This window comes from Pseudomonas sp. 2,4-D, assembly GCF_030418155.1.
Taxonomy (GTDB): domain Bacteria; phylum Pseudomonadota; class Gammaproteobacteria; order Pseudomonadales; family Pseudomonadaceae; genus Aquipseudomonas; species Aquipseudomonas alloputida.
On record NZ_JAUHUI010000009.1, the window covers coordinates 1 to 114,548 of the forward strand.

Below are 114,548 nucleotides of genomic sequence, written 5' to 3' on the forward strand. Positions count from 1 at the left end.
CGGGTAAACCCGCTCCTACACAGGGCCGCGCCGCCTTGTAGGAGCGGGTTTACCCGCGAAGAGGCCAGCACAGGCAATACAAAGCTTCAGGGCCGCTCAGCCACCGAGTGGTCGTCCGCCACCGGCGTCCCCCGCCCGGCTTCCTGATGCCACTGCAGGGCGATCAGGATCAGCGTAGGCACCCCCAGCAGCGCCGTGATCAGGAAGAAGTCGTGGTAGCCGAACTTCTCCACAATAACGCCCGAATACCCGCCGATCAGCCGCGGCAACAGCAGCATGATCGAACTGAGCAGCGCGTACTGGGTCGCCGAGAACTTCAGGTTGGTCAGGCTTGACAGGTAGGCGACAAAGGCCGAGGTAGCCATGCCGGAGCTGAAGTTGTCCAGTGAGATGGTCACCACCAGCATTTCCAGGTTCGGCCCCATGTCAGCCAGCATCAGGAACAGGATGTTGGTGCCGGCAGAGGCTACGCCGCCGATGAACAGGATGGGCATGATACCGAAGCGTACGATCAGCAGGCCGCCAACCCCGGCGCCGACCAGGGTCATGATCAGGCCGAAGATCTTGCTGACGCTGGCAATCTGGTCCTTGGTGAAGCCCATGTCGATATAGAACACGTTGGCCATCACCCCCATCACCGTGTCCGACATGCGATAGGTGGCGATCAGGCCCAACAGCAGCAGAGCCTGCCAGCGGTAGCGGGTGATGAAGTCGTTGATCGGGGTCAGCACGGGAGCCAGGCCGCGACGGCCGAGGCTCGACAGGCAGGCCCAGGACAGCAGCACGTAGAGGATCAGGCGCAGGAAGGCGCGGTCTTCCAGCAGCAGGTCGAGCGGCGTGGCATCACCGGAGATCACGCTGGACCAGCCGGTATTGAACATCTGGGTGAAGCTGGCAGGTACCGAGACCAGCAGGATGATGAGCACGAACACCGAGGCCATCTGGTGCACCAGCCCGTAGCGCGCTGCCGACAATTGGGTGCGCATGGGCACTGGTGGTTCGCGCATGACCAACGTGGTGAACAGGGCGGGCAGCATCATCACCCCGAACATCACGTACGTGCCGGCCCAGGCCTTGTGCAGGTAGCTGAAGCCGGTAGAGCCAAACCACTCGGCGAAGAACAGGGCACCGGCCGTGGCGAGCAAGGCAGCCACCCGGTAGCCGGCCATGTAGCTGGCAGCGAGCGCGGCCTGGCGCTGGTCGTCAGCGATTTCCAGGCGGTAGGCGTCGACAGCGATGTCCTGGGTAGCCGAGGCGAAGGCCACCAGCACGGCCATGGCGATCAGCCAGGAGAGATGCTGTTGCGGGTCGCACAGGCTCATGCCGACCAGCCCGATCACTACCAGCGCTTGCGACAACAGCAGCCACGAACGCCGGCGCCCGAGGCCGCCAAGCAGCGGCAAGCGCCATTGGTCGAGCAGCGGCGACCAGACCCACTTGAAGGCGTAGGCCAAGCCAATCAGGCTGGCATAACCGATGGTTTCACGGGCAACGCCGGCTTCGCGCAACCATACCGACAAGGTCGAGAACACCAGCATGTAGGGCAGGCCGGCGGCGAAACCGAGTAGCAAAAGTACCAATGTTGACGGGCTGGCATAGGCAGCAAGCGCAGCGCGCCAGGTTTTACGGGGCATGGGCCAACATCTGCCTCAAGTTTTCGAAAACAAAGCGCGCACTCTAACCGCTGTGCTCCATTGGGCGCCAGCCATGGCGCGTCATATCCACACGATTGTTGCTTACATTCACACCTTCCCCGCGTAACCGCGCCCGTTGTTCATCGCCCGACGGGGTGCCCAGCGCCAGGCTCAGCCGGCCGCCTGCACCGAGCACCCGGTGCCAAGGCAGGCGTGTGTCTGCGGGTAACTGCCCCAGGGTACGCCCCACCCAGCGCGCCGCACGGCCAAGCCCGGCCAGTTCGGCCAGTTGGCCATAACTCACCACCTTGCCGGGTGGCACTTGGCCCAGTACTGAATACAGCGCCGTTCGTCGGCCCTCGGCCGAATCAAGGGCATGCTCATATCCATCAGACATCTCGCCCGCCTTGGGCTGCAGATGAAACCGGACCGGTGGTCTGGTAAATGAGAGTTGAACTCAACGGCATACTCCCGGTCTGTCCTTGCTCTGGTCGTGGGTATCTGGATAATGCCCGGCTTTTTCGTCAAATCGAACCCATAGTCCGCAAACAAAGCCCGTTTATGAATTCTAGATCCTTGTTGTGCCTTCTTGCTGTTTCCCTGTGTGCCTCTCCGGTGTGGGCCGACACTGTGTGGATGAAGAACGGTGACCGGCTAAGTGGCAAGATCAAGGTATTCGACGGCGGCAAGCTGCTGCTTGAAACCCCTTATGGCGGGTCCATCGCCCTGGACTGGAAACAGGTTCAGACGCTGGAAAGCGACCAGGAGATGCTGGTCAAGCAGGACGCCTACAGCGGAGAGAAAGCCAAGTCGCTCAAGGCCGCCGAGCCAGGCAAGGTGACCTTGGCCAATGGCGAGACACCGAAGACGGTGGAGCTGGCCAGCATCGAGCAGATCATGAAGCCCAAGCCGCTGGTTGAGGATTTCGTGTGGAAAGGCAATGTCGACGTGGCACTGGACTACAAGCGCGCCGAGAACGACACCGACGATTATGACGTGGGCTTCAAGACCACTGCCCGCCATGGCCGTTGGCGGCACAACGCCGAGGGTGAGTACAACCGCGAGACCAAGGACGACGTCACCACCACCAACAACTGGAGCGCCGAGTACGCGCTGGACCGCTTCATTACCGATAAGTGGTTCTGGCAGGGGCGTGCGGAATACAAGCGCGATCACATCGAAGACCTGGCCCGCCAGCGCACCGTGGGTACCGGCCCGGGTTACCAGTTCTGGGACGATGAGCTGGGGGCGTTCTCGCTGGGCTCACTGATCAACCGCACTGATTTCGAGTATCGGGACGGCGGCAAGGATAATTTCTATTCTGCGGCCGTGAAGTGGGATTACACCCGCTATCTGATCGGCAAGAACGTGCAGCTGTTCACCAACGGCGAGTTCGCCAAGCCGCTGGGTGGCGTAGCAGACTATTCGCTGGATGCCGAGGTTGGTCTGCGCTACAAGGTCACCGAGTGGGCCTCGCTCAACCTCAAGGCGGAGAAGGATATCATCACCGGCACGCGTGAGAGTGACCTGGACAAGACACGCTATACCGCGGGCTTCGGCGTTACCTGGTAAGGCGTCTGGATGCAGGTCAGTGGCACAGGCAGCTGATAATGCTTATCTTGTCCCCAACCCGTCCGCCAGGAGCCGCCCTCAAGTGAGTACCAACGCCATTCGCCCCGCCCGGGAACTGCTGCTCAAGGAATACCGCGGCGTGCTTTCGACACATTCCAGGTCGATGCCTGGCTACCCCTTCGGGTCGGTCGTGCCGTACTGCCTGGACGCCCAGGGCAACCCGCTGATTCTGATCAGCCGTATTGCCCAGCATACCCACAACCTGCAGAAGGACCCCAAGTGTTCGCTGTTGGTGGGTGAGCGCGAGGCCGAGGATGTGCAGGCGGTAGGGCGCCTGACGGTGATGGCCGAAGCGCACAAGCTGGTCGACGAGGCCGCCATCGAGGCCGCCGCCGAACGCTATTACCGCTATTTCCCGGACGCGGCCAACTACCACAAGGCCCACGACTTCGATTTCTGGGTGCTGCAACCGGTGCGCCACCGCTACATCGGCGGCTTCGGTGCGATCCACTGGCTTGATCATGTGACCTTGGCCAACCCGTTCGCGGGCAAGGCCGAGGGGAGCATGATCGAACACATGAACAGCGATCACGCCAGTGCCATTGCCCACTACGTCGAATTGACCGGGTTGCCACAGCACGTACCGGCGCAGATGGTTGGGGTAGACAGCGAAGGCATGCACCTGCGCATCGGCCAGGGAGTGCACTGGTTGCCTTTCCCCACTACTTGCAACACGCCGACACAAGTCCGCGAGGCCTTGGTTTTGCTGGCTCGCGCCGACAATTGGCCGCTTGTGGTGCAAGCCGAGGGTTGAAATCTGGAGCGCAGGCATCCATTTGAGGTCTTATTGGAAGGTTATCTTCCGTCGAGGAACCCTTGATGCGTGCTTTTCTACTGCTGTTTCTGATTTTTCCTGTGCTGGAGCTGTTCGTCTTCGTGAAGGTCAGCGCGGCAATCGGTTTCTTCCCGGCGTTGCTGCTGATCATCGCCGGCTCCGCCCTGGGCGTACTGGTCATGCGGGTGGCCGGCCTGGCGACTGCATTGCGCGCCCGTGAAAGCCTGCAGCGCGGTGAATTGCCCGCCGAGGACATGTTCCAGGGCATGATGCTGGCCGTGGGTGGTGGCTTGTTGTTGCTGCCCGGCTTCATCAGCGACGTGCTGGGTGTGCTGTGCCTGCTGCCATTCACCCGCCGCATGGCGGCGCGCAAGATGCGCGAGCGTGCCGAGGCCCAGGCCATGCGCCAGCGTGCATTCCAGGATGACCCCTTCCAGGCGCAGCCGCGTGATGGCGGCCACCGCCCGAACGTGATCGAAGGTGAGTACGAGCGCCGCGACAAGTAAGAAGGACCGGGGCCGCGAAAGCGGCCCCGGTTTTTTTTGGCCTGATGAAAAATTTTCTATCTCGAGCCTTGTAATTGGATGTGGCGGCCTCATGTATGTGGTCACCGCAAGGTTTCTGGTGGCAACACCAGACATTACACAGGTGGTTCGCTCACAGCGGGCCACCCCCGGCAACGCCGGACAGCATCAAAACCGCCGGTGTCGAACCGGCCGATGAAAACCACAATTTGGGAGAGATCGACAATGAAACTTCGTCCTCTGCATGACCGCGTAGTCATCCGTCGCAGCGAAGAAGAATCGAAAACCGCTGGCGGTATCGTCCTGCCGGGTTCGGCCGCTGAAAAACCAAACCGCGGCGAAGTTGTAGCCGTCGGCACCGGTCGCGTCCTGGACAACGGCGAAGTTCGCGCGCTGGCCGTGAAAGTGGGTGACAAAGTGGTTTTCGGCCCGTACTCGGGCAGCAACACCGTGAAAGTCGATGGCGAAGACCTGCTGGTCATGGCCGAGAACGAAATCCTCGCCGTTGTCGAAGGCTGATTTCCCCGACTTCCCGTTACTCCAAAGTTTTTCAAGGATTAAACGATCATGGCTGCTAAAGACGTAAAATTTGGTGATTCCGCTCGTAAGAAAATGCTGGTTGGTGTCAACGTTCTGGCTGACGCGGTAAAAGCGACCCTGGGCCCGAAAGGCCGTAACGTGGTACTGGCCAAGAGCTTCGGCGCGCCGACCATCACCAAGGACGGCGTTTCCGTCGCCAAAGAAATCGAGCTGAAAGACGCTTTCGAAAACATGGGCGCCCAGCTGGTCAAGGAAGTTGCTTCCAAGGCCAACGACGCTGCCGGTGACGGCACCACCACCGCTACCGTTCTGGCTCAGGCCATCGTCAACGAGGGCCTGAAAGCCGTCGCTGCCGGCATGAACCCGATGGACCTGAAGCGCGGTATCGACAAGGCCACTGCTGCCGTCGTTGCCGAGCTGAAGAACCTGTCCAAGCCATGCGCCGACTCCAAGGCCATCGCCCAGGTAGGTACCATCTCTGCCAACTCCGACAACTCCATCGGTGAAATCATCGCCGAAGCCATGGAAAAAGTCGGTAAAGAAGGCGTGATCACCGTTGAAGAAGGCTCGGGCCTGGAAAACGAACTGTCCGTCGTAGAGGGCATGCAGTTCGACCGCGGCTACCTGTCGCCGTACTTCGTCAACAAGCCGGACACCATGGTTGCCGAGCTGGAAGGCCCGCTGCTGCTGCTGGTCGACAAGAAAATCTCCAACATCCGTGAGCTGCTGCCAGTTCTGGAAGCCGTTGCCAAGGCGGGCCGCCCACTGCTGATCGTTGCCGAAGACGTCGAAGGTGAAGCGCTGGCTACCCTGGTAGTCAACAACATGCGCGGCATCGTCAAGGTTGCTGCAGTCAAGGCTCCGGGCTTCGGCGATCGCCGCAAGGCCATGCTGCAGGACATCGCCGTCCTGACTGGCGGCCAGGTCATCTCCGAAGAAATCGGCCTGTCCCTGGAAACCGCTACCCTGGAGCACCTGGGTAACGCCAAGCGCGTCATCCTGTCCAAGGAAAACACCACCATCATCGACGGTGCTGGCGCTGACACCGAGATCGAAGCACGCGTCAAGCAGATCCGTGCCCAGATCGAGGAAACTTCCTCGGACTACGACCGTGAGAAGCTGCAAGAGCGTCTGGCCAAGCTGGCTGGCGGTGTTGCCGTGATCAAGGTGGGTGCCGGCACCGAAGTTGAAATGAAAGAGAAGAAAGCCCGCGTTGAAGACGCCCTGCACGCTACCCGTGCAGCCGTTGAAGAAGGCGTGGTGCCTGGCGGTGGTGTTGCCCTGGTTCGTGCCCTGGCGGCCATCGTCGACCTGAAAGGCGACAACGAAGACCAGAACGTCGGTATCGCGCTGCTGCGTCGCGCTGTTGAATCCCCGCTGCGCCAGATCACTGCCAACGCCGGTGATGAGCCAAGCGTGGTTGCTGACAAGGTCAAGCAAGGTTCGGGCAACTTCGGCTACAACGCCGCTACCGGTGAATACGGCGACATGATCGAGATGGGTATCCTGGACCCAGCCAAGGTTACTCGCTCGGCGCTGCAAGCTGCTGCTTCGATCGGCGGTCTGATGATCACCACCGAAGCCATGGTTGCCGACCTGCCGGAAGACAAGCCAGCTGCTGGCATGCCTGATATGGGCGGCATGGGTGGCATGGGCGGCATGATGTAAGCCAGCCTTACCCCCTGCACCATCAAAAAGCCCCGGTTCGCGAGAACCGGGGCTTTTTGTTATTCCTGTCGGGCCATCTTCGCAGCACAAGGCTGCGCTTGAGCCTTGTGCTGTGAAAAGCGTGGATCAACCGACCAGCGGATCACCGACGTGCAGGATCTTCATGCCGTTGGTGCCACCGATAGTGTGGTAGCTGTCACCCTTGGTCAGGATCACCCAGTCACCTTGCTCCACCAAGCCACGTTTGAGCAGCTCGTCGACAGCCGCCTGGCTCACCTTGTCGGCCGGCAGCGCGGCCGGGTCGAAGGCAATCGGGTACACGCCACGGAACATCGAGGCGCGCGCCTGGGTGGCGCGGTGCGGCGACAGGGCGAAGATCGGTACATGCGAACGCAGGCGCGACATGATCAGCGGGGTGTAGCCGCTTTCGGTCAGGGCGATGATCGCCTTTACGCCCGGGAAGTGGTTGGCAGTGTACATGGCCGCCAAGGCGATGCTTTCGTCGCAGCGCTGGAAGGTGGTGTGCAGGCGATGGCTGGACTTCTGGCTGGTCGGGTGCTTTTCGGCACCCAGGCAGATGCGTGCCATGGCCTGGACAGCTTCGATCGGGTAGGAACCGGCGGCGCTTTCGGCCGACAGCATCACCGCATCGGTGTTGTCCAGCACGGCGTTGGCCACATCGGACACTTCCGCGCGGGTCGGCATCGGGTTCTGGATCATCGACTCCATCATCTGGGTCGCCACGATCACGGCCTTGTTGTTGCGGCGGGCGTGCTGGATGATCTTCTTCTGGATAGCGATCAGCTCGGCGTCGCCGATTTCCACGCCCAGGTCACCACGGGCAACCATCACAGCGTCGGAGGCGGCGATCAGCTTGTCGAGGGTCTCGTCATCGGCAACTGCTTCGGCGCGCTCAATCTTGGCCACCAGCCAGGCGCTGCCGCCGGCTTCATCACGCAGCTTGCGCGCGTATTCCATGTCGCTGGCGTCACGCGGGAAGGACACGGCCAGGTAGTCCAGGTCCATTTCCGCAGCCAGTTTGATGTCGGCCTTGTCTTTTTCGGTCAAGGCCGGTGCGGTCAGGCCACCACCCTTACGGTTGATGCCTTTGTGGTCCGACAGCGGGCCACCGATGATCACCACGCAGTGCAGGGCGTCTGCAGTGGCGGTTTCGACGCGCATGACCACGCGGCCATCGTCGAGCAGCAGTTCGTCACCAACGCCGCAGTCCTTGACCAGGTCGGGGTAGTCGATACCGACGATGTCCTGGTTGCCTTCGGTCAGCGGGTGGGCGGTGGAGAAGGTGAACTTGTCACCGATCTTCAGTTCGATGCGCTTGTTGGCGAACTTGGCGATGCGGATCTTCGGACCCTGCAGGTCGCCCAGCAGTGCAACATGGCGGCCGTTCTTGGCGGCGATGTCACGGATCAGGCGCGCGCGGGCCTTGTGCTCGTCCGGCGTGCCGTGGGAGAAGTTCAGACGTGCCACGTCCAGGCCGGCGAGGATCAGTTGTTCGATCACTTCCGGCGAGTTGCTGGCGGGGCCAAGGGTGGCGACGATTTTGGTGCGGCGGATGCTCATGCACAGACTCCTATAGTGAAGCGCAGCGAAAGGCTACTCCTGAATCTCGCTGTAGTCATTGTTCCGTTGCACTACCTGCAACCAAGGCAGGGTGGCATTTGAACGGGGCAGGGTATCCTTGCAAAAGGGTGTGAAGATTTGCAGGCAAACGCCGATACACTGGCATCAAAGGAGATCCCCATGCGAGCCCTGATCGTTTTAGCCCTGGCCGCCAGCGCCGTCGGCTGCACCCGCTGGTCCATGGACCACCACCTGAACAATGCCTACCGCGCCTACGACCGCGGCGATTGCGCACGGGTCATGCTCGAACTGTCGCAGGTTGATCGCACCAGCCGTGCTCGGCCGTTCATCCACCCCGAAGTGTCCCTGCTGCGCGGCCAGTGCCTGGAGCGTCAGGCGTTGTACGTGGACGCGGCGCAGACCTATCAGTACCTGATCCAGCAATACCCGGGCAACGAATATGCCTATCGCGCCCGAGCGCGCCTGCAGACCCTGGAAAAACTCGGCCATTTGCGCGGCGCAGAAACGGCCGTGGCCAACCCGGTGACGACCGTACCTTGGCGCTAACACAAAGGTGTGGTTTATTTCACGAGATTTGCTGCGCGCGCTGCGCTAATCTGTAACTCAGCTGTTACAACAACCGCCAGTACCTTGTATTCCTGGCATCAGGTACGGAATACACTCGCGATCATGTTCAACAAGCGCCACATCGAACGTCATCAATTACCTTGTGTCCTCAAGGTGTTCAATCGCTTTACCGGTCAGGAGATCGGTCAGCTAGGCAATGCCTCTGAAAATGGGTTGATGGTCATCAGCCAGCTGCCCGTGTTGGTCGGGCCCGATTACGAGCTGCAACTGCGTATGCCCCTGCCTGGCGGCGGGCACCAGTTCGTCAACCTCACTGCCAGTTGCCTGTGGTGCCGCGAGGACCAGACGCCTGGGCACTACGATTCGGGCTTCATGCTGCTGCAGTCTCCGCGCGAGTACGATGATTTCGTACGTTCGTTGCGCGACTATTTCAGTTTCCGCCCCGCCAACGCTCCCGTCTGAACGTTCATTTTTCAGAATCGCGCTAGAATCGGGTCGACCTCGATACAGGACGACCCCGTGACCTCCAGCATTTTCTGGCACGACTATGAAACCACCGGCATCAACCCGCGCTGCGATCGGCCGCTGCAGGTGGCCGGCCTGCGCACTGACTTCGACCTCAACGAAATCGACGAACCAATCAGCCTTTATTGCCGACCGTCGGACGACATCCTGCCGCACCCGGCGGCCTGCCTGGTGACAGGCATCACGCCGCAACTGCTGGCGGAGCAGGGCCTGTGCGAAGCCGAGTTCATGACTCGGGTGCATGCCCAGCTGGCGCAACCGGGCACCTGTGGTGCCGGCTACAACACCCTGCGCTTCGACGATGAAGTGACCCGCTACAGCCTTTACCGCAACTTTTTCGACCCCTATGCCCGTGAATGGCAGGGAGGCAATAGCCGCTGGGACCTGATCGACATTGTGCGCACCGCCTATGCCTTGCGCCCGGAAGGCATTCAATGGCCACAGCAGGACGGGCGCACCAGCCTGCGTCTGGAACTGCTGAGCAAGGCCAATGGCATTGACCACGGTCATGCCCACGAAGCGCTTTCCGACGTGCGGGCGACCATTGCCTTGGCTCGCCTGATTCGGCAGAAACAACCCAAGTTGTATGACTGGCTGTTTCAGCTGCGCAGCAAGCATAAAGTGATGGAGCAGATCCGTTTGTTGCAGCCACTGGTGCATATATCCGGGCGTTTTTCGGCGGCGCGCAATTACCTGGGGGTCGTATTGCCACTGGCCTGGCACCCGCGTAATCGCAATGCACTCATTGTCTGCGACCTGCATCAGGAAACCCTACCGTTACTGCGGGAAAGTGCTGAAGTTTTGCGTCAGCGCTTGTACACCCGGCATGATGAATTGGCCGAAGGTGAATTACCGGTACCGCTCAAATTGGTGCAGATCAATCGTTGCCCGGTAGTGGCACCGCTGTCGGTATTGCGCCCGGTCGATCAACAACGATTGGGCCTGGACTTGACGTTGTTACAATCGCGCGGCGAACAATTGGCCAATCAACAGGCGCAATGGCAAGAAAAGCTGGAGCACATCTATGGCAAGGACGAGTTCTCCCCGAGTGAGGACCCGGAACAGCAGTTGTATGAGGGTTTTATAGGTGACCGCGACCGGCGCTTATGCGAGCAAGTTCGGGCGCTGGAACCGGCGCAGTTGAGCCATGGCCACTGGATGTTCGATGATCCTCGTTTGCCGGAGCTGTTGTTCCGCTACCGGGCACGTAACTTCCCTGAAACCTTGACCGGCGAAGAGCGGCAACGTTGGTATGGCTTCTGCCAACAGCGCCTGAGCGATCCGCAGTGGGGGGCGCCGAATACCTTGGGCGACTTCGAAAAGGCGCGCCAGCAAGCCTGGGAGGGCGCCGACGAGGCAGGCAGGCGAGTGTTGGAGGCCTGGCAACTGCATGCTCGACAATTGCAGGAACACTATTCCATCGGCTGATGGCAGGTAAACAAAAACGCCGGCAATGTGCCGGCGTTTTTGTTGTGCGAAGCAATAGGGCGTATGCGGATAATCAGTCCAGCAGGGTTGCCCAGCTTTCAACCACGTCGCCGCCCCAAGTGGCTTTCCACTCTTTCAGGGTCTTGTGGTTGCCGCCTTTGGTTTCGATCACTTCACCGTTGTGCGGGTTCTTGTATTGCTTGACCTTGCGTGCGCGCTTGGTGGCGGTAGTCTTGACCGAACCACGTGGTGCCTTGCTCAGTTTCGACTCTGGATCGAGCAGGGCAATCACGTCGCGCAGCGACTTGGAGTACTCGCCCATCAGTGTGCGCAGTTTGCCTTCGAACTCCAGTTCTTTCTTCAGCTTGTCATCCTGCGACAGATTGGCCAGGCGGGCCTGAAGTTCCTTGATGGCTTCTTCGGTGGCGCGGTACTCGTTGATCAGGGACATGGAGTGTTCCTTAATGCGTGTTCAGAAATGTGTGGGGCAATAATAGACAGCCCATACTCGCAAGTAAACATAAGATTGGGCAATTAACTGTTAATTAAGCTGTGACAGCATTTCTCTACGTGAACAAAATTTTACATATGCCCCGTGCGTTTCCTCTTGTCTGTGAGGCAGCGCCCGTGTGGCGTTTTCGGGCTTGCATATGCCATCGCGGCAACGATCAATACTGCGTTTTTTCTGGCGGACCGCTAGAATAGGCGCCTTTGCGAAGTTCTGGAGTCTCATTCATGCGCACCTATCGTCTGGTGATCGCCTGCCCCGACCGTGTAGGCATCGTGGCGAAAGTCAGTAATTTCCTGGCCTTGTACAATGGCTGGATCAACGAAGCCAGCCACCACTCCGATGAGCAGAGCGGTTGGTTCTTCATGCGTCATGAAATCCGCGCTGAATCGCTGCCGTTCGGTATCGAAGCCTTCCGTGAGGCGTTTGCGCCGATCGCCGAAGAGTTCTCCATGACCTGGCGCATTACCGACTCGGCTCAGAAAAAACGCGTGGTATTGATGGCCAGCCGTGAGTCGCACTGCCTGGCAGACTTGCTGCACCGCTGGCACACCGATGAGCTGGACTGCGAGATCCCTTGCGTCATTTCCAACCACAACGACCTGCGCAGCATGGTCGAGTGGCACGGTATTCCATTCTTCCATGTACCGGTCGACCCCAAAGACAAGGCTCCGGCCTTTGCCGAGGTGTCGCGTCTGGTGCAGGAGCATGCGGCCGACGTCGTGGTGCTGGCCCGCTACATGCAGATCCTGCCGCCACAACTGTGCCGGGACTATGCCGAGAAGGTGATCAACATCCATCACAGCTTCCTGCCGTCGTTCGTCGGCGCCAAGCCATACCACCAGGCCGCCCTGCGTGGGGTGAAGCTGATCGGCGCGACGTGCCACTACGTCACCGAAGAGCTGGATGCCGGCCCGATCATCGAGCAGGATGTCGTGCGTGTCAGCCATGCCGACAGCATCGAGGACATGGTCCGCTTTGGCCGTGATGTGGAGAAGATGGTGTTGGCCCGTGGCCTGCGTTATCACCTGGAGGACCGTGTGCTGGTGCATGGTAACAAGACTGTGGTGTTCGACTGACACCGTCCGGCTTGCTGTGAGATTCCGGGCTGCTGTGCAGCCCTGTCGCGACAGGGGCGCAGAGCGCCCCGGCAATCTTGGGTGAAACGGCAATGACCAAGCAACGCAACAACCCCTTCGCCTCACCTCCACCGACTATTGGCGAAGGCTGCCTGGCCCGCTACGACCCTGAAGCCCTGGATGACACGGATGGCACCGACTTCCCCGGCGCCGCCGAACTCTGGCAACAGCTCAACCCGCCTGACGCCGCCAGCGCTCCAGCAACGGACGTCCCAGCAGGCACACAAACACCGGCCCCCCAGCCAGCAGATAAAAGTAGTACGTAACCGCCCGCCATATCAGGATTGCCGCAGCTGCGGTCGAGCTGCCCACCAAGGGTGTCAACAGGCTGGCCGACGTCAGCTCGGCGGCCCCGGCGCCGCCAGGCAGCAGACTGAACTGGCCGGCGCTGAGCGACAGCATCTGCACCAGGAAGCTGGGAATCCAGTGCAGGTCTACCCCCAAGCCCCGCAGCACCAGGTACAAGACGCTGTAGCGCAGCCCCCAATGGATGCAGGTCAGGGTGAACACCAGGCTCAGCCTGCGCTTGGGCAGGCGCCAGGTCTGCGCCAGTGCTGCGACGAAGTGCAGCAGTTTGCGCGCCCAGCGACGTTTGCGCGGCTGGCCCATCCCCATGCGCTGCAACAGCCTGCCGTTCATGCGCATTATCGGGCGCCGGTAGCGCAACAGCCCGATCACCCCGGCCAGCGCTGTGCACAGCAGTAACGCACTGCCAAGCAACATGCTTTCCTGGCTGCGGCCCAGGCTGTGGAACAGCGCGTAGCCGGCAATCGCCAGCATTGCGCAAAAGAAGAACACCAGGTCGTTCAACTGGTCCATGGCAAAAACGGCTCCGCTGCGTGCCGGGCGGATGCGGTCTCGCGCCAGCAGGGCCATCAGGGTCAGCGGCCCACCACTGCCGCCAGGGGTGGTGCAGATGGCAAACTCGGTGGCCATGACCACGCCCAGGCTGCGAGCATGGCTCAACTGTTTTGCCTGCTCACCCAGCAACAGGCGCAGGCGCAGCGCATTGATGACCCAGCACAACATAATCATGCCTAGCAGCATGAGCAGCAGGTGTGGGTCGAACCGGCTCAGCCTCGGCAGCAGCTCGCTACCGCCCAGCAACGCTGGCACCAGCGCTGCACCCAGCAATGCCAACGCCAGCCAGGCCCAGCGCTTCATGCTGCCCCCTGGCGCTCCAGCCAGGCAGATTTGGTCAGCGGCTCGCGGCCATCCTTCAACAGTCTCTCCAGCGTGCGCAACCAATAGTCACGGGATGAGCGATGGCGCATGTCTACAGGGTGCAGCCCCAAGCGCAACGTGCTCGCGCCTCGCCAGCGCTGGCATTGCCAGTCGCACAGCGTGCGGGACAGTTTGCGACGCCATGCGCTGCGCGCGCTCCAGACCAGGCCTGGCGCATCAATGGCCGTAAAGTCCGGCAAGCGGTACAGATGCTGCGGTGTACTGGTGTATTTCAGTGGCAGGCGGCACAGCGCTTGCCGCGTGCCCTGGCTCATGAGCCAGGCCGGTGCGACAAACCCTGCCACAGGCCACCCTTGGTCCTCGAACAGTGCCAGGCCCTCCTGTAGCCGGGTAAGCGCTTCGTTCTCATCAAGGCTGTAGAACTCGCCTTCATGGGTATAAATGCGCCGCATGAAGTAGTCGATGGGGCTGCGCGGTACGGGGCCTTCGTCAGCATGGGCATAGCCGTGAAGCGCCAGTTCGTCGCCTTTGGCGAGGCGTTGGTCCAGCAGACGGCAGAACGAAGGCGCCTGGTGCAGCGGATTACGTCGATGGAAATCCGGGACCACCAGCCATGTCATTGGCACGTTGCCCAGCGCGTCGACGGCCTCTACGAACGGTTCATAGTCCGGCCAGGTTTCCGGGGCAACATCATGCAACACCAGCATGAGGCTGCGTTGGCTGGCGGAAGGCTCAAGCATGGGCGCGCACCTGCGGCTGGTGGCCGAGCACGGCCTGGTAGTGCTGGAGCAGGCCAGCTACCACGTTATCCCATGAATAATGTTGCTCTACATGGTGACGGGCCTGCACGCCGAGCTCGCGGATACCTGCCTCGAATGCCTCGCGCACGGCGCACGCCATGGCCCGACCATCGTTGGGCGTGCACAGGCGGCCACACTGTTCGTTGATGATTTCAGGGAACGCACCGGCGCGCACGGCCACCACGGGTGTGGCGCTGGCCATGGCTTCGAGGATGACCAGGCCGAATGTTTCCTGGTCGCCAGCATGCACCAGCAAATCGGCGCTGGCGATCAGCCGGGCCACCTCGGCAGCCGGGCAGAAGTGATCGATGACACTGACGTTGTGCGGCACACTGGCCGGCATGTTCGAGCCCACCAGTAACAGGTGGTAGGGGGCGCCGAGTTGCTGCATGCAGTCAAGCAGCACCGGCAGGTTCTTTTCCCGCGAGCCGCGGCCGGCAAAGATCAACAGGCGGCTGGTGTCGGCAATGCCCAGTTCGGCACGTACATGTGGGTCGCGCCGGGAGGGGTGGAAAGTGGCAAGGTCAACGCCCAGCGGCTGCACATGGACATCGCGCACGCCCAAGCGGCGTAGTTTGTCGGCCATCACCTGGCTGGGGGCCAGTACCCGATCAAAATTGCCGTATAGCTTGCTGACGTAGGCCTCGACATTGGGTGCGAACCAGTTGCCCATGCGGTTGCTGACCAGTAACGGCAGGTCGGAATGGTAGAAACCGATCACTGGCACGTCGAGCTGGCGCCGCGCTTCGAGCGCCGCCCAGGCGGTCAGGTAGGGGTCGCCAACTTCGATCAGGTCGGGTTTGAGCGTGCGCAGTGTATTGCACCAGGGGGCCAGGCGCACCGGAAAGCGGTAGCCCTTGCCAAACGGCAAGGGCGGCGCAGGTACCTGATAGATGCCATCGCCGTGTTGGGCGCTGGCACCGGGAATCAACAGGCTGTGGCGTACGCCGTGAATGGCGTCGAGACGGTGATGTTTGGCATCAAGATAGGTACGTACGCCACCGCTGGCCGGGGCGTAGAACATGGTGATGTCGGCGATGTGCACGATCAGCATCCCTCCGGGATCGTCTTCGGGTCTGTCATCCGGCGTTGAAATGCCGGCGATGAAATGCCTAAAGGTGGACCTATCTGAAGGATAGTTTGTTCGATCGGTTTGAGAGGAGGGGAGTGCGCAATGCCTGGCGCAGCGCAGAGGCTGTGCCAGGCGAAGATGTAGCCTCTATCAGATACGGAAGCTGCCCACCAGGTGCTTCAGGCGGCCAGCCTGCTGCTCGAGGTCGGAGCAGGCGCGCAGGGTTGCTTGCAGGTTCTCCACGCCTTCCTGGTTGAGCATGTTGATCTCGTTGATGTCCATGTTGATCGCCTCGACCACGGCGGTCTGCTCTTCGGTGGCAGTGGCCACCGACTGGTTCATGCCGTCGATCTCGCCAATGCGCACGGTAACGCTGTCCAGTCGCTCACCCGCCTGGTTGGCGATCTGCATGCTGTCCTGGCTGTGGCGCTGGCTCTGGTCCATGGTGTCGACCGACTCGCGGGCACCGACCTGCAGCTCTTCGATCATGGTCTGCACTTGCTGCGCCGACTCCTGGGTGCGGTGCGCCAGATTGCGCACCTCATCGGCGACCACGGCAAAGCCACGCCCGGCCTCACCGGCGCGGGCCGCTTCGATGGCGGCGTTCAGCGCCAGCAGGTTGGTCTGCTGGGAAATGCTGGTGATCACTTCCAGGATCTGGCCAATATTCACGGTCTTGCTGTTCAGTGTTTCGATGTGCGCGCTGGAGGTGACGATCAGGTCGGACAGGCGGTTCATCGCGGCAATGTTGCGCTCGACCACTTGCTGGCCTTCTTCGGCCAACAGGCGCGCGGAGCTTGCGTGCTGCGAAGCCTGGGCGGCGTTGCCGGCGATTTCCTGAGCCGCAGCGCCCAATTCATTGATGGCGGCGGCGACACTGTTGGTGCGGTTGGACTGCTCGTCGGAGTTGGTCATCGACGAGTTCGAAGCGCTGATCACCCGCAGGGCCACTTCGTTGACCTGCTCGGTGGCCGAGGACACTTCGCGAATGCTGCTGTGAATGCGCTCGACGAAGCGGTTGAAGGCGTTGCCGAGAACACCGAATTCGTCGTGGTTGTGGATGTGCAGGCGCTTGGTCAGGTCGCCTTCACCTTCGGCAATGTCTTCCATGGCACGGGTCATGGTGTGCAGCGGCTGCATCAACACGCGGATCAGCAAGCCGAGCAGGCCGATGATGATCACCACTGCCACCACCGTGGCGATCACCGCAGAGGTGCGGAAGGTGCTGAGCATCGAGAAGGCCTTGTCCTTGTCCACCGACAGGCCGATGTACCAGTTTGCCGACGGCAGGCCGGTAATCGGGCTGAAGGTCAGCAGGCGGGTCTGGCCATCGCTTTGCACTTCGGTCAGCTCACCGGTCAGTTTCGGCGTGCGCTGCGGGAACAGGTCCGACAGCGACTTCATGACCAGATCCTTATCCGGGTGCACCAGGATCTTGCCCTGGTCGTTGACCAGGAAGGCGTATCCCATTCCGCCGAAGTTCAGCGAGTTGATGATCTGCACCAGACCGTCCAGGGCCAGGTCGCCGCCGACCACGCCAACGCTGCTGGAGACCTTGCTGAGGATGCCGATGACCATCTTGTTGGTGGTCATGTCGATGTAGGGTTCGGTCAGCGTCGCGCCGCTGGCGTTCATGCCGTCCTTGTACCAAGGGCGGGTGCGCGGGTCGTAGCCGTCGGGCATCTTCGCGTCCGGGCGCACGCTGAAACCGCCGTCGACTTTGCCCAGGTAGACCGTGAGGAAGCTGGATATCAGCGCATTCTGACCCATCAGGGTTTCGGCGTTGGCCGGGTCCTGGGCAATGTTCTGCGCCAGGTTCTCCACCAGTTTTATCCGGCCCTCGAACAGGTTGCGAATGTTGGTCGACGTGGAGGTGCCCATTTCAGCCAGATAGTTTTCCAGGTCCTCGCGGATCGCATTACGCTGGAGGTAATCGTTGTAGAGGGTGAAAAGGCTGAAGGCGAGTATCACGATCAGTGATGCCGCCAAAAGAATCTTGTGGCTGAAACGAAGGCTTTTGTTCATGGCGTAATCGGTTCCGCTAAGGTTTTATATCAGGCGTTCGCACGAGTGGAGCCGTAGGTTGTGCAACATCCCGAAAAGTCCCTTTTCGGCTGTTCCTCTCTATTAAGGCGAATAACACCCACAGGTATCGGCCGAATTAAGCTAAAGCTTGAGCAGAGGATTAAAGAGATGTCGGAATTTTCGACCATCGTTGTAGGCGCGGGCCCGGATGGCCAGCCAGTCGGGCAAGCAATGCGCCTGGCCAACCGCCACGGTCTGGTGGCTGGCGCAACCGGTACTGGCAAGACCGTCACCCTGCAGCGCCTGGCGGAGGTGTTCAGCGACGCAGGGGTGGCGGTGTTCGCCGCGGACGTCAAAGGCGACCTTTGTGGCCTGGGTACTGCCGGTGCGCCACAGGGCAAGGTGGCTGAGCGCATCGCCGGCATGCCGTGGCTGGGGCATACGCCCAGGGCTTACCCGGTGACCTTGTGGGATATCGCCGGGCAGTCTGGCCACCCGCTGCGCACCACCCTCAGTGAAATGGGGCCGTTGTTGCTGGGCAACTTGCTGGAACTGACCGACAGCCAGCAGGCGGCGCTGTATGCAGCATTCAAGGTGGCCGATCGCGAAGGCCTGCTGCTGCTGGACCTCAAAGACCTCAAGGCCCTGCTGGCGCATCTGAAGGACAACCCGCAGTTGCTCGGCGAAGACAGCGCGCTGATGACCACGGCCTCCACCCAGGCTTTGTTGCGCCGGCTCGCTACCTTGGAGCAGCAAGGCGCCGAGGCACTGTTTGGCGAGCCGGCATTGCAACTGGAGGATCTGCTACGCCCTGATCCGGATGGCCGTGGACGTATCCACCTGCTCGATGCCAGCCGATTGGTGCACGAAGCACCCAAGGTGTACGCGACGTTCCTGTTGTGGCTGCTGGCCGAATTGTTCGAGCAGTTGCCCGAGCGCGGTGATGCCGACAAACCGGTGCTGGCGCTGTTCTTCGATGAAGCACACTTGCTGTTCAACGGCACGCCCAAGGCGTTGCAGGACCGTCTTGAGCAAGTGGTCCGGCTGATCCGCTCCAAGGGGGTGGGGGTCTATTTCGTTACCCAGTCGCCGGGTGACTTGCCCGACGCGGTGCTGGCCCAGTTGGGCTTGCGCATTCAGCACGGCTTGCGGGCGTTCACGGCCAAGGAGCAGAAGTCGCTGCGGGCGGTAGCCGATGGTTTCCGTCCCAACCCAACGTTCGACACCCTGGCGGTGCTGACCGAACTGGGTATTGGCGAAGCGCTGGTGGGTACGTTGCAAGAGAAGGGCACGCCGGCCATGGTGCAGAGGGTGCTGGTTGCACCGCCGCAGTCGCGTATCGGGCCCCTGAGTGCGGCTGAGCGCAGTGCGCTGATTGCCGCTTCGCCATTGGCGGGGCGCTATGACAAACCGGTGGACCGTGAGTCTGCCTATGAAATGCTGAGCCAGCGTAAGGGCGAGCCGGTGGAACCGGCGCCACAACCGAAGGCGGATGAAGAGAGTTTTGCCGACAAAGCGGGTGAGTTCTTGCAGAGTGCAGCGGGGCAGGCGATCAAGTCGGCAGTGCGCCAGGCAGCTAACCAGTTGGGACGGCAGTTGGTGCGCGGTTTGATGGGGTCGTTGTTAGGGGGCAAGAAAAGGTAGTCTTCCTGCGCCGCTTCCATACCCTTGGTAGCACAAGGCTGCTCCGGCAAAGAACAAGGCGGCGCAGGCATAACGGCTATGAAAAAGGCGCCCGAGGGCGCCTTCATTCATTGCGGTGTCACTCAGCCAATGGCTTTGGACGCCAGCCAGAACAGGCCGGCCGCCAGGCCCATCGAGGTAGGCAGGGTCAGGACCCATGCCAGCAGGATGGTCTTCACGGTGCCGCCTTGCAGGCCACTTTTGTTGGCGACCATGGTGCCGGCCACGCCGGACGACAGCACGTGGGTGGTCGACACTGGCAGGGCGAAGACGTTGGCCATGCCGATGGCGCAGGCTGCGGTGATCTGTGCCGACATGCCTTGGGCATAGGTCATGCCTTGTTTGCCGATCTTCTCGCCCACCGTCAACACCACACGCTTCCAGCCAACCATGGTGCCCAGGCCAAGGGCCAGGGCGACGGCCACGATCACCCAGAACGGGGCGTATTCGGTAGTGGCGGTGAGATCTTTGCGCAGTTTTTCAAGGTCGGACTTTTCACGGGCGTCCAGGCCTGGCAGCTTGCCAACCTTCTTCGCCGTGTCATCCAGGCACAACAGATAGCGGCGCACTTCAACGCGCTTCTCGGCATCGAGGCTGTGGTAGTCCGTCACGCCTTTCAGCGAGGTCTGCAGCGCAGCAATGGTCGGCTCGGTCTGCTGCGGGTTGCAACTGAACTGCTCCGGCAGATCGCTGGCCTTGGCCTTGCCCAGTGCCAGGAACTCGCCCAGGGTGGCGGCGTTACGCTGGTAGAACTGGCTCATGTGCAGGGTGGCGTCGCGAGTACGTTCGATCTGGTAGGTGGTGCTGTTCAGGTCGAGTACGAATTTGGCCGGGACAATACCGATCAGCACCAGCATGATCAGGCCGATGCCTTTCTGGCCGTCGTTGGAGCCGTGCACGAAGCTAACGCCCATGGCGGAAACCACCAGGACCAGACGGTTCCAGAAGGGTGGGTGCTTCTTGTCGTCGAGCTTGCGGCGCTGTTCCGGGGTTTTGTGCATCTTCGACAGCGGGCGCCACCATTTCAGGCCGATCAGCACCAGGGCTGCAACGGCAAAGCCGGCCATTGGCGAGACCACCAGCGACATGGCGATATCGATCGCTTTCTGCCAGTTGACGCCGTCGCCTAGCGGAATGTCGTTGATCAGGGCGTTGGCCAGGCCGACACCGAGGATGGAGCCGATCAGCGTGTGCGAACTGGAGGCAGGGATGCCAAAGTACCAAGTGCCCAGGTTCCAGGTGATGGCCGCGGCCAGCAACGAGAAGACCATGGCCAGGCCGTGTCCGGTGTTCACATTGATCAGCAGCTCTACCGGCAACAGGTGCACGATGGCATAGGCCACCCCTACACCGCCAAGCAGAACGCCAAGGAAGTTGAACACGCCGGAGAAGAACACGGCGAGGTGCGGCGGCATGGCTTTGGTGTAGATGACGGTAGCTACCGCGTTGGCGGTGTCATGAAAGCCATTGATGAACTCGAAGGCGAGTACGAAGGTCAAGGCGAGCAGCAGGCTCACCAACACCCAGGCATCCAGTCCGCTGAATAAATCGATCATGAAGGTTGTCTGGCGGGTCTTAGGGGGGCGGGATTATGCCAGAAAACCTTGGCAATCGATGCACCTGTAACAGGCAGATGACAGTCTTCATGGTGCAAGCGCGCCATGCAGAGGGGGGCGGTACGGAAGGTAAATAGCGGCTAAAAATCACAAAATAGGGCGAAAAAAGGCCGAAATCTTGAGAAAAATCCATTTTGCAAAAATTCAAACGCCTGTATGAAATTTGTGTGATTCCATTTCATCATCGGCCAGACAGTAAAGATCGAGCTCGCCCGGGTAGGCCGGGCGACGATGCGCAGAGGGTCCCGAGGCTCAGGGATTGTCGCTGCGCAGTTCTTTTTCGATGCGTTCCAGTTCCTGGCTGAAGGCCTGGTCGCGAACGCTGGCACGCTTGCGCCAGGGTTTGCGTTCCGGATCCGGTTGTGCGGCGTATGTGGTGACTTCGCCACCATAAACATCCTTGTAACGTTCAGCCTGGCGCTCGAGTTCCGCGCGCAGTTCATCTTTCGTCACGTGCAGTACCTGAAGTAAGTGTAATGACTGTTGTTATGCATTGTGCAACATGCATTTTGCCTTGCTGGCCGCAACGGCTTGATAAAGCGGAAGGTTCTATGACCACGGTAAGCGGAGGGCCTGCGCAATCGATTATAGCAACCGATAATTCGCCGAACATCGTTAATTTACGCAACCCTGAGAACATCTGGCGTAAGTAGCAGGATGTGCCCGCGAACAGTTGGGACCTTTCGTACAAGTTAGAAAGGAGGGACGGATAGAAGTTCGTTGCAATGTCAGGGCGGGCCGTAATGAAAAACGGCCTCGCCGAAAGGCGAGGCCGTTGCCTGGGGACTTCTACGGTGGGTACCTGACCAGTCTCTCCAAAGAAGCCACAAGTGGCATGGGAAAGGTATAAGCAAAAGTGTCGGCGGTCAATTGCGATTATCGGCCGTTTGTTCGATAATCGCACGAACCGGTGTTTTTTTTGAGGTGTGCGATGAGTGACGAAACCGTGGGCAACGATTCCGGCAATGCAGAGGTGGCGCGACCTGCTTCGGCTGCCATGGCGCCGCCGATCGTGGCTTCCCCGGCCAAGCGCATCCAGGCCTTTACCGGTGACCCGGACTTCATGACCTCGCTGGCACGTGGCCTGGCGGTGATCCAGGCATTCCAGGAGCGCAAGCGCCACCTGACCATCGCCCAGATCAGCCACCGTACTGAAATCCCTCGCGCAGCGGTGCGCCGTTGCCTGCACACGTTGATCAAGCTGGGTTACGCCACCACCGACGGGCGTACCTATTCGCTGCTGCCTAAAGTGCTGACCCTGGGGCATGCTTACCTGTCGTCGACGCCACTGGCAATTTCTGCCCAGCCGTACCTGGATCGCATCAGCGACCAGTTGCATGAGGCGGCCAACATGGCCACCCTCGAAGGCGACGACATCCTTTATATAGCCCGTTCGGCCACGGTCGAGCGGCTGATTTCGGTCGATCTCTCGGTGGGGGGACGCCTGCCGGCCTACTGCACGTCGATGGGGCGCATTCTGCTGGCGGCCATGGACGACACCAGCCTGCGTGAGTATCTGGAACGTGCTGATCTCAAAGCGCGCACCAGCCGCACCCTGAATGATCCCGAATCGTTGTTCGCCTGCATCCAGCAGGTGCGCGCCCAAGGCTGGTGCGTGGTGGACCAGGAACTGGAACAGGGGCTGCGATCGATTGCAGTGCCGGTGTATGACGCTTCGGGGCAGGTGTTGGCTGCCTTGAACGTAAGTACCCATGTTGGGCGGGTGACCCGCAGTGAATTGGAGCAGCGGTTCTTGCCGATTTTACTGGCAGCCAGTCGAGACCTTTGCCATCAGTTGTTTGGTTGAAACCGCAGGGAGCACGTTGCGGCCCCGGATCAGAACAGGCAAAACCGTTTCTTGTGCGATAAACGCACAGTGTCGTGCCGGGTGAATTGCTTCACCCCGGCCCGCTGATTAATGTCTCTCGCAACGGTCGGCTAGCCGACCGAACAAGAAAAACATAAGAGGCACTTACGCATGAATACTGTCACCTCGCTGCTGCGGCCGCACCCGCATGCAGTACCGTTGTATCCAGGCTGACCCAGGCCATATACCCCAATCATCGCCTTTGTACCGGTTACCCGCGTGCAATGGCCTGACTGTGTCCCTCATTCTGGATAACAACAATGAATCAAGCGCAAACCAACGTCGGCAAAAGCCTCGACGTTCAGTCGTTCATCAATCAGCAGCCGCTGTCCCGCTATCAGTGGCGAGTCGTGCTGCTGTGCTTTCTGATCGTCTTCCTCGATGGCCTGGACACTGCTGCCATGGGTTTCATCGCCCCGGCACTGTCGCAAGAGTGGGGAATCGACCGCGCCAGCCTTGGGCCGGTCATGAGTGCCGCGTTGATCGGCATGGTGTTCGGCGCCCTGGGCTCCGGGCCCCTGGCTGACCGCTTCGGCCGCAAAGGCGTGCTGGTGGGGGCGGTGCTGGTATTTGGTGGTTTCAGCCTGGCCTCGGCCTATGCCACCAACGTCGACCAGTTGCTGATACTGCGCTTCTTGACTGGCCTGGGCCTGGGTGCAGGCATGCCCAACGCTACCACGCTGTTGTCCGAATACACCCCGGAGCGCCTCAAGTCGCTGCTGGTGACCAGCATGTTCTGTGGCTTCAACCTGGGCATGGCGGGTGGTGGCTTCATTTCCGCCAAGATGATCCCGGCCTACGGCTGGCACAGCCTGCTGGTCATCGGTGGCGTGCTGCCGTTGCTGCTGGCGCTGGTGCTGATGGTCTGGCTGCCGGAGTCGGCGCGGTTCCTGGTGGTGCGCAACCGCGGCACCGACAAGGTGCGCAAGACCTTGTCGCCAATCGCCCCGCAAGTGGTCGCCGAGGCAGGCAGTTTCAGCGTGCCGGAGCAAAAGGCGGTGGCTGCACGCAATGTGTTCGCGGTGATCTTCTCTGGCACCTATGGCTTGGGCACCGTGTTGTTGTGGCTGACCTATTTCATGGGGCTGGTGATCGTCTACCTCCTGACCAGCTGGCTGCCAACCCTGATGCGTGACAGCGGCGCGAGCATGGAACAGGCCGCGTTTATCGGCGCGCTGTTCCAGTTTGGCGGAGTGCTAAGTGCTGTCGGCGTGGGTTGGGCCATGGACCGTTTCAATCCGCACAAGGTGATCGGCATTTTCTATCTGCTGGCCGGGGTGTTCGCCTACGCAGTGGGGCAGAGCCTGGGCAACATCACCGTGCTAGCCACCCTGGTACTTGTCGCCGGTATGTGCGTAAACGGTGCGCAGTCGGCAATGCCATCGCTGGCGGCGCGCTTCTATCCCACCCAGGGCCGGGCCACAGGCGTATCGTGGATGCTGGGTATTGGCCGCTTTGGTGCGATTCTCGGGGCCTGGAGTGGTGCAACGCTGCTGGGCCTGGGCTGGAGCTTCGAGCAGGTGCTGACGGCGTTGCTGGTGCCGGCGGCGCTGGCGACTGTGGGTGTGGTGGTCAAGGGGCTGGTCAGCCACGCCGACGCAACCTGAGGGCGAGGGCCGCGTTACGGCCCATTCACAGCACAACGCCGCGCCGACAGGTGCGGCATTGTGCTGCGATCAGGGCGCACAACTGCCCTGCGGTGGCGTGGGCAGTTGCGCAACAAATGGTTCGTTAATCGCACAAATAGTCGATTATCGGATTGTAAGGTGCCCACCAGTCTCCTTAATCTGGGTTCATCGAAGCACCCTGACCAGGAGCCTCCAAATGCCACGCGCAGACCATTTCCACACCCACCCCAATCGAGCCGTCCGCCATGCGTGACCTCGACGCCCGTACCGCCGCTGACCATGGCCAGCTGGCAGGAGAAGCCTGATGCACGACGTATTCATCTGTGACGCCATCCGTACCCCGATCGGCCGCTTTGGCGGCGCCCTGGCCAGCGTGCGGGCCGACGACCTGGCAGCCGTGCCGCTGAAGGCGCTGATCGAGCGCAACCCTGGCGTGCAGTGGGACCAGGTAGACGAAGTGTTCTTCGGCTGCGCCAACCAGGCCGGTGAAGACAACCGCAACGTGGCCCGTATGGCACTGCTGCTGGCCGGCCTGCCGGAAAGCATCCCGGGCGTCACCTTGAACCGCCTGTGCGCGTCGGGTATGGATGCCATCGGCACCGCGTTCCGCGCCATCGCCAGCGGCGAGATGGAACTGGTGATTGCCGGTGGCGTCGAGTCGATGTCGCGCGCCCCGTTCGTCATGGGCAAGGCTGAAAGCGCCTATTCGCGCAACATGAAGCTGGAAGACACCACCATTGGCTGGCGTTTCATCAACCCGCTGATGAAGAGCCAGTATGGTGTGGATTCCATGCCGGAAACCGCCGACAACGTGGCTGACGACTATCAGGTTTCGCGTGCCGACCAGGACGCTTTCGCCCTGCGCAGCCAGCAGAAGGCTGCCGCTGCACAGGCTGCCGGCTTCTTTGCCGAAGAAATTGTGCCGGTGCGTATCGCTCACAAGAAGGGCGAAATCATCGTCGAACGTGACGAACACCTGCGCCCGGAAACCACGCTGGAGGCGCTGACCAAGCTCAAACCGGTCAACGGCCCGGACAAGACGGTCACCGCCGGCAACGCCTCGGGCGTGAACGACGGTGCTGCGGCGATGATCCTGGCCTCGGCCGCAGCGGTGAAGAAACACGGCCTGACCCCGCGTGCCCGCGTTCTGGGCATGGCCAGCGGCGGCGTTGCTCCACGTGTCATGGGCATTGGCCCGGTGCCGGCGGTGCGCAAGCTGACCGAGCGTCTGGGGGTTGCGGTAAGCGATTTCGACGTGATCGAGCTTAACGAAGCATTTGCCAGTCAAGGCCTGGCGGTGCTGCGTGAGCTGGGTGTCGCTGACGATGCACCACAGGTAAACCCTAATGGTGGCGCCATTGCTCTGGGCCATCCGCTGGGCATGAGCGGTGCACGCCTGGTGCTGACTGCGCTGCACCAACTGGAGAAGAGTGGTGGGCGTAAAGGCCTGGCGACCATGTGTGTGGGCGTTGGCCAAGGTCTGGCACTGGCCATCGAGCGGGTTTGACCTGTACCGGCCGCTTCGCGGGCAAGCCCGCTCTTACAGGGATCCACGCAATCACCTGTGGGGGCGGGCTTGCCCGCGAAGAGGTCTGTCCTGTGAGACACAAGGCCAATTGCCAGCCAGATAGCGGAACGAGTGTGTTACTAGGTATGTCTAGAGTTACCTAGGACCCTCCAGGAGTGAAACCCTCATGACCTCAACCTATTACACCGGCGAAGAACGCAGCAAGCGCATCTTCGCAATTGTCGGTGCCTCGTCAGGCAACCTGGTGGAATGGTTCGACTTCTACGTCTACGCCTTCTGCGCGATCTACTTTGCCCCGGCCTTCTTCCCCTCCGACGACCCCACCGTGCAGCTGTTGAACACGGCAGGTGTATTCGCCGCAGGCTTCCTGATGCGCCCCATTGGTGGCTGGATCTTCGGCCGCCTCGCCGACCGCCACGGTCGCAAGAACTCCCTGATGATCTCGGTGCTGATGATGTGCTTCGGCTCCCTGATGATCGCCTGCCTGCCCACCTATGCCAGCATCGGCACCTGGGCCCCGGCGCTGCTATTGCTGGCCCGCCTGATCCAGGGGCTGTCGGTAGGGGGCGAATACGGCACCACGGCCACCTACATGAGTGAAGTGGCACTGCGTGGGCAGCGCGGCTTCTTTGCTTCGTTCCAGTACGTCACCCTGATCGGCGGCCAGTTGCTGGCGGTATTGGTCGTGGTGATCCTGCAACAGCTGCTGACTGAAGATGAACTGCGGGCCTGGGGCTGGCGCATTCCCTTCGTGGTGGGGGCCATCGCCGCCCTGATTTCGCTGATGTTGCGCCGTTCGCTGCACGAGACCAGTAGCGCCGAAGCCCGCAATGACAAGGATGCAGGTTCTATCGCAGGCCTGTTCCGCAATCACGCAGCGGCGTTCATCACGGTACTGGGCTACACCGCGGGTGGCTCGCTGATTTTCTATACTTTCACCACCTACATGCAGAAGTACCTGGTCAACACCGCGGGCATGACAGCCAAGAACGCCAGCTACGTGATGACCGGGGCGTTGTTCCTGTTCATGGTGTTGCAGCCGTTCTTCGGCATGCTGTCCGACCGTATCGGTCGGCGCAATTCGATGCTGCTGTTCGGCGGCCTCGGTACCCTGTGCACCGTGCCGCTGCTGATGGCACTGAAAACCGTGACCAGCCCGTTCATGGCCTTCGTGCTGATCAGCCTGGCCCTGTGTATCGTCAGTTTCTACACCTCGATCAGCGGTCTGGTGAAGGCTGAGATGTTCCCGCCGCAGGTGCGTGCACTGGGTGTTGGCCTGGCCTATGCGGTGGCGAACGCAGCATTCGGCGGTTCGGCCGAGTATGTGGCCCTGGGCCTGAAGACCCTGGGGATGGAAAACACTTTCTATTGGTACGTCACGGCGATGATGGCGATTGCCTTCCTGTTCAGCCTGCGCCTGCCGAAGCAGGCGGCGTACCTGCACCATGATGACTAAGGACGCTGCATGAGCAACCAACTGTTCGACGCCTATTTCACCGCGCCGGCCATGCGCGAGATTTTCTCCGACCGTGGCCGCCTGCAGGGCATGCTGGATTTCGAAGCAGCGCTTGCCCGTGCCGAAGCCTCTGCCGGTTTGGTCCCGCACAGCGCGGTAGCAGCCATCGAGGCGGCATGCCAGGCCGAGCGCTATGACGTTGGTGCGTTGGCCAATGCAATCGCCACCGCCGGCAACTCGGCCATTCCGCTGGTGAAAGCGTTGGGCAAGGTGATCGCCACTGGCGTACCTGAGGCTGAGCGCTATGTGCACCTTGGGGCCACCAGTCAGGATGCGATGGACACGGGTCTGGTTCTGCAGCTGCGCGATGCCCTCGATTTGATCGAGGCCGACCTCGGCAAGCTGGCCGATACCCTGTCGCAGCAGGCCTTGAAGCACGCCGATACGCCATTGGTGGGTCGTACCTGGTTGCAACACGCCACCCCGGTGACCCTGGGCATGAAACTGGCCGGTGTACTGGGGGCTTTGACCCGCCACCGTCAGCGCCTGCAGGAACTGCGCCCGCGCCTGCTGGTCCTGCAGTTCGGCGGTGCCTCGGGCAGCCTGGCGGCCCTGGGCAGCAAGGCAATGCCGGTGGCCGAAGCGCTGGCCGAACAGCTCAAGCTGTCCCTGCCCGAGCAGCCCTGGCACACCCAACGCGACCGCCTGGTGGAGTTTGCCTCGGTGCTGGGCCTGGTTGCCGGCAGCCTGGGCAAGTTTGGCCGTGATATCAGCTTGCTGATGCAAACCGAGGCGGGGGAGGTATTTGAGCCTTCTGCGCCGGGCAAGGGTGGTTCTTCGACCATGCCACACAAGCGCAACCCGGTGGGTGCCGCCGTGTTGATCGGTGCCGCAACCCGCGTGCCGGGCCTGCTGTCGACGCTGTTTGCAGCCATGCCTCAGGAGCACGAACGCAGCCTGGGCCTATGGCATGCCGAGTGGGAAACCCTGCCGGACATCTGCTGCCTGGTCTCGGGTGCCCTGCGCCAGGCTCAAGTGATTGCCGAGGGCATGGAGGTGGATGCCGCGCGCATGCGCCGTAACCTCGACCTGACACAAGGCCTGGTGCTGGCTGAGGCGGTTAGCATCGTCCTCGCCCAGCGTCTGGGTCGCGACCGTGCCCACCACCTGCTGGAACAATGCTGCCAGCGCGCGGTGGCCGAACAGCGGCACCTGCGTGCCGTGCTGGGTGACGAGCCGCAGGTCAGCGCCGAGCTGTCTGGCGAAGAACTCGATCGCCTGCTCGACCCTGCCCATTACCTGGGCCAGGCCCGCGTCTGGGTGGCGCGCGCCGTGTCCGAACATCAACGTTTTACTGCCTGAAGGAGACCGCTGTGGCGCACTTGCAACTGGCCGATGGCGTTTTGAATTACCAGATCGATGGCCCGGATGACGCCCCGGTGCTGGTCCTGTCCAACTCGCTGGGTACCGACCTGGGCATGTGGGACACCCAGATTCCGCTCTGGAGCCAGCACTTCCGGGTGCTGCGCTATGACACCCGTGGTCACGGCGCATCGCTGGTCACTGAAGGCCCTTACAGCATCGAACAGCTGGGCCGCGACGTGCTGGCCCTGCTCGATGGCCTGGACATTCAAAAGGCTCACTTCGTCGGCCTGTCGATGGGAGGCCTGATCGGCCAGTGGCTGGGTATCCATGCAGGTGAGCGCCTGCACAGTCTGACCCTGTGCAACACGGCCGCCAAAATCGCCAACGACGAGGTGTGGAACACCCGTATCGACACGGTACTCAAAGGCGGCCAGCAGGCCATGGTCGACCTGCGCGATGCCTCTATCGCCCGCTGGTTCACCCCGGGTTTTGCCCAGGCACAGGCGGAGCAGGCCCAGCGTATCTGCCAGATGCTGGCGCAAACCAGCCCGCAAGGGTACGCAGGCAACTGTGCAGCGGTACGTGACGCTGATTATCGTGAGCAACTGGGCCGCATCCAGGTGCCCGCGCTGATCGTTGCCGGTACGCAAGACGTGGTTACCACCCCTGAGCATGGCCGCTTCATGCAGGCCGGTATCCAAGGTGCCGAGTACGTCGACTTCCCGGCGGCGCACCTGTCCAACGTCGAGATTGGCGAGGCTTTCAGCCGCCGCGTGCTCGATTTCCTGCTGGCTCACTGAGGACAACACCATGGACGAGAAACAACGTTACGACGCTGGCATGCAAGTGCGCCGCGCAGTGCTGGGTGATGCCCACGTGGACCGCAGCCTGGAGAAGCTCAACGACTTCAATGGCGAGTTCCAGGAAATGATCACCCGCCATGCCTGGGGTGACATCTGGACCCGCCCAGGGCTGCCGCGCCATACCCGCAGCCTGATCACCATCGCCATGCTGATCGGCATGAACCGCAACGACGAGCTGAAGCTGCACCTGCGTGCGGCGGCCAACAATGGCGTGACCCGCGACGAGATCAAGGAAGTGCTGATGCAGAGCGCGATCTACTGCGGCATTCCGGCGGCCAATGCCACGTTCCACCTGGCTGAGTCGGTGTGGGATGAACTTGGCGTAGAGTCGCGCCAGTAAACCGTGTTCGCGGGCAAGCCCCCTGCAACAGGGCGCTTGCCCGCGAATGGCCTTTACACCGATGCCTTTTTTTGCCGCATGGCAATCGGGCCGGCGTTGGTTTCCACGGCGCGCTTCAGGGTCGGGCACAGGCCCAGCATGAACGCAGCTTCCGCCACCACGAACAGCGGCCCGATGATCAGGCCACTCACGTCGTCAACAAATGCCGGTTTGCGGCCTTCGTAGTAATGGCCGATGAACTGGATGATCCAGCCCACCACGAACGCTCCCAGCCCGGCGCCGAGCCATAGCGTTGTCGACTGTACTGCCAGCGCCTCACCGACCCACAGGCACAGGCCCAGCAACAGCCCCATCACCAGCCCGAAGCGCAGGTCCAGGCGCAAGTAGAACCACACAGACGCCGCCGCTGCCACCAGGGCAGGGGACAGCCACATGCCAGCTATCTCCCAGCCTGGGCGTGAAAGCAGGATGGTGACTGCCAGCACGATCATGGGGATGCCGACGAAGTGGGTGGCGATATTGCGCGGATCGCGGTGGTAGTTGGCGTATTGGCTCAGGTGGTCGACGAGGGTTTTCATTGTTGTGCCTCCCTGTTCTGCTTTGTTTCACCTGTACCTGATAGTGATCAGGATAGCCTGCAGTCACCACCATCATCAGCTCAGCGAATGGCGGCAGCGTGCACTGGCAAATTCATGGCAGGGATTTCATCAAGCTGTTGCAAATCATGCCTTCAAAAAAGGGGCATGGATTTTTATAGCTTCAGGTCATTTGAGGAGGCGTCTGGCCTCCTCGCGGGTTTATCCGCGAAGAGGCCATTTGATTCACAGAAGATTCAGCGGATAACTCACAATCACACGGTTCTCATCGAACGCGTTGGTGCTGAAGTCGCGACGCATGGTCGAGTTGCGCCATTTCACCGACAGGTCCTTGAAGCTGCCCGACTGCACCACATAGGCCAGCTCTGTTTCCCGCGCCCATTCCTTGCCATCGTCCACGCTGCCCACGGTGACGTTGTCACCCTTGATATAGCGGTTCATCAGGGTCAGGCCGGGTACGCCGACGGTGGCGAAGTTGAAGTCATGGCGAACCTGCCAGGAACGCTCCTTGGCATTGTCGAAGCTTGAATTGTAGCTGTCGTTGGCCAGGGTACCGCCACTGGTGCCATTGACCCGCATCCAGGCATCGTCGCCGCTGACCTTCTGCAGGCCAACGTAAAAGGTGTGGCCTTGGTAGCGCGCCGAAAGCAAGGCGGAGGCGGTGCGGTTGTCCAGCTTGCCGGCCCGTTCGGCGCCATCTTCCTTGCCAATGAAATAGCCCAGGTTGGCGCCCAGCGTCCAGTCGCCCAGCGGCTGGCTGTGCGTCAGGTTGAGGTATTGCTGGCGGTAGATGTCCTTGAGCTGGGCATCCCACAGGCCGATCATGGTGCGCTTGTCGTTGAAGGTGTACTCACCGCCGCCGAAGTTGAAACGGTCGGAGGTGAAGGCGGCTTTGCCGTTGAGCGACATGTCTTCCATGCTGGCATCGTTGCGTGGGCTGTTGCCGCGGAACTGGCCGGCGTACAGGGTCAGGCCGGCGATTTCCCTGGAGGTCAGCTGGCCACCGCGGAAGGTTTGCGGCAGTGAGCGGCCATCGTCCGAACGCAGGATTGGCAGTACCGGCATCCATTCACCGACTTTCAGCTCGGTTTCGGACAGCTTGGCCTTCAGCGCCACACCCAGCCGACCAAAATCATCGGCCGGGCGGCCGTCGCCATGCACGGGCAGCAGGTGAGTGTTGGTGGTGCCTTTGCCGCCGTCGAGCTTGACCGAGTACAGGCCCAGTACGTCCACGCCGAAACCGACCGTGCCCTGGGTGAAACCGGAACGGGCATCGAGGATGAAGCTTTGTGTCCATTCCTCGGCCTTGCCCTGTGGGTGGGCTTGGTCGACGAAGTTGCGGTTGATGTAGAAGTTGCGCAGGTTGAGGGTGGCCTTGGCGTCCTCGATGAAACCACCTTCGTTGGCGGCGAATGCGGGGAGGGCGCAGGACATGGCCAACAGGCCAGGCAGCAGCTGACGTGCGGGTAGCGAAATGCTCATCTGTCGTGGATCTCTTGTTTTTATGGTCGAGCCGGTGCACTGCGGGATCGGGCCTGCAGGTGCGGGTGTTTTTGATGAACTTGGGTAACGTTGCGTGGGGGGATGGTGCGGGGTAGTGCGGGGGTGAGGCAATTCGCCGCAAACGGAACGGGGCGATAATCGAACGGAATGTTCCGGTTGGTTAATAACTCTCCTGGGGTGGCCTCTTCGCGGGTAAACCCGCTCCTACAACGGCTTGCGCCCAGCCACCGATATGTGTCTACCACACGATCCGTGTAGGAGCGGGTTCACCCGCGAATACGGTGGTGGTTGCGACGGTGAATCGCCAAGAGATACTGGCCGGCACAGGTAGTAAAAAAGCAAAGCCCACCGCTAAGGGTGGGCTTGTGCTGCAACAAGGCCGATCAGCCTTTCGGTGTTTCCACCGATGCCTGCTGGTTGGCCTGCCCGGTCTGCTCGTACCAGCCACCGCCAAGCGCCTTGTATAGGTTGACCTCGCTGGTCAGCTGCGACAGGCGGTCTCCGATCAGCGCTTGCTGGGCACTGAACAGGTTGCGTTGGGCATCGAGGAAGGTCAGGTTGCTGTCAATCCCGATGCGGTAACGGCGTTCGGCCAAGCGGTAGTAGTCCTGGTTCGCCTGCACCAGGTCGCGCTGGGCTTGCAACTGCTCTTCGAAGGTCTTGCGTGCCGCCAGGCCATCGGAGACTTCCTGGAAGGCCGTCTGGATGGTTTTTTCGTACTTGGCGACGTTGATGTCCTTCTGGATTTTCGAGTAGTCCAGGCTGGCTTTCAGGCTACCGGCGTTGAAGATCGGCAGGTTGATCTGCGGCTGGAACAGCCAGGTGCCTTGGCCGCCCGCGAACAGGTGGCCCATGTCGGGGCTCAGGCTACCAGCGTTCGCGGTCAGGCTGATGCTCGGGAAGAACGCTGCGCGGGCTGCACCAATGTTGGCGTTGGCGGCCTTGAGCAGGTGCTCGGCTTCCTGAATGTCCGGGCGACGCTGAAGGATATCCGATGGCAGGCCGGCCGGTACTTCGGCCAGTTGGTCGGCATCAAGCTCCAGCGGCTTGGCCAGGTCGGCAGGAATGCCGGTGCCCAGCAGCACGGTCAGGCTGTTGACGTCCTGGGCGACCAGGCGCTGGTACTGCGAGTACTTGACCCTGGCGCCTTCCACGGCGGTACGCGCCTGGCTGACGTCCAGGGCCGATGCCACGCCGACCTCGTTGCTGCGACGGGTGAGGTTGTAGCTTTCCTCGTAGGTCTTCAGCGTTTCTTCGGTCAGCTTGAACAGGGCCTGGTCGGCCTGCCAGGTGTAGTAGGCGTTGGCCACGCTGGCTACCAGGGCGATTTGCGTGGAGCGACGCGCCTGCTCGCTGGAGAGGTAGGTTTCCAGGGCCTGCTCGGTCAGGCTGCGCACGCGGCCGAACAGGTCCAGCTCGTAGGCGCTGACGCCCAAGGTGGCCGAGTACTGGCTGGTGATGCCAGATTCGCCTGTTTGCGACATGTTCGCCGGGACACGCTGGCGGCTGCCACTGCCGGTGGCCGAAACTGCCGGGAACAGGTCGGCGCGCTGAATGCGGTATTGCGCACGGTAGGCATCGAGGTTCAGCGCCGCGACCCGCAGGTCGCGGTTATTGACCAGCGAGGTCTGGATCAGCTGTTGCAGCGCCGGGTCGTGGAAGAACTGGCGCCAGCCCTGTTCAGCAGCGGCAACATCCGCCGATTGCGTCGGCGAGTATGCAGGGCCTTGCGGCCACTGTGCAGCCACCGGCGCCTCTGGGGTCTGGTAGTCAGGGATCAGCGAGCAGCCGCCAAGAATGAAAGCGGTTACCGCCAGGGACAACAAAGACTTGGTCATTGCCCAGCCTCATAACGTGGATTTTCAGGGGTGACGTCTTTTTCCGGCTCTTTGCTGCCGAACAGCGACGACACTGCGACGAAGAACAGCGGTACCCAGAAGATAGCCAGAACGGTCGCACTGATCATGCCGCCGATCACGCCAGTACCGATGGCGTGCTGGCTGCCGGCGCCGGCGCCGCTGGCGATGGTCAACGGTACCACGCCCAGGATGAACGCCAGCGAGGTCATGATGATCGGGCGCAGACGCATGCGGCACGCTTCAATCGCTGCGTCGTACAGGCTACGGCCTTGTTCGTGCAGCTCCTTGGCGAATTCCACGATCAGAATGGCGTTTTTCGCCGCAAGACCGATGGTGGTCAACAGGCCAACCAGGAAGTACACGTCGTTGGACAGGCCGCGCAGGCTGGTGGCGATCAGCGCACCGATGATACCCAGCGGTACCACCAGCACCACAGCGATCGGGATCGACCAGCTTTCGTACAGGGCCGCCAGGCACAGGAACACGAACAGCACCGAGAGGGCGAACAGCGCCGGCATCTGCGAGCCGGAGAGTTTTTCCTCGTAGGACATGCCGGTCCAGGAGAAGCCGATACCGCTCGGCAGCTCGCCTGCAATGCGCTCGACCTCGGCCATGGCTTCACCGGTACTGTAACCAGGCGCCGGCGCACCGAGGATTTCCATCGCTTCGACACCGTTGTAACGCGACAGCTTCGGCGAACCGTAGGTCCATTCGCCTTTGGCGAAGGAGGAGAACGGCACCATCTCGCCTGCGCCGTTGCGCACGTACCATTTTTGCAGGTCTTCCGGGCTCATCCGCGCGCTGGGTTCGCCCTGGATGTACACCTTCTTGACCCGGCCACGGTCGATGAAGTCGTTGACGTAGCTGGCACCCAAGGCAATCGACAGGGTGTTGTTGATGTCGGCAATGGTCACGCCCAAGGCGCTGGCACGTTCGTCATCAATGGTCAGCTGGTACTGCGGTTCATCGTTCAGGCCGTTCGGGCGCACGGCGCTGAGGATCTTGCTCTGCGCAGCTTTGGCCAGGAACTGGTTGCGCGCCTCCATCAACTTCGCGTGGCCGACACCGCCGCGGTCCTGAAGGAACACGTCGAAGCCGGTGGCGTTACCCAGTTCAAGCACCGCTGGCGGGGCGAAGGCGAACACCATCGCATCACGGAAGGTGAAGAAGTGCTGCTGGGCGCGCTGGGCCAGGGCAAACACGCTGTTCTCCTTCGAGCGTTCATCCCAGGGTTTGAGCATGATGAAGGCCATGCCCGAGCTCTGGCCGCGGCCTGCGAAGTTGAAGCCGTTGACGGTGAACACCGACGATACGGTATCGGCTTCGTCCTTGAGCAGGTATTCACGCATCTGGTCGACCACGACCTGCGTGCGCTCGGCACTGGAGCCGGCTGGGGTCTGCACCTGAGCGAACAGTACGCCCTGGTCTTCTTCTGGCAGGAACGCGGTAGGGATGCGAGCGAACAGCCAGATCATGCCGACCACGATCAGCGCATAGCCCAGCAGGAATGGCACCTTGTTGCGCAGGATGGTGCCTACGCTACGCTCGTAGCCGTTGACGCTGCGGTCGAAGTTGCGGTTGAACCAGCCAAAGAAGCCGCCTTTGGCAGTGTGGTGCTCGCCCTTCTTCAGCGGCTTGAGCATGGTTGCGCAGAGCGCCGGGGTGAAGATCAGCGCAACCAGCACCGACAGGCCCATGGCCGAGACGATGGTGATGGAGAACTGCCGGTAGATCACACCCGTGGAGCCGCCAAAGAACGCCATGGGCAGCAGTACGGCCGAGAGCACCAGGGCGATACCCACCAGGGCGCCCTGGATCTGTTCCATCGAGCGCTTGGTCGCTTCCTTGGGCGGCAAGCCTTCTTCGGACATGACCCGCTCGACGTTCTCCACCACGACGATGGCGTCGTCCACCAGCAAGCCGATGGCCAGGACCATGGCGAACATGGTCAGGGTGTTGATGCTGAAGCCCGCGGCGGCAAGGATACCGAAGGTACCCAGCAATACGACCGGTACGGTCATGGTGGTGATGATGGTGGCGCGGAAGTTCTGCAGGAACAGGTACATCACCAGGAACACCAGCACCACGGCTTCGATCAGGGTGTGGATCACGCCGCTGATCGATTCGGTGACCACTGGGGTGGTGTCATACGGGAATACCGCCTTGACCCCCGGCGGGAAGAACGGTTCCAGGCCTTTGATGGTCTCGCGCAGTGCCTTGGCAGTGTCCAGCGCGTTGGCGCCGGTTGCCAGTTTTACCGCCAGGCCGGAAGCCGGCTTGCCGTTGAACTGGGCGCTGACGGCGTAGTTTTCACCCCCCAGGCCTACTTGGGCGACATCGCCCAGACGCACCTGTGAACCGTCTTTGTTGACCTTGAGCAGGATACTCTCGAACTGCTCGGCGGTTTGCAGGCGGGTCTTGCCGATGATGGTGGCGTTCAGCTGGGTGCCCGGCAGGGCTGGCAGGCCGCCGAGCTGGCCGGAAGACACCTGCACGTTCTGTGCGGCCACAGCGGTCTTGACGTCGACCGGGGTCAGCTGGAACTTGTTCAGCTTGGCCGGATCGAGCCAGATACGCATGGCGTACTGTGCACCGAACACCTGGAAGTCACCCACACCTGCGGTACGCGAGATCGGGTCCTGCATGTTCGAGACGATGTAGTTGGCCAGGTCGTCCTTGGTCATGCTGCCGTCTTCGGAGACCAGGCCGATCACCAGCAGGAAGTTCTTCACTGCTTTGGTGACGCGGATACCTTGCTGCTGCACTTCCTGCGGCAGCAGTGGGGTGGCCAGGTTCAGCTTGTTCTGTACCTGTACCTGCGCGGTGTCGGGGTTGGTGCCCTGTTCGAAGGTGGCGGTAATGGTCATGCTGCCGTCGGAGTTACTTTCCGACGACACATAACGCAGGTTGTCGATACCGTTGAGCTGCTGCTCGATCACCTGAACCACGGTGTCCTGCACGGTTTGCGCCGAGGCGCCCGGGTAGGTCACGGCGATGGCGATGGCCGGCGGCGCGATACTGGGGTACTGGTTGATCGGCAGCTTCAGGATAGACAAAGCCCCGACCAGCATGATCACCAAGGCGATCACCCAGGCGAAGATCGGGCGATCGATAAAGAACTTCGACATGGTTTACTCCGCTTTGGCGTCTGCTTTCGCCGCGTTGGCCTGATCAGGGCCGGCCGGCTTCTTGACGTTGGTGGCATCGCTGACCTTCACCTCGACGCCTGGGCGCACGTATTGCAGCCCTTCGGTGATCAGGCGGTCACCCGGATTGAGGCCTTCCTCGATCAGCCAGTCGCTACCCAAGGTGCGGCTGGCCTTGAGCTGGCGCAGTTCGACCTTGTTCTCCTGGTTGACCACCAGGGCGGTGGGAGCGCCCTTGAGGTCGCGGGTCACGCCTTGTTGCGGTGCCAGGATGGCGTTGGCGTTGACCCCGGCCTTGAGCCGCGCATGCACGAACATGCCTGGCAGCAGGGTGTGATCGGGGTTGGGGAACAGGGCGCGCAGGGTCACCGAGCCGGTGGTCTCATCGACCGCGACTTCGGAGAATTCCAGGCGGCCTTCCTGCTTGAACAGGCTACCGTCTTCCAGCACCAGCTGAACCGAGGCGGCGTTGTTGCCGGCCTTCTGCAACTGGCCGCTTTCCAGGTCACGGCGCAGCTTGAGCAGCTCGGCGGTGGACTGGGTAACGTCGACATAAATAGGGTCGAGTTGCTGGATGGTGGCCATGGCGTCGGTCTGACCATTGCTCACCAGTGCACCTTCGGTGAACGAAGAGCGACCGATACGGCCGCTGATCGGCGCCAGAACCTTGGTGTAGCGCAGGTCGATCTGTGCGCTCTTGAGCGAAGCCTCGGCCTGCAATCGTTTGGCATTGGCGTCGTCGTATTCCTGTTTGGAGACGGCCTGTTCGTCAATCAGCTGCTTGTAGCGTTCGGCCAGTGAGCGTGTAGCCAGCAGGTTGGCCTTGGCATTGGCCAGGGTGGCTTCGTACACGGCAGGGTCGATCTGATACAACTGCTGGCCTTCCTTGACCTCACTGCCTTCCTTGAACAGGCGCTTGAGGATGATGCCGTTGACCTGCGGGCGCACTTCGGCGACGCGGTAGGCACTGGTTCGCCCCGGCAATTCCGAGGTGAGGGTGAAGGCTTGCGGCTGGATGGTCACGACGCCGACCTGAGGAGCCTGCGCCGCGGGCGCTGCTTCTTCTTTCTTACAGCCACTGAGCAGGGTTGCCAGGGCGACGGCGGAAACCAGAGCGGTAACGGCTGGCTTGAATTGCATGAGGATCCTCGGGTCGCTGGAGCAGGGAGACGCTCAAGAGTAATGGAAGAGATCTTGATCTGGAAAAAATGCTATCCGGTGGATAAATAGCTTGCTAAGGAATATACTTACATTCATGGTTGTTTGTAAATACTGCTGAGTTGTACTCCGGTACCCCTCAGCGCTTGATTAGCTCATCCGAGAGGCCCCGGCACAGGAGCCCTCGGAGCGTTCCCCGCCCGCGCTGCGCGTTCGGGCCAGATGAGGTTGTACTGCCATGGTCCGTCGAACCAAAGAAGAAGCCCAGGAAACCCGTGCCCAGATCATCGAGGCGGCGGAAAGGGCCTTCTACAAGCGCGGGGTTGCGCGAACCACCCTGGCCGACATCGCCGAACTGGCGGGTGTGACGCGGGGGGCGATCTACTGGCACTTCAACAACAAGGCCGAGCTGGTGCAGGCGTTGCTCGACAGTCTGCACGAGACCCATGACCATTTGGCGCGCGCGAGCGAAAGCGAGGATGAACTCGACCCGCTTGGCTGCATGCGCAAGCTGCTGTTGCAAGTGTTCAACGAGCTGGTGCTCGATGCCCGAACCCGTCGTATCAATGAAATCCTGCATCACAAGTGCGAGTTCACCGATGACATGTGTGAAATTCGCCAGCAGCGCCAGAGTGCGGTGCTGGATTGCCACAAGGGCATCACCCTGGCGCTGGCCAATGCCGTACGCCGGGGCCAGTTGCCTGGCGAGCTGGATGTGGAGCGCGCGGCGGTGGCCATGTTTGCCTATGTCGATGGCCTGATCGGGCGCTGGCTATTGCTGCCTGACAGTGTCGATCTGTTGGGCGATGTCGAAAAATGGGTCGACACCGGGCTGGATATGCTGCGCTTGAGCCCTGCTCTGCGCAAATGACACTTTGTTAAGGATTGTGAGGGAGTGTTTCCCCTTTGTGTTAAGGGGGCATTAAGGGGCGTGGCCGCCCTGCGGCTGTTCGCAGCACAAGGCGGCTCTTGCAGCGATTGCGTAGTCTTCAGCGGCCGCGCAATTGCCGGTCGGGCAAAGCCAATGCCGCAAACAGTCCCAGCACCGCGACGACCGCACTCCCCATCAGCAGCTGCTGGAACGTTTCCAGCAACCGCCCCTGAGTCACCAGGTCCACCTCTGCGGCCTTCAAGCTCCCCAGCAACGGGTTACCCGACAGTTCGAAACCACCCTGATGCAGCAGTGCCAGCAACAAGCTGGACATGCACGCCACGCCCATGGCTCCGCCCAGCGAACGGAACAGGTTGGTGGTGCTGGTGGCCACGCCGATGTCCTTGCTGGCCACCGCGCTTTGTGTGCCCACCAGTGAGGTCGGGAATTGCAGCCCGCAGGCTATGCCGGTCAGCAGCATGAACAGCGCACTGAGCAACGCTGATTGCGGCGGAGTCAGTGCCATCGCGAAAATGGCCACTGGCATCAGCAGTGCACCGGCCAGGATCTGTGGTTTGTAGCGCCCGGTCCGGCTGGTCATGCGGCCTCCTGTGAAGGCGCCCATGGGCAGCCCCATGGCCAGCGGCAGCAGATGCAGGGCGGCGCTGTCGGCGCCGGCGCCGGTAATGCCCTGGTAACGCAAGGGCATGAGCATGGTCAGCGAAATGGACTGGAAGCTGGCGAAGAAGATCACCGCCCAGCACAGCACTGCCACACGGTTGCCGAACAGGCTGAGCGGCAGCAGCGGCTCCGGGCAGCGGCGTTCGTGGGTGATGAATAGCGCCAGGCCCAGCAGGGCGCAGCCGAACAGCGCCAGCACGGCCGGGTCGGCCCAGGCGTGGCCCTGGCCTACCAAGGTGATGCCTAGCAGCAGGCTGCCTAGGCCGAGAATCAACAGCATGGCGCCAAGGTAGTCCACCTGTGCCTCGCGACGCTGCACCGGCATGTCGCCGAGCGCACGGCGAATGGCCCACAAGGCGACCAGCCCCAGCGGCAGGTTGATCCAGAACACCCAGCGCCACGACAGGTACTCGGTCAACCAGCCGCCCAGCACTGGCCCGGCCACGCTGGCCGCGGCGTACATGCTGCTGAAGTAGCCCTGGTAGCGGCCGCGTTCGCGTGGGGGTACGAAGTCGCCAATGATTGCCTGGCTCACCGAGACCATCCCGCCTGCGCCGATACCCTGCAGTACCCGGGCCAGCACCAGTTGCGGCATGTTCTGGGCCATGGCGCAGGCAATGGAGGCCAGGGTGAACAGGCTGATGCCGGTGAGGATCATCCGGCGCCGGCCGTAAAGGTCGCCCAGTTTGCCGTAGATCGGCACGGCCACGGTCATGGCCACCATATAACCGGAGATGACCCAAGCCAGCAGGCCGACATCGCTGAATTGCGCCGAGATGGCGGGCAGCGAGACGGCGACGATGGTCTGGTCCAGTGCGCCGAGGAAGATGGCCAGCATCAGGGCGGTGAGCACGTTGCGCAGGGCGGTGGGGGGCAGGGCGGCGGTCACGGAAATACCTTGTTTTGTCAATGGCGGCCCCTTCGCGGGCAAGCCTGCTCTCGCAGAAGCCCTCGGATTGTAACCTGAGTTAGGTAGCTTCCTATGTACTATCTGCATCCCCTATGCAAGATCGGCATTGGCGCATTCATCCAGTGCTGCATGGCTGCGTGATATCGTTGGTATGCCACAGAGGCTGAAATCCGGGGCTTGCACCAGGTTGGTGCAACATATTGCCGCAGGTTTTTCAGTCCGCTGTCTCCCACACCTTTTATTCCTCTGCCTGCATGTCGAGCATGACCGCCCAGATGGCGACGGTTGGAACAGGTCAGGTAGACCCGATTACAGGGGTCGGTAGTTACCGTTCAAATTTCAACTTTTTTGCGGAGTGATCATGCCCAAGGCTTCCCACCAAGATCTGCGTTTTGCCTTCCGCGAGCTGCTCGCTTCAGGTTCGTGTTTCCACACTGCCTCGGTGTTCGACCCGATGTCGGCACGCATTGCCGCAGACCTGGGCTTCGAAGTCGGTATCCTCGGCGGTTCGGTCGCTTCGTTGCAGGTACTTGCTGCTCCGGACTTCGCTCTGATCACCCTCAGCGAGTTCGTCGAGCAGGCCACCCGCATTGGTCGGGTCGCGCAACTGCCGGTACTGGCCGACGCCGACCACGGCTATGGCAACGCATTGAACGTGATGCGCACGGTGATCGAACTGGAGCGCGCCGGTGTGGCCGCACTGACCATCGAGGACACCCTGCTGCCTGCCCAGTTCGGGCGCAAGTCCACCGACCTGATCCCGGTCGAGGAGGGCGTTGGCAAGATCCGCGCGGCGCTGGAGGCACGAGTCGATTCGTCCCTGTCGATCATTGCCCGTACCAACGCGGGCGTACTCAGTACCGAAGAAATCATCGTGCGTACCCAGAGCTACCAGAAGGCGGGCGCTGATGGCATCTGCATGGTCGGGGTCAAAGACTTCGAGCAGCTCGAACAGATTGCCGAGCACCTGACTGTGCCGCTGATGCTGGTTACCTATGGCAACCCGAACCTGCGCGATGACGAGCGCCTGGCGCGTCTGGGCGTGCGCATCGTGGTCGATGGCCATGCGGCTTACTTTGCCGCGATCAAGGCCACTTACGACTGCCTGCGGCTGCAGCGTGGTCGGCAGAACAAGTCGGAAAACCTCAGTGCCACCGAACTCTCGCACACCTACACCCAGCCTGAGGACTACATTCGCTGGGCCAAGGAATACATGAGCGTCGAAGAGTGATCAGCAGGGCGCTGTCCATTCAACGGACGGCGCTCAAGGTTGCACTGTGAGGCACGCAATGTGCCTGCTCGCAGCTATTGGCGACGCTGGGCTGGCTGCGTAGCAGTTCGGCGCGCCAGCAGGCTGAGCCATACAGCGCTGCGACTGCGGTAAGGGCCATGACAAGGGCGACTCTTCTGGAATTGATGCCCATGGTGCTCACCTCCTGTGACAGCGATAGGGGTGTACGCCACTAGTATAGATCCCGATCCCACTCCGGCTCGTCCTTGAAACGCTGTACCAAGAAATCCAGCATGCTGCGCAAGGTCGCCGGCATGTGTTTGCGCGACGTATACACCGCATTCAGGTTCAGTTCACGTGGTTTGGCCTCGGGCAGCAGACGCACCAGTTCACCCCGGCGTATGGCGTCTGCGGCCTGGAAGGTTGGCAGCATGGCGATACCTGCGCCAGCCAGCGCGGCCCTCTGCAGGGTCATCACCTCATTGGCACTGATGTTTCCCGATACGGGCACGGCGACCTGCTGGCCGGCTACCGCGAAATGCCACAAGCTGTGTCCGAAATAGGCATGGGTCAGGCAGTTGTGCTGGCTCAGTTCCTCAACCCGTTGCGGCGTGCCTCGCTCATTCAGGTAGGCCGGTGCCGCGCACACGACCGAGCGGCACACGCTCAGGCGCCGGGCGATGAGGCTGGGGTCCACGTCATTGCTGGTGCGAATGGCCAGGTCGATGCGCTCGTCCACCAGGTTGACGGTGCGGTCGAGCATCTGCAGTTCTACCTTCACGTCGGGAAAGCGCCGCACATAGGCGGCCACTGCATCCACCAGCTGTGCCTGGCCGAATGAGGTACTGACGCTGATACGCAGTGCCCCCCTTGGCGAGTCTTCCGGCTGCTGCACGGCAGCCTGCATGTCGCCGGCCAGTTCCAGCAGTTGCCGGCAGCGAGGCAGGGTTTCCTGGCCGGCTGCCGTGAGGCTGAGCTTGCGCGTGGTCCGCTGCATCAGCCGCGTGCCAACCCAGTCTTCCAACTCTGCCAGGTAGCGCGACACGACCGGCCGCGATAACTGCAGATAGTCCGCCGCCGCCGACTGGCTGCCCAGATCGATGACTGTGACGAATACACGCATGGCGTTGAGGCGATCCATGATTTGCCCGATTTCAGAAACAAACTATGTCTGAGCATCGCATTTTTTGTGACGAATCGGGTAACTAAGCTATGCGCATTGTTTGCCGGAAGGCGTTATCCGAAGCCGGCAGACGAGAGCCTTGGCGCTGGCGGCGAAGGTCGCCAAGGGCAGTCATTTCGTTCAACTGATGGAGAGTATTTCATGAGCAAGATCGCAATCATCGGTGCCACTGGCCGCGCTGGCAGCCAGTTACTGGAAGAGGCCCTGCGCCGTGGTCACCGTGTACTGGCCATTGCCCGCGACCCTTCCACGCTTGAAGGGCGAGAGGGTGTGACCGTCAAGTCGCTGGATGCCACGGACAGCGCGGCCCTGCAAGCAGCGGTCGCAGGTATGGACGCTGTGTTGAGTGCCGCGCATTTCTCGACAATGCAGCCGCACGCCATCATCGAGCCGGTGAAGCGCGCCGGGGTCAAGCGCCTGCTGGTGGTGGGTGGCGCCGGTAGCTTGTTGCTGCCGTCAGGGCATTGGGTGATCGACAGCCCGGATTTCCCGGAGGCGTATAAAGCCGAGGCCAGTGCCGGCGTGCGTTTTCTGGAGGCGCTGCGGCGCGAGCCGAACCTGGACTGGACCTTCCTCTCGCCTTCGGCTGAGTTCGTTGAGGGTGAGCGCAGAGGTCACTATACGCTGGGCAAGGATCATCTGTTGATCGGTGCGGACGGCAAGAGCTGGATCACGTTTGCCGACTATGCGATTGCCATGCTGGATGAGCTGGAGCAGCCGCAGCACTCGCGGCAACGGTTCACAGTCGGCTATTGAGTCGACTGCGAAAGGGCCGTCACAGGCTGGCCTGGCCCTCCAGCCAGTCCAGCAATTCCAGCAACCCCGGCGGCAAGCTCCTGGCCTGGCTCACCAGGTAATACCCCTTGCCTGTCAGCACCTTCAGCGCAAACGGCATGCACAACCGCCCGCCGCGCAGGTCATCGCCAATCAGCGACCAGTCACCGATTGCCACCCCTGTCCCCTGCGAAGCCATGGCCATCGCCATGTCCAGTGTCTCGAAATGCTGTTTGGGTCCATGCGTGGCCAGCGTCACTCCAGCCGCCTGCAACCACAACCGCCAGTCGTGTTCATCCCGCGAGGGATGCAGCAACATATGTCGGGCCAGGTCTTCCACCTGCTGCAACGGCACTGGCCCCTCACGCAGTGACGGTGCGCACACCGGGGTCAGCTGCTCATCGAACAGCTTGCGCACCTGCAGCCCGTGGTTCGGCGCATCGCCGTAGACCACTGCGGCATCGAAGCCCTCGCGACGCAAATCCACCCCGTGCTGCACTGTAGTGGTCAGCTCCACCGGTACGTCCGGGCGCAGTGCCTGCCACTCCATCAGGCGCGGCAGCAGCCAACGCATCACGCAGGTGGGGGCCTTGAGCTGCAGAGTGGTGCTGTGCTCACCCACCTCGCGCACCCCTTGTTCGATCAGGGCGAACACCTGCTGCACCCGTGGCAGCCAGTCCAGGCCTTCACGGGTCAGGCTCAACCCACGCGCCTCGCGCTTGAACAGGGCATAACCGAGGTGTTCTTCGAGGGCTGCAATCTGGCGGCTGACAGCGCCCTGGGTGATGTGCAACTGCTGCCCGGCGCGGGTGAAGTTGCAGTGCTGGGCGGTGACCAGAAACGTGTGCAGGGCAGGCAGGGGCGGGAGGCGTTTCATTGCAGTGAGCCATGATCACAGGACATGGCTAGTATGTGTTTTTTTACATTGTGGCGATAGCCGTGGCTTGGGTCCAATAAGGGCATACCCCAACAAGATTCATGGTGACCCCTGATGGCAACCTGTGGCGAAGTACTGGTCAAACTCCTTGAAGGCTATGGCGTCGATCATGTTTTCGGCATCCCCGGTGTACATACCGTGGAGCTCTATCGTGGCCTGGCGGGCTCTTCCATTCGTCACATCACCCCGCGTCATGAGCAAGGTGCCGGGTTCATGGCTGACGGCTATGCGCGCACCCGCGGCAAACCCGGAGTGTGCTTCATTATCACCGGCCCGGGCATGACCAATATCACCACTGCCATGGGCCAGGCCTATGCCGACTCGATCCCGATGCTGGTGATTTCCAGCGTGCAGTCCCGTGACCAGCTGGGCGGTGGCCGTGGCAAGTTGCACGAGCTGCCCAACCAAGCCGCGCTGGTATCGGGTGTGGCGGCGTTTTCCCACACCTTGATGAGTGCAGCCGACTTGCCGCAGGTACTGGCCAGGGCATTTGCCGTGTTCGACAGTGCCCGGCCACGCCCGGTGCATATCGAAATCCCGCTCGATGTGCTGGTTGAACCGGCCGACTTCCTGCTGCCGGGCCGCCCTGTACGTGGCAGTCGGGCTGGTGCTGCACCGCAGGCCGTAGCGCAGATGGCTGAGCGCCTGGCCAGTGCGCGTCGGCCGCTGATTCTGGCCGGTGGCGGGGCATTGGCTGCAGGGGCCGCGCTGGCACGGCTGGCTGAACACCTGCAGGCCCCGGTGGCGCTGACCATCAATGCCAAAGGCTTGCTGCCTGCCAGCCACCCATTGCAGATCGGCTCGACCCAGTCGTTACCGGCCACACGGGCGCTGGTGGCCGAGGCGGACGTGGTGCTGGCGATCGGCACCGAACTGGCCGAAACCGATTATGACGTGACCTTCAAGGGAGGCTTCGAGATCCCGGGCAGGCTGCTGCGCATTGACATCGACCCGGACCAGACCGTGCGCAATTATCTGCCGGAGCTGGCGCTGGTAGCCGATGCCAAGCTGGCAGCCGAAGCGCTGCTCGGTGCCTTGCAAACTCAGCCGCAGCCAGTGCACGAAAGCACTTGGGGCATGGCTCGCGTGGCCAACCTGCGCAAGGTCCTGGCGGCAGACTGGGACCAGCCAACCCTGAGCCAGACACGTTTGCTGAGCGCCATACTGGAGCGCCTGCCTAATGCGATTCTGGTGGGCGACTCGACCCAACCTGTGTATACCGGCAACCTGACACTCGACATGGAGCAGCCACGCCGCTGGTTCAACGCCTCGACCGGTTACGGCACCTTGGGTTACGCGTTGCCAGCAGCCATGGGCGCCTGGTTGGGCAGTGGCGAGCAGACCGTCGAACGCGCTCCGGCGGTGTGCCTGATTGGTGATGGTGGTTTGCAGTTCACCCTGCCGGAACTGGCCAGTGCAGTGGAGGCGCAGGTACCGCTGATCGTACTGCTGTGGAATAACCAGGGGTACGAGGAAATCAAGAAATACATGGTCAATCGGGCGATCGAGCCGGTCGGAGTGGATATCCATACCCCGGATTTCATCGGCGTGGCGCGGGCGTTGGGCGCGGCAGCAGAGAACGTGGCCGATATCGCCCAATTGCAGGCGGCGCTCGGGCAAGCGGTTGAGCGCAAGGGGCCGACCTTGATTCAGGTGGACCAGAATCAGTGGCAGGCCGCGGTATTGGGTTGAAGTATTGCGATTGCCTGTATCGGCCTCTCGCGCCTGCAGGCAGCGCGCAATTTTCGCATCTGTGCAAAAACCTGTAGGAGCGGGTTTACCCGCGAAAGCGCCGGTGCAGGCGAATGTTGAGCTTCAGACCGCAGTAGCCCGCAACCGAGCCACATCACGAATCGGCGGCGCGCCGTAAAGCCGGCTGTATTCACGGCTGAACTGCGACGGGCTTTCATAACCCACCCGATAAGCCGCCACCGCCGCCTCCAGCCCATCGTTCAACATCAGCCGCCGCGCCTCCTGCAGGCGCAGTTGCTTCTGGTACTGAAGCGGGCTCATCGAGGTCACGGCCTTGAAGCGGTGGTGCAAGGTCGAGGTGCTGAGGTTGACCTCACGGGCCAGGTCCTCGATACGCAGCGGCTGTTGGAAGTTGTTGTTGAGCCAGGAGATGGCCTGGCAAACCCGGTGGGTCTGGCTGTTGGCCAAGGCAATTTCATACAGCCGGTAACCCTGCGGACCACGCAGCAGGCGGTAGAGAATCTCTCGGCGGAACAGCGGCGCCAGCATTGCGATGTCGCGAGGGGTGTCCAGCAGCCGCAGCAACCGCAGCAGGGCATCGAGTAACGCGGCATCAGTCCTTTCCACATACAAACCACGGCCGGAAGGTCGATTGGGTACCAGCATCGGCCCGCTCTCGGCGATCAGCTGGCTGATCTCGGCCGGGTCCAGGTCCATGCGCAGGCCCAGGCTTGGGTTCTCGGGGCTGGCATCCAGCCTCACGGCACTGAGTGGCAAGGTCACCGAAACGACCATGTAATGCAGTGGGTCGTAGGCGTACTGCTCGTCACCCAGGAACAGGCTTTTGCTGCCTTGGGCAAGGATGCACAGGGCAGGCTGCGCCAGGGTGGGTACAGAACGCACATTTTCGGTGTAACGCACCAGGTACAGGTCATCGATGGCCGATGCTGGGCCAAAGGGCTCGCCCGCATGGCGGTTGATCAGCTCGGCCAGCTCCAGGCGCTGCAGTTCCAGGGTCGGTTCGGTGGACGTGGCGGTGGTCATGATGGCTTTCCTCTGCTGACCGACGCAGCATAGGTTTGGGCAAAGACGGGCGCTAGTCGAAAGCTGCATGTCGATTGCCTGATCCTGCCGCGCTGCAGGATCAGGCAATCGACATGCAGTAATGGCCTAACGCGCCGCGCGGGTGAGCGCCTAACCTTGGCAGCCTGGCTTTTCCGTCCGCCTGCTTCAAGGAGATTGTGCAATGACCCTTAAACAACCGGTCACCCACCTTGCTTTCATCCGTGCCAGCAGCGGGCGCTCGGCAGAGCTGGGCGCGCGTCTGCGTGACCTGCTCGAGCCCTCGCTGCGTACACCGGGTTGCCTGAGTTTCACCGTGCAGCGTTCTCAGGCTGATGCTGACCTGTGGTTGCTCAGCGGAAGCTGGCAGGACCAGCAGGCGATGAGTGGTTACTTTGCTTCGCCGACACTGGAGGTGTTCGGTGAGCTGGTGCAGGCTCAGGTGGTCAGCAGCCTGGACTTGCATACCTTCGACTGAGCCTGGATGAGGTAAAGTGACGCCCTTGTTCAACAACCCGGACAGCAACATGGCACGTAGGGAATTCACTCATTTCGAAGCGGTATCGGCGATGGTGCCGGTGGAAGGTGGCGGCTACAACGCGGCCATCGCAGTCAAAGCCTTGGGCATGGGCGGTGCGCCGCGCTTTCACAAGGTTCTCGACGGGCAGGTGTTCAAGGGCGCTGTGGCCGCCGACGAAGCGGCCACCGCCGAGCTGCAACGCCTGCAGGGCGTCAGCGAAGAGGGTGAGCTGGTCTGGTGATCAGGCCGGCGGCCGGGCCATCTTGAACAGGTTGCCCAGCTCGAAATAATCCGCTGGGCCACCTCCACGCAGGATCGGCTCGGCGGCAGCGGTATCGTAGATGCCGTTGTTCAACAGGTGCTCGGCAATGTGCACCGCCACCACTTCCCCAAGGATCAGCCAGCTGGGCACCTGTTCCTGATCGGCGCGCTTGAGCTGGACGATCTGGCTGACCTTGCACTCGAAGGCTACCGGCGTTTCACCCACGCGTGGCACCTTGACGATGCTCGACGGTGCGGCAGTGAGGCCGCTCAATTCGAATTCGTTCACTTCGGCAGCAACCGGTGCACAGCTCAGGTTCATTTGCTCGGCCAGTGGGCGGGTGGCCAGGTTCCAGACGAACTCACCGGTCTGCTCGATGTTGTTCAGGCTGTCTTTGCGCCCGACGCTGCAGAAACCGATGATCGGCGGGATGTAGTTGAACGCATTGAAGAAGCTGTAAGGCGCCAGGTTCAGGCGGCCTTCGCGGTCCTGAGAGGAGATCCAGCCGATCGGGCGGGGACCGACGATGGCATTGAACGGGTCGTGCGGCAGGCCGTGGCCTTTGGCGGGTTCGTAGTAATACATCTGTGCTGGGCTTGTTGGCCCTACCTCCTGGTGGACAAGGTGCCTAGTGTGCCAAGCCTGAGCTTGCCTGCAAATGATCAAGCCCGGCCGAAGCCGGGCTGGGTGCTCGCAATCAGGTATCAGCTGATGCGGTGCGCGTTGGTGCGGTCGAAGCCGTCTTCAGCGAAGCGTTGGCCACCGGTGCGGTCGAAGCCGTCTTCGGCGAAGCGCTGGCCACCGGTGCGGTCGAAGCCGTCTTCGGCGAAGCGTTGGCCACCGGTGCGGTCGAAGCCATCTTCAGCGTAGCTGGCTGACTGGGTTTGAACCGCGGCAAAGGTGTGAGCGTCGGTCCGGTCGAAGCCATCTTCGGCGAAGGCGCCAGCTGCGAAAACCGAGAGGGCCAGGGTAAGGATCAGTTTGTTTTTCATGGTCGTTGCTCCAGGGGTTGGTGAGTTGTTTGTTTCTATGGGTTTAATCCTACGCCGAATAATTTGATTAAAAAGCGCAAAAAACAGTGGCTAATAATCTATTTGTTCGATGTATTTGGGCGCCTATGTCGTCCTTCAGGTCGCAAGGCTGGCTTGGGAGCGTTCGTACGGGCGCTAGCGTTCTGCCAGCCATTGCAGCTTGATAAGGTGGAATTAATAGGGCGTTAAGAAGGAAAGTTCTGAATGAAAAAGGGGCGCTCCATGCAATGGAGCGCCCCCTTTTAGTACTGCCAGGCCAGCGTTACTCAGTGGTAATCCGCGAGTGCTGCTTGGTGTCTTTCATGGTCGCGTAAACCAGCAGCGAGCAGGCGATACAGGCGGTGACGTACCAGTAGAAGCCGCTCTCCATCCCAGCGCTCTTGAACCAAAGGGCCACGTATTCGGCGGTGCCACCGAAGATCGACACCGTCAGGGCATACGGCAGGCCCACGCCCAGGGCGCGAATCTCGGTAGGGAACAGCTCGGCTTTGACCACGGCGTTGATCGAGGTATAGCCGCTTACGATGATCAGTGCGGCCATGATCAGGAAGAATGCACCCCACCAGGTCTGGATGGTGTGCAGGGTGCTGAGGATGGGGACGGTGAACAGGGTGCCGAGCACGCCGAAGGCGATCAGGATCGGACGGCGGCCGATCTTGTCGGACAGACCACCGATCACCGGCTGCAGGCACATGAACAGGAACAGCGTGGCGGCCGAGATGGTGGTCGAGTCACTGATGCTCATGCCCACGGTGTTGACCAGGTATTTCTGCATGTAGGTGGTGTAGGTGTAGAAGGCCAGGGTGCCGCCCATGGTCAGGCCGACGACGGTCATCAACTCCTTGGGGTGACGCAGCAGGGTGCGCATCAGGCTTTCCTTGGCCTTTTCCTTCTTGGTGAACGAGGCGGTTTCTTCCATGCCGCGACGCAGGTACAGGGCCACCACGGCGCACAGCGCACCGATCACGAACGGCACGCGCCAGCCCCAGGCGTACAATTGCTCGGTGGTCAGGGTCTGTTGCAGGACGATCAGTACCGCCAGGGCGATGAGCTGGCCAGAGATCAGGGTCACGTACTGGAAGCTGGAGAAGAAACCACGGCGCTCCTTGCTGGCCATCTCGCTGAGGTAGGTGGCCGAGGTGCCGTATTCACCACCCACCGACAGGCCCTGCAGCAGGCGCGCGATGACCAGCAGGACAGGTGCGGCGACGCCGATGGTTTCATAACCTGGGGTCAGGGCGATGACCAGCGAGCCTGCGCACATGAGCAATACCGACGCCATCAGCGCGGCCTTGCGGCCCTTGCGGTCGGCGTACAGGCCCATCAGCCAGCCACCGATCGGGCGCATCAGGAAGCCCACGGCGAAGATCGCAGCGGTATTGAGCAGTTGTGCGGTGGAGTCGCCGGCGGGGAAGAAGGCCTTGGCGAAGTACAGCGAGAATGCGGCGTAGACGTACCAGTCGTACCATTCGACCATGTTGCCGATGGACCCGCTGAAAATCGACTTCAGGCGGCTGGCGGTGGTTTTTTCTGCGGCAGGCGCGGTGGCCGCCCCGGCGGGCAGGGAGGTGGCGTTATCCATGAGGGATACCTTCTCGTTGTTTTTGTGGAGCGCGCCGTGGCGCAGCTTGCCAAGGCAATTGCAGAAGGTGTGCCAAATGGGTGCGGGCTGATTCATTTGAGGGCATCAAATAGCCCGAGCCGGCACAGTAGTGGGTGTTGCGCCGCCCTTTGCAGGAGCGGGCTTGACCGCGAAGGGCTGCAAAGCAGTCCAAAACCTCGATGTTATGAGCGGTTTTTTGCCTACCAGGTCTTGGTCATAAGCGGATTTCCGCTCATGCCTGCCCAATAAAGTCCTCGCGCACCAGCCCATGCCGTTGCATCTTTTCGTTAAGGGTGCGCCGCGGCAGTTGCAATGCCTCCATCACCGACTTGATCTCGCCCCCATACTGACGCAAGGCCGCGCGCAGGCATTGCGCCTCGAATGCTTCCATCTGCTCGCCCAGCGACTGCCCGGCAGGTGCCACCTCGATGTTTGGCGAACCTAGGCCCAGCGCATGCCGCTCCGCCGCATTGGCCAGCTCACGCACGTTGCCAGGCCAGTCATGTGACAGCAGCTGCGCCAGCTGTGCAGCCGATAGCGGCGGGGCGGTGCGACCAAGCTTTTCACCTGCAGCACGGGCAAAGTGTTCGAACAGCAGCGGAATGTCCTCCCGCCGCTCGCGCAGCGGTGCCAGGCGCAATTCGGCCACGTTCAGGCGGTAGGCCAGGTCTTCGCGGAAGCGCCCGGCACGAGCCTCCTCGAGCAGGTCGGGCTTGGTCGCAGCAATGATGCGCAGGTCGACGCTGATGCTCTGGTTGGCCCCCAGGCGCTCCAGCTTCTGCTCCTGTATCACCCGCAACAGCTTGGCCTGTTGGGCCAGTGGCATGCTCTCGATTTCGTCGAGGAACACGGTGCCACCGTTGGCATATTCCAGCTTGCCGATTCGTTTACCCTGGGCGCCCGTGAAGGCGCCGCTCTCATGGCCGAACAGTTCGGCCTCGAACAACGACTCGGGGATGGCTGCGCAGTTAAGGGCTACAAAGGGCTTGGCGGCACGGGGGCCAAAGTCGTGCAGGCAGCGGGCCACCCGCTCCTTGCCACTGCCGGTTTCACCGCGGATCAGCACGTTCACCGGCAGGCCGGCCAGGTCCAGCACTTGCCGGCGCAGCTGTTGCAGGCCCTGGGACATGCCCAGCAGCGTGACTTCCAGGCGTGACTTGAGGTCGGCCTGCTCGTGGAGCCGGCGGTTCTCAAGCACCAGCTGGCGCTTTTCCAGGGCGCGGCGCAGGCTGCCCAGCAAGTCTTGCGGCGTGAAGGGTTTTTCCAGGAAGTCATAGGCCCCCAATCGCATGGCTTCTACGGCCATCGGTACATCACCGTGACCGGTTAGCAGAATCACGGGCAGGTCGGGGTCGTTCGCCTGCAGGCGTTCGAGCAATTGCAGGCCATCCATGCCCGGCATACGCACATCGCTGATGATCACCCCAGGGAAGTGCTGTGGCAGCTGTGCCAGGCACGCTTCGGCGCGAGCGAACAACTGCACGCTGAAGCCAGACAGGCTCAGCCATTGCTCGACAGCAGTGCGGATACTGGCTTCATCATCGACGACGATCACCGAATTCAACATACAGGCTCCAGGTCACGGGGCAGGGTAAGGCTCAGACGCGCGCCGCCAGGCAGGTTTTCGGCCCGCAGCTGGCCGCCGGCCTCGTGGACGATGCCGTAGGAAATGGCCAGGCCCAGCCCTAGCCCTTCCCCCACCGGTTTGGTGGTGAAGAATGGGTCGAAGACCTTGGCCAGATCGGCTTCGGCAATGCCGCCGCCCGAGTCGAGCACACTCAGGCGCCATAGCTCCCCGTCGGGTTCGATGCGGATTTCCAGGCGTTTGTAACGCTTGTCGAGCATGGCGTCGAGTGCATTGTGCAGTAGGTTTATCAGCACCTGCTCCAGGCGGATGGCATCGCCGCGTACCCAGGCCGGACGTGCCAGGTACAGAGCCACTTCCACTTCTTCGTTGCGAAGTCGCGCTTCCAGCAGGTGCAAGGCCTGGTCGACCACGGTTGCCAGGTCAAGGCGTTCGCGCAGGCCCATCGGGCTGTTGCGGGCAAAGGTTTTCAGGTGGCTGGTAAGTGCTGCCATACGCGTGAGCATTTGTTCCAGTGGCTCCAGCGCTTGCCGCGCTTCGTCATGGCGACCATGGTCAAGCAGCAGGCGCAGGGTTTCCAGCTGCATACGTTGGGTGGTCAGCGGTTGGTTGATTTCGTGGGCCATGGCCGCTGACATCTGCCCGAGTGCGGCCAGCTTGGCTGATTGCACCAAGCCTTCCTGGGCAGTGCGCAGCTCGCGGGTGCGCTCCTCGACCTGGCGTTCGAGTTCTTGCCGGCTGCGCTGGCGCAGGCGTGCCAGGCGCAGGCGTTGGCTGACGAAAAGGGCGGCGAACACCAGGCTCAGCCAGACGGCGGCGGCGCCAAGCGCGGCATTACGGCCGTCGGCAGCGACCTGCGGTTTGCGCAGCAGGTGCAAGGTCCAGTTTTCGCCTTCCAGCGGCAGGCTTTCCCACAGGTACTCGGTACTACCCTCGGGGCCTTGCACGCGGCTTAGGGTGCTGTAGGGGGCAAACCGCGTCAGCACCTGATGGTGTAGCGGCACCAGCGGTTGCTTGTCGTACTGACGGGTTTCGGCCAGCTCCGCACGGTCGGCGCCACTGAGCGGCTGAAGTTCGCGGTAACGCCAGCCATCCTGGTTTGCGATGAAAGTGATGCCTCGGGCGTCGCTGACCAGCAGGATATCGTTGCCCTGTCGCCATTCGCGTTCCAGCTCGGGGAACTCCAGCTTCACCACCATGGCGCCAAGGAATCGGCCGTGCTCGTCGTTCACCGCGCTGGCGAGGAAGTAGCCCGGCACGCCACTGGTCACGCCCACGGCATAGAAGCGGCCACTGCCCTGGCTGCGGGTTTGCTTGAAGTAGGGGCGGAAACCGTAGTTGGAACCGACGTAGCTACTGGGCAGCCGCCAGTTGCTGGCGGCAATGGCCAGCCCGGTGCGGTCGAGCAGCTCGAGGGTGGAGGAATTGGCGGCGCCATTGATGCGTTCGAGCTTGAGGTTCAGGGCGTTCTGAACCTTTTCGTCGATAGGGCCGCGCAAGGCTGTAATCAGCTCCGGGTCCAGCGCCAGCACGGCGGGGAGGGCACGGTAGCGATCGATCAGGGTGTGCAGTGCGTTGGCGTACAGGCCCAGTTGCTGGCTGGCACGCTTGGCGTCGTCTTCCATGGCCTGGCGCTTGGCCTGGTGCATGGCCCATCCGGCGCTGAGTGCGGTACCCAGCACGATCAGCAGGGTGATCAGCCCCAGACGCAGGGCGCGAAAGGAAAAGGGCATCGGGGGCGGATCCGGTGGTGGGATATCGGGGCCGGCCTCTTCACAGGTAAACCCGCGCCTACAGGTACTCTGCAGCACCTGTAGGCGCGGGTTTTATCCGCGAAGAGGCCGGAACAGGCGGCCTATTTCAGTCAAAGCAATTCAAAACTCTGCTGATGCACCGCCTGGGAATCCAGCCCTACCTGGACATTGAACTCCCCTGGTTCGGCAACCCGCTGCAACTGGCCATTGTAGAACTTCAGGTCGTCCTCGCTGATGCGGAAGGTCAACGTGCGGGTTTCACCCGGTTCAAGCATCAGCTTCTGGAAGTTTTTCAGCTCTTTCACTGGTCGGCTCATCGACGCCGAAACATCCTGCAGGTACAGCTGCACCACCGTCTCGCCTGCAACCTTGCCGGTGTTCTTGACCGTTACCTTGGCATCCAGCGTATCGCCGCGCTTGAGAGCCTTGCTCGACAGGTTCAGGCCGGACAGCTCGAAGCTGCTGTAGCTCAAGCCATAGCCGAACGGGTAAAGCGGCCCGTTGGGTTCTTCGAAGTATTGCGAGGTGTAGTTGCCCGGCTTGCCCGGCGTGAACGGCCGGCCGATGCGCGTGTGGTTGTAGTACATCGGGATCTGCCCCACCGACCGTGGGAAGGTAATGGCCAGCTTGCCGGAGGGGTTGTAGTCGCCAAACAGCACGTCGGCGATGGCATTGCCGCCTTCGGTGCCGGCGAACCAGGTTTCCAGGATGGCGTCGGCCTGCTCGCGCTCCCAGCTGATGGATAGCGGCCGGCCGTTCATCAGCACCAGCACCAGCGGTTTGCCGGTGGCCTTGAGCGCCTTGATCAGCTCGCGCTGGCTGGCCGGGATCTCCAGGGTGGTGCGGCTCGACGACTCGTGGGACATGCCGCGGGACTCGCCGACCACTGCTACCACGACGTCGGATTGCTTCGCCGCCTTGACTGCTTCATCGATCATCACCGCAGGCGGGCGTGGGTCGTCGACGATTTCCGGGGCATCGAAGTTGAGGAAGTTCAGGTAATCGAAGATCGCCTTGTCGCCCGTGACGTTGGAGCCTTTGGCGTAGACCAGCTTGGCCTTGCCTTCCACGGCGCGGCGCAAGCCTTCGCGCACGGTCACCGAGTGAACGGGCTTACCGTCGGCGGCCCAACTGCCCATCATGTCGATCGGGGCATCGGCCAGCGGGCCGACCAAGGCAATGGTGCCGGCCTTTTTCAGCGGCAGGGTCTGGTTGCGGTTTTCCAGCAGCACCAGGCTGCGGCGTGCCACGTCACGCGCAGCTTCGCGGTGCAGGCGGTCGTTGCCGTAGTAGTCCTTCAGGTCGGTTTCGGCCTTGCCGATGCGCACGTACGGGTCCTTGAACAGGCCCATGTCGTACTTGGCACCCAGCACTTCACGCACCGCCTGGTCCAGTTCGCGCTGGGTCACCTCGCCGGACTTCAGCAGGCCCGGCAGCTCTTCGCCGTACAGGGTATCGTTCATGCTCATGTCGATGCCGGCCTTGATCGCCAGCTTGGCGGCTTCACGGCCGTCCCGGGCGACGCCGTGGCGAATCAGCTCCTGGATGGCACCGTGGTCGCTGATGGTCACGCCCTTGAAGCCCCACTCCTTGCGCAGCAGGTCGTTCATCAGCCAGGTGTTGGAGGTGGCCGGTACGCCGTTGATCGAGTTCAGCGCCACCATCACGCCACCGGCCCCCGCATCGAGCGCGGCGCGATAGGGTGGCAGATAGTCGTTGTACATTTTCGGCAGGCTCATATCGACCGTGTTGTAGTCGCGCCCACCTTCCACGGCGCCATACAAGGCGAAATGCTTGACGATGGCCATGATGCTGTCGGGGTTGGCCGGGCTGCTGCCCTGGAACGAGCGCACCATTACCTGGCCGATTTTCGAAGTCAGGTAGGTGTCTTCGCCGAAACCTTCGCTGGTGCGGCCCCAGCGCGGGTCACGGGCGATATCCACCATTGGCGCGAACGTCATGTCCAGGGCGTCGGCCGAGGCTTCGATCGCGGCGGTGCGGCCGACCTTGGCGACGGCCTCCATGTCCCAGGTAGCGGCCATACCCAGGCCGATCGGGAAGATGGTGCGCTCGCCGTGGACGGTGTCGTAGGCGAAGAACATCGGGATCTTCAGGCGGCTGCGCATGGCCGCGTCCTGCATCGGCCGGTTTTCGGGGGCAGTGCGGGAGTTGAAGGTGCCACCGATACGGCCGGCGGCGATTTCCTCGCGGATCTTGTCGCGGGGCATTTCCGGGCCGATGCTGATCAGGCGCAACTGGCCGATTTTCTCGGCTTCGGTCATCTGGCTGATCAGATGCTCGATGAATGCCTGCTTGTCCTGCAGGGGCGGGGCGGTGGGGGCGGCGAGGGCCGCCTGACTGGCAAGGCCCATGGCCAGGCCCAGCAAAGACAGTTTCATCATCAATTCCGTTTTGGGGCCTCTGCCGTATCCACGGTGATACGTGCGCGACCGAAGTTTTCAGGCGGCTATTGTTGTACGATTTGCAGGCAATTCTTCCAGCGGCGGATTATGCCTGAATATGTCGCCTGCGGATGAAGCCCCGAATGCCGGGATAACAACTATAAGAACGCTCAAGAGACCGACGGCATGACCCCCTTCGACGAATACCATCAGCGGCAGATTGCCGAAGCCATTGCCTGTGCCGAACGGCGTACCGATGCCGAACTGGTGACGGTGCTTGCCCGTCGTGCCGACGATTATGCGTATTGGCCGTTGTTGTGGGCCGCCGTGCTGGCACTGACCGTGCCCGGTCTGTTGCACTGGCTGCTGGCTTGGCCCAGCGTGCGTGGCGTGCTGATGGGCAACGTGCTGCTGTTCGTCGTTTTGTGCCTGCTGCTGCGCAACCCGCGCCTGGCCGACTGGCTGATCCCCCGTACCTTGCGCCGCTGGCGTGCTTCGCGCCTGGCCCAGCAGCAGTTTCGCGAGCAGAACCTGCAGCGCACAGCAGGCGCCACGGGCGTGCTGATTTTCGTCAGCGAGGCAGAGCAGCATGTGGAGATCCTGGTCGATCGGGGTATCGAACACTGCCTGGATGCCGAAGCCCGCGCGGCCATCGGTGCCCGCTTGGCCGAACAGGTGCGCCAGGGCCGCACCTTGCAGGGCTTTGTCGAGTGCATCGAAGCGTGTGGCGAGCTGCTTAGCCAGCACGTGCCGCCAACCCATGCACGCAACGAGTTGCCCAACCGCTTGGTGATTCTCGACTGAAGGCGCGCCCAGCCTTGCTGGATTCCCTGTAGGAGCGGGCTTGCCCGCGAATCAGGCGATACGGCGTCTGCCACCGGCTTTGCCGGTGTTCGCGGGCAAGCCTGCTCCCACAGGGTGCCTGCGGCACGTTAGAATAGGCGTTCCGCTACCCAAGGCCCCCTTTTTCATGTCCGCCAGTACTTCTGCCTCTTGCGCGCCGGATGCGCGCGCTCAGTTTCTCGACCTGCTGAACGCCGCCCTGCACGGCGAAACCCTGGTCAAGCTGGTGCTGGCGCGCCATGTCGGTGCCGACCAGACCTTGCAACGGATCATTGCCAAGCCGCTGCAGGTCAAGGGCCAGCCGTGCCTGTCGCTGGTCTACCGCCACCAGACCCGCGACATCACCCGCAACCTGCCGCTGGATCAGGCCCAGGTGCTGGTTGCCGAACTGCTGCCGGACAGCTTCCGCAATGCTCATTTGTTCGATGCTGACGGCGAAGTGCAGTTGACCTTCAGCAAGAAGGGCAAACCGATGCTCCAGCGCCACGGTGCCCAGGCACCGCGCGTGGCCGATGCGGGCAGCGGGCATGACCGCGAGAAGAAGCGTTATCTGGAGCTGTCGCGGCCGTTTCTGCGCGACCTCGGTGTGACCGACGCACAAGGCGCACTGATCCCGTCCATGTCACGCAAGTGGAAGCAGATCAACAAATTCATCGAGGTTTTTGATCACGCCCTGGCCAATGCACCTGTGTCGCCGGAACAGGCGCTGCGGGTGGCCGACTTCGGTTCGGGCAAGGGCTACCTGACCTTTGCCATGCATGACTACTTGCGCAACAGTTTGGGCCGTGACGCACAGGTGACCGGCGTGGAGCTGCGCCAGGACATGGTCGACCTGTGCAACGCCGCGGCCGCACGCCTCGACCACCCGGGCCTGGAGTTCCAGTGTGGTGATGTGCGCAGCGTGGTGCCTGAGGCCATCGAGGTGATGATCGCCTTGCATGCCTGTGATATCGCCACTGACTACGCCATCCATACCGGCATCCGCTGCAACGCCGCGATCATCATGTGCTCGCCGTGCTGCCACAAGCAGATCCGCCCGCAACTGCACAGCCCGGGGTTGCTGCAGCCCATGCTGCAGTATGGCCTGCACCTGGGCCAGCAGGCCGAGATGCTGACCGACAGCCTGCGTGCGCTGTACCTGGAAGCCTGTGGCTATGAAACCAAGGTGTTCGAGTTCATCTCGCTGGAGCACACCAACAAGAACAAGATGATTCTTGCGGTGAAGCGGCGGCAGGCGGGGGATAACGGGGCGTTGCTGGAGAAGATTGCCCAGCTCAAAGCGTTCTACGGGGTGCAGGAGCATTGCCTGGAAACGTTGTTGCGCGCGGATGGGTTGCTCTGACGCCACCCACCGGCACGCCTGCCGGGCACTCTGTCAGCGCCGAGCAGGGGGCACTTCGATAGCCAATGCTGCCTGCCCCAACGGATGGGTGCTGGCATCGAAGAAATGCAGCACCGTCCCCGGCAAATCCCCGAAACGATCTGCAAAATGCTGCTTCTGATTGATCACCGACGCCTCGCCCAGCGGCCGAATGGCGATGGATAGCTGTTGCGGATGGGCTTGGCGAACAGCGTCGAGCAGGTGCCGGTCACTGCTGTCCAGATGCTGCCCGAACAGGCATATCCCTTGGCTCTCCTGCGCCAGCTGCCCCAGGCACCAGCTCAGATAGTCCGAGTTGCGGATCGCGCGCAGTTTCTCGTCGCTGCGGTCTTCGTTGACGAACAGCGGGACTTCACCCGGGATATTCACCGCAAACCCATCGAGCAGTTCGGCGCTTTCAGCGCTGCGCTGGCGGGTGGTGCCGTCGGGCAGCTTGAGCAGGTGCAGGCCGCCATGCAGGTGCAGCACCCGGGTACCTTCGCTGCCGGTGCGTCGCACGTCGAAATAGCCTTGTTCGTCGAACAGTTCGGCGAAGCCATTCGAGGCGTGCTGCACGGCCCATGGCAGCACCAGGTCGTAGTTGCTGGTGTAGACGCTTCGATAGCCGCGCAGGGCCTGATTGAGGGTTGCCAGGGTGGCCGGCGGCATCAATGGCCAGGGCAGATGCACCGTGCGCACGGCGTGAATCAATGCTTCCTTGATCGAGTAGTAGCGGTTCAGCGGCGCGGTGGAGTTGATCGCCAGTGCGGCATTGGTACGCACGGTGGTGTTGAGGGCGCTGAGCACCGGCTCGAACAGTTCCGTGGCCAAGGACCTGAACAGTGCCTGGTCACTGACCGCCAGGCCTTTCTTGCGGCCTGCGCGTTGCGCCTGCTCGAACAACGAGAAGTAGCCGAACGGCTTCCATACTGCGCGGCTTGCGCCGTTGCCCAGCAGCAGGGCGTCGCAGGGATGGCGGGCGGCGAGTTCTGGCCAGGGGGTAAGGGTGGCATCAAGTGCGGGCATGCTGGATCCGTTGGGTGGTGCGGGGAACGGGGCGACTTTAGCATGTCATGCAAGGTGTGCGAGGGTTGGTGTCAAGGTGATGGTTTTGTGCTGCCTGTGCTGGCCCTTTCGCGGGTAAACCCGCTCCTACAAGTCCCTGTAGGAGCGGGTTTACCCGCGAAAGGGCCAGCACAGGCGCAGCACGTTGAACAGGATGAAAGCCGCTCAACCCTGTTCTGTCACTTGCACGCTGCGGTTTTGGTTGCGCCACACGCGGTACGCACGAATCCCTGCGCGTACCGAGCCGAATAGCAGTTTTTCTTCCATGTCCCGCGCCATTCCCGAGCGCACCAGCATGCGCAGGAAAGTGCCACGGGCGCGGGCGATGGCGAAGAGGATGCCTTGAGCCGCCAGGGTGTCGCGCACTTCGCGCAGGGCGGCGATGCCGCTGACATCGATGGTGGTTACCGCTTCGGCATCGAACAGCACGGCTTTAGGCTGGTCCTGGCTTTGCACGGCTTCAAGCAGGCGCATCTTGAAGTAGTCGGCATTGAAGAACAGGATGGCGTCGTCGAAGCGGTACACCACCAGGCCAGGCACGGTGCGAGCGTCTTTGAACTTGCGGATGTCCACCTGGCCTTCGGTGCCCGGCAGCCAGCCCAGTACGGCATCGGTGGGCTGGTAGATGCTGTAAAGCAGGCGCAGGATCGCCAGGGTCACGGCAAACACGATGCCGGGCAGCACACCCAGGCCCAGTACGCCCGCCGTGGTCAGCAGGCACAGCCAGAACTCGAAGCGGCTTAGACGCCGGATATGCCCCAGCGATTTGATGTCGATCAGCCCCCAGCCCGCCATCAGCAGCACGGCGCCCAGCGCAGCCTGCGGGATCCAGGCCATGGGCGCGGTGAAGAACAGCAGGATCAGGGCGATCACCAGTGCCGCGATGATGCCCACCAGCTGGCTTTTGCCACCGACCATGTCGTTGACTGCAGTGCGCGAGTCGGCACCGCTGATGGCAAAGCCCTGGGAAACCCCGGCCGCCAGGTTGCTCACGCCCAGGGCGACGAATTCGTGGTTGGCGTTGATCGCATAGCCATGCCGGGCGGCAAAGCTGCGTGCGGTAAGCATGGCGCTGCAGAAGCTGACGGTGGCGATACCCAGGGCGTCGCGCAGCAGGCTCTTCATTTCCGCCAGGTTGCTGTGTGGCCAAGCCAGTTGCGGGATGCCTGAAGGTACCGGCCCAAGGACGGCGACGCCGAAGCGGTCAAGGCCGAACAGGCCAACAAGCAGCATGAACAGCGCCACTACCGTGAGGGCTGCGGGCAGGCGCGGGTAGCGCCGTGGCAGCCAGATGAGCAGGCCCAGGGCGGCCAGGCCGATGATCAATGTGACCCAGTGAGTTTCCCCCAGGCGCTGGACGAAGTTGATCAGGCTGAGGATGAAACCGTCGCCCTCGATCTTGAAGCCCACCACCTTGGACAGCTGCCCGGCGATCAGGCTCAGGCCGATACCGTTGAGGTAGCCGATCAGGATCGGCCGCGAGAAGAAGCTGGCGATGAAACCGGCCCGCGCCAGGCCCGCGGCAATCAGCATCACGCCGACCAGCACGGTGACGATCACCGACAGTTCGACGATGCGCTGCGGGTCGCCCATGGCCAGCGGTGCCACGGCACCGGCGATCATCGCGCAAGTGGCGGCGTCGGGGCCGACCATCAGCTGGCGCGAGCTACCGATCAGCGCATAGACCATCATCGGTAGCACGCAGGCGTACAGGCCATATTGCGGCGGCAGCCCGATGATCTGCGCGTAGGCAATGGCAATGGGAATCTGGATCGCGGCTACCGACAGGCCAGCTTGCAGGTCGGCGTGGAACCATTCGCGGCGGTAATGCAGCAGGTTGGCAAGACCTGGTAGCCAGCGGGAGAGAAACATGCGTAGTCCTTTCGAATTGTTTCACGAATCCATTGAGCATATCCGCCACAAGCCGTTTCGCTTGCGCACGCAAAAACCCGATGCGCATTGAAGCGGATCGGTGGGTAAATGGCCATGGGCCAGGTCAAGGCAGGTGAAAAACGAAAAAAGGAGCCTAGGCTCCTTTTGACTGCGATGACGTTGCTGGAACGCCATGCGGGACTGCGATGTGGAGCGGGTAGAGGGAATCGAACCCTCAACTAAAGCTTGGGAAGCTTTCGTTTTGCCACTAAACTATACCCGCATCTGAGCTCGACTTTTTACCAGAACCTTCAGCGAATTAGAAGCCCAAGTTATAAAAAAGCTTGTCGGCGCCCCGTGGCCTGCGGGTATTGGCTACAAGGCGCCGAGCCGCTCAGATGGCAAATGCATGCTGCCCCTGCTGCACGGGTTGGTAACGTTGGCGGGGTTCACGCACGGTTGGCTTGAGGAAGCCCAGCATGACATTGCGGGTGTTCTCGCAGGCGGTCTTGTTCTCCATGTCCAGGAAGTGGCCCGCATCGCGGATCACGCTGAACTGGCTTCTGCCCACATGCTTGCTGAACTGCCGCGCATCCTCGACTGTGGTGTACTCGTCGCGCTCGCCGTTGATGAACAGCACCGGGATGTTGATATTGCGCGCGCCTTGCAGCGCACGTTCCAGGTCGTGCTCCAGCACCTGGTTGATGTGGAAGTGCATCTGTGCGTACTCGTGGCTGTCCAGGCTGCTCACATGGCGGTAGTTGAAGCGTTTGAACAGCGACGGCAAGTGCTTGCCGATGGTGTCATTGACCAGGTTGCCGACCTGATAACGGTCGCAGGCGGCCAGGTACTGGCAGCCACGGTCCAGATAGTCGCGCATCGGCTCGTTGATCACTGGCGAGAACGAACTCACCACCGCCTTCTTCACGTACCGCGGCTGGTGCGCCAGCGCCAGCAGCGTGCTTGCGCCACCCCACGAAAAAGACAGCACGTGGTCTGCCTGGAAGTGCTCGATCAGCTCAAGGAGGATATGCGCCTCGGTCTCCTTGCTGATCAGCCGTTCCTGACGGTTGTGCGGCTTGGACTTGCCTGAATAAGGCTGGTCGAACAGAACCACGTTGAACTGTGGGTACAGGTTACGTACCGTTTGGGCGAACGAGGCCGTGGTGGCCAGCGAGCCGTTGATCAGGATGATCGTGTTTTCGGCCGCATCCGCGCGATAGAACTCCGTGTAAACCCGATACTGACCTTGGATATCAAGTACAGCGATTTCTGGCCTCATGTCATCGACTCCTGGCGCAAAAAGGGTATTCGCGTCACCTAGGGTGCACGTTCTTTATGACAGGTAGGCATTTGCCTGAAGATAATCCGGGGCCCTGTGTCGATCCTTGGCACTTGCGTCGACGGTATTGTTTTTGGCGGGCAATTTGCCGTGCCCCAAGGCATCAAGGCTTTGGGTGGCCGGCAAAAAGTGTCATTGATTGCAGGTGTGACTTGGTAGTCACATGCAGACTGACGATTTGGATTCAAGCAGTGGGTTGGGGATCGCGCAAGTGCCGTTCGGTAAGTAATGTGACTTTTGTCGCTGAGCGGTCGTGTGACGACGTGGGCTGTCTGTCACGGCCTAGACAGTGGCTATCTCATTGGCCGTCAGTTCACGATACTCCCCCGGCGCCAACCCCGGATCCAGCCGGATCGCCCCCATGCTCTCCCGATGCAGCCCGATCACCTTGTTGTTGAAATGCCCGAACATGCGCTTGACCTGGTGGTAACGCCCCTCGACGATCGCCAGCCGGGCTCGGTGGGGGCCGAGGATGTCCAGCTGGGCAGGTTGGGTGGTGAGGTCTTCGAAGGCAAAATAGAAACCCTCGCGAAACTTGGCCACATAGTGCTCGCCAATCTCGTCCTCTGTGTCCACCAGATAATGCTTGGGCAGCTTGGTGGCAGGCTGGGTCAGGCGCCGTGACCACTGGCCATCGTTGGTCAGGATCATCAGGCCGGTCGTGTTGAAATCCAGGCGCCCGGCTATGTGCAGGTCATCTCGCAACGCCGCTGGCAGCAGGTCGAGAACGGTACGGTGTTGCGGATCGTGGGTGGCGCTTACGCAGCCAGTGGGCTTGTACAGCATCAGGTAGCGGGCCGGGCGGCCGGCCTGCAGCAGTTGCTCGTCCAGCTCTACGCGGCTGAATTCACGCACGTCGGTCAGCGGGTCGCTGACTACCTGGCCATCCACTCGCACGCGGCGTTGCGCCAGCATCAGGCGGACGTGCTGGCGGTTGTAACTGGGTAGGTTGGAGAGGAAACGGTCAAGGCGCATGGCAACGATCAGTGGGCAGCGGATGGACGGAGCTGTTCTTCAACGGCGGCGCAGCGCGGGCACAGACAGGCCTTGTTACGCAGCTCGTCGGGCAGGGCCTGGAGCACGGCCGGGTCGATGGTCACGCTGTAGCACCAACACGCCTGGGTGGCACGGCGTGGGTCGGCCAGGCTGCATTGGTTGAGGGCACCGCAAGCGGGGCAGTGTTGCTTGTCATTCATGGCGGGTTTCACTGCAGACACGGTTGCGGCCAGCCTGCTTGGCACGATAAAGCGCGCGGTCGGCGCGGGTCAGCAGGGCGTGCAGGGTATCCCCCGGTTGCAGGCTGCTCAGGCCGATGCTGGTGGTCAGCCGCAGCGGCTGGTTGTCGTAACTGAAGGTCAGCTGCTCGGTGCGTCGGCGGATCTTTTCCGCCACCTCGATGGCCTGGCGGCCTTCAGCTTCGCGCAGCAGCACGATGAATTCCTCACCGCCCCAGCGGCACAGTATATCTGACTGACGCAGGCTGCCTTGCAGCACATTGGCGAATTGGCGTAGCACTTCGTCACCTGCCAGGTGGCCGTGGTTGTCGTTCAGCGCCTTGAAGTGGTCCAGATCGATCAGCAAGGCCACCATAGGGCTACTGTCGCGCCGGGCTTCTCGCAGCGCCTGGGCGGCGAGCAGGTCGAAGCTGCGCCGGTTGTGCAAGCCGGTGAGGCTGTCGAGCGTGGCCAAGGCTTCGGTGCTGGCCTGGTGGCGGCGGACCATGGCATGCACCAGTGCCAGCACCACCAGGGTGATCATCGTACAGATCGCCAGGTTCAGGTACAGCGCGTGGCGAATGCGGTCGAGGACGCCGGTTTCGCGTTTGTCCACCAACAGGTACCAGTCCAGTTCGGGCAGGTGGCGAACGTTGAGAAAGTGGCTGTGGTTTTCGCTGTCATGGTACTCATGGCTGCCTTCGCCTGGCACCAGTTGCTCGGCCAGCATGGCCTTCAGCTCAGGGTTGTCCTTAAGTGACTGGCCGACTTGCAAGCCATGCGGGCCACCCTCGGAGCCGGTCAGCAGCACCTTGCCCTTGGCATCCGTGAATAGCACCGCGCGCTGGTAGCGGCGTTGGTACTGATCAATCAGCTTGACCACCGAAGATACGCTCAGCCCTACGCCTGCCGCGCCGATGAAGCGCTGCTGGTAGTCGTGCACCTGGTAGTTGATGAACACGGTCAGGCTGTCCTGGTTGGCCATGTCCAGATCGACGTTGATCTCATAAGGGGCCTTGAGTTCACGCAGACGGAAATACCAGGCATCACGCCAGGTGCCCGGTTCGACGTGCTTGAGCACGCCCTTGGCCTGGTAGTAGGTCAGCGTGCGATCGGACACGAAAAAGGACGTGAAGATGTCCTGCTTGCCCAGGACCTCACTCAGGTAGCGGGTCATGCGTTGGGTATCCTGTTCGCCGGACAGCACCCAGTCGCGCAGGAAGGTGTCCTGGGCCATCATCGAGGCAATCAGCACCGGGCGGATCAGGTCTTTCTGGATTTCCGAGTAGACAGTGTCGGAGGTCAGCGGCAATTCGGTATTGATGATGCCGTCGCGGATGGCGCTGCGCGAGGAGAAGTAGCTTAGCAGCGAGGTGGCCAGGAAGCCGCAGGCCAGTAACACGAGCAGGGTAACGATCAGCGAGCGTTGCGAGAACAGAGCGGAACGTAAGGGCATGATCTTCCCGTGATGTGTGCCAAGCCGCTTATTCTAGTGAGATGGCCGGCAAATGACTGCAAGTTTTTCAGGGTGATTTCACCTGTATCAAGTTATTGCAGAAATGGCACTGTACCTGCACGCCGCTGTCTTAGTCAGTGTCGATTGACGCATCTCGTATCGACGCTCGCCAGCGCCGCTGTTCGGGCACTCCAGCGGTCCAGGAGGCCGCCATGTCCTATCGAATCCTGTTGATCACCCTGCTGGGGCTGATGACTTCGGCCTGCGCCCCGTACCATGAGCGCGGGGGCTATTACCGTTCGGACTACTACTCCACCGACCGCTATGTGGCACCGGGGTATTACCGCTATGACCGTTACTATGTGGCGCCTGCACCGCGCTACTACTATCAGCCTGCTCCCCGTTACTACAATCGGTCGGCCCCTGTGCCCCATTACCGGCCCTATTCACAGCCGCGGATGAACCAGTGGCATGGCAACCCGCGCTATGACTACGGCAATCGCCAGCGGCAAGATTACCGGCAGGACCGGGATCGTCATGACTATCGCAATGACAGCAAGCGTTACCGGCAGGGCGACCGGCACTCCAATCGGCAGGTTGACGACCGCGGGCGTTGGGACGGGCGACGCGGGCAGGAGCGAGGAGGAAACTGGCAGCGCTAGCTGAGCGGAGGCGGGGGCTGAAAAGCAGCCCCCGGATCAGCAGGCTAACCCACATCCGCCAATGGGTGCCGCCCTTCCCACGCCTTGGCAAAATGCGCCTCGACTACCGCCGCCGGCACTTGCGCCACATCAGGCCAGTGCCAGCGCGGCTGGTTGTCTTTGTCCAGCAGGCGAGCGCGCACGCCTTCACTGAATTCAGGGTGGCGGCAACAGTTCAGGCTCATGCTGTATTCCATCTGGAACACTTGCGCCAACGACAGGTACCGCGCCCGGCGGATCTGCTCCCAGACCAGATGCGCCGTCAGCGGGCAACCCTCATGCAGACGGTGGCCGGCATCTGCCAGCAATGGGTCGTCATGCTGCTTGAGCCTTTCCAGCGCGCGCCAGGCTGAAGCCGCATCAGCCACGTCGAGTAACTGATCGATCTCATGCCGTCGTGGCAGCCACTGGGCATCAGGCAGCTCGGCGCAGGCACGATGCTGCTCGGCCTTGAGCAAGCTGTTCAGTTGTATGGCGGTCTGCTCCTGCCAGTTGAGTTGCACCAACTCCTCGATCAAGGCCTCTTGCTGGTGCTCGCCCAGAAAACGGTCAGCCAGGCCCAGGTCAAGGGCATCGCGGGCATTGATCGGCGCACCTGTCAGGCCGAAGAACAAACCCAGCTTGCCCGGCAGCCGGGCCAGGAACCAACTGGCGCCTACGTCAGGGTACAGGCCGATGCTGATTTCCGGCATGGCCAGCCGGCTGCTGGGTGTGACGATACGTACATTGGCGCCTTGCAGCAGCCCCATGCCGCCACCCAGCACATGCCCATGGCCCCAGCACAACAACGGTTTGGGGTAGGTGTGAAGGGCAAAGTCCAGGCGGTATTCGGCGGCGAAGAAGGAGGCCGCCAGCGGTGGGACACTGCCGGGGTGGTCGCGGCAGGCTTGCGCCAGCGCACGGACATCGCCGCCTGCGCAAAAGGCTTTTGCCCCGTTGCCGCGCAGCAGCACGCAGACGATACCCGGGTCGCGGGCCCAGGCATGCAGTTGTTCGCCCAGCACCTCGATCATTGGCAGGTTCAGGGCATTGAGCGCCTTGGGCGCATCCAGGGTGGCGATGCCGATGCGGGCGCCATCGACGCCGGTGAGTACCTCGCAGTGAATGGTCATGGACTACCTCTCGCAAGTCATCGCTCAAGTATGGCTTGCCTGGCCGATCATGCCGGTCGTCGGTCGGATCGTTTGACAAGCGCGAAGGGCTTACCTAGTGTCGCGCCATTGTTTATGGAAGGCCCCATGACTGACGACGATCGCATCAAACTCGAACCCAGCTGGAAGGCCGCATTGCGCGGTGAATTCGACCAGCCTTACATGCACCAGCTGCGCGAGTTCCTGCGTGGCGAGTACGCTGCCGGCAAGGAGATCTACCCGCCAGGGCCGCTGATCTTCAATGCGCTCAATTCGACACCGCTGGGCCAGGTGAAGGTGGTCATCCTCGGTCAGGACCCGTACCACGGGCCGGGCCAGGCACATGGCTTGTGCTTCTCGGTGCAACCGGGCGTGGCCACGCCGCCGTCGCTGGTCAATATCTACAAGGAGCTGCAGCGCGACCTGAACATCCCGATCCCCAGCCACGGCTACCTCCAAAGCTGGGCAGAACAAGGCGTTCTGTTGCTCAACACGACCATGACCGTCGAGCGCGCCAATGCCGCGTCGCATGCCAAGAAAGGCTGGGAATTGTTTACCGACAGGATTATCCAGGTGGTCAGTGAGCAATGCCCGAACGTGGTATTCCTGCTATGGGGGGCGCATGCACAGAGCAAGCAGAAGCTGATCGACGGTACCAAGCATCTGGTTTTGAAGTCGGTCCATCCTTCGCCGCTGTCGGCGTATCGCGGGTTCATCGGTTGCGGGCATTTCAGCCGTGCCAACAGCTTCCTCGAGCAGCGGGGGCTCGGGCCCATCGACTGGACACTGCCCCCGCTGTGAGAAACCGCGGTGGGGTACGCAATCGCTCAGGGCGTCATGCTGATGCGCGGCTCGCTGCGCTGGCCAATGGCAATCCCCCGCTCATGGTTTTGGCGCACGTATTCCACCAAGGCTTCAAGGTCGGTGATGCCGGTGTCCTGGCGTCGCCTTCCTTCTTTGAAAGTGGCCAAGCCACCGCCTCCATCGGCCAGGAAAAGGTTGCTGACGACGCGATAATGGGTCAACGGCTCAACGGGTTTGCCGTGAAGACGCACACTCCCCTCGACGACACGGCTGCCGACAGGCCGTGAACCATCCCACTCATAATGAAAACCCTTCGATACTTGCAGCGGATTGAAACTGCCCCTGTTCCATTGAAGGTTGAGCAGTTCGGTAATCTGCTTGCCTGTCAGTTCCTGAACCACCAGTGGGTTATTGAAAGGTTGTACGGCGAATAATTGTTCGTAGGTCAGGTCGCTATCGGCAGGCTGGATAAGATCACTGCGCAGCCCACCCAGGTTGAGAAAGGCAACTTGTGTCTGAAACGCTTGGGTCATGGCCAATTGGGCATCCGTGACCAGGTTCCCCAAGGTTGTTTCACCGGCGGCATTTTCTTTGCGGTCAAGTTCTGTCGTCGAGATGCGTCCTATGGGTTCGAGCAACTTTTCCCCGGACCGCTGACGCACTTCCTCCAGCAAGCTCGTCAACTTGGCATTCGGCATGTAGTTCTGTGGGTCAGCAGGAATATTGCGGGCGGTGATGTTCGTGACGTGATGGGTGCCTGGCGTTACCTGCAACTTCAACTGAGTCAGGAAGTGGCCGTACTTGCCAGCCTGAGTGATGCTCAAGTCACCCACCTTGCATTGATAGCTGGCATGCGAGTGGCCGCTGATGACGGCATCTACCGCAGGATCCAGCCGCTTCGCCACGTCGACGATCGTGCCACTCAGCTGGCTGCAATCCTGCGTGTCGAACGGCTCGGCGGTATCCCCTCCCTGGTGCATGACCGCAATGATTGCATTCACACCCTTGGCCCGGAGCTCTGGAATCACGTCATTGATGGCTTGCGCTTCATCTGTGGCTTTGAGCCCTGCGAATGCTCTGGCCGAGACCACTTTTTCCATGTTGCGCGGCACTGCACCGACGAACGCTATCTTGACCCCTTTTACCTGCTGAATGTGATAGGCCGGTAGCAAGCGCTCGCCCGTGCTGGTATCGATCAGGTTGGACGCTATGTAAGGGAAGCCACTTCCTGGATAATTGCCGCGAAACTTGCAGGCCTTTTCAGGGCGCGTTGACTCGCATCCTCCTTGGATCTGACGAAGAAACTCGGCCTTGCCTGCATCCAGTTCGTGGTTCCCGGATGCGCTGGCAATCATGCCCATCGCGTTCAAGGCCTCAAGCACAGGCTCGTCAGCCCACAGCGCAGAAATGGCGGGGCTGCCCCTTATCAAGTCGCCTGCCCCGATGAACAGCAGATCGGGGTCCTGCGTTCGCAGTTCATCGAGCATGGCGCCGAGTGTGGCGATGCCGCCGTAGGTCAGGCGGGTAGCGCCTTGCGCGCCGGCGTAGTCCTGGGGGTTGGGTTCCAGGTAGCCGTGAAGATCATTGATAGCCACGACGTTGATCTGGACGGGGGCAGGTGGTTCTGCGGCAAGGCTGCCTGCGCTGATGGCAAGGCATGCCCAGGCAATAGCCGAGCGATAGTTGCAAGAAAGACGGACTTTCATCATTACCTCTTGAATGCCGGGAAGTGTGGGTTTGCTGGCGATCAGGGCAGCAATCCGACTCTATTCACCCGGGCATTGGGCAAGTGGTAACTATCTATCTTCAGGGTACTTGCAGCTCGAATGCCTGTTGTCCCACAACCGGAAGAGCGGTTCTGCCAGAAACAACACCAGGATCAGGCGCATCACCTGCAGCGCCGTCACCAGCGGCACTGACAATTGCAACGTTTCGGCCGTGAGGCTCATTTCGGCGATTCCGCCAGGCATCATCCCCAGTGTCAGCGAACGCAAGTCCAGTGCAGTCATCATGCTCAGCACCCACGCGGCACTGGCGGCAATCGCCATGCACAACGCCGTGGCCATCAAGGTGCGCCCCAGGAACGACGGTGCGCGGCGGAAGAACGCGCGGTTGAAGTGGCAGGCAAGGCCGCTGCCGATGAGCCACTGGCCGATCTGGCTGGCGCCATTGGGCAGGGCGATCTGCAGGTTGCCGGCCAGGCTGACCGTAGCCGCTACCAGCAATGGCCCGAACAGCCAGGGGTTGGGCTGGCGCAAGCGCTGCCAGAGCAAGGCAACGGCAACGCCCAAGGGCGCAATCAATGCCAGCCAGCCCCAGCTCACGCTACCGGTGTGGTTCAGTGGTACCCCGTCACCCAGCAGAAACTTGAACAGCGCCGGCACGCACAGCACCACTGCCAGCACACGCAAGCTCTGTGCTGCCGCCACCTGGCTGAGCACCGCGCCATTGCGCGCCCCAAGGTTGACCATCTCTCCCGAACCGCCAGGCATGCTGGCGAAGAACGCGGTGGCGCGGTCTTCGCCGGTTCGCCGCAGCAGCCATACGCTGATCACGCTGGACAGGGTGGTGAACAACGCACCGAAGAAGATCAGCGCGAAATGGCTGGCCACCTGCTCGATCACCGCGGGGGTGAAGTGCAGGCCAATACCGATGCCGATGATCCACTGCCCGTACTTGCGGCCGTTGGGGATTTCCGACAGCTGCCAACGCGTCAGGCAGCGCACCAGGATGATCGCCAGCAATGAGCCGACCATCCATGGCAAAGGCCAGCCGACCTTGCTGGCGGCAAAACCGCCAGCAAGGCCGACCAGCCCGGTCGCGACGAACAATGGCAACGACCGATCAGGCATCGGCCAGGGCCCGGCGCTGCAGGCTGCGTTTGCGCCAGATGCGCAGCAGCGGCAGGGCGAGCATTACCACTACCAGCGCCCAGATGCCCATGCTGATCGGGCTCGACCAGAGGATGCCCAGTTCACCGTTGGAGATCGACAGCGCCCGACGCAGGTTCTGCTCCATCAGCCCGCCGAGGATGAAGCCCAGCAGAATCGGCGACAGTGGGAAGTCCAGCTTGCGCATGATGTAGCCCATGATGCCGATGCCGACCATCAGGAACAGGTCGAAGGTAGTGGCATGCACGGCGTAAACGCCGATCGCGGTGATGATGGCGATCACCGGCACCAGCGCCCAGTTTGGCACGGCGAGGATGCGGGTGAAGATGCGGATCATCGGGATGTTGAGGATCACCAGCATGATGTTGGCGACGAACAGCGAGGCGATCAGGCCCCAGACGATATCTGGCTGCTGTTCGAACAGCAGTGGGCCAGGGGTGATGTTGTACAGGGTCAGGGCGCCGATCATCACGGCCGTGGTGCCAGAGCCCGGTACGCCCAGGGTCAGCATCGGGACAAGGGCGCCACAGCAGGACGCACCAATGGCAGTTTCCGGCGCTGCCAGGCCGCGGGCATCGCCTTTGCCGAACTTGCCGCTTTCACCGGCCATGCGTTTCTCGGTCATGTAGGCCACGGCGCTGGCCAGCGTTGCGCCGGCGCCGGGTAGAACACCCATGATGAAACCGAGCAGGCCGCAACGGATGTTGACCAGGAACACCGAGGCCGCTTCCTTGAAGTTGAACAGCATACGGCCGGTAGCCTTGACCGCCTGGTGGCCATGGTGGGTCTTCTCCAGCAGCAGGAGGATTTCGCTGACGGAGAACAGGCCCAGCACGAGCACCACGAACTGAATACCGTCGGCCAGGTGCACGCTGTCACCGGTGAAGCGGTAAACGCCGCTGTTGGCGTCGATGCCGACCGCCGACAGGAACAAGCCGATGAGTGCTGCAATGAAGGTTTTCAGTGGTTTGTCACCGGCCATGCCACCCAGCGCGACGATGGCGAACACCATCAGCACAAAGTACTCCGCCGGGCCGAAGGCGATGGCCCATTTCGCCAGCAGCGGGGCGAACAGCACCATGCCGCAGGTGGCAATGAAGGCGCCGATGAACGAACTCCAGGCCGACAGCGACAGGGCAACACCGGCCAGGCCCTGGCGGGCCATCGGGTAACCATCGAGGGTGGTCATGACGGTCGAGGCTTCGCCCGGGATGTTCAGCAGGATCGAGCTGATACGCCCGCCATATTCGCAGCCCAGGTACACCGCGGCCAGCAGGATCAGCGCCGATTCCGGCGGCAGGCCGAGGGCAAAGGCGATGGGGATCAGCAGGGCCACGCCGTTGATCGGGCCCAGGCCCGGCAGCAAGCCGACCACGGTGCCGATCAAGGTGCCGGAGAGGGCGGTGACCAGGTTGTAGGGGGACAGGGCAATGCCGAAGCCCTGGCCCAGGTAGCTCAAGGTATCCATGTCAGTTCTCCAGTACGCTCAGCAGGCCAAGGGGCAGGGGCACGTCCATCACGCGGTCGAACAGCCAGTAGAGGAAAATGCTCATGCCGGCCACCACAATGGCGCTTTGCAGCCAGCGGCCACCGTACAGCCGAGCCATGGGCAGGCCGACCAGGATGGCGCTGAGGATGAAGCCGAGCGCTTCGAAAGTGGCGGCGAAGACGATCAGCAGGCCGACACAGGCGGTGATCTTGATCAGGGTCTCGCGGTCCAGTTCCGGTTCGTCATCCTTGCGCACGATGGGCGTTGGGCGGAACACCAGGTACAGCAGGCCCAGCCCCATCAGGCCGAGCACCAGCAGCGGGTAAGCGCGCGGGCCCACCGGTTCATAGGAGAATGCAGCCTGATAGGGCCAGGCCATCACGGCCAGGGCGGCACACACCGCCAGCAGGGCCAGGGCGAAAATGCGTTGAAGGATCATTGGGGAATCCTCGTTGGGATTGCTCAAGTGAGATGCAAATCCTGTGGGAGCGGCCTTGCGTCGCGATCGGGCGCGAAGCGGCCGCTAAATCTGCCGATGCGATCTGTCCGAAGCATCGTATCGGCTGTGCCAGGGGCCGCTTCGCGCCCGATCGCGACACAAGGCCGCTCCCACAGGGGGGGAGTGAGTCCGACAGGCTTACTGGATCAGGCCGAATTCCTTGGCCAGTGCCTTGTAGTCAGCCACTTGCTTCTTCACATAGCCGTCCAGCTCTTCGCCGGTCATGGCGAACGGGAACAGCTCGCGCTGGTCTCGCAGCTTGGCGAAGTCCTCGGAGGCCAGCATCTTGTCGAACGAGGCCTTCCACCAGGCGTAGTCCTCGTCGCTCACTTTTGGCCCCAGGTAGAAGCCGCGCACCACCGGCCAGACGATGTCGTAGCCCTGCTCCTTGGCAGTAGGGATGTCTTTCATTTCCGGCTCGTCCAGGCGGTTTTCAGAGAACACCGCGAGGATGCGCATGTTGCCGCTCTGGATGTGCGGCATGGAGTCGGAAATGTCGGTAGAACCGACCTGGATGTGGCCGCCCAGCAATGCCGTGGCGATTTCGCCGCCGCCCTCCAGGGCCACGTAGCGCAGGTCGCGCGGGTTTATGCCTGCGGCCTTGGCGATCAACGCGGTCTGCATCCAGTCCTGGCTGCCGACGGTACCGCCGGAACCGATCACGACCTTGCTCGGGTCTTTCTTCAGCGCTGCGACCAGGTCATCAAGAGTCTTGTAGGGCGAGTCGCTCTTCACTGCGATGGCACCGTAGCTGGTGCCGACGGCAGCCAGCCATTTCACCGCGTTTTCGTCGAAACGGCCGAATTTGCCCTGGGCCAGGTTAAGCAGTGAGCCGCTGGACCAGGCCACCAGCGTGCCGGCGTCTGCCGGGCGCTGGGCGACCACGGCGTTGTATGCGACCGCGCCGACACCGCCGGGCATGTAGGTGACGCGCATCGGCTTGCTGAGGATCTTTTCTTGTACCAGTGCGCTTTGCACCAGCTTGCAGGTCAGGTCGAAGCCACCGCCAGGGGAGGCGGGGGCGATGCATTCGGGGCGTTTCGGTTCTGCAGCGAGGGCGTTGCCGGCCAACAGCAGGCAGCCGGTAGCGAGGACGAGGCGGCGCAGTGAAAAGGTCATCGTCGATCTCCGTGAGTGTTGTTGTTATCGGATTACCGCTATGGGGTTACCACAGCGCCACGCTGTAGCTGACCAACAGCCTCACTTCATCCGCGTCACGGGCGAAGTTGGAGCGGAAGGTGGCGTTGCGCAGACGCACGGCGACGTTCTTCAACGGGCCGCTTTGTACCACGTACTTCAGTTCGGTGTTGCGTTCCCACTCTTTGCCTTCGCCACCGGCAGCACGGCTGACGTTGTCACCGCTGATGTAACGGGTCATGAAGGTCAGGCCCGGTACGCCGAGCGCGGCGAAGTTGTAGTCGTAGCGCGCCTGCCAGGAGCGTTCGTCGGCCCCGGCGAAGTCATTGATCTGGACGAAGTTGACCAGGTACGGGTCGGCGCCATCCACATACGGGAAGGCACTTTCGCCGGACAACTGCTGCCAGGCGGCGCTGACCTTGTGCCCGCCCAGGGCATAGCTGAGCATGCCGTTCACGGTGGTGTTGTCGATGTTGCCGGCCTTGGCTGCACCGGCGTCGTCGCTCATGGCAAGGCGCAGGTCGGCACCCAGGGTGCCCGGGCCCCATGGCTGTGTGGCGACCATGCCGATGAAGTGCTGGCGGTAAATATCGTCGAGCTGGGCGAAGTGGTAGCTGCCGGTGATGCGATCGGTGAACTGGTAGTCGAGCCCGCCCAGCGCCAGATTGTCAGCGCTGAAACTGCCACCGAAGCGGCCGTTCTTGTTGTTCAGCGCCAGGTCTTCCCAGTTGGTGTCGTTGCGGTCCTTGGCTTTGTCTATGCGGCCACCAGTGAAGGTCAGGCCCTTGATCTCCTTGGAGGTGAGCAGGCCGCCCTCGAAGGTTTGCGGCAGGATACGCCCGTCGTTGGGTTGCAGGGTTGGCAGTTCGGGGATCAGGGTGCCGATCTTGAGTTCAGTCTGGGAGATCTTCACCTTGCCGGTCAGGCCCAGCTTGGAGTATTCGTCAGCAGCCTTGCCGTCATCGTGGGTCGGCAGCAGGCCGCTGTCGGTACGGTCGGGGCTGGAGTCGAGCTTGATGCCGAGCATGCCCAATGCATCCAGGCCAAAGCCCACGGTGCCATCGGTGTAGCCAGACTCGAAATTGAGGATGAAGCCCTGGGCCCATTCATCGCGCTTGGATTGCTGCGCGCTGGTGCCGTCGCGGAAGTCGCGGTTGAAGTACATGTTGCGGGTTTCGAAGGTGGCCGTGCTGTCTTCGAAGAAGGCGGCCTGGCTCATCGGGGCGACACCGGCAAGCGCGAGGGCGCTGGCGATGGCCGAGGGGCGTGCGGTAAAGGAACGGGTAGGCGCGAACGCCTGCGGCTGCAATGACAGCATCGTCGATGACTCCGTTTATTGTTCTTATTCGTTGCACCTTGCTGGTGCTTTTTTCGGCGCGAAGGGCGACCGTGGTGCGATGCTAGGCAACGAACCTTTCGCTAACCTTTCAGCGTGAAAGGTTTGTCACGAGGGGCTTCACAGGCGTGGTGACAGCGGTACACTCCGCGCCACCGTCCCACCCGAGCAGGGAGAATCCGATGCGTGTGCTACTGGTCGAAGACCACCTGCAACTGGCCGAAAGCGTGGCCCTGGCCTTGAAAAGCCATGGCCTGACCGTGGATGTGCTGCATGACGGCGTGGCTGCCGACCTGGCGCTGGCCAGTGAGGAATACGCCGTGGCCGTGCTGGATGTCGGCCTGCCGCGCATGGACGGCTTTGAGGTACTGGCGCGCTTGCGAGGTCGCGGCAAGACCTTGCCGGTGCTGATGCTGACTGCGCGCAGTGACGTCAAGGACCGGGTCCATGGCCTGAACCTGGGCGCCGACGATTATCTGGCCAAGCCGTTTGAGCTGACCGAGCTGGAGGCGCGGGTCAAGGCCTTGCTGCGCCGCAGTGTGCTCGGTGGCGAGCGCCAGCAACGCTGTGGGCCGCTGGTGTATGACCTGGACACCCGGCGCTTCACCCTCGGTGACGACAACCTGACGCTGACCTCGCGCGAGCAGAGCGTGCTGGAAGCGCTGATCGCTCGCCCGGGCCGGGTGATGAGCAAGGAGCAGCTGGCTGCCCAGGTGTTTGGCCTGGACGAAGAGGCCAGCCCTGACGCCATCGAAATCTACATTCACCGGCTGCGCAAGAAGCTCGACGGGCACCCTGTGGCCATCGTCACCTTCCGCGGTCTGGGTTATTTGCTTGAGCACCGCGATGCGTGACAACGGCAGCCTGCGCGGGCGCTTGCTGGGTAATTTGGCGCTGTTGCTGGTGGTGCTGATGCTGGCCAGCGGCCTTAGCGCCTACTGGAATGGCCGCGAGGCCGCCGACACCGCCTACGACCGCACCCTGCTGGCTTCGGCGAGAACCATCGCCGCGGGCCTGTCGCAGCGCGATGGTTCGTTGAGCGCGGATGTGCCTTACGTGGCGCTGGACACGTTCGCCTATGACAGTGCGGGGCGCATTTACTATCAGGTGCTGGATATCAAGCAAAGGCTGATTTCTGGCTACGAGAACCTGCCGCCACCGCCGCCAGGCACGCCACGCACCGATGACTATCCGGCACTGGCACGGTTCTACAACGCCACTTACCTGGGCCAGGACGTTCGTGTGGTCAGCCTGCTGAAGCCGGTCAGCGAGCCGAACATGAACGGTATGGCAGAAATTCGCGTAGCCGAAACCGAGGAAGCGCGGGTGCGCATGGCCCGAGGGTTGATGGCCGATACCCTGCTGCGCCTGGGCATGCTGGCACTGGGGGCGTTGGTGATGGTGTGGTTTGCCGTGAGTGCCGCGTTGCGCCCGTTGGAGCGCCTGCGCACAGCGGTGGAGGAACGTCAGCCGGACGACTTGCGAGCGTTGCCGGTGGTACAGGTACAGCGCGAGCTGGGCCCGCTGGTGCGCGCCTTGAACCACTTTACCGAGCGCTTGCGCGGCCAGTTCGAGCGCCAGGCGCAGTTCATTGCCGACGCGGCCCACGAACTGCGAACGCCGCTGGCGGCGTTGAAGGCACGTGTCGAGCTGGGCTTGCGCTCGGCCGAGCCGCAGGAGTGGCGGCAGACCTTGGAGTCTGCCGCCCAGGGCACCGACAGGCTGACCCACCTGGCCAACCAGCTGTTGTCGCTGGCGCGGGTCGAGAATGGCGCACGGGCGATTGCTGAAGGCGGTGCGCAGCGTCTGGACTTGAGCCAGCTGGCCCGCGAGCTGGGCATGGCCATGGCGCCTTTGGCGCACAAGCGCGGGGTGGCGTTGGCGCTGGAGGCCGAGGCGCCGGTGTGGCTGAAGGGGGAGCCGACATTGCTCAACGAGTTGTTGAGCAACCTGGTGGACAATGCCTTGGCGCATACGCCAGCGGGTGGCAATGTGATTTTGCGGGTAATGGCGCCGGCAGTGCTGGAAGTGGAAGACGACGGGCCAGGTATTCCCGAGGCCGAGCGCGAACGGGTGTTCGAGCGGTTCTACCGGCGAAGTGCGCAGGGCAGTGGGTTAGGGCTGGCGATCGTTGGCGAGATCTGTCGGGCGCACCTGGCGCAGGTGAGCCTGCATGATGGCGAGAAGGGCGGGTTGCGGGTGCGGGTGAGTTTTATTGCGGATTGAGGGTTTGCCTGGGTCGGCCCTTTCGCGGGCTCACCTGCGAAAGGGCCCTGGCAGGCTGTTACAGCTCAGCGCAACATGCTCCGCGCCTCTAGCAGTTCATCGACCTCCAGCTCGGTGCCAAACGGCAGCCCCAGATGGCGGTAAGCCGGCAGCGCAGCCAAGGGACGGTGGCGCCCGCGCTGACTGATGCAGCGGGCGATCTGCACGATGTCGATGTAATCGATCTTGTCAGTCTGGCGGTCCAGGTCATGAACCTGGCTCGGCAGGTTGACCAACTGCTCCGGAAACTCCCAGGCCTTGAGGATCTTGTCCCCCAGCACCGGCTGGAGTTGCTCGATCACGTAATGCAGGCAAACCGGGTCGGACAACAGTTCGTTGTGCTCTTCGGCATAGATGAGTACCGGCAGCGCGCCAATCTGGTTGACCAGCCCACCCAAGGTGGCCTGGTCAGGCTTGAGAGGTGTAAAGCGGCGGCAGATTTCGTAGCTGATGCCCGCCACTTCCAGGCTACTGGCCCAGATATCGCGCAGTTTCTGCTCGACGGCCGACGAGCGGGCATGAAAAATCTGCTCGATCACCAGGCCGATGGCCAGGTTGCAGCTGTAGTTGATGCCTAGCCGTGTGATGGCGGTATGCAGGTCGGTCACTTCGACCGCAGCACGCAGCAGTGGGCTGTTGACGACTTTGATCAGGCGCGCTGACAGGGCCGCGTCGCGGCCAATCACCTTGCTCAGGGCCGCTACGCTGATCTCGCTGTCTTCCGCTGCTTCACGGATGCTCAAGGCAACCTCGGGCAGGGTTGGCAGGACCAGGTCATCCTTTTCGATGGCGTCAAGCAATTGTGCTTGAACCAACTCGGCCAGCTTGTTCATGGGCATGTCTACCGCAGTGGTGGTGCGGCCCCGCCACAGGGGTGGGGCAGGCTGGTCAGCGCTGGATTTCCCGGTCGCGGTCCAGTTCGTAAGGCAGGGTCAGCACCTGCAGGCGCGGGCCTTCGAGGCTGCCCAGGTGCAGGTTGCCGTCTTCCACTGCCTCGGCGCTGAGCACCGCGAGCAGTTCGCAGCCCGTGCCGTTGCCGGCAGCAATGACCACTTCACCGACCGACGACCCATGGGTGGGTGAGAAAATCTCGGCGCCCGGGGCCGGAATGGCCTGCTGGTCCAGGGCCAGGCGGTACTGGCGGCGCTTGAGTTTGCCCAGGTACTGCATGCGGGCGACGATTTCCTGGCCGGTGTAGCAGCCTTTCTTGAAGCTGACGCCGTCGACGGCCTGCAGGTTGATCATCTGCGGGATGAACAGTTCACGGGTCGGGCCCATGACCTGGCCGATACCTGCGCGAATCTGGCCCAGCAGCCAGTCGTTTAGCGTGCCTTCGGGCAGCGCTGCGGCAAGGGCCTGGCGTACAGGCTCGGCGTCAGCCGCCGGCACCCACAGCTCAACCCGGCCGGCGGACACGGCGATCGCGATCAGCCCGTCATGGCGCACGGTGCTACCGGCGGCTGCGGGCACGAAAAGCCCCAGCGCCTGCAGTGCAGCGTCGCCACCTTGCAGGCCGAAGCGTGCCCATGCGGTGCTTTCGTCGGTCAGCGTGGCCTTGGAGAACACGGCGTATTTTTTCAGGTCGGCCAGTTGCGCGTCGAGCAGTTCACTGGCCATGGCCAGCAAGTAGCCGTTGCCTTCGGGCACTATGCGGAAGCTCGACTGCATGCGCCCCTTGACCATGCAGCGGGCGCCGAGGCTGGCGTGTTCCTGGCTGAGGTAGTTGATGTTGCAGGTCAGCTGGCCTTGCAGGAACTTGCCTGCATCGGAGCCGCGGACGGCGAGGATGCCCTCGTGGGACAGGGGGCAGAAGAAAGCGGAATCGGCCATGGGTCATCGCGGTGGCTAAAGACTGGCGGCCATCATAGAACGCCGGTAACAAAATAGGTAGGTGACTAGACCAACGCCCGGTGTCGCTTCGCGCGCCTGGCTGTATACTGGCGGCCCATTCGAGGAGGGCCCCATGGTCGAACAAACTGAACTCAACCGGCTTTTCTGGCACAGCCGCCGCGGCATGCTGGAACTGGACGTACTGCTGGTGCCTTTCACCCAGGAAGTCTACCCCACCCTCAATGAGACCGACCGTGAACTGTACGTGCGTCTCTTGAGCTGCGAGGATCAGGACATGTTCGGCTGGTTCATGGAGCGCACCGAGTCCGAAGACCCGGAACTGCAGCGCATGGTCCGCATCATTCTGGACCGTGTCCAGCCCAAGTGAGTGCTTCGAGTGCCGCTGGCAAGGCTCGCGCCTGCTGCTGGTGGCCTACCTGGCTTGTCAGGTACTGGCGTGGCTTGCCGTGTGGGCGAGCCCGCTGCCCGGGTGGCTGACCTTTTCGGTTGTCGCCGCCTGCACGGCCCACGCTGGCTGGGCCATTCCCCGACGTATCCTGTTGACCCATGGGCATGCTGTTGTCGGCCTGCGCCGTGATGTGCGGGGCTGGCAGGTATTCAGCCGTGCCTATGGGTGGCAGTCAGTGCGCTTGTGCCGGGACAGCGTGGCTTTGCCTGGGCTGGTGGTGTTGCGCTTTGAGCGGGCGGGGCGGTGGTTGGGGCAGAGCCAGTGCGTACCGCGGGATGCGCTGGGGCCGGATGAGCATCGGCGATTGCGCGTGCGATTGAAGTTCAGCCGGCGGCGCTGGGCTGCGGTGAGCCGGGCATAGATCAGGATCGGGTCAGTTTCTTCTTGGGCTCGCCCGCACCCACAGGTACTGCGCAATGCTGCACGGCAGTTAACCCCCTGTGGGAGCGGGCGAGCACGCGAAGGCCGCGACGCCCTTTTCAGAGCGGGCTGAGGATGGTGTCCTTGGCCTCGTCCAGCATCCCTGGATAGTCCAGTGTGTAATGCAACCCTCGGCTTTCCTTGCGCTGCATGGCGGACAGGATCATCAGTTCGGCCACTTGCGCCAGGTTGCGCAGCTCGATCAGGTCACGGCTGACCTTGTAGTTGCTGTAGAACTCGTCGATTTCATCCAGCAGCAGGCGAATGCGGTGCTGGGCCCGCTGCAGGCGCTTGCTGGTGCGCACGATGCCGACGTAGTCCCACATGAAGCGCCGCAGTTCGTCCCAGTTGTGCGCAATGATCACGTCCTCGTCCGAGTCGGTCACCTGGCTGGCGTCCCAGCCGGGCAAGGCTTTGGGCATGGCCACTTGCCCCAGGTGCGCCTGGATGTCGGCAGCGGCGGCGCGTCCGTACACAAAACATTCCAGCAGCGAGTTGCTGGCCATGCGGTTGGCGCCGTGCAGGCCGGTGAAACTGGTTTCGCCGATGGCATACAGGCCAGGTACGTCGGTGTGGCCGCAGTCGTCGACCATCACCCCGCCGCAGGTGTAATGCGCCGCTGGTACCACCGGGATCGGCTGGCGGGTGATATCGATGCCAAAGGCCAGGCAGCGCTCGTACACGGTGGGGAAGTGGCTCTTGATGAAATCTGCGGGTTTGTGAGTGATGTCCAGGTATACGCAGTCCACGCCCAGGCGCTTCATCTCGTGGTCGATGGCGCGGGCCACGATGTCCCGTGGGGCCAGCTCTTCGCGTGGGTCGAAGCGTGGCATGAAGCGTTCGCCGTTGGGCAGGCGCAGCAGGGCGCCCTCGCCGCGCAGGGCTTCGGTGATCAGGAAACTCTTGGCCTGCGGGTGATACAGGCAGGTCGGGTGGAACTGGTTGAATTCCAGGTTCGCCACCCGGCAACCGGCCCGCCAGGCCATGGCGATACCGTCGCCGCAGGCACCATCAGGGTTGCTGGTATAGAGGTAAACCTTGGCCGCACCGCCAGTGGCCAGCACGGTGAAGCGCGCGCCGAAGGTGTCTACCTCGCCGGTGTTGCGGTCGAGCACGTAGGCGCCCAGGCAGCGTTCGCCGGGCAGGCCCAGGCGGCGTTCAGTGATCAGGTCGACCGCCACCCGCTGCTCCAGCAGCTGGATGTTCGGGCGCTGGCGAGCCTGTTCCAGCAGCGTGGTGAAGATTGCCGCGCCGGTAGCGTCGGCGGCGTGGATGATGCGCCGGTGGCTGTGGCCCCCTTCACGGGTGAGGTGGAACTCGAAGCCGCCATCGTCGACGCTGTAGTGCTCATCGCGGGTGAAGGGCACGCCTTGCTCGATCAGCCACTGGATCGCTTCGCGGCTGTGCTCGACGGTAAAGCGCACTGCGTCTTCATGGCACAGCCCGCCGCCGGCATTGAGGGTGTCCTCGACATGCGACTGCACAGTATCGGTGTTGTCCAGCACTGCAGCGACGCCGCCCTGGGCCCAGAAGGTCGAGCCGTTGGCCAGGTCGCCCTTGCTCAGCACGGCAACGCGAAGGTGGCTGGGAAGGTTAAGTGCCAGGCTGAGACCGGCGGCACCGCTGCCGATCACCAGGACATCATGTTGGAATTGTTGGCTCATGTCGGGACACTAGTAATCTTTGGGAGGGGCACGGCACAATGGTCACGCGCGGATGGCATTGTGAAACTATCGTTAAACGTGTCGGGATGTCTTTATAGCAGCCCCGGGTGGCCCATTTCCATGCTACCTGCCAGGTTGCGACAACCTTTGTGGGAACTTTCCGACATGGCCGGAAATCCTATGAAGGCTGCCCGTACGCCACAATTTGCCGCGGCGACGCAGGGCGGCAGGCCTTTCCAGGCTTACCCCTGTGTATTTGAAACCTGATTATCGACGTAGCCGGCCGTGACCGCGCCGCGTCTTCCGTGCAAGCCGACCAAGGGCTGCAGGAAACTTGCTTGGAGGGGAGAACTTTTGCGCAAAGCCCGAGTCTATGGTTGCAAGCCTGAACGATGGCTGATGCAACGCTCCTTCGAGTTCACTGAGGAGTGTTCATGCTAACCCAGGAAGAGGATCAGCAGCTTGTCGAGCGCGTTCAGCGCGGCGACAGGCGAGCTTTCGATCTGTTGGTGCTGAAGTATCAGCACAAGATTCTCGGGTTGATCGTGCGGTTTGTCCACGATACCCACGAGGCCCAGGATGTAGCACAGGAAGCCTTCATCAAGGCCTACCGTGCGCTTGGCAACTTCCGCGGCGACAGTGCGTTTTATACGTGGCTGTACCGCATCGCCATCAACACGGCGAAGAACTACCTGGTGTCCCGTGGAAGACGGCCGCCAGACAGTGATGTGAGCTCCGAGGATGCGGAGTTTTACGACGGCGATCATGGCCTCAAGGATCTCGAGTCCCCAGAGCGCTCGTTGTTGCGGGATGAAATCGAAGGCACTGTCCATCGCACCATCCAGCAACTGCCCGAAGACCTGCGTACTGCATTGACGCTACGCGAGTTCGACGGGCTGAGTTACGAAGACATTGCCAGTGTCATGCAATGTCCGGTGGGTACCGTGCGCTCTCGAATCTTCCGCGCTCGGGAGGCCATAGATAAAGCCCTGCAGCCGTTGTTGCAGGAAACCTGAGACAGCGGCGACAGCGCCAAGAGAGGAACCGCCATGAGTCGTGAAGCTTTGCAGGAATCGCTGTCCGCGGTGATGGATAACGAAGCGGATGAACTGGAACTGCGTCGGGTGTTGAACGCCGTCGACGACGCCGAAACCCGTGCCACCTGGTCGCGTTACCAGGTTGCCCGTGCAGCCATGCACAAGGAGCTGCTGCTGCCTAACCTGGATATCGCCTCTGCGGTGTCCGCGGCGCTGGCCGACGAAGCCGTGCCAGCCAAGGTCAGGAAAGGCCCTTGGCGCAGCATTGGCCGTCTGGCGGTAGCCGCCTCGGTTACTGTCGCGGTACTGGCCGGTGTGCGTATGTACAACCAGGACGAGATCACGGGTGCAGAGCTTGCTGCCCAGCAGCCTGTCCAGCAGGGCCTGAGTGTGCCACAAGCGCAAGGCCCGGCCGTTTTGGCAGGCTATAGTGAAAGCAGTGAGCAACCGACCGGGCCAATGGCCAATGGCGTGCTGCAGAACCAGGCCGGCTGGGATCAGCGTCTGCCAGGCTACCTGCGCCAGCATGCCCAGGAATCTGCGCTCAAGGGCACTGAAACCGCCTTGCCGTATGCCCGCGCCGCCAGCCTGGAAAACCGTTAAGTAAGGAGGATCATGCGCGCGCTACCTCTCTTGTCGCTGCTGATTGGCAGCTGCATGACGGTGCCAGCATTGGCGGCCAATTCTTCGCCTGAGGCGAGTGAGTGGCTGAACAAGCTGGCACAGGCCGAGCAAAAACAGAGCTATCAAGGTTCGTTCGTCTACGAACGCAACGGCAGTTTCTCCTCCCACGACATCTGGCACAGGGTCGACGACGGCAAAGTCAGCGAGCGGCTGTTGCAGCTTGATGGCGCCGCCCAGGAAATCGTGCGCGTGGATGGCAAGGTGGAGTGTGTCAGCGGGGCCTTGGCCAGCGGTGTCACGGCGCCGCCGGATACTGCACCGCGTGTGCTTGATCCGCTGAAACTGATGGGTTGGTACAATTTGAGTGTGGCAGGCAAGTCACGGGTCGCCGGGCGCGATGCCGTGATCATTACGCTCACGCCACGCGACCAGCATCGCTATGCATTCGAATTGCATCTGGACCGTCACTCGGGTTTGCCGCTGCGTTCGTTGATGCTCAACGACAAGGGGCAGTTGCTGGAACGCTTCCAGATGACCCGTCTCGATACCGATGAAATACCCAGCGACGCAGACTTGCGCCCAGGTGCCGCCTGCAAGCCAGTGCAGCATGTGGCAGCCGGCAGCAATGATACCGTCGCGGGTTGGCGTTCGGACTGGCTGCCACCCGGTTTCGAGCTGGTCAACAGCTCGGTACGCCGTGATCCCAAGCGCAACAGTTCGGTCAGCAGCCTGATGTATGACGACGGCCTGGCGCGTTTTTCGGTGTTCATCGAGCAAGTGAGCGATGATGGCGGCACCGACATGCGCACCCAGCTAGGCCCGACCTCGGCAGTCTCGCGTCGCCTGAATACACCCAAGGGCAAAGTGATGGTGACCGTAGTTGGCGAAGTTCCGCTGGGTACGGCAGAACGCGTCGCCCTGTCGATGCGCCCCCAGGATGCCCAGGCGCGCCAGTAATGGCGCGCTTTTGCGTGCCGAGCCAAGGCAGGTGGGCATACGCCTGAAATGAAATTAAAGCATTGTCATTTGCAATCCATCGGCAAATTTTCTATAGGTCAGGCTTTGAAGAGCCTGGCCTTTTCTGCGTTGTGCAGGGGTCTTTCCAAACTACCGCTCGTTGTGACGGGAGTCGTATGTCAATACCACGCTTGAAATCCTACCTAATGATGTTCGCCGCTGTGCTGATGCTCGGCCAAGTACTCACCGCCCAGGCCGAGGAAGCCCTGCCGGACTTCACCACCCTGGTGGAGCAGGCTTCGCCGGCGGTGGTCAACATCAGTACCAAGCAGAAACTGCCTGACCGCCGGATCGCCGCAAACCAGATGCCGGATCTGGAAGGCCTGCCGCCGATGTTCCGCGAGTTCTTCGAGCGCAACATGCCCCAGCAGCCGCGTTCGCCGCGCGGCGACCGCCAGCGCGAGGCGCAGTCGCTGGGCTCGGGCTTCATCATTTCCAGTGATGGCTACGTGCTCACCAATAACCATGTAGTGGCCGATGCCGACGAGATCATCGTCCGCCTGTCGGACCGCAGCGAGCTGCAGGCCAAGCTGGTCGGTACTGACCCGCGCACTGACGTGGCGCTGCTGAAAGTCGAGGGCAAGAACCTGCCGACGGTGAAGCTGGGTGACTCCGAGAAGCTCAAGGTGGGCGAGTGGGTGCTGGCCATCGGTTCGCCGTTCGGCTTCGACCATTCGGTGACCAAAGGTATCGTCAGCGCCAAGGGCCGGACCCTGCCCAATGACACCTACGTACCGTTCATCCAGACCGACGTGGCCATCAACCCGGGTAACTCCGGCGGCCCGCTGTTCAACATGAAAGGCGAAGTGGTGGGGATCAACTCGCAGATCTTCACCCGTTCTGGCGGTTTCATGGGCCTGTCGTTCGCCATCCCGATCGATGTGGCGATCGATGTCTCCAACCAGCTGAAGAAAGACGGCAAGGTCAGCCGCGGCTGGCTGGGCGTGGTGATTCAGGAGGTCAACAAGGACCTGGCTGAATCGTTCGGCCTGGACAAGCCGGCGGGCGCCCTGGTGGCCCAGGTGCTGGAAAACGGCCCGGCAGCCAAAGGCGGCCTGCAGGTGGGCGACGTGATCCTTAGCATGAACGGCCAGCCAATCGTCATGTCGGCCGATCTGCCGCACTTGGTAGGCGGCCTCAAGGATGGCGAGAAGGCCAAGCTGGAAATCATTCGCAATGGCAAGCGCCAGAACCTGGACATCAGCGTCGGCGCGCTGCCGGATGACGACGTTGACATTGGCGCTGGCACCGAAGGCAGCGCCGAGCGCAGCAGCAACCGCCTGGGTGTCTCGGTCGCCGACCTGACCGCCGAGCAGAAAAAATCCCTGGAGCTCAAAGGTGGTGTGGTCATCAAGGAAGTGCAGGATGGTCCGGCAGCCATGATCGGCTTGCGCCCGGGTGATGTCATCAGCCATCTGAACAACCAGGCCATCGGTTCGGCCAAGGAATTCACCGAAATTGCCAAGGAACTGCCGAAGAACCGTTCCGTGTCGATGCGCGTACTGCGTCAGGGCCGTGCCAGCTTCATCACCTTCAAGCTTGCTGAATAAGCGGTTTCGCAAGGCGAAAGGGCAGCTTCGGCTGCCCTTTTTCATGAATATTCACAATTGCGGGAATGATTGCTGTGTACAGTCGGACAGAGGAATCTCCCATAACCCAGCAGCTTAAGGTACAATTCCCGGCTATTTTTCGGCGGGCGTCCGGCTCGCAGCCTTTTCGAGTGTTGACCCGTGAGTGATTTGAGTCATATCCGCAATTTCTCCATCATCGCCCACATCGACCATGGCAAGTCGACGCTGGCTGACCGTTTCATCCAGATGTGCGGTGGCCTGTCGGCGCGCGAGATGGAAGCCCAGGTGCTCGATTCCATGGACCTGGAGCGTGAGCGCGGTATCACCATCAAGGCCCACAGCGTCACGCTTCACTACAAGGCGCAGGACGGCAAGACCTACCAGCTGAACTTCATCGACACGCCCGGCCACGTCGACTTCACCTACGAAGTCTCGCGCTCGCTGGCGGCCTGTGAGGGGGCACTGCTGGTGGTTGACGCCGGCCAGGGCGTGGAGGCCCAGTCCGTAGCCAACTGCTACACCGCCATCGAGCAGGGCCTGGAGGTCATGCCGGTCCTGAACAAGATGGACCTGCCCCAGGCCGACCCGGACCGTGTCAAGGACGAGATCGAGAAGATCATCGGTATCGACGCCACCGACGCCGTGGCCTGCAGCGCCAAGAGCGGCATGGGCGTGGACGAGGTGCTCGAGCGCCTGGTGCACACCATCCCCGCGCCAGAAGGTGAGATCGATGCACCGCTGCAAGCGCTGATCATCGACTCCTGGTTCGACAATTACCTGGGTGTGGTCTCGCTGGTGCGCGTGCGCCAGGGCCGCGTCAAGAAAGGCGACAAGATCCTGGTCAAGTCCACTGGCAAGGTGCACCTGGTCGACAGCGTCGGTGTCTTCACCCCGAAACACACCCAGACTGCTGATCTGAAAGCCGGCGAAGTAGGCTTCATCATCGCCAGCATCAAGGACATCCACGGTGCCCCGGTTGGCGACACCCTGACCCTGTCCTCGACCCCTGAAGTCGAGGTGTTGCCAGGCTTCAAGAAGATCCAGCCGCAGGTCTATGCCGGCCTGTTCCCGGTCAGTTCCGACGACTTCGAGGATTTCCGCGACGCTCTGCAGAAGCTGACCCTGAACGACTCCTCGCTGCAGTACATGCCGGAAAGCTCCGACGCGCTGGGCTTTGGCTTCCGTTGCGGTTTCCTGGGCATGTTGCACATGGAGATCATCCAGGAGCGCCTGGAGCGCGAATACGACCTGGACCTGATCACCACCGCACCCAGCGTGATCTACGAGCTGGAGTTGAAAACTGGCGAAACCATCGTCGTCGACAACCCGTCCAAGCTTCCGGACGTTTCGGCTGTAGCCGACTTCCGCGAGCCGATCGTCACCGCGACCATCCTGGTTCCGCAGGAGCACCTGGGCAACGTCATCACCCTGTGCATCGAGAAGCGTGGCGTACAGCGCGACATGCAGTTCCTCGGCAGCCAGGTGCAGGTGCGTTACGACATGCCGATGAACGAAGTGGTGCTCGATTTCTTCGACCGCCTCAAATCCACCAGCCGCGGCTATGCTTCGCTGGATTATCATTTCGATCGCTACCAGTCGGCCAACCTGGTCAAGCTGGACGTGCTGATCAACGGCGACAAGGTCGATGCCCTGGCATTGATCGTGCACCGCGACAACGCGGCCTACAAAGGCCGTGCGTTGACCGAGAAGATGAAGGAACTGATCCCTCGGCAGATGTTCGACGTAGCGATCCAGGCAGCCATTGGCGGCCAGATCATTGCGCGGACAACCGTCAAGGCGCTCAGAAAGAACGTACTGGCCAAGTGCTACGGCGGTGACGTCAGCCGTAAGAAGAAGCTGCTGGAGAAGCAGAAGGCCGGTAAGAAACGCATGAAACAGGTGGGCAATGTGGAAATTCCACAAGAAGCCTTCCTCGCCGTGCTCAGGTTGGATAGCTAGGTCCTATGTCGCTAAATTTCCCGCTGTTGCTGGTCATCGCCGTCTTCATCTGCGGTCTGCTGGGCTTGATCGACCTGCTGTTCCTGGCCCCGCGCCGGCGTGCGGCAATCGCCAACTATCAGGGCAGCGTCAGCCAGCCTGAGATGGCGGTGGTCGAACGGCTGAACAAGGAGCCGTTGCTGGTCGAGTACGGCAAGTCGTTCTTCCCGGTGCTGTTCATCGTGCTGGTGCTGCGTTCGTTCCTGGTCGAGCCGTTCCAGATTCCTTCGGGATCGATGAAACCGACCCTGGAAGTGGGCGACTTCATCCTGGTGAACAAATTCTCGTACGGCATTCGCCTGCCGGTGATCGACAAGAAGGTCATCGAGGTCGGTGACCCGCAACGCGGGGATGTGATGGTGTTCCGTTACCCGAGCGACCCGAATGTCAACTACATCAAGCGTGTGGTTGGCCTGCCGGGCGACGTGGTCCGCTACACCAACGACAAGCGGCTGTTCGTCAACGGCCAGCCCGTTGCCGAACAACTGGTGGGCAGCGAGCCGGGTACCCTGGGCAGTGCTCAGCTGTACAAGGAAAAGCTCGGCGCGGCCGAACACCTGATCCGCAAGGAAATGAGCCGTTATCGCATGCCGCCGGACCAGCAGTGGACCGTACCTGCGGGCCATTACTTCATGATGGGCGACAACCGCGACAACTCCAACGATAGCCGTTTCTGGGATGACCCGAACATTCCCAAGGAACTGCACGGCATGGTTCCGGACCGGAACATTGTCGGCAAGGCCTTCGCGGTGTGGATGAGCTGGCCAGAGCCCAAACTCAGCCACTTGCCCAACCTGTCGCGGGTTGGCCTGATCCATTGATACCCATCGGCGCTGTCCAGCAGACAGCGCCGAATGCATTTCTGACATAGGCTGTGTTCTCAGGGATCGGGAGATTCGCCGCAAATCGATCGGCGGACCACAGCCAAACAGTCTTTCAGGATGTTGATTTGAACAACGCGTTGAACAACGATCGGGTGGCCGCATGAGTGCTTCCCTTGCCGGTCTGGAGCGAAAGCTCGGTTACACCTTCAAGAACCAGGACCAGATGCTCCTGGCGCTGACCCATCGCAGTTACGCCGGGCGCAACAATGAGCGCCTGGAGTTCCTCGGTGACGCCATTCTCAACTTCGTTGCCGGCGAAGCGCTGTTCGAGCGTTTTCCGCAGGCCCGCGAAGGCCAGTTGTCGCGGCTGCGTGCGCGGTTGGTCAAGGGTGAGACCCTGGCCCGTCTGGCCCGTGGTTTTGACCTGGGCGATTACCTGCGCCTGGGTTCTGGAGAACTAAAGAGCGGCGGCTTTCGCCGCGAGTCGATCCTGGCCGACGCCCTGGAGGCACTGATTGGTGCCATCTACCTGGACGCCGACATGGACACCGCCCGGGAGCGCATCCTGGCCTGGCTGGCCGATGAGTTCGAAGGCCTGACACTGGTCGACACCAATAAAGATCCGAAAACCCGCCTGCAAGAGTTCCTGCAGTCGCGCAGCTGTGAGCTGCCGCGTTACGAAGTCGTGGATATCCAGGGTGAACCACACTGCCGGACCTTCTTCGTCGAATGCGAAGTGGTACTGCTGAACAACAAGAGCCGTGGTCAAGGCGTTAGCCGGCGTATTGCCGAGCAAGTCGCCGCCGCGTCTGCACTGATCGCCCTGGGCGTGGAGAATGGCAATGACTGATAGCAACCCGACCCGCTGCGGCTACGTAGCCATTGTCGGCCGTCCCAACGTCGGCAAGTCGACCCTGCTCAACCACATCCTGGGCCAGAAGCTGGCGATTACCTCGCGCAAGCCGCAGACCACCCGCCACAACATGCTCGGCATCAAGACCGAAGGTGATGTGCAGGCCATCTACGTCGATACCCCCGGTATGCACAAGGCCAACGACAAGGCCCTGAACCGTTACATGAACCGCAACGCCTCCGCTGCCCTCAAGGACGTCGACGTGGTTATCTTCGTGGTCGACCGTACCAAGTGGACCGACGAGGACCAACTGGTTCTGGAGCGCGTGCAGTATGTCACCGGCCCGCTGATCATCGCGGTCAACAAGACCGACCGCATGGAAGAGAAAGCCGAGCTGATCCCGCACCTGCAGTGGCTGCAAGAGCAACTGCCGAACGCCGAGGTGATGCCGATTTCCGCACAGCAGGGGCACAACCTTGAAGCGCTGGAAGCACAGATCGCCAAGCACCTGCCCGAGAACGATCATTTCTTCCCCGAAGACCAGATCACCGACCGTAGCAGCCGCTTCCTGGCCGCTGAACTGGTACGCGAGAAGATCATGCGTCAGCTGGGCGCGGAGTTGCCGTACCAGATCACCGTGGAGATCGAGGAGTTCAAGCAGCAGGGCCATGTGCTGCACATTCACGCGTTGATCCTGGTTGAACGCGATGGCCAGAAGAAAATCATCATTGGTGACAAGGGCGAGCGCATCAAGCGCATCGGTTCCGAGGCGCGCAAGGACATGGAAGTGCTGTTCGATTCCAAGGTCATGCTCAACCTGTGGGTCAAGGTAAAGGGCGGCTGGTCCGACGACGAGCGCGCACTGCGTTCGCTGGGCTACGGCGACCTGTAAGCCGCGCGCTGGTCCCTGTAGGAGCGGCCTTGTGTCGCGTTAGGGCTGCGCAGCAGCCCCGGCGATTTATGCTGCGAAGCTAAAAATCTGGGGCCGCTTTGCGGCCCTTTTCGCGACACAAGGCCGCTCCCACAAGGGCCGGTGCAACTTTAGGCGCGAGTGATTTTTAATGGAACAACCTGTCGGCCAGCCAGCCTACGTACTGCACAGCCGTGCCTACAAGGAAACCAGCGCGCTGGTAGATTTCTTCACCCCGCAGGGCCGCATGCGTGCCGTGTTGCGTCGCGCGCGGGGTAAGGGCGGTAGTCTGGTGCGACCGTTCGTGTCGCTGGAGGTGGAGCTGCGTGGGCGTGGCGAACTGAAGAATGTCAGCCGCATGGACAGCACCGGCATCGCCGCCTGGCTTCACGGCGATGCGCTGTTCAGCGGGCTGTACCTCAATGAGCTGCTGATGCGCCTGTTGCCTGCCGAAGCGCCGTTCCCGGCCCTGTTCGAGCACTACACCTTGACCTTGCAGGCACTGAGCGCCGGTCGACCGCTGGAACCCCTGCTGCGCTCGTTCGAATGGCGGCTGCTGGACGAACTCGGTTATGCGTTTTCCTTGCACCATGACGTCAACGAGCAGCCCATTGCCGCCGATGGCCTGTACCGCTTGCGCGTTGACGCCGGCCTGGAGCGTGTTGAGCTGGCGCAGCCCGGCCTGTTCCGTGGCACCGAACTGCTGGCCCTGGCCCAAACCGACTGGGATGCCCCTGGCGCCTTGCTTGCCGCGAAGCGGCTGATGCGCCAGGCACTGGCAGTTCACCTGGGGGCAAAACCGCTGGTCAGCCGGGAACTGTTTCGCAAGCGCTGATCAGGACGTATGCTGTTGGGCTCAATCCTCAGGAGAGCCTTTCGTGACTCACAGCAACCGCATGCTTCTTGGCGTCAACATCGACCACGTGGCGACCCTGCGCCAGGCCCGTGGCACGCGCTACCCTGACCCGGTCAAGGCTGCCCTGGACGCCGAGGAAGCAGGCGCCGATGGCATCACCGTGCACCTGCGCGAAGACCGCCGGCACATCCAGGAGCGTGACGTCGTGCTGCTCAAGGATGTACTGCAGACCCGCATGAACTTCGAGATGGGCGTCACCGAAGAGATGATGGCCTTTGCCGAAAAGATTCGGCCGGCGCACATCTGCCTGGTACCCGAAACCCGTCAGGAGCTGACCACCGAAGGTGGCCTGGACGTGGCAGGGCAGGAAGCGCGGATCAAGGCTGCAGTGGAACGGCTGGCGCGTACCGGTGCCGAGGTGTCGCTGTTCATCGACGCCGACGAACGGCAGATCGAGGCTTCGCGTCGGGTTGGTGCACCGGCCATCGAGCTGCACACCGGCCGTTATGCCGATGCCGAAACCCCCACCGATGTGGCTGAAGAGCTCAAGCGTATCGTCGAGGGTGTGGCGTTTGGCGTGGGGCAGGGGCTGATCGTCAATGCGGGTCACGGGCTGCACTACCACAACGTCGAGGCGGTAGCGGCGATCAAGGGTATCAATGAACTGAACATTGGTCATGCGCTGGTGGCGCATGCCCTGTTTGTCGGCTTCAAGGCTGCTGTGGCCGAAATGAAGGCGCTGATCGTGGCGGCTTCGCGCTGATTTGTCGGCTCCTCGCCGCAAGTGTATTCAGGCGCCCCTGCGGGCGCCTTTCTCATTTGCGCGCCAGCAGGGTGGCGCGGCGAGGGGCAGGCAGGCCTTCGACGGTCTTGCTGTGGTCGTTCGGGTCGAGGAAGTCGCTCAGTGACTGGTAGCGCATCCAATCGGTGCTGCGCTGCTCCTCGACGCTGGTCACGCTCACGTCGACGCAGCGCACATCGCTGAAGCCGGCACGGCGCAACCAGCGGGCCAGCGCCGGTACCGACGGCAGGTACCAGACGTTGCGCATCTGTGCGTAGCGGTCCTCAGGCACCAGCACCTGGTTTTCGTCGCCCTCGATAACCAGCGTTTCCAGCACCAGCTCGCCACCCTTGACCAGGCAGTCCTTGAGCGCCAGCAAGTGCTCGATGGGCGAGCGGCGGTGATAGAACACGCCCATGGAAAACACGGTATCGAAACCTTCCAGGTTGGCGGGCAGGTCTTCCAGGGCGAACGGCAGGTGCCAGGCCGGCAACTCCGGCAGGTATTGCTGCACGGCCTGGAACTGGCAGAAGAACAGCCAGTTGGGGTCGACGCCAATCACCATGTCTACGCCGGCGCCGAGCATGCGCCATTGGTAGTAGCCATTGCCACAGCCCACGTCGAGTACACGCTTGCCCTTGAGGTCCAGGTGCGGGCCGACCCGTGACCACTTCCAGTCCGAACGCCATTCGGTGTCAACGTGCACGCCGAACAGGTCGAACGGCCCTTTGCGCCAAGGCGACAGTCCCATCAGTGCCTGGCGCATCTGCGCGCGGGTGGCGTCGTCGCAGTCGCAATCCAGACGCAACCCGTTGACCAGGTCGATCTCACTGGGTTGCAGGGCGGGCAGGGCTTCCAGCGCCCCGCGCCAGCGGTCGAGGTCACCGTGACCCTTTTCCAGCTTGGCGTCCAGTTGTGCTTGCAGGCCTTGCGACCAGGAAGCCAGGGGCGTGCCCGTCAGGCGGCGGACGAGGGGAGACAGATCGATCATGGCAGGGCTATCAACGAGGCGAAGTTAAGGCATTGGAACCAAGGGACCACTTTCGAGAAGCCGGCTGCGCGTAGGCGTTCCTGGTGGGTTTCGAGTGTATCGGGCTTCATCACGTTTTCGATGGCGCTGCGCTTCTGGGCGATCTCCAGTTCGCTGTAGCCATTGGCCCGTTTGAAATCCAGGTGCAGTTCATTGAGCAGGTCCTGCTCTTGCTCATCGGCGAAGCGCAGCTTTTCCGACAGAATCAGCGCGCCGCCGGGCAGCAGCGCCTGGCGGATTCGCCCGAGCAGTTCAAGGCGCTGGTCAGGTGCGATGAACTGCAGGGTGAAGTTCATCGCCACTACCGAGGCGGGCTCGAAGGGCAGGGCAAGGATATCGGCTTCCAGCACGTGCACTGGCAGCAACTCCTGGAACATCGAATCCTGCGCAGTGAGGTACTGGCGGCAGCGCTCGACCATGGCGGCGGAGTTATCCACCGCGATTACCCTGCAGCCGTCGCTGCGCACATGGCGCCGCAGCGACTGGGTAACGGCACCCAGCGATGCACCCAGATCGTACAGTGCGGTGCCTGGCTGGGCGAACCGAGCGGCCAGAACCCCGAGGTTCTCGACAATGGTTGGGTAACCGGGCACCGAGCGCTTGATCATGTCCGGGAACACACGCACGACGTCTTCGTTGAAGACGAAGTCGGGCACCTGCTCCAGGGGTTGGGAGAAAAGGCGGTCGGGTTGTTTGCTCACGGCGAATCCAGGCGGCTGGTGATAGGCAGGGGGCGCATTCTAGCCAAACCGCAGCCTTGATGCATGGTTGGCTGACCAGCGCTTTGCGTTCAATTGACCCGGATGCTGCAATCGAAGGTCTGTACCGGGCGCACTTCCGGGGCCCAGGGTTGCTGGTAGACCAACACCAGGTTCCCTTCGCCCGTAGCGCGGGCCTGGAAGCGCCAGGTCGATAGGCCCGAGCTGCCAACGATACCGGTGTCTTCAGGCGCGCTGTAAACCTCGGGGCCAAGGCTTTGCAATACGTTGGGCGCCGGGTTCTGTACCAGCCAGCGGTAGCCGGTGGTGGGGTTGCTGGGCAGGGTAAGCGTGAGGATCTGGCCGACCTGCAGGCGCTTGGGGCATTCGCTTTCGGCGTCCAGGTCAACAGGCTGCGAGGGTTGTTGCGCGCAGGCAGAAAGCAGGGCGAAGCTCAGGGGAACGAGCAGACGAGGAGAGGTCATGGTGGCTCCGAAGGCTGGCGATGGCCTGAGGATACCCGATGATCGAGGAAATTTGTGCTGCCTGTGCCGACCCTTTCGCGAGTAAGCCCGCGCCTGAAGGGATAGTGTACCCGTGCAGGCGCGGGCTTGTCCGCGAAGAGGCCGGTGCAGGCTAGAACAGCACTTTCGCCACGTCGGCAAAGCGCTTGGCGAAATGCACTGTCAGGCCTTCGCGCAGGTAGTCCGGCAGTTCTTCGAAGTCACCGCGGTTAGGCTCCGGCAGGATCAGTTCGAAAATCTTCTGCCGCCGCGCTGCAATCACCTTCTCGCGCACGCCGCCAATCGGCAGTACCTGACCGGTGAGGGTCAGCTCGCCCGTCATGGCGACACCTTTTTTGGCAGACTGGTCGCGGGCCAGTGAAAGCAAAGCGCTGGCCATTGTGATGCCGGCACTGGGGCCGTCCTTCGGCGTGGCGCCTTCGGGGACGTGCAGGTGGATGAACGCTTCGTTGAAGAAACCTGGATCCCCGCCAAATTGCTTGAGGTTGGAGCTGATGTAGCTGTAGGCGATTTCGGCAGACTCCTTCATCACATCCCCCAGCTTGCCGGTCAGCTTGAAGCCCCGGTTGTGGGTGTGGATGCGGGTCGCCTCGATCGGCAGCGTGGCGCCGCCCATGCTGGTCCAGGCCAGGCCGGTGATGACGCCTTTGCCAGCCAGTACCTGCTCGCTGCGGAACACGGGTATGCCGAGTGCGGTCTCCAGGTCCTTGGTGCCGATCTTAAGCTTGGCGTCGGGGTTTTCCAGCAGCTTGACCACGGCCTTGCGCACCAGTTTGCCCAGTTGCTTCTCCAGCTGGCGCACGCCGGCCTCGCGGGCATAACCGTCGATCACCAGGCGCAGGGCGCTGTCGCTGATGCTGAGGCTGGTCTTGGAAACGCCGGCCTTCTCCAGCTGCTTGGGCCACAGGTGGCGCTTGGCGATGGTCAGTTTTTCTTCGGTGATATAGCCAGACAGGCGGATCACTTCCATGCGGTCGAGCAACGGCCCGGGAATCGAATCGAGGGTGTTGGCAGTGCACACGAACAGCACCTTGGACAAGTCCAGGCGCAGGTCCAGGTAGTGGTCCAGGAAGTCGACGTTCTGCTCGGGGTCGAGGGTTTCCAGCAACGCTGAGGCCGGGTCGCCCTGGTAGCTCTGGCCCATCTTGTCGATTTCGTCGAGCATGATCACCGGGTTCATCACTTCGACGTCTTTCAGGGCCTGCACCAGCTTGCCAGGCTGAGCACCGATGTAGGTGCGGCGGTGGCCCTTGATCTCGGCTTCGTCACGCATGCCGCCGACGCTGAAGCGATAGAACGGCCGGCCAAGCGATTCGGCGATGGACTTGCCGATGCTGGTCTTGCCCACCCCGGGCGGGCCTACCAACAGCACGATCGAACCGCTGATCTCGCCTTTCCAGGCGCCCACGGCGAGGAACTCGAGAATGCGCTCCTTGATGTCGTCGAGGCCGGAGTGGTACTGGTCGAGGACTTTGCGCGCGTGCTTGAGGTCGAGCTTGTCTTTGCCGTACACGCCCCACGGCAGGGCGGTGGCCCATTCCAGATAGTTGCGGGTGACGGCGTATTCGGGTGAGCCGGTTTCCAGGATGGCCAGTTTGCCCATCTCTTCATCGATGCGCTTGCGTGCCTGGGGCGGCAGGGTCTTGCCTTCCAGGCGCTGTTCGAACTGTTCGAGGTCGGCGCTGCGGTCGTCCTTGGTCAGCCCCAGCTCCTGCTGGATGACCTTGAGTTGTTCCTTGAGGAAGAACTCGCGCTGGTGCTCGCCGATCTGCCGGTTGACCTCGGCCGAAATCTCGTTCTGCAAGCGTGCGACTTCCACCTCTTTGCGCAGCATTGGCAGTACCTTTTCCATGCGTTTGAGCATGGGCACGCAGTCGAGCACTTCCTGCAACTGGTTGCCGGTGGCCGAGGTGAGCGCGGCGGCGAAGTCGGTGAGCGGCGAGGGGTCGTTGGGGCTGAAGCGGTTGAGGTAGTTCTTCAGCTCTTCGCTGTACAGCGGATTGAGCGGCAGCAGCTCTTTGATCGCGTTGATCAGTGCCATGCCGTAGGCTTTGACCTCGTCGGTCGGCTCGGCGGGCTGGCGCGGGTATTCGACTTCGACCAGATAGGGCGGGCGGTGGTGCTTGAGCCAGTTGCGGATGCGCACCCGGGACAGGCCCTGGGCGACGAACTGCAACTTGCCGTTTTCGCGGCTGGCATGGTGCACCTTGACCAGCGTGCCGTACTGCGGCAGTGCCGAGGTGTCGAAGTGGCGGTGGTCTTCTGGCGGGGTGTCCATGAAGAACAGCGCCAGGCAGTGGTCCGGTGACTTGGCCACCAGGTCGAGCGTTTCGGCCCAGGGTTCTTCATTGACGATGACCGGCAGTACCTGGGCCGGGAAGAACGGGCGGTTGTGGATCGGGATGACGTAGACCTTGTCCGGCAGCTGCTGGCCGGGCAGGGCGAGGGCGTGGCCGGTTTCGGCCTGGAGGGTGTGTTCGACTTCGCTGTGTTCGTCCGGGTGTTCCGGGAAATCCTGCTGGTCGCTCATGGGGCACCTGCGTGAATGACTATGGTGCTTAGATGGGGCGGGGAGGGATGGGTTTCAATGGTTCGGTAGCAGCCTTGTGTCGCGATTGGGCTGCGCAGCAGCCCCAGAATCCATCCAGCATTCTAGAGCGTTGGGGCCGCTGCGCGACCCAATCGCGACACAAGGCCGCTCCCACAGGGTTGAGCCTGTGGGAGCGGTGTCGCTTACTCAGCTAATTTGTAAGCGATGATGTAATCGCCCATCTTGGTGCCCAGCGAGCCATGGCCGCCGGCAGTCACCAGCACGTACTGCTTGCCGTCCTTGCCGGTGTAGCTCATCGGCGTAGCCTGGCCACCCGCTGGCAGGCGAGCTTTCCACAACTCCTTGCCGTTGTTCACGTCATAGGCTCGAAGGTACTGGTCGAGCGTGCCGCTGAGGAAGGCGACGCCACCGGCGGTGACGATCGAGCCACCCATGCTTGGCACGCCAACCGGCAGGCCGATCGGCACCGGAGTGCTGTCCCGGGTGGTGCCGTTCTTGTGTTTCCACACCACCTTGTTGGTGAACAGGTCGATGGCGGCGACGTAGCCCCAGGCGGGTGCCTGGCACGGTACGCCGAGCGGCGACATGAACGGGTGCATGGTCACTGCATACGGTGCACCGGTGTTCGGCTGCACGCCGCTGGTCTCGCTCTCGCGCTTGCTGCCTTCGGCAACCTGCTCACGCGGGACCATCTTCGACACGAACGCCATGTAGTTGGGCGAAGTGAACAGCAGCTGGCGCACCGGGTCGACCGACACGCTGCCCCAGTTGAATACACCGACGTTGCCGGGGTAGACCAACGAACCTTGTTCGGATGGCGGGGTGTACTGGCCTTCGTAGCGCAGCTCGCGGAACTGGATGCGGCACAGCATCTGATCGAAAGGCGTGGCGCCCCACATGGCCTGTTCGGTCAGCTCTGGGCCGAGCAGGTTGAGGTCGGAGCGGGCCTGGGTGGGCGAGGTGTGGTCGCCTTCCACTGCGCCTTGTGGGGTGGGGATCTCGCGGATCGGCACGATTGGCGTGCCGTCGCGGCGGTCGAGCACGTACAGGCTGCCTTGCTTGGTCGGTACGATGATCGCCGGTTTCACGCCATCGTCGGTTTTCAGGTGTACCAGGGTCGGCTGGCTGCCGACGTCCATGTCCCACAGGTCGTGATGGGTGAACTGGTAGTTCCAGCGTGCCTTGCCGGTGGCCAGGTCAAGGGCGACCACGCCGGCGCTGTACTTCTCGGCGCCCGGGGTGCGGTCGGCGCCCCACTGGTCCGGGGTCTGGTTGCCCAGCGGCAGGTAGATCATGCCAAGGTCTTCGTCGACGCTGGCGATCGACCACATGTTGGCCGAGTTGCGGCTGTACATTTTGCCGGCAGCCAATGGCTTGGTGTCGTCCGGGTTGTTGCTGTCCCAGTTCCACACCAGGTGGCCGTCGTGCACGTCGTAGGCGCGGATCACCCCGGACGGCTCATTGGTCGACTCGTTGTCGGTGACGTGGCCACCGATGATCACCAGGTCACGGGTAATCGCAGCAGGCGAGGTGGAGTAATAGCCGCCGGCGGTGAACGGGCCAATGCCGGTGGTGAGGTCGATCACGCCCTGGTTGGCGAAACCTTCGCAGACCTTGCCGTTGTCGGCGTTGATGGCGATCAGGCGGGCATCTGCAGTCGGCAGGTAGAGACGACGCGGGCAGGCTTGGGCCACCGCCTGGCCTGCGTCGGTAATTTTCGGTGCCGGGCTGCCGTCGCGGCTGACGTAGCGGTTTTCGTCATAGTACGAGACGCCACGGCAGGTCATGTGGGCAAAGCCCTTGAAGGTCCCGGTCGGGCTCTTGACCTGCGGGTCGTAGCGCCAGATTTCCGCGCCAGTGTCCGGGTCCAGCGCCAGCAGGCGACTGTGCGCGGTGCAGGCGTACAGCATGCCGTTGACCTTCAACGGGGTGTTCTGGTTGGTCAGCTCCACCGGGTCGTTTTCGGTTGGCAGATCACCGGTGCGAATGCGCCAGGCCTCTTCCAGACGGTAGGCGTTCTGCGGGGTGATCTGGTGCAGCGGCGAGTAGCGGTCGCCATGCTCGGTACGGCCGTAGGCCTGCCATTCGCCGTCGGGCATGGCCGGTGCGGCACTGGCCATTTCGCTGCTGTCGCGGCCCAGTTCGCCGAACACTTCACCGGGATGGGTGAACTGGCTGCCCAGCGCGCAAGCGCCCGAAGCGACCACTGCCAGGCCGAGCAGTGCAGTATTGGCTTTGCTGGCCGGGCCGATCAGCGGGCGACGTGCCCACGGTAGCAGCAGTACCACGCCGATGGCGAACCAGATGGCCAGACGAGGCACCAGTTGCCACCAGTCCAGGCCCACTTCGAGCAGGGCCCAAACGGTGCTGCCCAGCAGCACCAGGCCATACAGGCCTAGGGCGATCTGGCGTTGGGCCAGCAGCAGGATGCCCGAAAGGGCAAAGCCGATACCGGCGATCAGGTAGTACAGCGATCCGCCCAGCTGGCTCAGCTTGATACCGCCGGCCAGCAGGGCCAGGCCCATCAGCAACAGCAGCGCGCCAATCAGGCGCGGTAGCCAGCGGCTTCCTTGGTTCGCACCTTCAGTGCTCATCGTAGGTTCTCCGTCAGGTCAAAAAAGGGGTTAGAAACTGCTCTGGATCTTCAGGCCGCCGATCAGGGCGCCATCGACCTGCGACACCCCGCCCGGGTGGCGGATGTACTGCAGGTTGGGGCGTACCGTGAGCCAGTCGGCCAAATGAATGCCGTAGTACAGCTCGGCGCTGTACTCGGTGTCCTGCACGGGCAGGAAGCCTGGGTTGTCGTAGTCGTAGAGGCCGGCGGCCTGGTTGGCCAGGCGGGCGTTCTTGCGATAGGCAGGGTTGACGTGTACGCGGGCCAGGGCGAAACCGATGTCGTCCTTGGCGCGGGCATCGAAGGGCCCTTTGAATACCAGTCCTGCCTGCACATAGTTGTCGATGGCATTGGTCTTCTTGTCATGCACGGTGGCGTTGGCGAACACGCTCAAGCCGCGTGACTGGTCGGACGCCAGCGAGGTGACCTGCTGCTGGGCGCCAATCCACAAGCCGTGCTTGCTCGAGCTGCTGCGGTAGGCGGCGCCGCTGATGGCGGCCGGCTGACCGTTGCTGTCCTTGAGAACATCTTGTGCCTTGGCATTACTGTAGTAGTAGCCGGCACGATATTCCCCTTTCAAGCCTTGGATACGTGGGGTCCATACCAGTTCGAACGGCATTACCGCACCTTGGGTGCCGCTGCCGCTGAGCTTGAAACCATTGCCAGATTCAAGGTTGGAAGGGTTCTGCTCGAAGACGCCGACCTGTGCGTACAGCTCAGGGGTAAGGTTGTAGCGCACGCGCAGGGCCCACTGGCTGACTGGCCAGTTGTACCAGATGCCACCCACCCAGTTGCCCACCTGCGAGCCGCAGAAGGCCAGGTTCTGGAAGTCGCAAGGGAAGCTGTTGAAGTCCTCGCCTTCACCGAAGCGGCCGAATTTCACATCCAGCGCACCGTCGAAGTACTTCTGCTTGATCCACATCTGCGTCAGCCTCCAGGTTTCGCCGCGGCCCCAGACTTCCTGGGCGGAGGTGAAGCCGCCGACACGCGGGTCGTTGATGCGGTCGTTGCTGATGTTGTCGCCGTGGCGCTCGGTGACGGTCAGCTGGAATTCGGTGTCGTGCCAGCCGAGGATCTTCTCCAGGTCCAGGTGGCTGCCGAAGGTGAACTGGTCGCTGTAGCGCGCGGTGCGGTCGTGGTCGTAGCCGCCGTGCAGGTTGCTGCCCATCTCGCCAGTGTAGCCAAGGGTGAACTCGTAGCCCTTTTCCAGCAGTTCGCTGCGGGTTCCGCCCCAGTCGCCGAGCATCCAAGGGGAGTCGCTGGCGAACATTTCGCTGGCGCCGGCGGGGGTTGCCAAGGCACTGAGGGCGAGGCCGATGTAGCAGGTTTTAGGCAGTTGGAACATGAGATAGCGCTATCTTTTGATTATTGAAAAAAACGGCAAGCGCATCGAAGGGCGGGCCCCTCAATGGATATGGCGACAAGATTGTTCGATGAAGCGTTTCAGCTTGCGGCGGGGAGGATATAGGGGAAGTTATAAGAAAAAAAGACAAATTGTCGCAGAGGATTGTTGTTGAACGGGCAACAGTCGTCATTAATCGAGGCAGGTGTAGGAGCGGGTTCACCCGCGAATGCGCCGGTTGTCCTACCATCGTATTCGCGGGTGAACCCGTTTCTACACCGATCTTCGTCGCTTGTGGTTCAGAAGGTGGTACGCAACCCGACTTCCACACTGCGCCCCGGCGCCGGTGCGATATCGCGCAGGATCGAACTGGCATAGCGCACGGTCTGGTCGGTCAGGTTTTCGCCGCGCACAAACGCCAACCACTGGCTTTGACCAATGTCGAAGCGGTAGCCAACGCTCGCGCCCAAGGTGGTGTAGCCATCGGTGCTGGTTTCGTTGGCGGGTTTGCGGTGCTGCGACGCAGCGTGCTGCACGTCTACCCGCGCCTGCCAGCGGTCCAGTTCCCAGACCAGGCCGCTGTTCAGGCGCAGCGGGGCGATGCGGGGCAGTGGCTCGCCGCTGTCCAGGTTCTTGGCCCGGGTGTAGTCACCGGACAACTCCAGCGCAAAGCTGCCGTAACGGTTCTCGACCAGTTGCCAGCGGTCCTGGGCCTCGATCCCGTAGAAGCGCGCCCGCACGCCTTGGTACTGGTATTCCGGGAAGCCGTCGTCATGATCGTGGTCGTGGTCATCCTCGTCATGGTCGTGATCATGTCCGCCCTCACGCAGGTTGCCCGTGCCGATCAGGCCGATGTAGTTGCGAAAATGGCTGTAGAACACCCCAACACTGCCCTTGTGGGTGCCGTTGTCGAAGCGCAGCGCCAGGTCGGCGGAAATGGCCTTTTCCTTGTTCAGGCCGGTGTCACCGACTTCAAACGCGCCGGTGGCTACGTGCGCGCCATTGGCGTACAGCTCGTAAAAGGTAGGGGCGCGCTCGGTGTAGCCAAGGTTAGCGGCCAGCGACCAGATTGGGTCGAACTGGTACACAGCTCCCGACGACAGGCTAAAGGCGTTGAAGCTGCTGGCGCTGTCGGCGTCGACGAAGTTCTCGTTGCCTTTGGCGTCTGGGTCTACGCGGGTGTGCTCCATGCGCGCGCCCAGGCTCAGGTTCAGCCGCTCGGTGGCTTGCCACTGTTCGAGCATGAACAGCGCCACGCTGTCGGTATCGGTATGCGGGACGAAGGCTTCCTCGCCGAGGGCCGAAAATTCGTTACGGCTGACCTGGGCCCCAATGACCCCTTCCACCGGTCCTAGCGGCTGGTGACGGGCTTCGATGCGGGCTTCGTAGCCCTTGTTCTTGAAGGTGGTATGGACCTCGCCTTCCTCGATTTCGCTGTGTTCGTAGTCGGTGTAACCGGCATCTACCTTGACTGAGCTGAACGGGCCGTCGAGGTCGCGCAGTTCGGAGGCGAAGGCGTAGTGATCCTGTTTCATGTCCAGGCGCACGCCGGACTCGGCCACCGAGCCATAGTTGCTGTCGTAACCGCTGTACGACAGGCCGGCATAGCCGTGGTCCCAGTGGTAGCTACCACCGATTGCGCCGCCGTCCTGGCGACCGTCGCTGTTTTCCAGGCGGTGTTTGCTGCCGGGCTCGTCGGCATCGCGCACCTTGGCGCTGCGTGCGTAGCCCGGGATGCGCAGGTCGTTGAACTGGCGGCTGTTGGCATCCAGGTGCAGGGCGAAGGCGCCGTCGCCGGCCTCCAGCTTGCCGGCGCTGCTGCGGGTGGTGTCGGCGCCGCCGTAACGCAGTTCACCGGCACCGTGGATGCCCTCGATCGGCGAGTCCGGGATACGGTTGTCGAAGGTGTTGACCACGCCGCCAATGGCATTACCGCCATACAGCAAGGCGGCCGGGCCGCGGACGATTTCGACGCGGTCGACCGTCACCGGGTCCAGGGGCACGGCGTGGTCATAGGACAGCGACGAGGCATCCAGGGCACCGACGCCATTGCGCAGGATACGAATGCGGTCGCCATCCAAGCCGCGGATCACCGGTCGGCTGGCGCCAGGGCCGAACCAGGTAGAGGCAACACCGGGCTGCTTGTTCAAGGTTTCACCGAGGCTGCCGTGCTGCTGTTGCAGCAGGTTGTCGCCTTCGAGCACGGTGCTGGGAGCCGCCAGTTGGCGGTTGCCCAACGGGTTGGCGGTGATGACCTGCGGCTCAAGTTCTACGGCCTGGCTGGGGGATGCAGCCAGCCAAAGTGCGACGGCAAGGGGGGAGAGGCGAAGCGGTGTGTACAGCATGGGAATGGGGCGTTCCTTGGCAGATGCTTTTTAGTGTTACAACATAACATAACTATTCCATCACAGAGGTTTTGCCTCTGGCCAGCGATTTTTCTGTCGACTCGACGGATCCCTCCCACCACTACACTCGTGTAAGGTGCGCATCTTTCCTACGGAGCACAGCATGAGCACGGCCCAACACAACGCGCTGCACGGCAAGACCCTTGAACAGATCCTCACCGAGCTGGTGGCGCATTACCAATGGCATGGCCTGGCCGAGCGCATCGATGTGCGCTGCTTCAAGAGCAACCCGACCATCAAGTCGAGCCTGACGTTCCTGCGCAAAACACCGTGGGCGCGGGAGAAGGTCGAGCAGCTGTACGTGAAGCTGCAGCGCCAGGCCTGACATGTCGCGTCGCCCTTGGCTGACCGGCATGGCCGTGCTGGGCTGGTTCGGCCTGGCCGTGCAGGTGAACCTGGTACTGCTGGCGCGTTGGCAGGAACAGGCCAGCTTGATTGGCGGCCTGATCAATGTGTTCGGCTACTTCACCGTGCTGACCAATACCCTGGTGGCGACGGTGCTCAGCTATGCCGCATTCGGCCGGGAAGGCCGTGGCAAACGCTTTTTCCTGTCGCCATCGGTAAGCTCTGCAGTGGCCGCCAGTATCGTGCTGGTGGCGCTGGCCTACAGCGTGCTGCTGCGTCATTTGTGGCAACCACAGGGTTGGCAATGGCTGGCGGACGAGTTGCTGCACGACGTGATGCCGGTGCTGTATGCCGTGTACTGGTGGTGCGAGGTGCCCAAGGGCAGGTTGCGGCTATGGCATTTGCTGGTGTGGGCGGTGTACCCGGCGGTCTACTTTGGTTATGCGTTGTGGCGGGGGAGTGAGATTGGCGTCTATGCCTACCCGTTCATTGATGTGGCCAGCCTGGGGTATGGGCAGGTGATGCTCAACGCCCTCGGGGTGCTGGCGGGTTTCTGGGGGATAGGGCTGGTGTTGCTTGGGCTGGATCGGTGGCGGGGGCTGCACAGGCTGGCTTGACCTGTACCGGCCTCTTCGCGGGCAAGCCCGCTCCCACAGAGTAATCACAAGCCCATGGGGCTGTGGTATTCGCTATGGAAGCGGGGGACACGCGGTGTCTGGGTGTCAGCAGCAGGGCACAAGATTTCTGATGCCCCCAAATTGCCAGGGCCGCGATTACGTCTTAGTGCTTCTTCCCTTGCATGCTCGAAACCCATTGCTCGCTGCGACTATGCCCACTGGTTCTCAACACGCCCAGGTCCAGCGCATTTTCCCCATCCGCCGCCATTTTGCTTTTGGCTATCTCGGCGATTGCCGTGCCCAGATCCACCGGTGAGTTGGACGCATCCAACGACAGGTCTCGGCGATAGTCATTGCCGCTTAGCGTTTCCTGGGTGACTGAGTTGGCGTCGAGCCTCACGTCGCCTTTGGCCGACTGCAAGCGTGCCCCTACCAGATGAGCGTTGCCACCGACCTGCAGGTCGATGCCGTCGCTGCTTTTGAGCATGGTCTGACGCGCTACGTTGTCGCGCTGTGCATGCGACACGTCGAGGCTGACGGTCGGTGAGAACCCTGGGTCTGCCTTGCTCAGGGCCGAACCGGCCTTTGTCTCGACCTTGCCTCCCAGCGGGCCAGCCACCGATTTGGCCGCGTTGACATAGCCCTGCGGATTTTTCTCCTGGCTCAGCCTGACATCGCCCTTCACGCTCAGGGTGTTGACGTTGTCCTTGAGGCTGGCGATGCGCAGGTCACCGTCGACTGTGCCGCCAATATGCCCTGCATCCAGGGTGGCACTCTCGATGCGGGTATCGCCGCGGCTTTGCAGGTCGATGCGCTCGGCGCGCAGGTCACTGGTATTCCAGGTGAGGTTGTCGCGCTTGTCGAGCTCAACCTTGAGCCGACCATGCAGGCCGCGGGTGTCCAAGGCGCCCTTGGCCATGTTGAAACCGGCGCCGGCCGAGATGTCGAGGTTGTCGCGTCGCTCCTGGCTGGAAGAGGCTTCAACCAGCATGCCGCCATTGGAGGCGTCGAGGGTGATCTGTTCGGCCGAGGCCTGCAGGCCTTGCAGGTGCAGGGCGATGTCCTCGCGGGCGCTGCTGGTCAGGGTCAGTGTGCCGTTGCTGGCAAACTGGGCATCGACCGCCTGACGCGCATGTTCGTCCTGCTTGCCGTGACTGAAGTGGCCGCCTATGGCTCCCCCCTGGGTCTGGCCAGCCTTGGCCGCCAGCTCCATGCCGCCACCCAGGTTGGCGCCTGTGGCCTGCTGGGTGTTACTGGCCGCCTTGACCTGCAACTGGCCGCCGCTTTGCACCCGTATGTCGCCGGCCTTGGCCTCGCGGTTGCCAATGCGGGTGCCTTCGAGCAACAGGTCGCCTGTGCTGGTCAGTTGAACTTCGCCCTTGGCGTCGATTTGTGCCACTTGTGCCTTGCTCTGCGTGCTCAGCTTCTGGCCATGGTCCAGATAGCCCCGGCCATCGACACCGGTGCTGCCCGGGCGGTTGCCGACTTTGGCCCAGGCATTGCCATCGAGCTGGCGTGACTGCTGTTCGGCCTGGTCGGTCGCCTGGGGTAGGGCCAACGACCCTGCACTGTGCATGACCACGCTGCCTTCACCGCCATCGATGCGGGCCCCTTCGTAGCGGCCATCGCTGCCCAGCTGTACCTGGATACCCTGTTGCCCGTAGAGGCTGCCGGGCACGGCGGTGCTGGCGATATCCTTTTTATCCAGCGACCCTCCTTTGCCGGCGGCGCGTACATTCAAGTCCTCGCCGGTGCTGGTGTCCAGGCGGGCGTCGCCACCATAGGCCAGGCGTTGAACGGTGGTTTCCTGGGTATTTTCGGCGGCGCTCACCTGGTGCTGCTGCGCCTCGATTTTCAGCGAGCCGGCATTGGCCCGCCAGGCTGTGCCCTGGTCGGCCAGTGTGTCAGCCTTGACCTCGACCTTTGCTGCAGACAACTCGCTGACCTGAGCAATGCCACGGCGCTGGTTTTCCAGGCGCTTGAGGTGTTCGACCGTCATGTCGGCCCCCACGCTGGGCGGTGCCATGGCGTCTTCGGGCGAAGCTTGCTGGAAGCGCGGGGCTTCCTCACCCAGCACCAGGCGTTCGATAGGGCGGGTCAGGTCGCGGTATTCGATACTGGCGCCCAGGCTACCCGACCAGTCGTCACGGCTTTGTTCATGTTCATAGGTATCCTGAGCTGCACGGTTGTCGATGCGTTTGGCGGTCACCTGCAGGGTGTTGCCGGCCTCGACGTGCGCGGCCTCAGTGAGCAGTGCATCACTGCGCAATTTCAGATCGCCGCTGGCCTGCAACTCGCTGCGCTGCACCTTGCTGTCGCGTTCGGCTTGCACCTCGCGGTTGTGATGGCCTTCGAACAAACTGCCCAGGCGGTCGATGCCACCGGTTACCGTCAGCCCGCCACCACTTTCGGTGGTACGGGTGGTTGTGTCACGGTCGTTGCGGGTCGCCCCCAGTGTCACCTCCCGCGCCTGCACATCGAGATCGCCGGCAGTGGCCTGGACCTTGCTGCCGTTGACCTGCAGGTGCGCGCTGCTGCTCATGTCCACCGAGGCGCCCTTGAGCTCACTGGCAACCTGGTTGGTCGTGCGCTGCTTGCTGGTGGTGGTCACGACCTCATACGCCACGCCAGCCGCGTACTGGCGAGACTCGGGCTTGCCATCCTCAGCTTCCTGGGTCTGTCTGGCACTGGCCGTGAAACCCCGTTGTTGGTCGCGGGTTTCGCGCTCATCGACCGATTGCGCACTGCCAATCAGCAGGTCGCCTTTGGCCTCGACTTGCAGATGCTTGCCAGCGGCAACCTTGGCGCCCTGGATGCGCATCTCTTCGGCGCTGGCCAGGCGCAGGTTGCTGGTCGAGCTGACGTCGCTGACCAGTACCTGCTGTTTGCGGTCCGTGCTTTCGTGCTTGCTGCCGATCAGGCCAAACAGTTTGCTGTCGCTGGTGCGCTGGGTGGAGGTCGTGCTGCCATGGTCTGCCTCGATGGCCAGCGAACCGTTATCGCTGTAGAGCACCGCGTCCTGTTTACCGAACACGGTGCTGCCTTTGATGGCGACCTGGTCGGCGCTCACAGTGAGCTCGCCATCGCTGGTTATGGTGCTGCCTGCAACGACCTGGCCCTCGGTGTCGTTACCTTTGCGGTCACCAAAAAATGTGCCGGACACCAGATCGCCTCGGTAGTCGCGTTGGGTACCGTGTTCCTGCAAGGTGGTGGTGCCGATGTCGGCCTGTTTTGCCTGGATAGCCAGATCGCCGCGGCTGTGCAGGCTGCTGCCCTTTACGTTGAGGTTGTCGCTTGCCTCTATCGACATGTGCCCGGCGCTCAGGGTACTGCCCTTTGCGGTTTCCTTGAGTTGGTCGCTATCGCTGTCACCGCGCCATAAATCCTTGCGATGACGCACCTTCTGTTCGGTGCGTTTGCTGTCGATGCCGGCGAGGATGTCCAGGCCGGCACCGCTGTCGACCGTCAGCTCGTTACCGGCGTCCACCTTCACTGCGGTCATGCGTAAGTCGTCGCCGGACTGCAGCAGCACGCTGTCAGTGCCCAGTAATTGACTGCCCTGTTGTTGCCGGTGGGTGGTGGTGGTCTTGCGGTTGTAGGTTTCACGGGTGACGAACCAGAACTTCTTGTTCCAGCTGTCACTGTCGTGCTTGATGTGCTCGATTGTCTTGGCGTCCAGGGTGAGCTTCTTGCCAGCCCTTGCTTCGATCCGCAGGGCCTGGCCGTCAACCGTTTCAAGCATCAGGTCATCGGCAGCAGTGAGTTTCAGTACGCCACGCTCACTGCGCAGCTCGGTCGGGCGGTCGCCACTGCCGCTGACATGCAGGCCCCCGGCCGAGCTGATGTCGACCCCCTCGGTGCCCAGAATCTGCGAGGCCCCCACACGCACACCGGCGCCTTCGGCAGTACTTACCACACGGATACGCCCGGCGCGCATGGCGCCGAACAGGCTGGCATCAATGCTCGAAGAGGGGCTGGGCAGGTGTTCGACCACCTCGCCGCTGCGGCTGTCGATACGGTTGCGACCGACGGTGATGTCGAGCGTTTCACTGGCCATGAGCAGGCCTTTGCTGTCCACGCGTGGTGCGATCAGTTCGAGTGCGCCACCGGCATTGCCCTGGCCATGCTCCAGTACCTGCAGGGTGCCACTGGCCGTTAGCGTATCGAGGTACCTGAGCTGTTGCTCCTCGAATTGCGGGGTGCCCACCACGAAGCCTGCGCGGGTGGTGTTGATGAAACTGCCGCCATTGAGGGTGATGCCATTGGGGTTGGCCAGTATGTAGTCGGCCGGGCGCCCGAAGATTTCCTGCGGTCCCTCGATCAGCGAGGCGTTGCGGCTGACCACTTCGTTAAGAATGGTCGAGGCGGCCTGGCCCTGAAACTGCGGGTTGGCCGCCAGGGCGCCGGCCAGTTGCGACTGCCCGGCTGCGGTGGCGTTGTTCAGCACCAGGCCCGGGGTGGCAACGTTGTAGTCGATGAACTGGTTGTGTGACAGCCCCGTGGCGTTGGGCGGCACGATGTCGATCACCGGCACCCCGTGGCCGTTGTGGATGACCGGGGTCCCCCCGGGGCCGCTGGCTGCTTCCAGTCCTGTCTGAGCCAGTGCGGCGCTGGGCCCGAGCACGGCGAGGAAGATTGCCCAGCGCAAGGTATCCGGGCGAACAGGCGGTAACTGCGAGAGTGTTTGCATTTTCTCGTTCTCTTTGTTGTGGGTGAATCAGATGCTCAGGGTCCAGTCCAGCACCCAGAAGCCGGGCTCCAGCCGCCGGCGGGGGAGGTCGCTGGTGTACAAGGCGCGTTGGTAGTCCAGGCGCAGGCGGCTGCCGGGCAGGCTCAGTTCCAACCCTGCGGCGGCCCCGGCCAGGCGCTGTGACGGTTTGCCTTCGGCGGTGCGAACCCAGCCCAGGTCCAGGCCGATGTAGGGGCGTATCTCGAAGGGGGGTGCCAAGATCCGTGGCAGCGCCTGGCTGAATGTATTGCGCCAGACGGCGCTGCTGGCACCGGAGTAAGTGTGCAGACGAAAGCCGCGGACAGCCGAATCGTCGCTGACCAGCAGCTGTTCGACGGCAGGCAGCGGGTCGCGGCTGTACTGCATGGCCAGCTCGCTCTGCCAGCGCCAAGGGCTGGGTGCCGGGCCTTGACGCAGGTGCAGCAGGTTGGCGCGGTACTTGCGAAAGTCCGGGCGCAGGCGTTGAGCACCCAGGGGCGAGCTGTCGGCACCCCATGCGTCAATGCCTTGGGCAACGCCGAAGTAACCGTTCCACAGGCCACTTTCGAGCCACAGCAGGTTGATGCCGGCCTCTACCGTGGCCAGCGTCGGGCTCTGCTGGACGATAACCGCGCCAGCGCTGCGGTTGATCAGCTGCTTGCGATCCAGACGGGCGCTGGCGCTGAGCATGCCTTGCTGGTTGCGCCACAATACCCGCTCGACACTCAGGCCCTGATAGCTGCTGCTGCCGTCGGCAGCCTTGTCGCTGTAGGGGAGGGGGGCTTGATAGCTTAGCTGGCTGGCGCTGAGGGCAAAGGTCCAGGCGCCGTAGGGGATGCTGTAGTACAACGATATCCCTTGGCTTTGGCCGGGCGTATCGAGCACCGTGCGGGTCAACGACAGGCGCAGCTCATCATTGAGGCCAAGCGGGCTGTCCAGGCCAATGCCGAGGTTGACGCGGTGGCGGCCGGTCAGCTCGCTGCCCCGGTTGTCGAAGCGGCTGTCCAGGTGCCAGCGTGATGCAACCTTGCCCGGCTGCACGACCACGCGGGTGCCGCCCTGCAGTTCGCCGGGCAGCAAGGTGGCGCCCAGTTCATAGGCGCGAAGGCGGTTGAGCTGGTCCAGGCCTTGCTCAAGGTCGGGCAGGTACAGTGGCTGCCCAAGCAGGCCTGGGAAGGCACTGGAGAGAGACAGGGGCAGGTCGGGGCCTGCCAGTTCGATGGTTTCGACAAAGCCTTCGACAATGACGATGTCCAACGGCATGCCCTCTGCTGGGGGCTGCCGCAGGTAGGGGCGGCTGGTTGGGTAGCCGGCTTGTACATAACGTTGGGTGATGGCTTTGAGCAGCCGGTTGATGTCGGCGATACCCATGCAGGCAGGCGTGAGCGCACGGATGGTGGGCGCAAGTGCCGAGTTCGAAAGCCGGTGCATGCCCGCCACGCGCACGCCATCGACTGCCCAGCAGTGATCGTCGTGCGGGCGGAGGGAAGTGCTGTTGGTCGGTTCAGCCGGGACGGGTATACGCTGCCAGCGTTCCAGCCGCTGCTGTTGCTCCAGCTGCCGCAGCCCATGCTGTTGATCGCGCAGCTGCTGGCTGGCAGGGTCGTCGGCCAGTACCTGGGGAGCGGACAGCAAGCCAGAAAGGCAACCGGCCGACAGCCAATGGGCGATGCGGTGAATCAGGCACGGCATTGAAGCACCCCGCAAATGATGTACGGTTTTCGTACTCGTCTGCGTGGATGCTAGAAATTAAGCCACTCGTATGGATGCAGTACCCTGCCTAAGCACCTGTCAGGCAAATTCGCGCTAATTGGTGAGAAGGTTCCTACAACTTTTGCCGGAAGGCTCTATTTCAAGGGCGGATCTCGATCAGCGTTCCATCCCGAACCAGGTCCCACACTTCCTGCATGTCGCGGTTGCGCATGGCAATGCAACCATCCGTCCAGTCCAGGGTATGGAAGTACCACTCCGGGTATTCATCATTGATCGGTGTGCCGTGAATCATGATCATGCTGCCGGCATTCACGCCTGCCCGGGTCGCGCGGGCGGCATCGCTGATGTTCGGGTAATTGATGTGCATGGCCAGGTTGAAGCGGTCGCTCTGCTTGCGCCAGTCCAGCCAGTACAAGCCCTCAGGGGTTTTCTTGTCGCCTTCGCGTTCCTTGGCGCCCTTGGGCTGCTTGCCCAGCGAGATGCGGTAGGTTTTCAGCGGCTCGCCGCGGCTGATCAACTGCAGGCGGCGCTCCGACTTGATCACCAGCACCTTGTCGATCAACGGTTGCATGGCTTGCTGCGAAGGCGATGGCGTTTGCGCTGCCGGCGCGGGCTTGCGGATGATGGTTTCGGTGAAGGCCGCCTGGGACACCGAGGTAACGCAAAGGCAGAAAAGGGCAAGCAACCAGCGCATGTAACAGTATCCCTGAAGGCGTTTAGGTGTTTTGCGAAACGTTCATCGGCGGCAGGTATTCATGGCCTATGGGGTAGTGCTGGCCGATGCGGTCGCGATAGTAGCATTCTAGTGTGCGAGTGACGGTGCGGAAAGCCAGCTCGTCCCACGGTATCTCATGTTCTTCGAACAGCCGCACCTCCAGGCTTTCGACACCGACGGCAAAGTCCAGGTCCGCCAACTCGGCGCGGAAGAACACATGCACCTGGCTGATGTGCGGCAGATCGAACAGCTGGTACAGGGATGTCGGCCCGACCCGGGCGCAGGCTTCCTCGACGGTTTCGCGACGCGCGGCCTGGTCGAGGGTTTCGCCGTTTTCCATAAAACCGGCCGGCAGGGTCCAGAACCCCCGGCGCGGTTCGATGGCGCGGCGACACAGCAACACCTGGCTGCCCCAGGTCGGCAACACGCCGGCCACGATATTGGGGTTCTGGTAGTGGATGGTCTGGCAAGAGCCGCAGACGTACCGCAGGCGGCTATCGCCCTCGGGGATCCGCTGGGTGACCGGTTGGCCGCACGCGCTGCAGAATTTCATGTGTGGTTCCTTATGTTCAAGGCTATCTTGGCGCGGCCACCGTGCCGTCGCAAGCGCTGGGGCTTGGGTGCTTCGCGGCTTTGGTGCATGATGCAACACAGGACCTGGATACGAGCGTGCGCAATGCTGGACGAGCTACTTCGCCGAATGAGCAACCACCAACCCGCGTCATTGGAAACCGACAGGCGGTTCCCCGAAGCGGCGGTCCTCTTGCCCATTACCCGCAGCGAAGCGCCCGAACTGGTCTTGACCCTGCGCGCCAAAGGCCTGTCTACCCACGGTGGTGAAGTAGCCTTTCCCGGTGGCCGCCGCGACCCGGAAGACCCGGACCTGGTCTTTACTGCCCTGCGCGAGGCTGAAGAAGAAATCGGCCTGCCCCCTGGCCTGGTGGAGGTGATTGGTCCGCTCAGCCCGCTGATTTCGCTACATGGCCTGAAAGTGACGCCATTCGTCGGGCTTATTCCCGACTTCGTCGAATATCGCGCCAATGATGCCGAGATAGCGGCAGTATTCACCGTGCCGCTGGAATTCTTCCGGCAGGACCCGCGCGACCATACCCACCGTATCGATTACCAGGGGCGTAGCTGGTATGTGCCCAGTTACCGCTATGGTGAATACAAGATCTGGGGTTTGTCGGCGATCATGATCGTCGAGCTGGTCAACCTGCTGTTCGATGCCGGTATCAGCCTGCATCAGCCCCCGGAGCGTTACATCGAAAATTGAGCGGGGCCTACCCCGCCGTCTGCGTCGCAGCCTGAGGAACAAGCATGAAATATCGCCTGGGCGACCTGCGGGTCGAGAGCCACCCCACCAGTTGGGCCGCACCCAATGCCACGCTCATTGGCAGCGTGCGCCTGCAAGCCAATGCCAGTGTGTGGTTTGGCGCGGTGTTGCGCGGTGATAACGAGCTGATCGACATTGGCGAAGGCAGCAACGTGCAGGATGGCACGGTGATGCACACTGACATGGGCTCGCCACTGACGTTGGGCAAGGGCGTGACCGTTGGCCACAATGCCATGTTGCATGGCTGCACGGTGGGCGACTTCAGCCTGGTCGGTATCAACGCAGTGATCCTCAATGGCGCACGCATCGGCAAGCACTGCATCATCGGCGCCAATGCACTGATCGCCGAGGGCAAGGAAATTCCAGACGGTTCGCTGGTGATGGGCTCGCCGGGCAAGGTGGTACGCGAACTGACCGAGCAGCAGAAGCGCATGCTTGAAGCGAGTGCCGCACATTACGTGCACAATGCCCAGCGTTATGCGCAAGCGTTGGTGGTTGATGATGAGTGATGTAGCAGAGCGGCCGGTGGCATCGCCGTGCGTGAGCATTTGCGCGCTGGATGAGCAGGATATCTGCACCGGCTGCCAGCGTACCGTGGCCGAGATTGGCCGCTGGGGGCGGATGGACAATGATGAGCGTCGGGCGGTGCTCAAGCGTTGTCATGAACGGGCGGTAGAAGCCGGCCTCATCTTGCAGGCCTGACGCGAACCCTGTAAGAGCGGGTTTACCCGTGAACACTGGCGAAGCCGGTGCCATGCACCGCAGTGGCAGCTTCGCGGGCACGCCCGCTCCCACAGGTTGCAGCGTCAGTCTTGAGGGCTGCACAACATCTGTGGGCGCGGGTTTACCCGCGAACGGCCCAGCGGTAATCTGTACGGCTTGCCCACAGACAGCCCGCCATGTTCTATCTGATTGCCTACATCAGCAGCGTAGTGCTGATCAACTACGCCTTCTCCAGTGCC

Annotated in this window: 100 protein-coding genes, 1 tRNA gene and 1 pseudogene (1 of these 102 running past the window's edge); 49 read left to right on the top strand and 53 right to left on the bottom strand. The window is 62.1% G+C overall.

Translation table 11 applies throughout. The features are described 5' to 3' along the window. Positions 1–86: 86 nt before the first annotated feature. Together QYE47_RS09030 and QYE47_RS09035 are read right to left on the bottom strand one after the other, a co-directional pair. On the bottom strand, positions 87–1,634 hold the full coding sequence (locus QYE47_RS09030) for an AmpG family muropeptide MFS transporter (RefSeq protein WP_014592267.1): 1,548 nt from the start codon (positions 1,632–1,634) through the stop codon (positions 87–89). 43 nt (positions 1,635–1,677) lie between these two features. Continuing rightward, complete coding sequence (locus tag QYE47_RS09035; protein ID WP_014592266.1) at positions 1,678–2,031, bottom strand: MGMT family protein; 354 nt, start codon at positions 2,029–2,031, stop codon at positions 1,678–1,680. A gap of 164 nt (positions 2,032–2,195) precedes the next feature. Here QYE47_RS09035 and QYE47_RS09040 point away from each other — a divergent pair, with 164 nt between their 5' ends. The 5 genes from QYE47_RS09040 (at position 2,196) to groL (ending at position 6,773) form a co-directional block, all read left to right on the top strand. Then, positions 2,196–3,206, top strand: coding sequence for a DUF481 domain-containing protein (locus QYE47_RS09040; RefSeq protein ID WP_019437386.1), 1,011 nt, complete (start codon positions 2,196–2,198; stop codon positions 3,204–3,206). Between the two features lie 82 nt (positions 3,207–3,288). Further along, positions 3,289–4,020, top strand: coding sequence for a DUF2470 domain-containing protein (locus tag QYE47_RS09045; RefSeq protein WP_014592264.1), 732 nt, complete (start codon positions 3,289–3,291; stop codon positions 4,018–4,020). 65 nt (positions 4,021–4,085) lie between these two features. Further along, positions 4,086–4,547 carry an FxsA family protein gene (locus QYE47_RS09050; protein ID WP_014592263.1) on the top strand — a complete coding sequence of 154 codons (462 nt, stop codon included), beginning with the start codon at positions 4,086–4,088 and terminating at the stop codon, positions 4,545–4,547. A gap of 243 nt (positions 4,548–4,790) precedes the next feature. Continuing rightward, positions 4,791–5,084, top strand: a complete 294-nt coding sequence (locus QYE47_RS09055; protein ID WP_003251905.1) for a co-chaperone GroES — start codon at positions 4,791–4,793, stop codon at positions 5,082–5,084. Between the two features lie 48 nt (positions 5,085–5,132). Next, on the top strand, positions 5,133–6,773 hold the full coding sequence (groL, locus tag QYE47_RS09060) for a chaperonin GroEL (RefSeq protein ID WP_003251907.1): 1,641 nt from the start codon (positions 5,133–5,135) through the stop codon (positions 6,771–6,773). 126 nt (positions 6,774–6,899) lie between these two features. On the opposite strand, the gene pyk is transcribed toward groL, so the two are convergent. Then, complete coding sequence (gene pyk / locus QYE47_RS09065; RefSeq protein WP_003251912.1) at positions 6,900–8,354, bottom strand: pyruvate kinase; 1,455 nt, start codon at positions 8,352–8,354, stop codon at positions 6,900–6,902. Between the two features lie 180 nt (positions 8,355–8,534). On the opposite strand from pyk, the gene QYE47_RS09070 reads away from it, so the two are divergent. From QYE47_RS09070 to sbcB, 3 genes are all read left to right on the top strand, one after another. Beyond that, a complete protein-coding gene (locus QYE47_RS09070) occupies positions 8,535–8,921 on the top strand; it encodes a hypothetical protein (RefSeq protein WP_003251914.1) in 387 nt (128 codons plus the stop codon). A 123-nt stretch (positions 8,922–9,044) separates the two neighbouring features. Further along, entirely contained in the window at positions 9,045–9,404 is a 360-nt protein-coding gene (locus QYE47_RS09075) for a PilZ domain-containing protein (RefSeq protein ID WP_012053641.1), read from the top strand. Positions 9,405–9,461: 57 nt separating this feature from the next. Continuing rightward, positions 9,462–10,895, top strand: coding sequence for an exodeoxyribonuclease I (gene sbcB / locus QYE47_RS09080; RefSeq protein WP_014592262.1), 1,434 nt, complete (start codon positions 9,462–9,464; stop codon positions 10,893–10,895). A gap of 73 nt (positions 10,896–10,968) precedes the next feature. Here sbcB and mvaT read toward each other — a convergent pair whose 3' ends face one another. Then, complete coding sequence (mvaT, locus tag QYE47_RS09085; RefSeq protein ID WP_003251920.1) at positions 10,969–11,346, bottom strand: histone-like nucleoid-structuring protein MvaT; 378 nt, start codon at positions 11,344–11,346, stop codon at positions 10,969–10,971. 284 nt (positions 11,347–11,630) lie between these two features. Here mvaT and purU point away from each other — a divergent pair, with 284 nt between their 5' ends. Beyond that, positions 11,631–12,482: a formyltetrahydrofolate deformylase gene (gene purU / locus QYE47_RS09090; protein ID WP_003251921.1), complete on the top strand. Its 852-nt coding sequence runs from the start codon at positions 11,631–11,633 to the stop codon at positions 12,480–12,482. A 92-nt stretch (positions 12,483–12,574) separates the two neighbouring features. Further along, a complete protein-coding gene (locus tag QYE47_RS09095) occupies positions 12,575–12,808 on the top strand; it encodes a hypothetical protein (protein ID WP_076402233.1) in 234 nt (77 codons plus the stop codon). Here the strand turns inward: QYE47_RS09095 and QYE47_RS09100 are convergent. From QYE47_RS09100 to QYE47_RS09115, 4 genes are all read right to left on the bottom strand, one after another. Beyond that, a complete protein-coding gene (locus QYE47_RS09100) occupies positions 12,714–13,706 on the bottom strand; it encodes a lysylphosphatidylglycerol synthase transmembrane domain-containing protein (RefSeq protein WP_014592261.1) in 993 nt (330 codons plus the stop codon). The genes QYE47_RS09095 and QYE47_RS09100 overlap by 95 nt on opposite strands. Further along, complete coding sequence (locus QYE47_RS09105) at positions 13,703–14,467, bottom strand: DUF2334 domain-containing protein (RefSeq protein WP_014592260.1); 765 nt, start codon at positions 14,465–14,467, stop codon at positions 13,703–13,705. The genes QYE47_RS09100 and QYE47_RS09105 overlap by 4 nt, the downstream gene beginning before the upstream one ends. Beyond that, positions 14,460–15,581: a glycosyltransferase family 1 protein gene (locus QYE47_RS09110; protein ID WP_014592259.1), complete on the bottom strand. Its 1,122-nt coding sequence runs from the start codon at positions 15,579–15,581 to the stop codon at positions 14,460–14,462. Before QYE47_RS09110 ends, QYE47_RS09105 begins: the two co-directional genes overlap by 8 nt. Positions 15,582–15,749: 168 nt before the next feature. Next, the gene (locus QYE47_RS09115; protein WP_014592258.1) at positions 15,750–17,624 is read right to left on the bottom strand and encodes a methyl-accepting chemotaxis protein; all 1,875 of its coding nucleotides are present in this window, start codon (positions 17,622–17,624) and stop codon (positions 15,750–15,752) included. A gap of 168 nt (positions 17,625–17,792) precedes the next feature. Here QYE47_RS09115 and QYE47_RS09120 point away from each other — a divergent pair, with 168 nt between their 5' ends. Continuing rightward, positions 17,793–19,268 carry a helicase HerA-like domain-containing protein gene (locus tag QYE47_RS09120; protein WP_014592257.1) on the top strand — a complete coding sequence of 492 codons (1,476 nt, stop codon included), beginning with the start codon at positions 17,793–17,795 and terminating at the stop codon, positions 19,266–19,268. Between the two features lie 122 nt (positions 19,269–19,390). On the opposite strand, the gene QYE47_RS09125 is transcribed toward QYE47_RS09120, so the two are convergent. Further along, on the bottom strand, positions 19,391–20,863 hold the full coding sequence (locus QYE47_RS09125) for an inorganic phosphate transporter (protein ID WP_014592256.1): 1,473 nt from the start codon (positions 20,861–20,863) through the stop codon (positions 19,391–19,393). 312 nt (positions 20,864–21,175) lie between these two features. Beyond that, positions 21,176–21,376 (bottom strand): hypothetical protein, encoded by a 201-nt coding sequence (locus tag QYE47_RS09130; RefSeq protein WP_003251937.1) that lies wholly within the window; start codon positions 21,374–21,376, stop codon positions 21,176–21,178. Positions 21,377–21,920: 544 nt separating this feature from the next. Here QYE47_RS09130 and pcaR point away from each other — a divergent pair. The 8 genes and pseudogenes from pcaR to pcaC all read left to right on the top strand — a co-directional run bounded on the left by pcaR (position 21,921) and on the right by pcaC (position 29,970). Next, the gene (gene pcaR, locus QYE47_RS09135; RefSeq protein ID WP_033723735.1) at positions 21,921–22,730 is read left to right on the top strand and encodes a pca regulon transcriptional regulator PcaR; all 810 of its coding nucleotides are present in this window, start codon (positions 21,921–21,923) and stop codon (positions 22,728–22,730) included. A gap of 320 nt (positions 22,731–23,050) precedes the next feature. Beyond that, entirely contained in the window at positions 23,051–24,397 is a 1,347-nt protein-coding gene (locus tag QYE47_RS09140) for an MFS transporter (RefSeq protein ID WP_014592253.1), read from the top strand. A gap of 230 nt (positions 24,398–24,627) precedes the next feature. Further along, a pseudogene (locus QYE47_RS09145) lies at positions 24,628–24,723 on the top strand (CoA-transferase subunit beta); the annotation flags it as partial. Continuing rightward, positions 24,720–25,925, top strand: a complete 1,206-nt coding sequence (pcaF, locus tag QYE47_RS09150) for a 3-oxoadipyl-CoA thiolase (RefSeq protein ID WP_172830960.1) — start codon at positions 24,720–24,722, stop codon at positions 25,923–25,925. The pseudogene QYE47_RS09145 and the gene pcaF, both read left to right, overlap by 4 nt. A gap of 187 nt (positions 25,926–26,112) precedes the next feature. Beyond that, complete coding sequence (locus tag QYE47_RS09155; protein ID WP_003251946.1) at positions 26,113–27,402, top strand: MFS family transporter; 1,290 nt, start codon at positions 26,113–26,115, stop codon at positions 27,400–27,402. Positions 27,403–27,411: 9 nt separating this feature from the next. Beyond that, positions 27,412–28,764, top strand: a complete 1,353-nt coding sequence (locus tag QYE47_RS09160) for a 3-carboxy-cis,cis-muconate cycloisomerase (RefSeq protein ID WP_003251947.1) — start codon at positions 27,412–27,414, stop codon at positions 28,762–28,764. 11 nt (positions 28,765–28,775) lie between these two features. Further along, a complete protein-coding gene (gene pcaD / locus QYE47_RS09165; RefSeq protein WP_010952488.1) occupies positions 28,776–29,567 on the top strand; it encodes a 3-oxoadipate enol-lactonase in 792 nt (263 codons plus the stop codon). A gap of 10 nt (positions 29,568–29,577) precedes the next feature. Next, positions 29,578–29,970 (top strand): 4-carboxymuconolactone decarboxylase, encoded by a 393-nt coding sequence (pcaC, locus tag QYE47_RS09170; RefSeq protein ID WP_010952489.1) that lies wholly within the window; start codon positions 29,578–29,580, stop codon positions 29,968–29,970. Positions 29,971–30,023: 53 nt separating this feature from the next. On the opposite strand, the gene QYE47_RS09175 is transcribed toward pcaC, so the two are convergent. The 5 genes from QYE47_RS09175 to ttgA form a co-directional block, all read right to left on the bottom strand. Then, positions 30,024–30,548, bottom strand: a complete 525-nt coding sequence (locus QYE47_RS09175) for a DUF962 domain-containing protein (protein WP_003251951.1) — start codon at positions 30,546–30,548, stop codon at positions 30,024–30,026. A 243-nt stretch (positions 30,549–30,791) separates the two neighbouring features. After that, positions 30,792–32,048, bottom strand: a complete 1,257-nt coding sequence (locus tag QYE47_RS09180) for an OprD family porin (protein ID WP_070384327.1) — start codon at positions 32,046–32,048, stop codon at positions 30,792–30,794. A gap of 404 nt (positions 32,049–32,452) precedes the next feature. Next, positions 32,453–33,907 (bottom strand): adeC/adeK/oprM family multidrug efflux complex outer membrane factor, encoded by a 1,455-nt coding sequence (locus QYE47_RS09185; protein ID WP_003251955.1) that lies wholly within the window; start codon positions 33,905–33,907, stop codon positions 32,453–32,455. Next, on the bottom strand, positions 33,904–37,056 hold the full coding sequence (gene ttgB / locus QYE47_RS09190) for a multidrug efflux RND transporter permease subunit TtgB (protein ID WP_014592250.1): 3,153 nt from the start codon (positions 37,054–37,056) through the stop codon (positions 33,904–33,906). Before ttgB ends, QYE47_RS09185 begins: the two co-directional genes overlap by 4 nt. A gap of 3 nt (positions 37,057–37,059) precedes the next feature. Then, positions 37,060–38,214 (bottom strand): toluene efflux RND transporter periplasmic adaptor subunit TtgA, encoded by a 1,155-nt coding sequence (ttgA, locus tag QYE47_RS09195; RefSeq protein WP_014592249.1) that lies wholly within the window; start codon positions 38,212–38,214, stop codon positions 37,060–37,062. Between the two features lie 256 nt (positions 38,215–38,470). Between ttgA and ttgR the strand changes: the two genes are divergently transcribed. Next, positions 38,471–39,103, top strand: coding sequence for an efflux transport transcriptional regulator TtgR (ttgR, locus tag QYE47_RS09200; protein WP_010952495.1), 633 nt, complete (start codon positions 38,471–38,473; stop codon positions 39,101–39,103). Between the two features lie 118 nt (positions 39,104–39,221). Here ttgR and QYE47_RS09205 read toward each other — a convergent pair whose 3' ends face one another. Then, positions 39,222–40,673 carry an MDR family MFS transporter gene (locus QYE47_RS09205; protein WP_019437967.1) on the bottom strand — a complete coding sequence of 484 codons (1,452 nt, stop codon included), beginning with the start codon at positions 40,671–40,673 and terminating at the stop codon, positions 39,222–39,224. 382 nt (positions 40,674–41,055) lie between these two features. Between QYE47_RS09205 and QYE47_RS09210 the strand changes: the two genes are divergently transcribed. Next, complete coding sequence (locus tag QYE47_RS09210; protein WP_003251963.1) at positions 41,056–41,925, top strand: oxaloacetate decarboxylase; 870 nt, start codon at positions 41,056–41,058, stop codon at positions 41,923–41,925. Between the two features lie 232 nt (positions 41,926–42,157). On the opposite strand, the gene QYE47_RS09215 is transcribed toward QYE47_RS09210, so the two are convergent. After that, positions 42,158–43,066, bottom strand: a complete 909-nt coding sequence (locus tag QYE47_RS09215; protein WP_070384325.1) for a LysR family transcriptional regulator — start codon at positions 43,064–43,066, stop codon at positions 42,158–42,160. Positions 43,067–43,249: 183 nt separating this feature from the next. On the opposite strand from QYE47_RS09215, the gene QYE47_RS09220 reads away from it, so the two are divergent. Continuing rightward, the gene (locus QYE47_RS09220; RefSeq protein ID WP_070384324.1) at positions 43,250–43,864 is read left to right on the top strand and encodes an NAD(P)-dependent oxidoreductase; all 615 of its coding nucleotides are present in this window, start codon (positions 43,250–43,252) and stop codon (positions 43,862–43,864) included. Positions 43,865–43,883: 19 nt separating this feature from the next. Here QYE47_RS09220 and QYE47_RS09225 read toward each other — a convergent pair whose 3' ends face one another. Beyond that, positions 43,884–44,759, bottom strand: coding sequence for a LysR substrate-binding domain-containing protein (locus QYE47_RS09225; RefSeq protein ID WP_014592244.1), 876 nt, complete (start codon positions 44,757–44,759; stop codon positions 43,884–43,886). A 114-nt stretch (positions 44,760–44,873) separates the two neighbouring features. Here QYE47_RS09225 and QYE47_RS09230 point away from each other — a divergent pair, with 114 nt between their 5' ends. Then, positions 44,874–46,511: a 5-guanidino-2-oxopentanoate decarboxylase gene (locus tag QYE47_RS09230; protein WP_070384323.1), complete on the top strand. Its 1,638-nt coding sequence runs from the start codon at positions 44,874–44,876 to the stop codon at positions 46,509–46,511. Between the two features lie 123 nt (positions 46,512–46,634). Here the strand turns inward: QYE47_RS09230 and QYE47_RS09235 are convergent, their stop codons facing one another. Continuing rightward, positions 46,635–47,555, bottom strand: a complete 921-nt coding sequence (locus QYE47_RS09235) for an AraC family transcriptional regulator (protein WP_014592242.1) — start codon at positions 47,553–47,555, stop codon at positions 46,635–46,637. 202 nt (positions 47,556–47,757) lie between these two features. On the opposite strand from QYE47_RS09235, the gene QYE47_RS09240 reads away from it, so the two are divergent. Next, entirely contained in the window at positions 47,758–48,051 is a 294-nt protein-coding gene (locus QYE47_RS09240; protein WP_010952504.1) for a putative quinol monooxygenase, read from the top strand. A gap of 16 nt (positions 48,052–48,067) precedes the next feature. Further along, a complete protein-coding gene (locus QYE47_RS09245; RefSeq protein ID WP_014592241.1) occupies positions 48,068–48,334 on the top strand; it encodes a hypothetical protein in 267 nt (88 codons plus the stop codon). Here QYE47_RS09245 and QYE47_RS09250 read toward each other — a convergent pair whose 3' ends face one another. From QYE47_RS09250 to bglX, 6 genes are all read right to left on the bottom strand, one after another. After that, entirely contained in the window at positions 48,335–48,940 is a 606-nt protein-coding gene (locus tag QYE47_RS09250; RefSeq protein WP_010952506.1) for a flavin reductase, read from the bottom strand. Positions 48,941–49,059: 119 nt separating this feature from the next. Next, positions 49,060–49,347, bottom strand: coding sequence for a hypothetical protein (locus QYE47_RS09255; protein WP_014859144.1), 288 nt, complete (start codon positions 49,345–49,347; stop codon positions 49,060–49,062). A gap of 301 nt (positions 49,348–49,648) precedes the next feature. Then, positions 49,649–50,968 carry an MFS transporter gene (locus QYE47_RS09260; protein WP_003251986.1) on the bottom strand — a complete coding sequence of 440 codons (1,320 nt, stop codon included), beginning with the start codon at positions 50,966–50,968 and terminating at the stop codon, positions 49,649–49,651. A 253-nt stretch (positions 50,969–51,221) separates the two neighbouring features. Next, positions 51,222–52,556: a sigma-54 dependent transcriptional regulator gene (locus QYE47_RS09265; RefSeq protein WP_070384321.1), complete on the bottom strand. Its 1,335-nt coding sequence runs from the start codon at positions 52,554–52,556 to the stop codon at positions 51,222–51,224. Next, positions 52,550–54,307 carry an ATP-binding protein gene (locus QYE47_RS09270; RefSeq protein WP_070384320.1) on the bottom strand — a complete coding sequence of 586 codons (1,758 nt, stop codon included), beginning with the start codon at positions 54,305–54,307 and terminating at the stop codon, positions 52,550–52,552. Before QYE47_RS09270 ends, QYE47_RS09265 begins: the two co-directional genes overlap by 7 nt. Positions 54,308–54,438: 131 nt before the next feature. Continuing rightward, positions 54,439–56,730: a beta-glucosidase BglX gene (gene bglX, locus QYE47_RS09275; RefSeq protein WP_070384319.1), complete on the bottom strand. Its 2,292-nt coding sequence runs from the start codon at positions 56,728–56,730 to the stop codon at positions 54,439–54,441. 186 nt (positions 56,731–56,916) lie between these two features. Between bglX and QYE47_RS09280 the strand changes: the two genes are divergently transcribed. Then, positions 56,917–57,534 carry a TPM domain-containing protein gene (locus tag QYE47_RS09280; protein WP_014592236.1) on the top strand — a complete coding sequence of 206 codons (618 nt, stop codon included), beginning with the start codon at positions 56,917–56,919 and terminating at the stop codon, positions 57,532–57,534. A gap of 166 nt (positions 57,535–57,700) precedes the next feature. Then, entirely contained in the window at positions 57,701–58,915 is a 1,215-nt protein-coding gene (locus tag QYE47_RS09285; protein ID WP_019437039.1) for an SAM-dependent methyltransferase, read from the top strand. Between the two features lie 33 nt (positions 58,916–58,948). On the opposite strand, the gene QYE47_RS09290 is transcribed toward QYE47_RS09285, so the two are convergent. From QYE47_RS09290 to QYE47_RS09320, 7 genes are all read right to left on the bottom strand, one after another. Beyond that, positions 58,949–59,959, bottom strand: a complete 1,011-nt coding sequence (locus tag QYE47_RS09290) for a DUF4917 family protein (RefSeq protein ID WP_070384318.1) — start codon at positions 59,957–59,959, stop codon at positions 58,949–58,951. A gap of 204 nt (positions 59,960–60,163) precedes the next feature. Next, complete coding sequence (locus tag QYE47_RS09295; RefSeq protein ID WP_014592233.1) at positions 60,164–61,870, bottom strand: SulP family inorganic anion transporter; 1,707 nt, start codon at positions 61,868–61,870, stop codon at positions 60,164–60,166. Positions 61,871–62,079: 209 nt separating this feature from the next. After that, positions 62,080–62,153 (bottom strand) — tRNA-Gly (locus QYE47_RS09300). A gap of 111 nt (positions 62,154–62,264) precedes the next feature. After that, positions 62,265–63,152, bottom strand: a complete 888-nt coding sequence (phaG, locus tag QYE47_RS09305) for a (R)-3-hydroxydecanoyl-ACP:CoA transacylase (RefSeq protein ID WP_070384317.1) — start codon at positions 63,150–63,152, stop codon at positions 62,265–62,267. 342 nt (positions 63,153–63,494) lie between these two features. After that, on the bottom strand, positions 63,495–64,187 hold the full coding sequence (locus QYE47_RS09310; RefSeq protein ID WP_070384316.1) for a pseudouridine synthase: 693 nt from the start codon (positions 64,185–64,187) through the stop codon (positions 63,495–63,497). Positions 64,188–64,195: 8 nt separating this feature from the next. After that, positions 64,196–64,408 carry a cysteine-rich CWC family protein gene (locus QYE47_RS09315; protein WP_003252007.1) on the bottom strand — a complete coding sequence of 71 codons (213 nt, stop codon included), beginning with the start codon at positions 64,406–64,408 and terminating at the stop codon, positions 64,196–64,198. Then, positions 64,401–65,882, bottom strand: coding sequence for a diguanylate cyclase (locus QYE47_RS09320; RefSeq protein ID WP_014592230.1), 1,482 nt, complete (start codon positions 65,880–65,882; stop codon positions 64,401–64,403). Before QYE47_RS09320 ends, QYE47_RS09315 begins: the two co-directional genes overlap by 8 nt. A 212-nt stretch (positions 65,883–66,094) precedes the next feature. On the opposite strand from QYE47_RS09320, the gene QYE47_RS09325 reads away from it, so the two are divergent. Beyond that, positions 66,095–66,544 (top strand): hypothetical protein, encoded by a 450-nt coding sequence (locus tag QYE47_RS09325; protein WP_014592229.1) that lies wholly within the window; start codon positions 66,095–66,097, stop codon positions 66,542–66,544. Positions 66,545–66,588: 44 nt separating this feature from the next. On the opposite strand, the gene QYE47_RS09330 is transcribed toward QYE47_RS09325, so the two are convergent. Further along, a complete protein-coding gene (locus QYE47_RS09330; RefSeq protein WP_014592228.1) occupies positions 66,589–67,695 on the bottom strand; it encodes an enoyl-CoA hydratase/isomerase family protein in 1,107 nt (368 codons plus the stop codon). 126 nt (positions 67,696–67,821) lie between these two features. Between QYE47_RS09330 and ung the strand changes: the two genes are divergently transcribed. Continuing rightward, positions 67,822–68,514 carry a uracil-DNA glycosylase gene (gene ung, locus QYE47_RS09335; RefSeq protein WP_014592227.1) on the top strand — a complete coding sequence of 231 codons (693 nt, stop codon included), beginning with the start codon at positions 67,822–67,824 and terminating at the stop codon, positions 68,512–68,514. A 26-nt stretch (positions 68,515–68,540) separates the two neighbouring features. Here ung and QYE47_RS09340 read toward each other — a convergent pair whose 3' ends face one another. The 6 genes from QYE47_RS09340 to QYE47_RS09365 form a co-directional block, all read right to left on the bottom strand. After that, positions 68,541–70,223 (bottom strand): bifunctional metallophosphatase/5'-nucleotidase, encoded by a 1,683-nt coding sequence (locus tag QYE47_RS09340; RefSeq protein ID WP_301158942.1) that lies wholly within the window; start codon positions 70,221–70,223, stop codon positions 68,541–68,543. 90 nt (positions 70,224–70,313) lie between these two features. Further along, positions 70,314–71,369 (bottom strand): AbrB family transcriptional regulator, encoded by a 1,056-nt coding sequence (locus QYE47_RS09345; protein ID WP_070384314.1) that lies wholly within the window; start codon positions 71,367–71,369, stop codon positions 70,314–70,316. Further along, complete coding sequence (locus QYE47_RS09350) at positions 71,362–72,876, bottom strand: tripartite tricarboxylate transporter permease (RefSeq protein WP_019436557.1); 1,515 nt, start codon at positions 72,874–72,876, stop codon at positions 71,362–71,364. The genes QYE47_RS09345 and QYE47_RS09350 overlap by 8 nt, the downstream gene beginning before the upstream one ends. Position 72,877: 1 nt before the next feature. Then, a complete protein-coding gene (locus QYE47_RS09355; RefSeq protein WP_017147937.1) occupies positions 72,878–73,336 on the bottom strand; it encodes a tripartite tricarboxylate transporter TctB family protein in 459 nt (152 codons plus the stop codon). A gap of 198 nt (positions 73,337–73,534) precedes the next feature. Next, positions 73,535–74,515, bottom strand: coding sequence for a tripartite tricarboxylate transporter substrate binding protein (locus tag QYE47_RS09360; RefSeq protein ID WP_003252023.1), 981 nt, complete (start codon positions 74,513–74,515; stop codon positions 73,535–73,537). 46 nt (positions 74,516–74,561) lie between these two features. Then, positions 74,562–75,851, bottom strand: coding sequence for an OprD family porin (locus tag QYE47_RS09365; RefSeq protein ID WP_070384313.1), 1,290 nt, complete (start codon positions 75,849–75,851; stop codon positions 74,562–74,564). A gap of 200 nt (positions 75,852–76,051) precedes the next feature. Between QYE47_RS09365 and QYE47_RS09370 the strand changes: the two genes are divergently transcribed. Both QYE47_RS09370 and QYE47_RS09375 read left to right on the top strand, forming a co-directional pair. Continuing rightward, complete coding sequence (locus tag QYE47_RS09370) at positions 76,052–76,723, top strand: response regulator (RefSeq protein ID WP_010952527.1); 672 nt, start codon at positions 76,052–76,054, stop codon at positions 76,721–76,723. Further along, positions 76,716–78,095 (top strand): sensor histidine kinase, encoded by a 1,380-nt coding sequence (locus tag QYE47_RS09375; RefSeq protein WP_014592221.1) that lies wholly within the window; start codon positions 76,716–76,718, stop codon positions 78,093–78,095. Before QYE47_RS09370 ends, QYE47_RS09375 begins: the two co-directional genes overlap by 8 nt. A 65-nt stretch (positions 78,096–78,160) precedes the next feature. Here QYE47_RS09375 and QYE47_RS09380 read toward each other — a convergent pair whose 3' ends face one another. Next, the gene (locus tag QYE47_RS09380; protein WP_026031798.1) at positions 78,161–78,967 is read right to left on the bottom strand and encodes an HDOD domain-containing protein; all 807 of its coding nucleotides are present in this window, start codon (positions 78,965–78,967) and stop codon (positions 78,161–78,163) included. A gap of 55 nt (positions 78,968–79,022) precedes the next feature. Then, positions 79,023–79,964, bottom strand: coding sequence for a folate-binding protein YgfZ (locus tag QYE47_RS09385; RefSeq protein WP_019436555.1), 942 nt, complete (start codon positions 79,962–79,964; stop codon positions 79,023–79,025). A 133-nt stretch (positions 79,965–80,097) separates the two neighbouring features. Here QYE47_RS09385 and QYE47_RS09390 point away from each other — a divergent pair, with 133 nt between their 5' ends. Then, entirely contained in the window at positions 80,098–80,352 is a 255-nt protein-coding gene (locus tag QYE47_RS09390; RefSeq protein ID WP_003252043.1) for a succinate dehydrogenase assembly factor 2, read from the top strand. Beyond that, on the top strand, positions 80,336–80,794 hold the full coding sequence (locus QYE47_RS09395; RefSeq protein ID WP_301158943.1) for a protein YgfX: 459 nt from the start codon (positions 80,336–80,338) through the stop codon (positions 80,792–80,794). Before QYE47_RS09390 ends, QYE47_RS09395 begins: the two co-directional genes overlap by 17 nt. Before the next feature lie 118 nt (positions 80,795–80,912). Here the strand turns inward: QYE47_RS09395 and nadB are convergent, their stop codons facing one another. Further along, positions 80,913–82,517 (bottom strand): L-aspartate oxidase, encoded by a 1,605-nt coding sequence (gene nadB, locus QYE47_RS09400; RefSeq protein ID WP_019436554.1) that lies wholly within the window; start codon positions 82,515–82,517, stop codon positions 80,913–80,915. Positions 82,518–82,951: 434 nt separating this feature from the next. Here nadB and rpoE point away from each other — a divergent pair, with 434 nt between their 5' ends. The 10 genes from rpoE (at position 82,952) to pdxJ (ending at position 92,970) form a co-directional block, all read left to right on the top strand. Continuing rightward, a complete protein-coding gene (gene rpoE, locus QYE47_RS09405) occupies positions 82,952–83,533 on the top strand; it encodes an RNA polymerase sigma factor RpoE (RefSeq protein WP_003252049.1) in 582 nt (193 codons plus the stop codon). Positions 83,534–83,566: 33 nt separating this feature from the next. Then, entirely contained in the window at positions 83,567–84,157 is a 591-nt protein-coding gene (locus tag QYE47_RS09410; protein WP_070384312.1) for a sigma-E factor negative regulatory protein, read from the top strand. Between the two features lie 12 nt (positions 84,158–84,169). Then, positions 84,170–85,135: a MucB/RseB C-terminal domain-containing protein gene (locus tag QYE47_RS09415; protein ID WP_014592215.1), complete on the top strand. Its 966-nt coding sequence runs from the start codon at positions 84,170–84,172 to the stop codon at positions 85,133–85,135. A gap of 176 nt (positions 85,136–85,311) precedes the next feature. Further along, on the top strand, positions 85,312–86,745 hold the full coding sequence (locus QYE47_RS09420; RefSeq protein ID WP_019436553.1) for a DegQ family serine endoprotease: 1,434 nt from the start codon (positions 85,312–85,314) through the stop codon (positions 86,743–86,745). A 180-nt stretch (positions 86,746–86,925) separates the two neighbouring features. Then, positions 86,926–88,725, top strand: a complete 1,800-nt coding sequence (gene lepA, locus QYE47_RS09425) for a translation elongation factor 4 (RefSeq protein WP_010952535.1) — start codon at positions 86,926–86,928, stop codon at positions 88,723–88,725. A gap of 5 nt (positions 88,726–88,730) precedes the next feature. Beyond that, positions 88,731–89,585, top strand: coding sequence for a signal peptidase I (gene lepB, locus QYE47_RS09430; protein ID WP_003252057.1), 855 nt, complete (start codon positions 88,731–88,733; stop codon positions 89,583–89,585). A gap of 163 nt (positions 89,586–89,748) precedes the next feature. Then, the gene (gene rnc / locus QYE47_RS09435) at positions 89,749–90,438 is read left to right on the top strand and encodes a ribonuclease III (RefSeq protein ID WP_003252059.1); all 690 of its coding nucleotides are present in this window, start codon (positions 89,749–89,751) and stop codon (positions 90,436–90,438) included. After that, complete coding sequence (gene era / locus QYE47_RS09440; protein WP_003252061.1) at positions 90,431–91,333, top strand: GTPase Era; 903 nt, start codon at positions 90,431–90,433, stop codon at positions 91,331–91,333. Before rnc ends, era begins: the two co-directional genes overlap by 8 nt. Positions 91,334–91,502: 169 nt before the next feature. After that, a complete protein-coding gene (recO, locus tag QYE47_RS09445) occupies positions 91,503–92,186 on the top strand; it encodes a DNA repair protein RecO (RefSeq protein WP_014592213.1) in 684 nt (227 codons plus the stop codon). 43 nt (positions 92,187–92,229) lie between these two features. Then, positions 92,230–92,970, top strand: a complete 741-nt coding sequence (pdxJ, locus tag QYE47_RS09450; RefSeq protein ID WP_014592212.1) for a pyridoxine 5'-phosphate synthase — start codon at positions 92,230–92,232, stop codon at positions 92,968–92,970. A 52-nt stretch (positions 92,971–93,022) separates the two neighbouring features. On the opposite strand, the gene cmoB is transcribed toward pdxJ, so the two are convergent. The 7 genes from cmoB to QYE47_RS09485 all read right to left on the bottom strand — a co-directional run bounded on the left by cmoB (position 93,023) and on the right by QYE47_RS09485 (position 104,092). Further along, entirely contained in the window at positions 93,023–93,979 is a 957-nt protein-coding gene (gene cmoB, locus QYE47_RS09455; protein ID WP_070384311.1) for a tRNA 5-methoxyuridine(34)/uridine 5-oxyacetic acid(34) synthase CmoB, read from the bottom strand. Beyond that, positions 93,976–94,719: a carboxy-S-adenosyl-L-methionine synthase CmoA gene (gene cmoA / locus QYE47_RS09460; protein WP_014592210.1), complete on the bottom strand. Its 744-nt coding sequence runs from the start codon at positions 94,717–94,719 to the stop codon at positions 93,976–93,978. The genes cmoB and cmoA overlap by 4 nt, the downstream gene beginning before the upstream one ends. Before the next feature lie 89 nt (positions 94,720–94,808). Next, entirely contained in the window at positions 94,809–95,201 is a 393-nt protein-coding gene (locus QYE47_RS09465) for a protease inhibitor I42 family protein (protein WP_014592209.1), read from the bottom strand. A 151-nt stretch (positions 95,202–95,352) separates the two neighbouring features. Beyond that, entirely contained in the window at positions 95,353–97,770 is a 2,418-nt protein-coding gene (gene lon, locus QYE47_RS09470) for an endopeptidase La (RefSeq protein WP_014592208.1), read from the bottom strand. Positions 97,771–97,973: 203 nt separating this feature from the next. Next, positions 97,974–100,385, bottom strand: a complete 2,412-nt coding sequence (locus QYE47_RS09475; RefSeq protein ID WP_014592207.1) for a glucose/quinate/shikimate family membrane-bound PQQ-dependent dehydrogenase — start codon at positions 100,383–100,385, stop codon at positions 97,974–97,976. 30 nt (positions 100,386–100,415) lie between these two features. Beyond that, positions 100,416–101,750, bottom strand: a complete 1,335-nt coding sequence (locus QYE47_RS09480; protein WP_014592206.1) for a carbohydrate porin — start codon at positions 101,748–101,750, stop codon at positions 100,416–100,418. Positions 101,751–102,046: 296 nt separating this feature from the next. Beyond that, positions 102,047–104,092 carry a TonB-dependent receptor gene (locus QYE47_RS09485; RefSeq protein WP_014592205.1) on the bottom strand — a complete coding sequence of 682 codons (2,046 nt, stop codon included), beginning with the start codon at positions 104,090–104,092 and terminating at the stop codon, positions 102,047–102,049. Between the two features lie 163 nt (positions 104,093–104,255). On the opposite strand from QYE47_RS09485, the gene QYE47_RS09490 reads away from it, so the two are divergent. Further along, entirely contained in the window at positions 104,256–104,477 is a 222-nt protein-coding gene (locus QYE47_RS09490; protein ID WP_012053596.1) for a VF530 family DNA-binding protein, read from the top strand. A gap of 1 nt (position 104,478) precedes the next feature. Next, positions 104,479–105,114: a Pr6Pr family membrane protein gene (locus QYE47_RS09495; RefSeq protein ID WP_014592204.1), complete on the top strand. Its 636-nt coding sequence runs from the start codon at positions 104,479–104,481 to the stop codon at positions 105,112–105,114. Between the two features lie 163 nt (positions 105,115–105,277). Here QYE47_RS09495 and QYE47_RS09500 read toward each other — a convergent pair whose 3' ends face one another. From QYE47_RS09500 to QYE47_RS09515, 4 genes are all read right to left on the bottom strand, one after another. After that, positions 105,278–109,804 carry a hemagglutinin repeat-containing protein gene (locus QYE47_RS09500; protein WP_070384310.1) on the bottom strand — a complete coding sequence of 1,509 codons (4,527 nt, stop codon included), beginning with the start codon at positions 109,802–109,804 and terminating at the stop codon, positions 105,278–105,280. A 27-nt stretch (positions 109,805–109,831) separates the two neighbouring features. Beyond that, positions 109,832–111,514, bottom strand: a complete 1,683-nt coding sequence (locus QYE47_RS09505) for a ShlB/FhaC/HecB family hemolysin secretion/activation protein (protein WP_070384309.1) — start codon at positions 111,512–111,514, stop codon at positions 109,832–109,834. A gap of 160 nt (positions 111,515–111,674) precedes the next feature. Next, the gene (locus tag QYE47_RS09510; RefSeq protein ID WP_010952551.1) at positions 111,675–112,229 is read right to left on the bottom strand and encodes a murein L,D-transpeptidase family protein; all 555 of its coding nucleotides are present in this window, start codon (positions 112,227–112,229) and stop codon (positions 111,675–111,677) included. Positions 112,230–112,251: 22 nt separating this feature from the next. Beyond that, entirely contained in the window at positions 112,252–112,803 is a 552-nt protein-coding gene (locus QYE47_RS09515; RefSeq protein WP_014592201.1) for an NUDIX hydrolase, read from the bottom strand. 123 nt (positions 112,804–112,926) lie between these two features. Between QYE47_RS09515 and QYE47_RS09520 the strand changes: the two genes are divergently transcribed. The 4 genes from QYE47_RS09520 to QYE47_RS09535 form a co-directional block, all read left to right on the top strand. After that, a complete protein-coding gene (locus tag QYE47_RS09520) occupies positions 112,927–113,526 on the top strand; it encodes a CoA pyrophosphatase (RefSeq protein ID WP_003252125.1) in 600 nt (199 codons plus the stop codon). A gap of 44 nt (positions 113,527–113,570) precedes the next feature. Then, the gene (locus QYE47_RS09525) at positions 113,571–114,095 is read left to right on the top strand and encodes a gamma carbonic anhydrase family protein (RefSeq protein ID WP_014592200.1); all 525 of its coding nucleotides are present in this window, start codon (positions 113,571–113,573) and stop codon (positions 114,093–114,095) included. Then, positions 114,085–114,288: a DUF1289 domain-containing protein gene (locus QYE47_RS09530; protein ID WP_012053591.1), complete on the top strand. Its 204-nt coding sequence runs from the start codon at positions 114,085–114,087 to the stop codon at positions 114,286–114,288. The genes QYE47_RS09525 and QYE47_RS09530 overlap by 11 nt, the downstream gene beginning before the upstream one ends. Before the next feature lie 197 nt (positions 114,289–114,485). Continuing rightward, positions 114,486–114,548, top strand: partial view of a VUT family protein gene (locus tag QYE47_RS09535; protein ID WP_014592198.1) — the start only. Its footprint extends 405 nt past the window's final position; 63 of the gene's 468 nt are visible here — the first part of the coding sequence; its start codon is at positions 114,486–114,488; its stop codon lies beyond the right edge, outside the window.

Excerpts from the sequence above, each read along its gene's own strand:
- QYE47_RS09030 (WP_014592267.1), bottom strand. The coding sequence starts at position 1,634 with ATGCCCCGTAAAACCTGGCGCGCTGCGCTTGCTGCCTATGCCAGCCCG.
- QYE47_RS09035 (WP_014592266.1), bottom strand. The coding sequence starts at position 2,031 with ATGTCTGATGGATATGAGCATGCCCTTGATTCGGCCGAGGGCCGACGA.
- QYE47_RS09040 (WP_019437386.1), top strand. The coding sequence starts at position 2,196 with ATGAATTCTAGATCCTTGTTGTGCCTTCTTGCTGTTTCCCTGTGTGCC.
- QYE47_RS09050 (WP_014592263.1), top strand. The coding sequence starts at position 4,086 with ATGCGTGCTTTTCTACTGCTGTTTCTGATTTTTCCTGTGCTGGAGCTG.
- QYE47_RS09055 (WP_003251905.1), top strand. The coding sequence starts at position 4,791 with ATGAAACTTCGTCCTCTGCATGACCGCGTAGTCATCCGTCGCAGCGAA.
- groL (WP_003251907.1), top strand. The coding sequence starts at position 5,133 with ATGGCTGCTAAAGACGTAAAATTTGGTGATTCCGCTCGTAAGAAAATG.
- pyk (WP_003251912.1), bottom strand. The coding sequence starts at position 8,354 with ATGAGCATCCGCCGCACCAAAATCGTCGCCACCCTTGGCCCCGCCAGC.
- QYE47_RS09070 (WP_003251914.1), top strand. The coding sequence starts at position 8,535 with ATGCGAGCCCTGATCGTTTTAGCCCTGGCCGCCAGCGCCGTCGGCTGC.
- QYE47_RS09075 (WP_012053641.1), top strand. The coding sequence starts at position 9,045 with ATGTTCAACAAGCGCCACATCGAACGTCATCAATTACCTTGTGTCCTC.
- mvaT (WP_003251920.1), bottom strand. The coding sequence starts at position 11,346 with ATGTCCCTGATCAACGAGTACCGCGCCACCGAAGAAGCCATCAAGGAA.
- purU (WP_003251921.1), top strand. The coding sequence starts at position 11,631 with ATGCGCACCTATCGTCTGGTGATCGCCTGCCCCGACCGTGTAGGCATC.
- QYE47_RS09095 (WP_076402233.1), top strand. The coding sequence starts at position 12,575 with ATGACCAAGCAACGCAACAACCCCTTCGCCTCACCTCCACCGACTATT.
- QYE47_RS09100 (WP_014592261.1), bottom strand. The coding sequence starts at position 13,706 with ATGAAGCGCTGGGCCTGGCTGGCGTTGGCATTGCTGGGTGCAGCGCTG.
- QYE47_RS09105 (WP_014592260.1), bottom strand. The coding sequence starts at position 14,467 with ATGCTTGAGCCTTCCGCCAGCCAACGCAGCCTCATGCTGGTGTTGCAT.
- QYE47_RS09110 (WP_014592259.1), bottom strand. The coding sequence starts at position 15,581 with ATGCTGATCGTGCACATCGCCGACATCACCATGTTCTACGCCCCGGCC.
- QYE47_RS09115 (WP_014592258.1), bottom strand. The coding sequence starts at position 17,624 with ATGAACAAAAGCCTTCGTTTCAGCCACAAGATTCTTTTGGCGGCATCA.
- QYE47_RS09120 (WP_014592257.1), top strand. The coding sequence starts at position 17,793 with ATGTCGGAATTTTCGACCATCGTTGTAGGCGCGGGCCCGGATGGCCAG.
- QYE47_RS09125 (WP_014592256.1), bottom strand. The coding sequence starts at position 20,863 with ATGATCGATTTATTCAGCGGACTGGATGCCTGGGTGTTGGTGAGCCTG.
- pcaR (WP_033723735.1), top strand. The coding sequence starts at position 21,921 with ATGGCGCCGCCGATCGTGGCTTCCCCGGCCAAGCGCATCCAGGCCTTT.
- QYE47_RS09140 (WP_014592253.1), top strand. The coding sequence starts at position 23,051 with ATGAATCAAGCGCAAACCAACGTCGGCAAAAGCCTCGACGTTCAGTCG.
- QYE47_RS09155 (WP_003251946.1), top strand. The coding sequence starts at position 26,113 with ATGACCTCAACCTATTACACCGGCGAAGAACGCAGCAAGCGCATCTTC.
- QYE47_RS09160 (WP_003251947.1), top strand. The coding sequence starts at position 27,412 with ATGAGCAACCAACTGTTCGACGCCTATTTCACCGCGCCGGCCATGCGC.
- pcaC (WP_010952489.1), top strand. The coding sequence starts at position 29,578 with ATGGACGAGAAACAACGTTACGACGCTGGCATGCAAGTGCGCCGCGCA.
- QYE47_RS09175 (WP_003251951.1), bottom strand. The coding sequence starts at position 30,548 with ATGAAAACCCTCGTCGACCACCTGAGCCAATACGCCAACTACCACCGC.
- QYE47_RS09180 (WP_070384327.1), bottom strand. The coding sequence starts at position 32,048 with ATGAGCATTTCGCTACCCGCACGTCAGCTGCTGCCTGGCCTGTTGGCC.
- QYE47_RS09185 (WP_003251955.1), bottom strand. The coding sequence starts at position 33,907 with ATGACCAAGTCTTTGTTGTCCCTGGCGGTAACCGCTTTCATTCTTGGC.
- ttgB (WP_014592250.1), bottom strand. The coding sequence starts at position 37,056 with ATGTCGAAGTTCTTTATCGATCGCCCGATCTTCGCCTGGGTGATCGCC.
- ttgA (WP_014592249.1), bottom strand. The coding sequence starts at position 38,214 with ATGCAATTCAAGCCAGCCGTTACCGCTCTGGTTTCCGCCGTCGCCCTG.
- ttgR (WP_010952495.1), top strand. The coding sequence starts at position 38,471 with ATGGTCCGTCGAACCAAAGAAGAAGCCCAGGAAACCCGTGCCCAGATC.
- QYE47_RS09210 (WP_003251963.1), top strand. The coding sequence starts at position 41,056 with ATGCCCAAGGCTTCCCACCAAGATCTGCGTTTTGCCTTCCGCGAGCTG.
- QYE47_RS09215 (WP_070384325.1), bottom strand. The coding sequence starts at position 43,066 with ATGGATCGCCTCAACGCCATGCGTGTATTCGTCACAGTCATCGATCTG.
- QYE47_RS09220 (WP_070384324.1), top strand. The coding sequence starts at position 43,250 with ATGAGCAAGATCGCAATCATCGGTGCCACTGGCCGCGCTGGCAGCCAG.
- QYE47_RS09225 (WP_014592244.1), bottom strand. The coding sequence starts at position 44,759 with ATGAAACGCCTCCCGCCCCTGCCTGCCCTGCACACGTTTCTGGTCACC.
- QYE47_RS09230 (WP_070384323.1), top strand. The coding sequence starts at position 44,874 with ATGGCAACCTGTGGCGAAGTACTGGTCAAACTCCTTGAAGGCTATGGC.
- QYE47_RS09235 (WP_014592242.1), bottom strand. The coding sequence starts at position 47,555 with ATGACCACCGCCACGTCCACCGAACCGACCCTGGAACTGCAGCGCCTG.
- QYE47_RS09240 (WP_010952504.1), top strand. The coding sequence starts at position 47,758 with ATGACCCTTAAACAACCGGTCACCCACCTTGCTTTCATCCGTGCCAGC.
- QYE47_RS09250 (WP_010952506.1), bottom strand. The coding sequence starts at position 48,940 with ATGTATTACTACGAACCCGCCAAAGGCCACGGCCTGCCGCACGACCCG.
- QYE47_RS09255 (WP_014859144.1), bottom strand. The coding sequence starts at position 49,347 with ATGAAAAACAAACTGATCCTTACCCTGGCCCTCTCGGTTTTCGCAGCT.
- QYE47_RS09260 (WP_003251986.1), bottom strand. The coding sequence starts at position 50,968 with ATGGATAACGCCACCTCCCTGCCCGCCGGGGCGGCCACCGCGCCTGCC.
- QYE47_RS09265 (WP_070384321.1), bottom strand. The coding sequence starts at position 52,556 with ATGTTGAATTCGGTGATCGTCGTCGATGATGAAGCCAGTATCCGCACT.
- QYE47_RS09270 (WP_070384320.1), bottom strand. The coding sequence starts at position 54,307 with ATGCCCTTTTCCTTTCGCGCCCTGCGTCTGGGGCTGATCACCCTGCTG.
- bglX (WP_070384319.1), bottom strand. The coding sequence starts at position 56,730 with ATGATGAAACTGTCTTTGCTGGGCCTGGCCATGGGCCTTGCCAGTCAG.
- QYE47_RS09280 (WP_014592236.1), top strand. The coding sequence starts at position 56,917 with ATGACCCCCTTCGACGAATACCATCAGCGGCAGATTGCCGAAGCCATT.
- QYE47_RS09285 (WP_019437039.1), top strand. The coding sequence starts at position 57,701 with ATGTCCGCCAGTACTTCTGCCTCTTGCGCGCCGGATGCGCGCGCTCAG.
- QYE47_RS09290 (WP_070384318.1), bottom strand. The coding sequence starts at position 59,959 with ATGCCCGCACTTGATGCCACCCTTACCCCCTGGCCAGAACTCGCCGCC.
- QYE47_RS09295 (WP_014592233.1), bottom strand. The coding sequence starts at position 61,870 with ATGTTTCTCTCCCGCTGGCTACCAGGTCTTGCCAACCTGCTGCATTAC.
- phaG (WP_070384317.1), bottom strand. The coding sequence starts at position 63,152 with ATGAGGCCAGAAATCGCTGTACTTGATATCCAAGGTCAGTATCGGGTT.
- QYE47_RS09310 (WP_070384316.1), bottom strand. The coding sequence starts at position 64,187 with ATGCGCCTTGACCGTTTCCTCTCCAACCTACCCAGTTACAACCGCCAG.
- QYE47_RS09315 (WP_003252007.1), bottom strand. The coding sequence starts at position 64,408 with ATGAATGACAAGCAACACTGCCCCGCTTGCGGTGCCCTCAACCAATGC.
- QYE47_RS09320 (WP_014592230.1), bottom strand. The coding sequence starts at position 65,882 with ATGCCCTTACGTTCCGCTCTGTTCTCGCAACGCTCGCTGATCGTTACC.
- QYE47_RS09325 (WP_014592229.1), top strand. The coding sequence starts at position 66,095 with ATGTCCTATCGAATCCTGTTGATCACCCTGCTGGGGCTGATGACTTCG.
- QYE47_RS09330 (WP_014592228.1), bottom strand. The coding sequence starts at position 67,695 with ATGACCATTCACTGCGAGGTACTCACCGGCGTCGATGGCGCCCGCATC.
- ung (WP_014592227.1), top strand. The coding sequence starts at position 67,822 with ATGACTGACGACGATCGCATCAAACTCGAACCCAGCTGGAAGGCCGCA.
- QYE47_RS09340 (WP_301158942.1), bottom strand. The coding sequence starts at position 70,223 with ATGAAAGTCCGTCTTTCTTGCAACTATCGCTCGGCTATTGCCTGGGCA.
- QYE47_RS09345 (WP_070384314.1), bottom strand. The coding sequence starts at position 71,369 with ATGCCTGATCGGTCGTTGCCATTGTTCGTCGCGACCGGGCTGGTCGGC.
- QYE47_RS09350 (WP_019436557.1), bottom strand. The coding sequence starts at position 72,876 with ATGGATACCTTGAGCTACCTGGGCCAGGGCTTCGGCATTGCCCTGTCC.
- QYE47_RS09355 (WP_017147937.1), bottom strand. The coding sequence starts at position 73,336 with ATGATCCTTCAACGCATTTTCGCCCTGGCCCTGCTGGCGGTGTGTGCC.
- QYE47_RS09360 (WP_003252023.1), bottom strand. The coding sequence starts at position 74,515 with ATGACCTTTTCACTGCGCCGCCTCGTCCTCGCTACCGGCTGCCTGCTG.
- QYE47_RS09365 (WP_070384313.1), bottom strand. The coding sequence starts at position 75,851 with ATGCTGTCATTGCAGCCGCAGGCGTTCGCGCCTACCCGTTCCTTTACC.
- QYE47_RS09370 (WP_010952527.1), top strand. The coding sequence starts at position 76,052 with ATGCGTGTGCTACTGGTCGAAGACCACCTGCAACTGGCCGAAAGCGTG.
- QYE47_RS09375 (WP_014592221.1), top strand. The coding sequence starts at position 76,716 with ATGCGTGACAACGGCAGCCTGCGCGGGCGCTTGCTGGGTAATTTGGCG.
- QYE47_RS09380 (WP_026031798.1), bottom strand. The coding sequence starts at position 78,967 with ATGAACAAGCTGGCCGAGTTGGTTCAAGCACAATTGCTTGACGCCATC.
- QYE47_RS09385 (WP_019436555.1), bottom strand. The coding sequence starts at position 79,964 with ATGGCCGATTCCGCTTTCTTCTGCCCCCTGTCCCACGAGGGCATCCTC.
- QYE47_RS09390 (WP_003252043.1), top strand. The coding sequence starts at position 80,098 with ATGGTCGAACAAACTGAACTCAACCGGCTTTTCTGGCACAGCCGCCGC.
- nadB (WP_019436554.1), bottom strand. The coding sequence starts at position 82,517 with ATGAGCCAACAATTCCAACATGATGTCCTGGTGATCGGCAGCGGTGCC.
- rpoE (WP_003252049.1), top strand. The coding sequence starts at position 82,952 with ATGCTAACCCAGGAAGAGGATCAGCAGCTTGTCGAGCGCGTTCAGCGC.
- QYE47_RS09410 (WP_070384312.1), top strand. The coding sequence starts at position 83,567 with ATGAGTCGTGAAGCTTTGCAGGAATCGCTGTCCGCGGTGATGGATAAC.
- QYE47_RS09415 (WP_014592215.1), top strand. The coding sequence starts at position 84,170 with ATGCGCGCGCTACCTCTCTTGTCGCTGCTGATTGGCAGCTGCATGACG.
- QYE47_RS09420 (WP_019436553.1), top strand. The coding sequence starts at position 85,312 with ATGTCAATACCACGCTTGAAATCCTACCTAATGATGTTCGCCGCTGTG.
- lepB (WP_003252057.1), top strand. The coding sequence starts at position 88,731 with ATGTCGCTAAATTTCCCGCTGTTGCTGGTCATCGCCGTCTTCATCTGC.
- rnc (WP_003252059.1), top strand. The coding sequence starts at position 89,749 with ATGAGTGCTTCCCTTGCCGGTCTGGAGCGAAAGCTCGGTTACACCTTC.
- era (WP_003252061.1), top strand. The coding sequence starts at position 90,431 with ATGACTGATAGCAACCCGACCCGCTGCGGCTACGTAGCCATTGTCGGC.
- recO (WP_014592213.1), top strand. The coding sequence starts at position 91,503 with ATGGAACAACCTGTCGGCCAGCCAGCCTACGTACTGCACAGCCGTGCC.
- cmoB (WP_070384311.1), bottom strand. The coding sequence starts at position 93,979 with ATGATCGATCTGTCTCCCCTCGTCCGCCGCCTGACGGGCACGCCCCTG.
- QYE47_RS09465 (WP_014592209.1), bottom strand. The coding sequence starts at position 95,201 with ATGACCTCTCCTCGTCTGCTCGTTCCCCTGAGCTTCGCCCTGCTTTCT.
- lon (WP_014592208.1), bottom strand. The coding sequence starts at position 97,770 with ATGAGCGACCAGCAGGATTTCCCGGAACACCCGGACGAACACAGCGAA.
- QYE47_RS09475 (WP_014592207.1), bottom strand. The coding sequence starts at position 100,385 with ATGAGCACTGAAGGTGCGAACCAAGGAAGCCGCTGGCTACCGCGCCTG.
- QYE47_RS09480 (WP_014592206.1), bottom strand. The coding sequence starts at position 101,750 with ATGTTCCAACTGCCTAAAACCTGCTACATCGGCCTCGCCCTCAGTGCC.
- QYE47_RS09485 (WP_014592205.1), bottom strand. The coding sequence starts at position 104,092 with ATGCTGTACACACCGCTTCGCCTCTCCCCCCTTGCCGTCGCACTTTGG.
- QYE47_RS09490 (WP_012053596.1), top strand. The coding sequence starts at position 104,256 with ATGAGCACGGCCCAACACAACGCGCTGCACGGCAAGACCCTTGAACAG.
- QYE47_RS09495 (WP_014592204.1), top strand. The coding sequence starts at position 104,479 with ATGTCGCGTCGCCCTTGGCTGACCGGCATGGCCGTGCTGGGCTGGTTC.
- QYE47_RS09500 (WP_070384310.1), bottom strand. The coding sequence starts at position 109,804 with ATGCAAACACTCTCGCAGTTACCGCCTGTTCGCCCGGATACCTTGCGC.
- QYE47_RS09505 (WP_070384309.1), bottom strand. The coding sequence starts at position 111,514 with ATGCCGTGCCTGATTCACCGCATCGCCCATTGGCTGTCGGCCGGTTGC.
- QYE47_RS09510 (WP_010952551.1), bottom strand. The coding sequence starts at position 112,229 with ATGCGCTGGTTGCTTGCCCTTTTCTGCCTTTGCGTTACCTCGGTGTCC.
- QYE47_RS09515 (WP_014592201.1), bottom strand. The coding sequence starts at position 112,803 with ATGAAATTCTGCAGCGCGTGCGGCCAACCGGTCACCCAGCGGATCCCC.
- QYE47_RS09520 (WP_003252125.1), top strand. The coding sequence starts at position 112,927 with ATGCTGGACGAGCTACTTCGCCGAATGAGCAACCACCAACCCGCGTCA.
- QYE47_RS09525 (WP_014592200.1), top strand. The coding sequence starts at position 113,571 with ATGAAATATCGCCTGGGCGACCTGCGGGTCGAGAGCCACCCCACCAGT.
- QYE47_RS09530 (WP_012053591.1), top strand. The coding sequence starts at position 114,085 with ATGATGAGTGATGTAGCAGAGCGGCCGGTGGCATCGCCGTGCGTGAGC.